The 114,665-nt window shown below is 60.7% G+C and carries 107 protein-coding genes and 1 other RNA gene (2 of these 108 cut by a window edge); 58 read left to right on the top strand and 50 right to left on the bottom strand.

Annotated features, from left to right (window positions below; translation table 11 throughout):
- Positions 1-294 carry the start of a sulfate adenylyltransferase subunit CysN gene (cysN, locus tag BR71_RS01290; RefSeq protein WP_043631495.1) on the bottom strand. Its footprint begins 1,143 nt before the window's first position, so only the first 294 of its 1,437 coding nucleotides appear in the window; it begins with the start codon at positions 292-294; the stop codon falls past the left edge of the window.
- On the bottom strand, positions 294-1,220 hold the full coding sequence (cysD, locus tag BR71_RS01285) for a sulfate adenylyltransferase subunit CysD (RefSeq protein WP_019102169.1): 927 nt from the start codon (positions 1,218-1,220) through the stop codon (positions 294-296). Before cysD ends, cysN begins: the two co-directional genes overlap by 1 nt.
- A gap of 208 nt (positions 1,221-1,428) precedes the next feature.
- On the opposite strand from cysD, the gene BR71_RS01280 reads away from it, so the two are divergent.
- Positions 1,429-3,585, top strand: a complete 2,157-nt coding sequence (locus BR71_RS01280) for an HDOD domain-containing protein (protein ID WP_052370240.1) — start codon at positions 1,429-1,431, stop codon at positions 3,583-3,585.
- A 98-nt stretch (positions 3,586-3,683) separates the two neighbouring features.
- Here the strand turns inward: BR71_RS01280 and BR71_RS01275 are convergent, their stop codons facing one another.
- From BR71_RS01275 to BR71_RS01265, 3 genes are all read right to left on the bottom strand, one after another.
- Complete coding sequence (locus BR71_RS01275) at positions 3,684-5,042, bottom strand: aspartate aminotransferase family protein (RefSeq protein ID WP_043631492.1); 1,359 nt, start codon at positions 5,040-5,042, stop codon at positions 3,684-3,686.
- Between the two features lie 152 nt (positions 5,043-5,194).
- Positions 5,195-5,407: a sigma factor-like helix-turn-helix DNA-binding protein gene (locus BR71_RS01270; protein WP_019100111.1), complete on the bottom strand. Its 213-nt coding sequence runs from the start codon at positions 5,405-5,407 to the stop codon at positions 5,195-5,197.
- Between the two features lie 189 nt (positions 5,408-5,596).
- The gene (locus tag BR71_RS01265) at positions 5,597-6,835 is read right to left on the bottom strand and encodes a TIGR03862 family flavoprotein (protein WP_043631489.1); all 1,239 of its coding nucleotides are present in this window, start codon (positions 6,833-6,835) and stop codon (positions 5,597-5,599) included.
- 240 nt (positions 6,836-7,075) lie between these two features.
- Here BR71_RS01265 and BR71_RS01260 point away from each other — a divergent pair, with 240 nt between their 5' ends.
- The 5 genes from BR71_RS01260 (at position 7,076) to rnk (ending at position 12,794) form a co-directional block, all read left to right on the top strand.
- Positions 7,076-8,704, top strand: coding sequence for a methyl-accepting chemotaxis protein (locus tag BR71_RS01260; RefSeq protein WP_043631486.1), 1,629 nt, complete (start codon positions 7,076-7,078; stop codon positions 8,702-8,704).
- A gap of 86 nt (positions 8,705-8,790) precedes the next feature.
- Positions 8,791-10,170 (top strand): ATP-dependent RNA helicase DbpA, encoded by a 1,380-nt coding sequence (gene dbpA / locus BR71_RS01255; protein WP_043631945.1) that lies wholly within the window; start codon positions 8,791-8,793, stop codon positions 10,168-10,170.
- 66 nt (positions 10,171-10,236) lie between these two features.
- The gene (gene map, locus BR71_RS01250; protein WP_254894682.1) at positions 10,237-11,064 is read left to right on the top strand and encodes a type I methionyl aminopeptidase; all 828 of its coding nucleotides are present in this window, start codon (positions 10,237-10,239) and stop codon (positions 11,062-11,064) included.
- Positions 11,065-11,220: 156 nt separating this feature from the next.
- Positions 11,221-12,078 (top strand): flagellin N-terminal helical domain-containing protein, encoded by an 858-nt coding sequence (locus BR71_RS01245; RefSeq protein WP_043590542.1) that lies wholly within the window; start codon positions 11,221-11,223, stop codon positions 12,076-12,078.
- A gap of 311 nt (positions 12,079-12,389) precedes the next feature.
- Entirely contained in the window at positions 12,390-12,794 is a 405-nt protein-coding gene (gene rnk, locus BR71_RS01240; protein ID WP_043590541.1) for a nucleoside diphosphate kinase regulator, read from the top strand.
- A 60-nt stretch (positions 12,795-12,854) separates the two neighbouring features.
- Here the strand turns inward: rnk and BR71_RS01235 are convergent, their stop codons facing one another.
- The 3 genes from BR71_RS01235 to dnaB form a co-directional block, all read right to left on the bottom strand.
- On the bottom strand, positions 12,855-13,463 hold the full coding sequence (locus tag BR71_RS01235; protein WP_043631482.1) for an alpha/beta hydrolase: 609 nt from the start codon (positions 13,461-13,463) through the stop codon (positions 12,855-12,857).
- On the bottom strand, positions 13,463-13,771 hold the full coding sequence (locus BR71_RS01230) for a (2Fe-2S) ferredoxin domain-containing protein (protein WP_043590538.1): 309 nt from the start codon (positions 13,769-13,771) through the stop codon (positions 13,463-13,465). Before BR71_RS01230 ends, BR71_RS01235 begins: the two co-directional genes overlap by 1 nt.
- A gap of 164 nt (positions 13,772-13,935) precedes the next feature.
- Positions 13,936-15,345 (bottom strand): replicative DNA helicase, encoded by a 1,410-nt coding sequence (dnaB, locus tag BR71_RS01225; protein ID WP_043590536.1) that lies wholly within the window; start codon positions 15,343-15,345, stop codon positions 13,936-13,938.
- A 157-nt stretch (positions 15,346-15,502) separates the two neighbouring features.
- Between dnaB and BR71_RS01220 the strand changes: the two genes are divergently transcribed.
- A complete protein-coding gene (locus BR71_RS01220; protein ID WP_043590535.1) occupies positions 15,503-15,841 on the top strand; it encodes a nuclear transport factor 2 family protein in 339 nt (112 codons plus the stop codon).
- A 120-nt stretch (positions 15,842-15,961) separates the two neighbouring features.
- Here BR71_RS01220 and BR71_RS01215 read toward each other — a convergent pair whose 3' ends face one another.
- A complete protein-coding gene (locus BR71_RS01215) occupies positions 15,962-17,134 on the bottom strand; it encodes a BaiN/RdsA family NAD(P)/FAD-dependent oxidoreductase (protein WP_043590534.1) in 1,173 nt (390 codons plus the stop codon).
- A gap of 118 nt (positions 17,135-17,252) precedes the next feature.
- On the opposite strand from BR71_RS01215, the gene BR71_RS01210 reads away from it, so the two are divergent.
- Entirely contained in the window at positions 17,253-17,837 is a 585-nt protein-coding gene (locus BR71_RS01210; RefSeq protein WP_019100123.1) for a superoxide dismutase, read from the top strand.
- A gap of 59 nt (positions 17,838-17,896) precedes the next feature.
- Here the strand turns inward: BR71_RS01210 and BR71_RS01205 are convergent, their stop codons facing one another.
- The 3 genes from BR71_RS01205 to BR71_RS01195 are packed head-to-tail and all read right to left on the bottom strand — an operon-like array spanning position 17,897 to position 21,460.
- Complete coding sequence (locus BR71_RS01205) at positions 17,897-19,510, bottom strand: GMC family oxidoreductase (protein ID WP_043631479.1); 1,614 nt, start codon at positions 19,508-19,510, stop codon at positions 17,897-17,899.
- Positions 19,507-20,031 carry a hypothetical protein gene (locus tag BR71_RS01200; protein ID WP_052370239.1) on the bottom strand — a complete coding sequence of 175 codons (525 nt, stop codon included), beginning with the start codon at positions 20,029-20,031 and terminating at the stop codon, positions 19,507-19,509. Before BR71_RS01200 ends, BR71_RS01205 begins: the two co-directional genes overlap by 4 nt.
- A gap of 1 nt (position 20,032) precedes the next feature.
- Positions 20,033-21,460, bottom strand: coding sequence for a coniferyl aldehyde dehydrogenase (locus BR71_RS01195; RefSeq protein WP_043631476.1), 1,428 nt, complete (start codon positions 21,458-21,460; stop codon positions 20,033-20,035).
- 102 nt (positions 21,461-21,562) lie between these two features.
- Here BR71_RS01195 and BR71_RS01190 point away from each other — a divergent pair, with 102 nt between their 5' ends.
- Together BR71_RS01190 and BR71_RS24920 are read left to right on the top strand one after the other, a co-directional pair.
- Positions 21,563-22,747 (top strand): vWA domain-containing protein, encoded by a 1,185-nt coding sequence (locus BR71_RS01190; RefSeq protein ID WP_043631473.1) that lies wholly within the window; start codon positions 21,563-21,565, stop codon positions 22,745-22,747.
- A 158-nt stretch (positions 22,748-22,905) separates the two neighbouring features.
- On the top strand, positions 22,906-23,040 hold the full coding sequence (locus tag BR71_RS24920) for a hypothetical protein (protein ID WP_279625721.1): 135 nt from the start codon (positions 22,906-22,908) through the stop codon (positions 23,038-23,040).
- A gap of 76 nt (positions 23,041-23,116) precedes the next feature.
- On the opposite strand, the gene BR71_RS01185 is transcribed toward BR71_RS24920, so the two are convergent.
- The 4 genes from BR71_RS01185 to BR71_RS01170 all read right to left on the bottom strand — a co-directional run bounded on the left by BR71_RS01185 (position 23,117) and on the right by BR71_RS01170 (position 28,707).
- Positions 23,117-26,023: a DNA translocase FtsK gene (locus BR71_RS01185; RefSeq protein WP_244269576.1), complete on the bottom strand. Its 2,907-nt coding sequence runs from the start codon at positions 26,021-26,023 to the stop codon at positions 23,117-23,119.
- A gap of 190 nt (positions 26,024-26,213) precedes the next feature.
- Positions 26,214-26,561 (bottom strand): hypothetical protein, encoded by a 348-nt coding sequence (locus BR71_RS01180; RefSeq protein WP_043631470.1) that lies wholly within the window; start codon positions 26,559-26,561, stop codon positions 26,214-26,216.
- A 223-nt stretch (positions 26,562-26,784) separates the two neighbouring features.
- Positions 26,785-27,411: a YbhB/YbcL family Raf kinase inhibitor-like protein gene (locus BR71_RS01175; RefSeq protein ID WP_043631467.1), complete on the bottom strand. Its 627-nt coding sequence runs from the start codon at positions 27,409-27,411 to the stop codon at positions 26,785-26,787.
- Positions 27,412-27,507: 96 nt separating this feature from the next.
- Entirely contained in the window at positions 27,508-28,707 is a 1,200-nt protein-coding gene (locus tag BR71_RS01170) for an amino acid aminotransferase (protein ID WP_275888035.1), read from the bottom strand.
- Between the two features lie 222 nt (positions 28,708-28,929).
- On the opposite strand from BR71_RS01170, the gene BR71_RS01165 reads away from it, so the two are divergent.
- A complete protein-coding gene (locus tag BR71_RS01165; protein ID WP_043631460.1) occupies positions 28,930-29,208 on the top strand; it encodes a hypothetical protein in 279 nt (92 codons plus the stop codon).
- A 203-nt stretch (positions 29,209-29,411) separates the two neighbouring features.
- Here the strand turns inward: BR71_RS01165 and BR71_RS01160 are convergent, their stop codons facing one another.
- Positions 29,412-30,800 (bottom strand): sodium-dependent transporter, encoded by a 1,389-nt coding sequence (locus BR71_RS01160; RefSeq protein WP_052051967.1) that lies wholly within the window; start codon positions 30,798-30,800, stop codon positions 29,412-29,414.
- A 185-nt stretch (positions 30,801-30,985) separates the two neighbouring features.
- Positions 30,986-32,158 carry an acetylornithine deacetylase gene (gene argE, locus BR71_RS01155; RefSeq protein ID WP_043631457.1) on the bottom strand — a complete coding sequence of 391 codons (1,173 nt, stop codon included), beginning with the start codon at positions 32,156-32,158 and terminating at the stop codon, positions 30,986-30,988.
- Positions 32,159-32,317: 159 nt separating this feature from the next.
- Between argE and ffs the strand changes: the two genes are divergently transcribed.
- Positions 32,318-32,416, top strand: an RNA gene (gene ffs, locus BR71_RS23245) — signal recognition particle sRNA small type.
- A 271-nt stretch (positions 32,417-32,687) separates the two neighbouring features.
- Positions 32,688-33,011, top strand: a complete 324-nt coding sequence (locus BR71_RS01150; protein ID WP_019100137.1) for a helix-turn-helix domain-containing protein — start codon at positions 32,688-32,690, stop codon at positions 33,009-33,011.
- Positions 33,012-33,136: 125 nt separating this feature from the next.
- Here BR71_RS01150 and BR71_RS01145 read toward each other — a convergent pair whose 3' ends face one another.
- On the bottom strand, positions 33,137-33,586 hold the full coding sequence (locus tag BR71_RS01145) for a universal stress protein (RefSeq protein WP_043631452.1): 450 nt from the start codon (positions 33,584-33,586) through the stop codon (positions 33,137-33,139).
- A gap of 117 nt (positions 33,587-33,703) precedes the next feature.
- Here BR71_RS01145 and BR71_RS01140 point away from each other — a divergent pair, with 117 nt between their 5' ends.
- From BR71_RS01140 to xerC, 4 genes are all read left to right on the top strand, one after another.
- A complete protein-coding gene (locus BR71_RS01140; RefSeq protein ID WP_043631448.1) occupies positions 33,704-34,141 on the top strand; it encodes an acyl-CoA thioesterase in 438 nt (145 codons plus the stop codon).
- Between the two features lie 12 nt (positions 34,142-34,153).
- The gene (locus BR71_RS01135) at positions 34,154-34,567 is read left to right on the top strand and encodes a tellurite resistance TerB family protein (protein WP_039753403.1); all 414 of its coding nucleotides are present in this window, start codon (positions 34,154-34,156) and stop codon (positions 34,565-34,567) included.
- A 65-nt stretch (positions 34,568-34,632) separates the two neighbouring features.
- Positions 34,633-35,487, top strand: a complete 855-nt coding sequence (locus BR71_RS01130; RefSeq protein ID WP_043631445.1) for an AAA family ATPase — start codon at positions 34,633-34,635, stop codon at positions 35,485-35,487.
- 1 nt (position 35,488) lies between these two features.
- On the top strand, positions 35,489-36,373 hold the full coding sequence (gene xerC, locus BR71_RS01125) for a tyrosine recombinase XerC (RefSeq protein ID WP_043631442.1): 885 nt from the start codon (positions 35,489-35,491) through the stop codon (positions 36,371-36,373).
- 263 nt (positions 36,374-36,636) lie between these two features.
- On the opposite strand, the gene BR71_RS01120 is transcribed toward xerC, so the two are convergent.
- The 3 genes from BR71_RS01120 to orn all read right to left on the bottom strand — a co-directional run bounded on the left by BR71_RS01120 (position 36,637) and on the right by orn (position 39,588).
- Positions 36,637-37,137, bottom strand: coding sequence for a CinA family protein (locus BR71_RS01120; RefSeq protein ID WP_043631438.1), 501 nt, complete (start codon positions 37,135-37,137; stop codon positions 36,637-36,639).
- Positions 37,138-37,148: 11 nt separating this feature from the next.
- On the bottom strand, positions 37,149-38,798 hold the full coding sequence (pgi, locus tag BR71_RS01115; protein ID WP_043631436.1) for a glucose-6-phosphate isomerase: 1,650 nt from the start codon (positions 38,796-38,798) through the stop codon (positions 37,149-37,151).
- A 244-nt stretch (positions 38,799-39,042) separates the two neighbouring features.
- Positions 39,043-39,588, bottom strand: a complete 546-nt coding sequence (gene orn, locus BR71_RS01110; protein ID WP_043631433.1) for an oligoribonuclease — start codon at positions 39,586-39,588, stop codon at positions 39,043-39,045.
- An 81-nt stretch (positions 39,589-39,669) separates the two neighbouring features.
- Between orn and BR71_RS01105 the strand changes: the two genes are divergently transcribed.
- The 5 genes from BR71_RS01105 (at position 39,670) to BR71_RS01085 (ending at position 43,558) form a co-directional block, all read left to right on the top strand.
- Positions 39,670-40,914, top strand: coding sequence for a M48 family metallopeptidase (locus tag BR71_RS01105; protein ID WP_043631428.1), 1,245 nt, complete (start codon positions 39,670-39,672; stop codon positions 40,912-40,914).
- A 1-nt stretch (position 40,915) separates the two neighbouring features.
- On the top strand, positions 40,916-41,242 hold the full coding sequence (locus tag BR71_RS01100; RefSeq protein ID WP_019100147.1) for a 4a-hydroxytetrahydrobiopterin dehydratase: 327 nt from the start codon (positions 40,916-40,918) through the stop codon (positions 41,240-41,242).
- Complete coding sequence (rsgA, locus tag BR71_RS01095) at positions 41,239-42,114, top strand: ribosome small subunit-dependent GTPase A (protein WP_043631425.1); 876 nt, start codon at positions 41,239-41,241, stop codon at positions 42,112-42,114. Before BR71_RS01100 ends, rsgA begins: the two co-directional genes overlap by 4 nt.
- 114 nt (positions 42,115-42,228) lie before the next feature.
- Entirely contained in the window at positions 42,229-42,969 is a 741-nt protein-coding gene (phbB, locus tag BR71_RS01090) for an acetoacetyl-CoA reductase (protein WP_039753408.1), read from the top strand.
- 106 nt (positions 42,970-43,075) lie between these two features.
- The gene (locus tag BR71_RS01085) at positions 43,076-43,558 is read left to right on the top strand and encodes a GAF domain-containing protein (RefSeq protein ID WP_043631421.1); all 483 of its coding nucleotides are present in this window, start codon (positions 43,076-43,078) and stop codon (positions 43,556-43,558) included.
- A 359-nt stretch (positions 43,559-43,917) separates the two neighbouring features.
- Here BR71_RS01085 and BR71_RS01080 read toward each other — a convergent pair whose 3' ends face one another.
- The 3 genes from BR71_RS01080 to BR71_RS01070 all read right to left on the bottom strand — a co-directional run bounded on the left by BR71_RS01080 (position 43,918) and on the right by BR71_RS01070 (position 46,312).
- Positions 43,918-44,154 (bottom strand): hypothetical protein, encoded by a 237-nt coding sequence (locus BR71_RS01080; protein ID WP_043631418.1) that lies wholly within the window; start codon positions 44,152-44,154, stop codon positions 43,918-43,920.
- A 101-nt stretch (positions 44,155-44,255) separates the two neighbouring features.
- Positions 44,256-45,323 carry a DNA-binding protein gene (locus BR71_RS01075; protein ID WP_043631415.1) on the bottom strand — a complete coding sequence of 356 codons (1,068 nt, stop codon included), beginning with the start codon at positions 45,321-45,323 and terminating at the stop codon, positions 44,256-44,258.
- Positions 45,324-45,643: 320 nt separating this feature from the next.
- Positions 45,644-46,312 carry a YiaD family glycine zipper/OmpA-like lipoprotein gene (locus BR71_RS01070; RefSeq protein WP_043631411.1) on the bottom strand — a complete coding sequence of 223 codons (669 nt, stop codon included), beginning with the start codon at positions 46,310-46,312 and terminating at the stop codon, positions 45,644-45,646.
- 214 nt (positions 46,313-46,526) lie between these two features.
- On the opposite strand from BR71_RS01070, the gene BR71_RS01065 reads away from it, so the two are divergent.
- Positions 46,527-47,792: an Hsp70 family protein gene (locus tag BR71_RS01065; RefSeq protein ID WP_043631407.1), complete on the top strand. Its 1,266-nt coding sequence runs from the start codon at positions 46,527-46,529 to the stop codon at positions 47,790-47,792.
- Positions 47,793-47,905: 113 nt separating this feature from the next.
- Here BR71_RS01065 and BR71_RS01060 read toward each other — a convergent pair whose 3' ends face one another.
- The 5 genes from BR71_RS01060 to BR71_RS22650 all read right to left on the bottom strand — a co-directional run bounded on the left by BR71_RS01060 (position 47,906) and on the right by BR71_RS22650 (position 51,773).
- On the bottom strand, positions 47,906-48,268 hold the full coding sequence (locus tag BR71_RS01060) for a hypothetical protein (RefSeq protein ID WP_043631404.1): 363 nt from the start codon (positions 48,266-48,268) through the stop codon (positions 47,906-47,908).
- A 252-nt stretch (positions 48,269-48,520) separates the two neighbouring features.
- Complete coding sequence (locus tag BR71_RS01055; protein WP_043631401.1) at positions 48,521-49,522, bottom strand: hypothetical protein; 1,002 nt, start codon at positions 49,520-49,522, stop codon at positions 48,521-48,523.
- A gap of 124 nt (positions 49,523-49,646) precedes the next feature.
- Positions 49,647-50,375: a pseudouridine synthase gene (locus tag BR71_RS01050; protein WP_043631936.1), complete on the bottom strand. Its 729-nt coding sequence runs from the start codon at positions 50,373-50,375 to the stop codon at positions 49,647-49,649.
- Between the two features lie 172 nt (positions 50,376-50,547).
- A complete protein-coding gene (locus tag BR71_RS01045) occupies positions 50,548-50,949 on the bottom strand; it encodes a hypothetical protein (RefSeq protein ID WP_156038763.1) in 402 nt (133 codons plus the stop codon).
- A complete protein-coding gene (locus BR71_RS22650) occupies positions 50,946-51,773 on the bottom strand; it encodes a hypothetical protein (RefSeq protein WP_052370238.1) in 828 nt (275 codons plus the stop codon). Before BR71_RS22650 ends, BR71_RS01045 begins: the two co-directional genes overlap by 4 nt.
- Positions 51,774-51,966: 193 nt before the next feature.
- Here BR71_RS22650 and BR71_RS01035 point away from each other — a divergent pair, with 193 nt between their 5' ends.
- Complete coding sequence (locus BR71_RS01035; RefSeq protein ID WP_052370237.1) at positions 51,967-53,478, top strand: amidase; 1,512 nt, start codon at positions 51,967-51,969, stop codon at positions 53,476-53,478.
- Here the strand turns inward: BR71_RS01035 and BR71_RS22645 are convergent.
- The 6 genes from BR71_RS22645 to BR71_RS01005 form a co-directional block, all read right to left on the bottom strand.
- Positions 53,468-54,058 carry a PqiC family protein gene (locus tag BR71_RS22645; RefSeq protein ID WP_052370236.1) on the bottom strand — a complete coding sequence of 197 codons (591 nt, stop codon included), beginning with the start codon at positions 54,056-54,058 and terminating at the stop codon, positions 53,468-53,470. The two genes, BR71_RS01035 and BR71_RS22645, sit on opposite strands and share 11 nt — an antisense overlap.
- Positions 54,055-55,683 (bottom strand): PqiB family protein, encoded by a 1,629-nt coding sequence (locus BR71_RS01025; protein WP_043631397.1) that lies wholly within the window; start codon positions 55,681-55,683, stop codon positions 54,055-54,057. Before BR71_RS01025 ends, BR71_RS22645 begins: the two co-directional genes overlap by 4 nt.
- Positions 55,673-56,290, bottom strand: coding sequence for a paraquat-inducible protein A (locus BR71_RS01020; RefSeq protein WP_043631927.1), 618 nt, complete (start codon positions 56,288-56,290; stop codon positions 55,673-55,675). The genes BR71_RS01025 and BR71_RS01020 overlap by 11 nt, the downstream gene beginning before the upstream one ends.
- A complete protein-coding gene (locus BR71_RS01015) occupies positions 56,287-56,913 on the bottom strand; it encodes a paraquat-inducible protein A (RefSeq protein ID WP_043631395.1) in 627 nt (208 codons plus the stop codon). Before BR71_RS01015 ends, BR71_RS01020 begins: the two co-directional genes overlap by 4 nt.
- Positions 56,913-57,203 (bottom strand): helix-hairpin-helix domain-containing protein, encoded by a 291-nt coding sequence (locus tag BR71_RS01010; protein ID WP_043631390.1) that lies wholly within the window; start codon positions 57,201-57,203, stop codon positions 56,913-56,915. The genes BR71_RS01015 and BR71_RS01010 overlap by 1 nt, the downstream gene beginning before the upstream one ends.
- Before the next feature lie 182 nt (positions 57,204-57,385).
- Positions 57,386-58,150 (bottom strand): sulfite exporter TauE/SafE family protein, encoded by a 765-nt coding sequence (locus BR71_RS01005; RefSeq protein WP_196783762.1) that lies wholly within the window; start codon positions 58,148-58,150, stop codon positions 57,386-57,388.
- Positions 58,151-58,265: 115 nt separating this feature from the next.
- Between BR71_RS01005 and BR71_RS01000 the strand changes: the two genes are divergently transcribed.
- Positions 58,266-59,186 carry a LysR family transcriptional regulator gene (locus BR71_RS01000; protein ID WP_081862515.1) on the top strand — a complete coding sequence of 307 codons (921 nt, stop codon included), beginning with the start codon at positions 58,266-58,268 and terminating at the stop codon, positions 59,184-59,186.
- Between the two features lie 84 nt (positions 59,187-59,270).
- Here the strand turns inward: BR71_RS01000 and purL are convergent, their stop codons facing one another.
- Positions 59,271-63,230, bottom strand: a complete 3,960-nt coding sequence (gene purL, locus BR71_RS00995; RefSeq protein ID WP_043631384.1) for a phosphoribosylformylglycinamidine synthase — start codon at positions 63,228-63,230, stop codon at positions 59,271-59,273.
- A gap of 148 nt (positions 63,231-63,378) precedes the next feature.
- On the opposite strand from purL, the gene BR71_RS00990 reads away from it, so the two are divergent.
- On the top strand, positions 63,379-63,717 hold the full coding sequence (locus tag BR71_RS00990; protein ID WP_019100167.1) for a P-II family nitrogen regulator: 339 nt from the start codon (positions 63,379-63,381) through the stop codon (positions 63,715-63,717).
- Between the two features lie 224 nt (positions 63,718-63,941).
- Here BR71_RS00990 and BR71_RS00985 read toward each other — a convergent pair whose 3' ends face one another.
- From BR71_RS00985 to BR71_RS00970, 4 genes are all read right to left on the bottom strand, one after another.
- Complete coding sequence (locus tag BR71_RS00985) at positions 63,942-64,739, bottom strand: hypothetical protein (protein ID WP_043631381.1); 798 nt, start codon at positions 64,737-64,739, stop codon at positions 63,942-63,944.
- Positions 64,740-64,949: 210 nt separating this feature from the next.
- A complete protein-coding gene (locus BR71_RS00980; RefSeq protein WP_043631372.1) occupies positions 64,950-65,171 on the bottom strand; it encodes a hypothetical protein in 222 nt (73 codons plus the stop codon).
- A 583-nt stretch (positions 65,172-65,754) separates the two neighbouring features.
- Complete coding sequence (locus BR71_RS00975) at positions 65,755-67,269, bottom strand: hypothetical protein (protein ID WP_043631369.1); 1,515 nt, start codon at positions 67,267-67,269, stop codon at positions 65,755-65,757.
- Between the two features lie 142 nt (positions 67,270-67,411).
- Positions 67,412-68,203 carry an outer membrane protein assembly factor BamD gene (locus tag BR71_RS00970; RefSeq protein ID WP_043631366.1) on the bottom strand — a complete coding sequence of 264 codons (792 nt, stop codon included), beginning with the start codon at positions 68,201-68,203 and terminating at the stop codon, positions 67,412-67,414.
- On the opposite strand from BR71_RS00970, the gene rluD reads away from it, so the two are divergent.
- The 7 genes from rluD (at position 68,202) to BR71_RS00930 (ending at position 76,078) form a co-directional block, all read left to right on the top strand.
- Positions 68,202-69,305: a 23S rRNA pseudouridine(1911/1915/1917) synthase RluD gene (rluD, locus tag BR71_RS00965; protein ID WP_043631363.1), complete on the top strand. Its 1,104-nt coding sequence runs from the start codon at positions 68,202-68,204 to the stop codon at positions 69,303-69,305. The two genes, BR71_RS00970 and rluD, sit on opposite strands and share 2 nt — an antisense overlap.
- Complete coding sequence (gene pgeF / locus BR71_RS00960) at positions 69,295-70,050, top strand: peptidoglycan editing factor PgeF (RefSeq protein WP_043631360.1); 756 nt, start codon at positions 69,295-69,297, stop codon at positions 70,048-70,050. Before rluD ends, pgeF begins: the two co-directional genes overlap by 11 nt.
- Positions 70,051-70,681: 631 nt before the next feature.
- A complete protein-coding gene (locus BR71_RS00950) occupies positions 70,682-73,537 on the top strand; it encodes a ribonucleoside-diphosphate reductase subunit alpha (protein ID WP_043631354.1) in 2,856 nt (951 codons plus the stop codon).
- A gap of 248 nt (positions 73,538-73,785) precedes the next feature.
- Positions 73,786-74,166, top strand: a complete 381-nt coding sequence (locus BR71_RS00945; RefSeq protein WP_043631352.1) for a hypothetical protein — start codon at positions 73,786-73,788, stop codon at positions 74,164-74,166.
- A gap of 188 nt (positions 74,167-74,354) precedes the next feature.
- A complete protein-coding gene (locus BR71_RS00940) occupies positions 74,355-74,741 on the top strand; it encodes a hypothetical protein (RefSeq protein WP_043631350.1) in 387 nt (128 codons plus the stop codon).
- A 13-nt stretch (positions 74,742-74,754) separates the two neighbouring features.
- Positions 74,755-74,979, top strand: coding sequence for a hypothetical protein (locus BR71_RS00935; protein ID WP_043590482.1), 225 nt, complete (start codon positions 74,755-74,757; stop codon positions 74,977-74,979).
- A 19-nt stretch (positions 74,980-74,998) separates the two neighbouring features.
- Positions 74,999-76,078 (top strand): ribonucleotide-diphosphate reductase subunit beta, encoded by a 1,080-nt coding sequence (locus tag BR71_RS00930; RefSeq protein ID WP_043631347.1) that lies wholly within the window; start codon positions 74,999-75,001, stop codon positions 76,076-76,078.
- Positions 76,079-76,519: 441 nt separating this feature from the next.
- On the opposite strand, the gene BR71_RS00925 is transcribed toward BR71_RS00930, so the two are convergent.
- Both BR71_RS00925 and BR71_RS22640 read right to left on the bottom strand, forming a co-directional pair.
- Positions 76,520-77,515, bottom strand: a complete 996-nt coding sequence (locus tag BR71_RS00925) for a methyl-accepting chemotaxis protein (RefSeq protein WP_052370234.1) — start codon at positions 77,513-77,515, stop codon at positions 76,520-76,522.
- 36 nt (positions 77,516-77,551) lie between these two features.
- Positions 77,552-77,881, bottom strand: a complete 330-nt coding sequence (locus BR71_RS22640; protein ID WP_052370233.1) for a helix-turn-helix domain-containing protein — start codon at positions 77,879-77,881, stop codon at positions 77,552-77,554.
- Between the two features lie 115 nt (positions 77,882-77,996).
- Here BR71_RS22640 and BR71_RS23970 point away from each other — a divergent pair, with 115 nt between their 5' ends.
- The 6 genes from BR71_RS23970 (at position 77,997) to BR71_RS00895 (ending at position 84,584) form a co-directional block, all read left to right on the top strand.
- Complete coding sequence (locus BR71_RS23970; RefSeq protein WP_156038759.1) at positions 77,997-78,272, top strand: hypothetical protein; 276 nt, start codon at positions 77,997-77,999, stop codon at positions 78,270-78,272.
- A 187-nt stretch (positions 78,273-78,459) separates the two neighbouring features.
- Positions 78,460-79,278: a BglG family transcription antiterminator LicT gene (licT, locus tag BR71_RS00915; protein ID WP_043631344.1), complete on the top strand. Its 819-nt coding sequence runs from the start codon at positions 78,460-78,462 to the stop codon at positions 79,276-79,278.
- Positions 79,279-79,432: 154 nt separating this feature from the next.
- Positions 79,433-81,301, top strand: coding sequence for a PTS beta-glucoside transporter subunit IIABC (gene bglF / locus BR71_RS00910; RefSeq protein WP_043631340.1), 1,869 nt, complete (start codon positions 79,433-79,435; stop codon positions 81,299-81,301).
- 23 nt (positions 81,302-81,324) lie between these two features.
- The gene (locus BR71_RS00905; RefSeq protein ID WP_043631338.1) at positions 81,325-82,722 is read left to right on the top strand and encodes a glycoside hydrolase family 1 protein; all 1,398 of its coding nucleotides are present in this window, start codon (positions 81,325-81,327) and stop codon (positions 82,720-82,722) included.
- Positions 82,723-82,843: 121 nt separating this feature from the next.
- Entirely contained in the window at positions 82,844-84,244 is a 1,401-nt protein-coding gene (locus tag BR71_RS00900; protein WP_081555160.1) for a carbohydrate porin, read from the top strand.
- Between the two features lie 31 nt (positions 84,245-84,275).
- Positions 84,276-84,584 carry a DUF1484 family protein gene (locus BR71_RS00895; protein ID WP_043631335.1) on the top strand — a complete coding sequence of 103 codons (309 nt, stop codon included), beginning with the start codon at positions 84,276-84,278 and terminating at the stop codon, positions 84,582-84,584.
- A 76-nt stretch (positions 84,585-84,660) separates the two neighbouring features.
- On the opposite strand, the gene BR71_RS23965 is transcribed toward BR71_RS00895, so the two are convergent.
- Positions 84,661-84,804 carry a hypothetical protein gene (locus BR71_RS23965; protein ID WP_208854823.1) on the bottom strand — a complete coding sequence of 48 codons (144 nt, stop codon included), beginning with the start codon at positions 84,802-84,804 and terminating at the stop codon, positions 84,661-84,663.
- Positions 84,805-84,881: 77 nt separating this feature from the next.
- On the bottom strand, positions 84,882-85,505 hold the full coding sequence (locus tag BR71_RS00890; RefSeq protein WP_043631332.1) for a TetR/AcrR family transcriptional regulator: 624 nt from the start codon (positions 85,503-85,505) through the stop codon (positions 84,882-84,884).
- Between the two features lie 120 nt (positions 85,506-85,625).
- Here BR71_RS00890 and BR71_RS00885 point away from each other — a divergent pair, with 120 nt between their 5' ends.
- From BR71_RS00885 to BR71_RS00815, 16 genes are all read left to right on the top strand, one after another.
- Entirely contained in the window at positions 85,626-86,903 is a 1,278-nt protein-coding gene (locus BR71_RS00885; RefSeq protein ID WP_043631329.1) for an NAD(P)/FAD-dependent oxidoreductase, read from the top strand.
- Positions 86,904-86,905: 2 nt separating this feature from the next.
- Positions 86,906-87,682: a DUF1365 domain-containing protein gene (locus tag BR71_RS00880; RefSeq protein WP_043631326.1), complete on the top strand. Its 777-nt coding sequence runs from the start codon at positions 86,906-86,908 to the stop codon at positions 87,680-87,682.
- Positions 87,679-88,881, top strand: coding sequence for an SAM-dependent methyltransferase (locus tag BR71_RS00875; RefSeq protein ID WP_043631323.1), 1,203 nt, complete (start codon positions 87,679-87,681; stop codon positions 88,879-88,881). The genes BR71_RS00880 and BR71_RS00875 overlap by 4 nt, the downstream gene beginning before the upstream one ends.
- 2 nt (positions 88,882-88,883) lie before the next feature.
- The gene (locus BR71_RS00870) at positions 88,884-89,417 is read left to right on the top strand and encodes a DUF3833 domain-containing protein (protein WP_043631320.1); all 534 of its coding nucleotides are present in this window, start codon (positions 88,884-88,886) and stop codon (positions 89,415-89,417) included.
- Complete coding sequence (locus BR71_RS00865; protein ID WP_043631318.1) at positions 89,414-90,193, top strand: SDR family NAD(P)-dependent oxidoreductase; 780 nt, start codon at positions 89,414-89,416, stop codon at positions 90,191-90,193. The genes BR71_RS00870 and BR71_RS00865 overlap by 4 nt, the downstream gene beginning before the upstream one ends.
- Complete coding sequence (locus BR71_RS00860; protein WP_052370232.1) at positions 90,190-90,624, top strand: nuclear transport factor 2 family protein; 435 nt, start codon at positions 90,190-90,192, stop codon at positions 90,622-90,624. The genes BR71_RS00865 and BR71_RS00860 overlap by 4 nt, the downstream gene beginning before the upstream one ends.
- Positions 90,624-90,782, top strand: coding sequence for a DUF2256 domain-containing protein (locus BR71_RS25055; protein WP_081548337.1), 159 nt, complete (start codon positions 90,624-90,626; stop codon positions 90,780-90,782). The genes BR71_RS00860 and BR71_RS25055 overlap by 1 nt, the downstream gene beginning before the upstream one ends.
- Entirely contained in the window at positions 90,779-92,308 is a 1,530-nt protein-coding gene (locus BR71_RS00855) for a cryptochrome/photolyase family protein (RefSeq protein WP_043631315.1), read from the top strand. The genes BR71_RS25055 and BR71_RS00855 overlap by 4 nt, the downstream gene beginning before the upstream one ends.
- A gap of 7 nt (positions 92,309-92,315) precedes the next feature.
- Complete coding sequence (locus BR71_RS00850; RefSeq protein WP_043631312.1) at positions 92,316-92,852, top strand: lipocalin family protein; 537 nt, start codon at positions 92,316-92,318, stop codon at positions 92,850-92,852.
- Positions 92,839-93,066, top strand: coding sequence for a TIGR02450 family Trp-rich protein (locus BR71_RS00845; protein WP_043631305.1), 228 nt, complete (start codon positions 92,839-92,841; stop codon positions 93,064-93,066). The genes BR71_RS00850 and BR71_RS00845 overlap by 14 nt, the downstream gene beginning before the upstream one ends.
- 294 nt (positions 93,067-93,360) lie before the next feature.
- The gene (locus BR71_RS00840; protein ID WP_019104383.1) at positions 93,361-93,987 is read left to right on the top strand and encodes a hypothetical protein; all 627 of its coding nucleotides are present in this window, start codon (positions 93,361-93,363) and stop codon (positions 93,985-93,987) included.
- A 166-nt stretch (positions 93,988-94,153) separates the two neighbouring features.
- Positions 94,154-94,471 (top strand): co-chaperone GroES, encoded by a 318-nt coding sequence (locus BR71_RS00835; protein WP_019104382.1) that lies wholly within the window; start codon positions 94,154-94,156, stop codon positions 94,469-94,471.
- A 29-nt stretch (positions 94,472-94,500) separates the two neighbouring features.
- Positions 94,501-96,117, top strand: coding sequence for a chaperonin GroEL (gene groL / locus BR71_RS00830; RefSeq protein ID WP_043631301.1), 1,617 nt, complete (start codon positions 94,501-94,503; stop codon positions 96,115-96,117).
- Between the two features lie 1,130 nt (positions 96,118-97,247).
- Positions 97,248-98,528 (top strand): EAL domain-containing response regulator, encoded by a 1,281-nt coding sequence (locus BR71_RS00825; protein WP_208854822.1) that lies wholly within the window; start codon positions 97,248-97,250, stop codon positions 98,526-98,528.
- A gap of 92 nt (positions 98,529-98,620) precedes the next feature.
- Positions 98,621-99,301, top strand: coding sequence for a response regulator transcription factor (locus BR71_RS00820; RefSeq protein WP_196783778.1), 681 nt, complete (start codon positions 98,621-98,623; stop codon positions 99,299-99,301).
- A complete protein-coding gene (locus BR71_RS00815) occupies positions 99,301-101,685 on the top strand; it encodes an ATP-binding protein (protein ID WP_043631295.1) in 2,385 nt (794 codons plus the stop codon). The genes BR71_RS00820 and BR71_RS00815 overlap by 1 nt, the downstream gene beginning before the upstream one ends.
- Before the next feature lie 48 nt (positions 101,686-101,733).
- On the opposite strand, the gene BR71_RS00810 is transcribed toward BR71_RS00815, so the two are convergent.
- The 4 genes from BR71_RS00810 to BR71_RS00795 form a co-directional block, all read right to left on the bottom strand.
- A complete protein-coding gene (locus BR71_RS00810; protein WP_081862499.1) occupies positions 101,734-102,900 on the bottom strand; it encodes a fimbrial protein in 1,167 nt (388 codons plus the stop codon).
- Positions 102,900-105,440 (bottom strand): fimbria/pilus outer membrane usher protein, encoded by a 2,541-nt coding sequence (locus BR71_RS00805; RefSeq protein ID WP_043631290.1) that lies wholly within the window; start codon positions 105,438-105,440, stop codon positions 102,900-102,902. The genes BR71_RS00810 and BR71_RS00805 overlap by 1 nt, the downstream gene beginning before the upstream one ends.
- Positions 105,437-106,177, bottom strand: coding sequence for a fimbrial biogenesis chaperone (locus BR71_RS00800; RefSeq protein WP_052370230.1), 741 nt, complete (start codon positions 106,175-106,177; stop codon positions 105,437-105,439). Before BR71_RS00800 ends, BR71_RS00805 begins: the two co-directional genes overlap by 4 nt.
- Positions 106,178-106,346: 169 nt before the next feature.
- Positions 106,347-106,862: a fimbrial protein gene (locus tag BR71_RS00795; RefSeq protein ID WP_081556749.1), complete on the bottom strand. Its 516-nt coding sequence runs from the start codon at positions 106,860-106,862 to the stop codon at positions 106,347-106,349.
- Positions 106,863-107,910: 1,048 nt separating this feature from the next.
- On the opposite strand from BR71_RS00795, the gene BR71_RS00790 reads away from it, so the two are divergent.
- Complete coding sequence (locus BR71_RS00790; protein WP_043631287.1) at positions 107,911-108,834, top strand: LysR family transcriptional regulator; 924 nt, start codon at positions 107,911-107,913, stop codon at positions 108,832-108,834.
- A gap of 227 nt (positions 108,835-109,061) precedes the next feature.
- Positions 109,062-109,697, top strand: coding sequence for an alpha/beta fold hydrolase (locus tag BR71_RS00785; protein ID WP_208854821.1), 636 nt, complete (start codon positions 109,062-109,064; stop codon positions 109,695-109,697).
- A 90-nt stretch (positions 109,698-109,787) separates the two neighbouring features.
- On the opposite strand, the gene BR71_RS00780 is transcribed toward BR71_RS00785, so the two are convergent.
- On the bottom strand, positions 109,788-113,141 hold the full coding sequence (locus tag BR71_RS00780; protein ID WP_425265906.1) for an EAL domain-containing protein: 3,354 nt from the start codon (positions 113,139-113,141) through the stop codon (positions 109,788-109,790).
- A gap of 322 nt (positions 113,142-113,463) precedes the next feature.
- Here BR71_RS00780 and BR71_RS00775 point away from each other — a divergent pair, with 322 nt between their 5' ends.
- Positions 113,464-114,665, top strand: the start of a protein-coding gene (locus tag BR71_RS00775; protein WP_052370228.1) for an MHYT domain-containing protein. It continues 1,519 nt past the right edge of the window; only the first 1,202 of its 2,721 coding nucleotides appear in the window; the start codon lies at positions 113,464-113,466; the stop codon falls past the right edge of the window.

Genomic DNA, 114,665 nt, shown 5'->3' with positions numbered 1-114,665 from the left:
ATAGCGATAAGCCACGTCGATGGTAATGCCCTGCTCCCGCTCCGCTTGCAAGCCATCCACCAGCAAGGCCAGGTCTATCTCCTGGTCGGTGGTGTTGTACTTCTTGGAGTCTCGCTCTATCGCCGCCAGTTGATCCTCGAAAATCAGTTTGGAATCATGCAGCAGCCGGCCGATCAGGGTCGATTTGCCGTCGTCGACATTACCGCAGGTGATGAAGCGCAGCAGGTCCTTGTTTTCGTGCTGGCGCAGGTATTCCAGAATATCGCCGGCGATCAGATCGGATTGGTGGGTCATCAGAAATATCCTTCCATCTTTTTCTTTTCCATCGAGCCGGCGCTGTCGTGGTCTATCACCCGGCCCTGGCGTTCGGAGGTGCGGGTCAGCAGCATCTCCTGGATGATGTCGGGCAACGTGGCCGCCTGGGACTCCACCGCGCCGGTCAGCGGATAACAGCCCAGGGTGCGGAAGCGAACCTGTCTGGTTTCGATGCCGGCCTTCTCTTCCGGGCTCAGATATTCCAGTATCCGCTCATCGTCTATCATGATCAGCGTGCCGTCGCGCTCGATCACCGGCCGTTCGGCGGCGAAGTACAGCGGCACGATCTCGATATTTTCCAGGAAGATGTATTGCCAGATGTCCAGCTCGGTCCAGTTGGACAGCGGAAACACCCGTATGCTCTCGCCCTTGTCTATCTTGCTGTTGTAGATGTTCCAAAGCTCCGGACGCTGGTTCTTCGGGTCCCAGCGGTGATTGCGGTCGCGGAAGGAGTAGACCCGCTCTTTAGCGCGGCTCTTTTCCTCGTCGCGGCGCGCGCCGCCGAAAGCCGCGTCGAAGCCGTATTTGTTCAAGGCCTGCTTCAGGCCCTCGGTCTTCATCACGTCGGTGTGCTTGGCGCTGCCCGCGGTGAACGGGTTGATGCCGGCGTCCACGCCATCCTGGTTGACGTGGACGATCAAGTCCCAGCCGTACTCGCGCGCCTGCTTGTCGCGCAGCGCGATCATTTCCTTGAACTTCCAGGTGGTGTCCACGTGCATCAAGGGGAACGGCGGCTTGCCCGGCGCAAAAGCCTTCTTCGCCAGATGCAGCATCACCGCCGAATCCTTGCCTATCGAATACAGCATCACCGGGTTTTCGAATTCCGCGGCCACTTCGCGAATGATGTGAATCGACTCCGCTTCCAACTGCTTGAGGTGAGTCAGCCTCTGATGACCGATGTCCATGCTTCCTGCCCATCCTGTAGATGCGTTCAAATCTACCGAAAGCCCATCGGCGCATCAAAACCGATTGGATATATCAATATGCTCTTAGCAAATCAACAATTAGTCCAAAGGGCAATAAGAATGCCCAAGCAAACGCAGTGGAATCTTCGGCTCGCGCCCCAATAACTGTCTACATTAGTACAAACACGCAAGCCGCATGGAGACAGCGATGAGCGCCGCCGCAGAGCCGGAATACCAAATCGTCGCCACGCTGAACTGCCCGGATGGCTTGTCGGTGCTACTGGCCAACCACGACGGCGAGGCGCTGGCGTTGATGGAGTCCAAGTCGGAGTTGCCCGACACGCCGCCGCGCCCGGCCTTCCGCCACCCCTTGCTGCAAGCCTGGCAGGGACAAGTCCGCCTCGACGGCAAACACTACGCCGTCTACCGACAGGACACGCTACAGCCCTTGCGCCTGAAAACGCTGCAGGCGCTGCCGCTGGCCGAACGCATCGGCCTGGCGTGCGACATCCTGGAACCGCTGATCCACCTGCACGCCAGCGGGAAATGCCTGGGGCGGCTCTACCCCGAAACGGTGTTGGCCGACATCCATCAACGCGTCGCGCTGCTAGGCGAGCACGCTTGCCAGACGTTGAGCCCGGAACGCTTGCGTCAGGAACTGCTGCAGGCCGAGCAATTACTGCGCTGGCTAATCAGCGCCGGCGCGCCGGAACGAGAGTGCGACCCGGAATTGGAGCAATGGCTGGCCGCGCTGCGCGACCCGGCGGCCGACGCCGGCGCCTGCCGCCGCGCGCTGGCCGGCCTGCAAGACTGGCTGGCCCGCCATCAGCGCTTTAATCGCCAGGAAGGCGGCCGCGCCGCGCTGGACCACCTGCTGCAACGCATGCGCCACTCGCCGGACTTCCCGGCGCTGTCGCAGGCGATCGCCGCCATCAACAAGAGCAACAACGCCGACAGCGAGCGGCTGCAAGCGCTGTCCAGTGCCATCCTCAAGGATGTATCGCTGACCAATAAACTGCTGAAGGTGGTGAATTCCGCCAATTTCAGCCAGTACGGCGGCGCGGTCAGCACCATTTCCCGCGCCATCGTGATCCTCGGCTTCGACACCATACGCAATCTGGCGCTCAGCCTGCTGCTGTTCGAACACCTGCACAACCGCGCCCATGCCGACGAGATCCGCGACGTGGCGATCAAAACCCTGTTCACCGGCCTGCTGGCGCGCTCGCTGGCGTCGGCCTGCGGCGTGCGCGAGGCGGAAGAGGCCTTGATTTGCGGCATGCTGCAAAACTTGGGCGAACTGCTGTGCGTCAATTATTTCCGTGACGAATACCGGCAAATCCAAATGCTGATCGACGCCGGCGCCGGCGTCGACCAAGCCGCGCACCAGACGCTGGGCGCCCATTACGCCGACCTGGGCGCCGCCACCGCCGCGCTGTGGCGCTTCCCGGAACGGATTCTGACCGGCATGGAGCCGATGCCGGCCGGCGCGGTGCGTCAGCCGCAAACCAGCGAGATGCGGATGAAGGCCTTAAGTTCGCTGTGCCGCGAACTGGTTTGCCAGCTGACTCAGAGCGGCATTGATCAAGCCGAGGCCAGCCGCAAGCTGCTGCAACGCTACAGCCGGGCGCTGGCGCTGGAGTGGGCGCCCCTGGAGCAGCAGCTGGCGCAGGCGCAGACCCTGCTATCCGCCTATCTGGTGGAGCTGGGGCCGGAGGCCGGCCAAGGGCCGCGTTCACAGGCCTTGCGCCAGGCCAGACTCAACAAGAGCGCGCCGCCGCCCGCCGCCAGCGCGCCTCCGCCAACGGCGCCGGACCCCACCCGGCTGCAAGCCACCGCCGGCTCCGCCGGCCGGATCGCCGTGCTGTCCGCTGGCGTTCAGGACATCACCAACACCCTGCTGGGCGATTACAAACTCAATGACCTGCTGCGCATCATTCTGGAAACCATGTACCGCGGCCTGGGCTTCGACCACGCGCTGATCTGCGCGCGCAGCGGGACCGACCTGCCGCTGCAAGCCCGCTTCGGTTTCGGCGAAAAGGTGGAATTGCTGCTGCCGGCGCTACGGGCCGACATCGATAGCGGCGACAGCCTGTTCCGCAAGGCGCTGGAGCGCAACGCCGACATGCTGATAGACGACATCGACGCGCCGGCCATCGCCCAGCACATCCCGGCCTGGTATCGCCAAATGAGCGTGGCCCACACCTTCGTCTTGCTGCCGCTGTCCTTGGACAAACGCAAGCTGGGCATACTCTACGGCGACCGCCGCCAAGCGGGATCGTTGGCCATCGCGCCGGAGCAACTCAGCCTGCTGAAAACCTTGCGCAATCAGGCCTTGCTGGCTATTCGCCAGCAAGCCGCGCGCTAAGAACCTGTTTACGATCTCCTTCGCGTCAGCGGGATTTTAGACAGGCGCGCTCAAAAGCGCGCCTTGCCGCTGCGTCTCCGCGAGGTGTTCCAGCGACTCTAAACCACCTCGCCGGCAAAACCGTCCAAGGCCTCCAGCAGGCGATCAACGTCGGCAAATTCGGTGTCCGGACATAGCAACAACATATTGTGGAAAGGGGTGATCAGGAAACCGCGGTTGAGCAGGTAAAGATGAATCACCCGCTCCAGCGCCTCATCCTGCATCGCGCCCGCCTCGCCGCCGTTGCGCGGCGGGCGCGGGGAAAACTGGAACTCGCAGCGCGCGCCGACGCGGCTCACACACCACGGCAGCCGCCAGCGCTCTATCCAGTCCTGCAAACCGTCCGCCAGATGCTGCGCCAACGCGAACATCCGCTGGTAGGCGGCATCGCTCATCACCTCGGCCAAATTGGCGCGCATCGCCGCCGCGGCCAGCATATTGCCGCTCAGCGTGGTGCCGATGCCGGAATGACCGGGCGCGGCGGAGCGCTTTGCGCGCTGCGCCCGCTCCGCCAGTTCCTCGCTGAACCCATAGACCGCGCACGGCAGCCCGCCCCCCAGCGGCTTGCCCAGCACCAGCGCGTCCGGCTTCAAGCCGTAAGCCGCGCCGTAACCGCCCGGCCCGCTGCTGATGGTATGGGTTTCATCCAGTAGCAGATAACTGCCGTAGCGGCGGATCAAATCCTGCGCCGCGCTCCAGAAGCCAGGCTCCGGCAACACCATGCCGATATTGGTCATCACCGGCTCGGCCAGCACGCAGGCCACCCGCTCATCGCTCAGAGCCCGATCCAACGCCTCCAGGTCGTTGAACTCCACTACTCGGGTATACGCGGCCGGATCATGCGTCTGCCCCAGCAAACTGGCTCGCCGCCTTGGCCGGCCATCGATCAGATCGACGAAGGCGTCGTCCACCGTGCCGTGGTAACAGCCGTTGAACACGATGATCCGGTCCCGGCCGCTGGCGGCGCGCAGCCAGCGCAGCGCGAAGCGATTGGCATCACTGGCGCTGAGGGCGAATTGCCAGTGCGACAGACCGAAGCGTCGCGCCAGTTCCTCCGCCACCCACACCGCATCCGGCGACGGCAGCATCGCGGTCAAACCGCGCGCGGCCTGATCGGCGATGGCGCGCGCCACCGGCTCCGGCGAATGGCCGAACATCGCGCCGGTGTCGCCCAGACAAAAATCCAGATATTCATGGCCGTCCACGTCGCGCAGCCGCGCGCCCCGAGCCTCTTCCACATAGAGATTGAACGGGGTGGACCAATCCGCCATCCAATGCAATGGCGCGCCGAACAGCAAATGCTCGCCGCCGGCGGCGGACAGCTGCCGCGAGCGCGGACGCCGCTCGGAAAACATCGCCAGCTCCTGCCGGTGCAGGGCCTGAGCCTTGTCGAAATCGACGCCGTGACGCAAAGCCATGAAGCTCTCCTTAGGAGGGGAAGACTGCGCGTCAGTATATCCAGATGTGGTGAACGGAGGCAGCGTCGCCAACGCCTCCCGGCACAAGGAACAGCCCGAACGCAACGAAGCCCGGCCAAGACCGGGCTTCGTTGCCGCCGTGACGGCGAGCTTTACAAGGGCAGATGGCCCGCCAGCGAGTTGATTTTTTGCAGCGCGCGGCGGAATCGGCTGTGCGCGCGGGACACGGTGGATTCGCTGATGTCCATTTGCTGGGCCGCGAAGTAACCGGTCATGCCCTCCACCTCCATCAGCCACACCGCTTCGCGTGAGCGTTTTTTCAGGCCGATCAGATCGGCCACCTGGTTGAAATCGTCAAGCTTCATCGCGCTGTTCTCCTCAGGCGTTCGCCTTCGCATCATGACAATCCATGCAGTGGGCGGCTTTCTCGACAACGACGTGGCCGCGCGTTCCGCGCGACACTACCAGTATAGAGGCTTGCAAAAAAAATGCAGGCAACGCTCCGTAGAAACACGCAGTCGCCGCCTATTGCGCTGGCGTGGACGCAACAGGCCTCAGCCCTGCCTCATCCAGCGCAGCACGCCGCCCGCGGCGGCGCGTCCGGTGGAAAAGCAGGCGGTCAGCAAATAACCGCCGGTGGGTGCTTCCCAGTCCAGCATCTCGCCGGCGCAGAACACGCCCGGCATCGCCTGCAACATCAGGTTCTCGTCCAACGCGCCGAAAGTCACGCCGCCCGCGGTGCTGATCGCCTCATCCAGCGGCCTCGGCGCCAACAGGCGCAGCGGCAGCGCCTTGATGCCCTCGGCCAGCTTGGCCGGGTCGTTGAAAACCTCCTTGTCCAGGCATTCGCGCAACAAGCCCATGCGCACGCCCTTCAGGCCCAGCCGGCTTTGCAAATGGCTGGACATCGAGCGCGAGCCGCGCGGCCGCGCCACTTCGCCCAGGATGCGCTGCAAGCTCCAATCCGGCATCAGGTCCAGATAGCACAAGGCCGCGCCGCTGCGCGCGATTTCATCGCGGATGGCGCCGGAGCAAGCGTAGATCAGATTGCCTTCCACGCCGCCGGCGGTGACGACGAATTCGCCGCGGCGGCTGAACGGGTGGCCAACGGCCGGATGGAACTGCAAGGTCACCGACTTCAACGGCGCGCCGGCGAATTTGTCGGCGAAATACTCGCTCCAGCCGGCGTCGAAACCGCAATTGGACGGCTGTAGCTTGGACACCTCCACGCCACGCTCGCGCAGCATCGCCGCCCAGCTTCCGTCCGACCCCAGCTTACGCCAGCTTCCGCCGCCCATGGCCAACACCACGGCGTCGGCTTCGGCCAAGCACTCGCCATCCGGCGCCGACAGCCGCAGGCGGCCGCGCTCGTCCCAGCCCAGAAAACGGTGACGCACATGGAAACTCACCCCCGCCTCGCGCAAACGCGTCAGCCAGGAACGCAGCAGCGGCGCCGCCTTCATCTCCTTAGGAAACACCTTTCCGGAACTGCCGATGAAGGTTTCTATCCCCAAGCCGTGCACCCAGGCCCGCACATGTTCGCCGTTGAATACGTCCAGCATCGGCCGCAACTCGGCGCTGCGCGCGCCGTAGCGCTGCACAAAGCTGGCGTGGGGTTCGGAATGGGTGATGTTCATGCCGCCCACGCCAGCCAGCAGGAATTTGCGGCCGACCGACGGCATCGCGTCGTAGACATCGACCCGCACGCCCGCCGCCGCCAGTTGCTCGGCGGCGGCCAGGCCGGCCGGTCCGCCGCCGATGATGGCTACGCGGCGTCCGCTTGTGTCACCCATATACTGCGCTCCTTGAAATCCATGGTGATGAAGATGCCCAACTGCGGCGAGGGCGGGATTTTCACAGAAAACCGCCTCAAACCCAAGCCTAATCGTTTTAACTATAAGTTTGATTTAAACCAACATTCCTACGTCATCAAATCACTACCATCGCGCTGCGACCCATTTCAATAAACCTATAGCGGCAATCGCGCGATTCTACAAACACACCAGGAGAACGGACCCGCCGTCCGCACACGCATGCGCAAATTTTCCGATTGGCCGATCTGGCTGAAACTGACCATGGCGGTATGGTGCTGCCTGGTCCTGGCCTGGAGCGGGCTGATTGCCTGGGAAACCAGCGTCAGCCGCGACATCGCGGTGGAGCAGGCGCAGGACCTGGCCCACAGCATGAACGAAATGACCATGGCCGGACTCACCGGCATGATGATTACCGGCACCGTGGGCCAGCGCGACGTTTTTCTGGACCAAATCAAGGAACTCTCCGCGGTGCGCGACCTGCGCGTGATACGCGGCCCGGCCGTCAGCAAGCAGTTCGGCCCCGGCAACGCCGGCGACAAGAGCCTGAGCGGCGACACGGTGGAACAACAGGCCTTGCGCGACGGCAAGCCCCATATCCAGATCGAATCCACCCCGGCGCTGGGCGAGCACCTGCGCGTGGTTTACCCTGCGTTGGCGTCGCGCAACTACTTGGGCAAGAACTGCATGATGTGCCATCAGGTGGCGGACAAGACGCCGCTGGGCGTGGTCAGCATGCGCATCTCACTGGAAAAACCCTACGCCTCCGTCAGCCGTTTTCGCGATCAAAGCATTCTGTTCGCCATCCTGGCCTCGCTCCCCCTGATGGCGGTGGTGTTCCTGCTGGCTCGCCGCCTCGTCACCCGGCCCCTGCAGGCGATGTCGACCGGCCTCGCGGAGCTGGCTCAGGGCGAAGGCGATCTCACGCGGCGGCTGCCGGTGCGCAGCCGCGACGAAATCGGCGATACCGCGCAACGCTTCAACCAGATGCTGGCCGCCATCGCGGAGCTGGTGCGCCATGTAGGCGCTTCCGCCGGCGCGGTGTCGCAGTCCTCGCGCCAGTTGGCCGACGGCGCCGCCCACCTGGCGGAAAGTTCTCACAGGCAAAACCGTCAATCCCAATCCGCGGCCGACGCGGTGGAGCAACTGGCCAGCCATATCGGTGAAATCGCCGGCAAGGCGGAGGATGTCAGCGCCGAGGCCGACCAGAGCCTGCAACGCTCCGAGGACGGCCGCTCCAGCCTCAGCCAGCTTCAACGCGAAATCAGCCAGGTGGAGCAAGCGGTGCGGTTGATGGCTCAGGCGGAAACCGAACTGGCCAGCTCCACCTCCAGCATCACCAATATGACCAAGGAAGTGCGTGAAATCGCCGAACAGACCAATCTGCTGGCGCTGAACGCGGCGATTGAGGCCGCGCGCGCTGGCGAGCAAGGCCGCGGTTTCGCGGTGGTCGCCGACGAGGTGCGCAAGCTGGCGGAGAAATCGGCCCGTTCCGCCAGCGAGATCGACGCAGTGACCGGCGCGCTGAACCAGAAAACCGACGCGGTGCGCGCCGCGGTCAACGCCGGCCTGTCCTCGCTGACCGCCAGCCGCCAGTCCGCCGACAGCGTGTCCAGCGTGCTGGACGCGGCCAACCAGTCCGTAGCCGAGGTGCGCCAGGGCCTGCGCCAGATCGTCGCCGTCACCGAACAACAGCGAGCCGCCAGCCAATCCGTGACCGGCAGCATCGACGCCATCGCGGAGATGGCTCAAACCAACGACCAAGAAATCGGGCAAACCGTGAACGCCGCCGAGCAACTGGAGCAATTGGCGCAGCGGCTGACGGAATCGGTATCGCGCTTCACAGTCTGAACGGCGCCGGCGGCGGACATCCGATTTGGCCGTTGGCCGCCGGCCTGTTACACTCGCAGCCCGATACCGTAATACGCCAAGTCATTGTGAAAAAAGCCGCTTTCTCTATCCTGCCCCTGCCCGCCGCCCTATTGTCCAATCTGGACAGCCTGGGCTACCACAGCATGACCGCCATCCAGGCCGCCAGCCTGCCGGCGATCCTGGACGGCCAAGACCTGATCGCGCAGGCCAAGACCGGCAGCGGCAAAACAGCGGCTTTTGGGCTGGGCATCCTCGCGCGACTGAATCCGCGCTGGTTTGGCGTGCAGGCACTAGTGCTCTGCCCTACCCGCGAACTGGCCGACCAAGTGGCGCAGGAAATCCGTCGGCTGGCGCGCAGCATAGACAATGTAAAAGTAGTGACCCTGACCGGCGGCAGCCCGATGGGACCGCAGATTGGCTCGCTGGAGCATGGCGCCCACATCGTGGTGGGCACCCCTGGCCGGCTGCAGGACCACCTCTTCCGCGGCTCGCTGAATCTGTCCGGCGTCGGCACCCTGGTGCTGGACGAGGCCGACCGCATGGTGGACATGGGCTTTATCGAGGAAATCGTCGGCATCGTCCGCGCCTGCCCGCGCCAGCGCCAAACCTTGATGTTCTCCGCCACCTACCCGGAAGACATCCGCAAGATCAGCGCGCAATTCATGCGCCGCCCGCAGGAAATCCAGGTGGAGTCGCTGCACGGCGGCGAACGCATCGAACAATGGTTCTACAAGATCAAGCCGGAACAGCGGCTGGAAACCGTCACCACTATTCTGCAACACCTGCGTCCGACTTCCGCGTTGGCCTTCTGCAACACCAAGGAACGCTGCAAGGAGCTGGTTCGCGACCTGCAGGCCCGCGGCTTCAGCGCGCTGGCGCTGTACGGCGACCTGGAGCAGCGCGAACGCGACCAGATCCTGCTGCGCTTCGCCAACAAGAGCGCCACCGTGCTGGTGGCCACCGACGTGGCCGCGCGCGGCCTGGACATCAAGGAACTGGACCTGGTAATCAACGTCGACGTCACCCACGACCCGGAAATCCACATCCATCGCATCGGCCGCACCGGCCGCGGCGAGTCGATGGGCCTGGCGCTGACCTTGGCCGCCGACAACGACGACAAGCGGCTGGCGCTGATTGAAAGCTATCAGCAGGCGCCGCTGACCTGGGCCAAGCTGGACCAGCTGACCCCGGCCCCTGGCGGTCCACTCCTGCCGCCCATGGTCACGCTGGAGATCGCCGGCGGCAAGCGTGAAAAGCTGCGCCCCGGCGACATCCTCGGCGCGCTGACCGGCGATGCCGGCTTTGCCGGCGCCCAGATAGGCAAGATCAATATCTTTGAATTCGCCAGCTTCGTGGCGCTGGACCGCTCCATCGCCGAGCAAGCGCTGGAGCGCTTGTCCGCCTGCAAGATCAAGGGCAAGCAGTTCAAGATGCGCCTGATTTGAACGCCAACGCGCCCCCGGCCCGACAAGCACTGCCGGGCCGGGGGCGTTTTTGCTAGAATACGTCTCATTAGCCGCAGACACGCACATCACCAGAATCCCATGAGCATCCAACTAAAAACCGCCCAAGACATCGAAAAGATGCGGATTGCCGGCCGCCTGGCGTCGGAAGTCCTCGACTACATCACCCCCTTCATCAAGCCCGGCGTCACCACCGAAGCCATCGACAAGCTCTGCCACGACTACATCGTCAATGTGCAGGGCGCGATCCCGGCGCCGCTGAACTACGCGCCGGACGGCCACAATCCGTATCCCAAATCGGTATGCACCTCGGTCAACCACGTGATTTGCCATGGCATCCCGAACGACAAGCCCCTGAAAAGCGGCGACATCATGAATCTGGACGTCACCGTGATCAAGGACGGCTACCACGGCGACACCAGCCGCATGTACCACGTGGGCAACGTCAGCGAACATGCCCGCCGCCTGTCCCGCGTCACCTATGAATGCATGTGGCGCGGCATCGACAAGGTCAAGCCGGGCGCCACGCTGGGCGACATCGGCTACGCCATCCAGCAGCACGCGGAAAACTCCGGTTACAGCGTGGTGCAGGAATTCTGCGGCCACGGCATCGGCACAAAATTCCACGAAGAACCGCAAGTACTGCACTACGGCCGCCCCGGCACCGGGCTGGAATTGCAGGCCGGCATGATCTTCACCATCGAGCCGATGATCAACCAGGGCAAACGCCATCTGCGCATGCTGGGCGACGGCTGGACCGTGGTCACCAAGGATCGCAGCCTGTCGGCGCAGTGGGAACATACCGTGCTGGTCACCGACAGCGGCTACGAAATCCTGACTCAGTCCGCCGGCACGCCGCCCAAGCCCGGCAAATAAAAGAAATGCTCAATCATCAGCCCGGCGCCGCCGGGCTTTTTCACGCCCATGCCCGCGCCATCGGACGCGAAGCGAATTTACCCGCAACCCGGCTTGCCCTGCCCCGCGCGGTTTCTTACACTGAAGAAGTGAAACCACATCCAGCGGGAGCCGGCCATGGCACTGACCATCAATAGCAATCTGAGCGCGCTGCAGGGGCAGAACCAGCTGAACCAGACCCAGAAAGCCAAAGACAAGCTGCTGGCCCAACTCTCGGCCGGTAAAACCACCGACAACGCCGCCAACAACCCGGCCAACGCCGCCATCTCGGAAGCGCTGCTAGCCCAGATCAACGGCAACAATCAAGCGATCAACAACGCCAACGACGGCATCTCGCTGGCTCAGACCGCCGACGGCGCTCTCAACCAGCTACAAAGCAATACCCAGCAGATCCAAGAGCTGGCGATTCAGGCCGGCAACGGCGCGCTCAGCGCCAGCAATCGCCAGGCGTTGCAGCAGCAAGTCGACCAACTGACCCAGGCCAATTCCGCCATTGTGCAAAGCACCGAATTCAACGGCACCCCTTTGCTGAACAGCAACGCCACCACCACCTTTCAGGTGGGCCCCAACGGCAGCGCGGACAACCAAGTGAACATATCCGGCGTCAATCTGGCCGCCGCGCCGGCCAGCGGCGGCTTGAACAGCTACAACGCCAATCTGAACGCCACCGGCACCATAGACATCAGCACCCAGGCCGGCGCGCTGGCCGCGCAGCAAAGCACCAACACCGATCTGAACACCTTGGCCAATACCCGCAGCACCCTGGGCTCGATCAGCAACCGTTTCGAGGCCAGCATCAACAACCTGCAAACCGCCTCGGTCAACACCGCCGCCGCCAATAGCCGTATCAGCGACACCGACTTCGCCGCCGCCACGGCGCAACTGGCCGCCAAGCAGATACTGGGCCAGACCGGCCTCGCCGCCCAGGCACAGGCCAATATCGGTCCCCGCGCGGCGCTATCGCTGCTGGGCTGAACGCTTAGAGCCTGTTTACGATCTCGCGAGCAAGGGCGAGGCAAGGCGGAAATGGCTGAGAAAGCGGAATGTACACACGGCACATGAGCATTTTGAAGACGGTTTCAACGCCCTATCGCCGAGATGCAGCAGGTTGCAAACAGGTTCTTACGCCGCATTACAAGCCCGGCCCAAAGCCCAGTATTCCTGGCGATTGAGCCGCCAAGCCTTGTTACACGCGGTTACAAGCGATATCATTGGCACACACGCTTTTCGCGCACTAAATCATCGGGCACCCTGCGGTGCCCTTTGTCTATCTGAAGGAGTTGCATATGTCGACAAGCCCGGCCATCACGGTGTCCTCTTTGGACTATGAGCGCCTCGCCGCGCTGCTGGAGGATTGCGAGAGCGGCCACCCCACCGCGGCCGCGCTGGAAGCCGAGCTGGAGCGCGCCGATGTGGTGGAGCCCTCCGCCATGCCCGCCGGCATCATCACCATGAACAGCTGCGCGCGGGTCAAGCTGGACGACGCCCAGGAAAAAACCCTGACCCTGGTCTACCCCCGCGAAGCGGACAGCGAACAGGGCAAGATCTCGGTGCTGGCGCCCATTGGCGCCGCCTTGCTGGGTCTGTCCGTTGGCCAAAGCATCGACTGGCCAACGCCGGCCGGCAGCATCCGCCTGAAGGTGCTGGAAGTCACCTACCAGCCAGAAGCCGCGGGCGAACTGCACCGCTGATAAAAAAAACCGGCCATCGCATGGATGACCGGTTTTTTTGCGCCGGAGCCTGGCGACGCCTTACCAGCAGCGTTGAATCGTTTGCGCCAACTGCACCAGCCGGCCATGGAAGAAATGGCCCGCACCGGGAAACACCACGACCGGCAAGCCTTGCGGCCGGGCCCAATCCATCACCGCAGCCAGCGGAATCACCTCATCCTCCTCACCGTGAATCACCAGCGTGTCGGCCGGCACCTCCGGCGTAGGCGTCTCGTACTTACCCACCGCCACGCCCATCAGCAGTAATTTATCCGCCTCAATGCGCGCGCGGGTGCGCGCGGCGACAAAGCCGCCAAAGGAAAAACCCGCCAAGGCCAAGGGAAGGTCGCCTTGCTCGCGGCGAGCATGATCCACCACCGCAATGACATCCTCCACTTCGCCGATACCGTAATCGTGCTGCCCTTCGCTATCGCCCACGCCGCGCAGATTCGGGCAATAGCAGACATAGCCCAGCTGCGACAAGGCCTTGGCCGCGGTCTGCACCACCTTGTTGGTGTTGGTGCCGCCCTGCAGCGGGTTAGGATGACAGATGACCGCGACACCGCGCGTCTCACCCTGTGCAGCCACCACGATGGTTTCCATGCCCCCGGCCGGACCGGCCACCACTTGCTTGTTCATTGCCTTCAACATCAGATCTTCAACCTTTCCACCACGCGCCCGCCCACCATATGCTCGGCGACAATTTCGTCGATGTCTTCCTTATCGACGAAGGTGTACCAAGTTTCTTCCGGGTACACCACCATCACCGGGCCGTCGTCGCAACGCCCAAGACAGCCGGCCTTGTTGACGCGGATCTTGCCCTCGCCGGCCAGGCCCAGCGCCTTGACCTTGTCCTTCATGTAGCCCAGCAGTTCGCTGGAACCATGATTGTTGCAGCAATCCTCGCAGCCGGCGCGCTGATTGCAGCAAATGAATACATGCTTGTCGAAAAAGCTCATCAGTATCTCTCGTGAACAGATTCTTAGAGCCTGTTTACGATCTCGCGGGCAAGGGCGAGACAAGGCGAAAACGGCTGAGAAAGCGGAGTGTACACGCGGTACATGAGCAATTCGAAGCGGTTTTCAACGCTGTATCGCCGACGCGCGGCAGATCGTACAGGTTCTTAGGAGTCGCTATCGGCCCAGCCGCTAACCCCCAAGGTAGCGGCATTGTCAAACTTGGCGTACTTGCCGACAAAGGCCAGCCGCACCGCGCCGGTAGGGCCGTTACGGTGCTTGCCGATGATGGCCTCCGCCAAGCCCTTCACTTCCTGATTCTCAGGGTTGTAATACTCTTCCCGGTACATGAAGACGATCAAGTCGGCATCCTGCTCGATGGCGCCGGATTCCCGCAAGTCCGACATCATTGGCCGCTTATTGGGGCGCTGCTCCACCGCACGAGACAGCTGGGACAACGCGATCACCGGCACCTGCAGCTCCTTGGCCAGGCCTTTCAGGCCACGCGAAATCTCGCCCAGCTCGGCGGTACGGTTGTCGCCGCGGCCCGAGCCCGACATCAGCTGCAAGTAGTCGATCACGATCAAGCCCAGTTTGCCGCCGTGCTGGCGCGCCAGACGGCGCGCGCGGGCACGCACTTCCAGCGCGGTCAGCGCCGCGGTTTCGTCGATGTACATCGGCGCCTCGGACAGCTTGCCTATCGCGTAAGTCAGCTTCTGCCAGTCGTCGTCGCCCAGTTTGCCGGTGCGCAGCGTATGCTGATCCAGCCGCCCCACCGAACCCAGCATACGCATCACCAGCTGCGCGCCGCCCATCTCCATCGAGAACACCGCCACCGGCAGATGCTGCTCCACCGCCACGTGCTCGGCGATATTCATCGAGAACGCGGTCTTGCCCATGGACGGACGACCGGCGACGATGATCAGATCACCCGCTTGCAGGCCCGAGGTCTTGGCATCCAAATCGATGAAGCCGGTGGGCACGCCGGTGACCTCGTCCGGGTTCTCTCGGCTATAGAGCATGTCGATACGCTCCACCACCTCTTTCAACAGGCCAGGCATCTCCAGGAAGCCCTGCTTGGCCTTGGCGGTGGATTCGGCAATCTGAAACACCTTGCCCTCGGCTTCGTCCAGCAGCTGGGAGGCGTCGCGCCCCATCGGCGCGTAGGCGGCCTCTGCGATCTCAGTGCCCACCTGCGCCAGCTGGCGCATGATGGAGCGTTCGCGCACGATCTCGGCGTAGCGGCGGATATTGGCGGCGGACGGCGTGTTTTGCGCCAGCGTGGCCAGATAGGACAGGCCGCCGATATTGCCCAGCTCGCCGTTCTTGTCCAGGCTTTCGGAAACGGTGACCACGTCGGCCGGACGCGCCAGTTCCACCAGCTTGGCCACATGTTTGTAGATCAACCGGTGGTCATGGCGATAAAAGTCCGCCTCGGACACTACGTCGGCGATCTTGTCCCAGGCGCTGTTGTCCAGCAACAAGCCGCCCAGCACCGATTGCTCGGCTTCAATCGAATGAGGCGGCGTGCGAATCGCCGCCATCTCGCTGTCAAAATTCTCGTACGATTCAGTCATGTAGACTCGGAGTGATGGTGCGGACTAGCCGCGCGAATAAAGCAAGCCTGGATCAGGCAAAAACCGGATTTTAACCCGAAACCGTCGCTGGCTGAGCATGCGTTGACAAGCCCCCCGCGCGGCCCCAGCATCGAAAGCTCATTCCACAGGAGCAATCATGACGCCCGCCACCCTCGTCCAACAGCAACTCGACGCCTACAACCAACGCCAGCTGGAAGGCTTTCTCGCCGTGTACGCCGACGACGTGACGGTGTACCGGCTGCCCGGCGCGGAGCCCAGCCTGCGCGGCAAAGCCGCTCTGGGCGACTTCTACGCCACCCAACGCTTCACCCTGCCCGGCTTGCACGCGGAGCTGGTCAAACGCATCGAGTTCGGCAACAAGGTGATCGACCACGAACGCGTCAGCGGCGTTGCCGAGCAGCCCTTCGAGGTGGCTGCCGTTTATGAAATCATTGACGGCAAGATCCAGAACGTGTGGTTTCTGGCGGCGGACTAAGAACCTGTTTGCGATCCGCTGCGCGTCGGCGATACGGCGTTGAAAACTGCTTCGAAATGCTCATGTACCGTACGGCAAGTCGGCGCAGCGCAGCATCAGGGGTTTATCAGCCACTCTAAGTCAGCAATGCATCCCGGCCACATAGCCCGACGACCAGGCCCACTGGAAATTGTAGCCGCCCAGCCAGCCGGTGACATCGACGACTTCGCCAATGAAGAACAGGCCGGGCACCGCGTTGGCCATCATGGTCTTGGACGACAAGGCTTTGGTAGACACCCCGCCCAGCGTTACCTCGGCCTTTTTGTAGCCCTGAGTGCCGTTAGGCTTGACGCGCCAGCCGTGCAACCGCTCCGCCAACTGCAGGCGCTGCTTGGGCGATAAATCCTTCAGCCGCTTATTGCATCCTTCGCGCTCCAGCCAGGCCTCAGCGAAGCGCTTGGGCCAGCCGAACTCGGCCAGCGCGTTGGAAATCAATTGCTCGCTGCCGGCCTTTTGTTCCAGCCAAGAGGCCGCGTCCGCATCCGGCAGCAAATCCAGCTCAAGGGTCATGCCAGGCTGCCAATAAGACGACACTTGCAGGATGGCCGGCCCGGACACGCCTTTGTGAGTGAACAACACGTTCTCGCGGAAACGACCCTTGCCGGCCCGCGCCTCCACCTCCAGCGACACGCCGGCCAGCGGCGCGAACGCTTCCGCGTCCTCCACGTGGAAGGTCAGCGGCACCAGGGCCGGCGTCAGAGGCGTCAGTTCCAGGCCGAACTGCTCGGCCAGCTGGTAGCCGAACGGCGTCGCGCCGATCTGCGGAATCGACAAACCGCCGGTGGCCACCACCAGCGAGGCCGCTCGGAAACAGCCGGCGCCGGTGTCCAAGACGAAGCCGTCCGCTTCTCGACTCACTTTCAGAATCTGCGTTTCCATGCGCCTATCCACCCCGCCCAGCCGGCACTCTTCGTCCAGCATCGCGATGATGCGCTCACTGCCGTCGTCACAGAACAGCTGCCCCAGCTTCTTCTCGTGATAGCCGATACCGTGGCGCTCCACCATGGCGATGAAATCCTGAGGCGTGTACTGCGCCAGCGCCGAGCGACAGAAATGGGGATTGGCGGACAGATAACAGTCGAAACGGGCGTGGAGATTAGTGAAATTGCAGCGGCCGCCGCCGGAAATGCGAATCTTCTCCGCCAGCTTGCGCGCGTGGTCCAGCAACAATACGCGCCGGCCGCGCTGGCCGGCCGTGGCCGCGCACATCAGGCCGGCGGCGCCGGCCCCGATGACAATAACATCATACTGCAATGGCGTTCATCCTTACTTTACTTTTTTAGTCAACTATTGGCGACCAACGGCTTAATCCAGTAAACTTGCGGCTAAAGCATCCGCTTATGCGGCTTACTTTCTCAACAAGGAGAGCATAATGGAACACAAACTGCCGGAACTGCCGTACGCGCTGGACGCGCTTGCCCCGCACATTTCCAAGGAAACCCTGGAATTCCACTACGGCAAGCATCATCAGACCTACATCACCAACCTGAACAACCTGATCAAGGGCACCGAGTTCGAAAACGCCTCCCTGGAAGAGATCGTGAAGAAATCCTCCGGCGGCATCTTCAACAACGCGGCCCAGGTATGGAACCACACCTTTTACTGGCTGGGCTTCGCCCCCAACGCCGGCGAAGAGCGCAAGCCCACCGGCGCGCTGGCCGACGCCATCAACGCCAAATGGGGTTCCTACGACGAATTCAAGAAGGCCTTCACCCAAACCGCCATTGGCACCTTCGGCTCCGGCTGGGCCTGGCTGGTGAAGAACACCGACGGCTCGCTGGACCTGGTATCCACCAGCAACGCCGCCACCCCGCTGACCACCGACAAGAAGCCGCTGCTGACCTGTGATGTGTGGGAGCACGCGTATTATATCGATTACCGCAACAGCCGCCCGAACTATATGGACAGCTTCTGGAAGCTGGTGAACTGGGACTTCGTCGCCAAAAACTTCGCCTGATTCGTCGCTGCCTGGCAGCGACCTGCAAAAAGGGACCTCGCGGTCCCTTTTTTCTTGCCTCAGCCCCCCGCACCCCGCATGCGTTGCAGTAGCGCCGCCACTGAACGCAGCGCGAAAGCGTAAACGGACAACTGCGGATTGGCGCCGACGCTGCTGGGAAACACGGAGCCGTCCACCACGGTCAGATTGCCCAGCTGCCAATGCCGTCCCCACTCGTCCACCACCCCGGAATCCGCGTCGCCCGACATCGCCAGCCCACCCATCACATGAGCGCTGACCACCTTGGCCAGCAAGGGCTTGAGCTCCAGCCCCGCTATCGTTGTCCTAGCCTCACTCCAGCTACGGGCCAGGCCGGCCTGCTCGTGCACCGTCAGCACCTGCCGCGCGCCGGCCGCGAACTGAATCTCGGCCATGCTCAACCAGGCACGGCGCGCGCCCTCCCACACCACCTCGTTCAAGGGGTAGTCCAGCTCCGGCGAACCGTCGCCGCGCAAACGCACCTGGCCACCGCGGCTTTCCGAGTGGAAACCATCCCGCAACAAGGCCAGGGTCGCGTGCAGATGCGGCAAGCGACGCAGCAAAGCCGACTGCGCCGCGCCGAAACCCGGGAAAGTGATGCTGGCCAGCAAGGGATGGATGGGCGGCACTTCCAGCTTGTATCCCAAAGGGCCGTCCAAAGCATGCTCATGCATGAAGTGGTCGCTGTACACCGTCTGCGGCGCGCCGTTGAACGGCTCTACCGGCTCAGGCATCAGCGCCGCGGACAGCAGCACGGGGTGTAGAAAGGTCCGTGTCCCGGTATGACCTCCGGGATCGATCAGGCCGCTGCGCAGCAGGATGGCCGGCGAACCGATGGCGCCGGCGGCCAGCACCACCTGAGCCGCCGTCACCTTGAAACGACGTCCGGTTTCGCTCACCCCGTCCGCCGCCAGAAAGCGTCCTTCCAGCCCCTCCAGCCGAGTCCTGCCGGCATTGGCGCGCAAGCGGTCAACCCGCGCGCGGCTGATCAGCCTGGCGCCGTGTTCCAGCGCGGCGGGTATCGCCGTCACCAGCATCGACTGTTTGGCGTTGGTGGGACAGCCCATGCCGCAATAGCCCAGATTCCAGCAACCGCGCACATTGCGGCGGATACGCTTGTAGGCAATGCCCAAAGCCTCGCAACCGCGGGCCAGCACCGCGTTATTGGGATTCGGATCCGGCAGCCAGTCGGCGATGCCCAGCCTCGCCTCGGCCTGCTCGAACCACGGCCGCATCGTCTCCTCGCTGACGCCGCCCAGCCGGTGCCGCTCCCGCCACCAGCTCAAGGTGTCCGGCGGCGTGCGGAAGGAGCTGGTCCAGTTCACCACAGTACTCCCCCCAACAGCTTTTCCCTGCAAGATGGAAATCCCCTTGTCCGCTGTTTTACGACAGGCGGACTCCTGATACAGCTCAGGATAGGCCTTGGCTTCCAGCAGGCGGAAGTCTCGCGAGCTGTACAAACCACCTTCTTCCAGTAGCAATACATCCAGCCCGGCCGCGGCCAATTGCTCGGCCGCCATACCCCCGCCGGCCCCGCTGCCGACAATCACGACATCCGCCCGCAGTTCCAGATCAGGCAAGGTCGCGCCGTCCTGCGCCTTCCAGCCCGCGGCGACGCCGGCCGCCACCGGGTCGGGTATCGTCGCGCGGCTCACGGCAGCATCTCCATCACCGCCGCCGGCTGCCGATAGCCCAGTGCCGGCCAGCTAGCCGGATTGCCGTACCAGGCCGCGTTCAGCAATTGGTGCAAGGCCTGGTAACCACTACGCAACAAGGGAAACGCGCTGCCTCGCCAGCGCTGCAGAAAGGCGGCGACGTCCTCCGCCGACGCTTGCCTCCACGGCGTGGCCACGCCGGCGATCCAGCGCCGTCCCCAAGGGTTGCCAAGCAGGTCCAGCAACTGACGCAGCTCAGCCCGCATGGCGGGCGGCAAGCCGGCCACCGCGCGATCCACCCCGCGCACCACGTCCTCTGGCGGTGCGACGCCCGGGCCCAAGACGGCCGGGGCGATCGCCGCCAACAACTGCGCGTCCAGCAGCGTCAGGGCGCGTAATTTCAAGGACGCGACCCAGTCCTCCGCCGGGCCTTCCGGCTGCGGCGAGGCCAGCAAGGTGGCCAGCGCCAAAGCCACGGCGCCGCCCAGACCGGTTTTGAGCAACTCACGACGGCTCGGCATCTCAGCGCAACATCCATTTCAACAACCTCTCCACGCCGGCCCCGTAAGGCGCGCGCGTCAAGGCGGTGCCGGCCCAGCGGCTTTGCCGGAACACCGGCTTGAGCTTGGAAAACGCCATGAAGCCCTCCTTGGCGTGGCAATGCCCCATGCCGGACGGACCGACCCCACCGAAAGGCAGGTCCTCCTGCACCACCTGCAGGGCGATATCGTTGATCGCCACCCCGCCCGATACGGTTTCGCGCAAGGTCTTCTCGATGCGCAGCGCATCGTTGTCGAATAAATACAAGGCCAACGGCCGCGGCCGCGCGTTGACGTAGGCCAACGCCTCGTCGAACTTGTCGTAACTCAGCACCGGCAGAATCGGCCCGAAAATCTCCTCCCGCAGCAGGGTCGCGTCCTCCGGGCAGCCCAGCACCAGAGTGAGCGGGAATTTGCGGCTGGGCCGCCAGTCTTCCGCCGCCGGGTTAATCTGCTCCACCTCTGCGCCGGCCGCGCTCGCCTCTTCCAGCCATTGCAGCAGACGCTGGCAATGGCGCTCGTTGATGATGGCGCTGTAATCGGGATTGTCCGCCAAACTTGGGTACGCCCGGCGCGCCGCGCGGCGCAACTCTTCCAGCAAGGCCTCTCGGTCCTTATCGTTGACCAGCACATAATCCGGCGCCACGCAGGTCTGGCCGGCGTTCAACATCTTTCCGGCGACGATGGCCTCCGCCGCGTGGCGTAAATCGGCGCCCCTGGCGACGATCACCGGCGATTTTCCGCCCAGCTCCAGCGTCACCGGCGTCAGGTTCTCCGCCGCCGCGCGCATCACGTGACGACCCACCGAAGTCGAGCCGGTAAAGAACAAATGGTCGAATGGCAGCCGGGTGAAATCCTGCGCCAGTTGGGCGTCTCCATTGACCACAGCGATTACATCAGGCCCCAGATAGCGCTCGGTCAGGCGCTGCAGCAGCGCGCCGGTGGCCGGCGTGTATTCCGACATCTTCACCATGACCCGGTTGCCCGCCGCCAACGCTGACACCACCGGCCCTAGCGCCAAGAACAAGGGATAGTTCCATGGCACCACCACGCCGATGACGCCCAAGGGCTGCGGCATCACGCTATTGCCGGCCGGCTGGAACCACAGCGACACTCCGCGTCGCTCCGGCCGCATCCAGCGGCGCAGCCGTCGGCGCGCGTAACGTATGGCCTCCAGCGAGGGGAACAACTCAGCCAGCCTGGTTTCCACCGCGCTGCGATGACCAAAGTCTTGACTGATCGCGTCGACGAAAGCCTGGCGGTTCTCCTGCAACATGCTCTCCAGGCATTTGAGCCAATCCTGGCGAAGCTCCAGCGGCGGAAACGCGGAGGTCCGGCTGAGGCGATGCAGGCGGGAAAACTCCGCTTGCAGAAGATCATCCCGGCAAATGGGCATGGCGGCGGCATTCATTGTATTATCCCTAGGATAGCAGTATCCGAACGATTGTTTAGAGCCGTAGCTCTAAAACAAGAATATCATCGCCCACCCACGCTGTCACCCTCTTGCCGCGCCATGTTGATTGATTTTTTTTACGCCCTGCGCGACGCCGGCCTGCCGGTCACGCTGAAAGAATTCCTCACCTTGCTGGAAGCGTTGCAAAAGCGCGTCGCCTTTGGCGACGTGGACGCGTTCTACTATCTGGCGCGCACCACGCTCATCAAGGATGAAAAACACTTCGACCGCTTCGACCAGGTGTTCGGCAAGCATTTCAAAGGCCTGTCGCAGACACTGGACGAGCTGAAAACAGGCATTCCGGAGGACTGGCTGCGCAAACAGGTGGAAAAGCACTTGTCAGAAGAAGACAAGCGCCGGCTGGAAGCGCTGGGCTGGGAGCAATTGATGGACACCCTGCGCCAGCGGCTGCAAGAACAGCAGGAGCGACACCAGGGCGGCAATAAATGGATAGGCACCGGCGGCACCAGCCCCTTCGGCGCCTTCGGCTACAATCCAGCCGGCATTCGCATCGGTCAGCACGAATCGCGCCACCGTCGCGCGGTGAAGGTATGGGATCAACGCGAATTCCGCAATTTCGACGACTCGGTCGAACTGGGCACCCGTAATCTCAAGATCGCGCTGCGCCGGCTGCGCGAATTCGCCCGCGACGGCGCAGAGGAAGTACTGGACCTGGACGCCACCATCGCCGCCACCGCCGGCAAGGCCGGCATGTTGGACCTGCGCATGCAGCGCGAGCTGCGCAACGCGGTCAAAGTGCTGGTGCTGTTCGACATCGGCGGCTCGATGGACGATCACGTCAAGGCCTGCGAGGAGCTCTTCTCGGCGGTAAAGTCCGAGTTCAAGCATCTGGAGTATTTCTATTTCCACAACTGCGTCTACGAAGCCGTGTGGAAGGACAACGCCCGCCGCCACACCCAGACCTTCCCCACTTGGGACTTGATCCACACTTTCGGCTCCGATTACAAGCTGATCATCGTCGGCGACGCCACCATGAGCCCTTATGAAATCAGCTACCCCGGCGGCAGCGTCGAACACATGAACCAGGAAGCCGGCGAAATCTGGCTGCGCCGCCTGCTCGGCCACTTCAAACACGCCGCCTGGCTCAACCCGGTGCCGGAGGCGCACTGGGAGTACACCCAGTCGCTGCACATGCTGCGTCAGCTGATGTCCGGGCGCATGTACGGGCTGACACTGCAGGGCATCGATCAGGCCATGCGCGCGCTAAAGCGCAGCGCGCCTTGAATTTTAACTTTCCGACACAAATTATTACTTGAGCTTGCGGCGGCTTGTGTTCCAGAATGAAATCACAGGGGGCCGCCATAGACGAGTTTGCTTCCAGGCTTGTTCGCCGGCAATCGTCATCATCAATACTTCGTACTCAAGCCTCGGGGAGCCATGCCATGGAAATTTTGCTTTTATTCGCCCTCATCGCCGCTGTGGTCGTCGTCGCCAAGATGTTGAGCGGCCCGGTGGAAGACCAGGACCAACTGACTCCGATCCGCATCCGCAACGATCAGGACCAGCGCCGTCGCTGACCCCCGCCCAAAGCAGAAGAAAGGAAAAAGCGCGCCGCAACCGGCGCGCTTTTTCATTATGATCACACAGAGATTTTCACAGCTCGCGCTGCGGCACCAGCACCGTCCGGTTGCCATTGCTTTCCATCGGGCTGACGATGCCCGCGGCCTCCATTTCCTCAATCAGGCGCGCTGCGCGGTTATAGCCTATGCGCAGGTGGCGCTGCACAGAGGAAATCGACGGCTTGCGAGTGCGCATCACGATTTCAACCGCCTCGTCGTACAACGGATCACTCTCGCTGGCCGCCTGCGCCTTCGCCGTGGCGGCGGCTGACTCCTCCTCCGCCTCGCTCTCGCCGGTCAGCAACCCTTCCACATAATCCGGCTCGCCAAACTGCTTCAGATGCTCGACGACGGCATGCACTTCGTCGTCGGTGACGAAGGCGCCGTGCACGCGCTGCGGGTAGCCGGTGCCCGGCGGCAGGAACAGCATATCGCCCTGACCCAGCAAGCTTTCCGCCCCCATCTGATCCAGAATGGTGCGGCTGTCCACCTTGCTGGACACTTGGAAGGCGATCCGCGTCGGGATATTGGCCTTGATCAGGCCGGTGATCACATCCACCGACGGCCGCTGAGTCGCCAGGATCAAGTGGATGCCGGCCGCGCGCGCCTTCTGCGCCAAACGCGCGATCAACTCCTCGATCTTCTTGCCGGCCACCATCATCAAGTCGGCGAACTCGTCCACCACCACCACGATGAAGGGCAGCGCCTCCAAGGGCTCCGGCGTTTCCGGCGTCAGGCTGAACGGATTGCTGATGCGCTGACCCACGGCCTCGGCCTCGCGCACCTTGTCGTTGTAGCCGGCCAGATTACGCACACCCAGCGCGCTCATCAGCCGGTAACGGCGCTCCATCTCGCCCACGCACCAATTCAGCGCGTTGGCGGCCAGTTTCATATCAGTCACCACGGGCGCCAGCAAGTGAGGGATGTCGTTGTACACCGACAGCTCCAGCATTTTGGGATCTATCATGATGAAACGCACTTCGTCCGGCCGCGCCTTGTAAAGCATGGACAGAATCATGGCGTTGACGCCCACCGATTTGCCCGAGCCGGTGGTGCCGGCCACCAGTAGATGCGGCGCCTTGGCTAAGTCCATCGCCACCGGTTGGCCGGTAATGTCCTTTCCCAGCGCCAGAGTCAGACGCGATCGCGGTTGCTGGAATACCTCGGAGGAGAATATCTCGGACAAGCGGATCATCTGACGCTTGGGATTGGGCAGCTCCAAACCCATGCAAGTCTTGCCGGGTATGGTTTCCACTACCCGGATCGCCGCCAGGCCCAGCGCGCGCGACAAATCTTTCATTAGATTGACCACTTGGTTGCCGCGCACGCCTACCGCCGGCTCCACTTCGTAGCGGGTGATCACTGGGCCGGCGTAGGCGTCCACCACGCTGACCTTGACCTTGAACTCGGCCAGTTTCTCCTCGATGACGATGCCGCGTTCCAGCAGTTCCTCTTCCGAGCAAGTCACCGTCGCCTCGTCCGCAGGGCGCAACAAATCCAGCCCCGGCAAGCCGTAATCATCGTATACCGGCCGCGGCTTGGGCGGAGCCGGCTCGGCCGCCAGCTCCACATGCTGCTGCGCCTGTTGCGCCCAACTGCCGGACTCAGGCGCTGCGTCCCAAGGCAGCGCCTTCTCCGCCGGCACCTCATCCGGCGCCGCGGCGACGGGGGGCTCGATCAAAACCCAAGGCAGTGGCTTGGCGGCCAGTTGCTGCGCCGCGGCAGCCACCGACGGCGGCTCCGCCGGCACGCTCTCGCGCTGCACCACGGCCGGCTTTTCTTCGTCCTGCACCAGTACCGAACGGGTCTGCGGCCAGCGCCACGGCGCCGGCTCGGCAGCACGCGGCGCATCCGCCTCGGCAAAAACCGGGTCTGGCGTCCTTGCAGCCATGACAGCGGGCGGCGGCTCGGACGGGGGCGTCTGCGCCTCGGCCAAAACAGCGGTGTCGCGCGTCGTAGGCCTTGGCGCGGGCAAATCGACCGCAGCGGCGACTTCAGGCCCCGGCGACGCGTCGAACACGGGGTCGACAAACGCCTCTGGCTCCGGGCGCGTCGCATCCGGCGCGCTAGCAGCCGCCTCAAGTTCCACGGGCATCTCTGCAAGCATGTCGGGCATCTCGACAGCGGCGACAATTTCCGGCTCGGCCGGCGGCGCTGACGGCCTCGCTGGCGCCAACCAGCCGTGTTGAGCCGGCCGCGCGCTGGCTGGCAACTCATGCCGCACCACCGGGGGCGGCACGATTTGCGGCTCCGCCTCTTCCTGCGGCTTGACGGTCAGCGGACGCATGGCTGCCGGAAGGGGCGCGGCCATGCTTTTGCCGCGCTTGGAATGAATATGGCGCAACTGCTCTCGCACCTCGCTGGGCTCAATCATCGGCAAGGCGGACGCGCCCTGCTCCTTGATGCTCTGCGTCAGCACCCGGGAGGCCTGACGGCGGCGATAGTCCGACTGCAAATTATGTTGCAGCTCATGCAAGCCAATCACTGGCAGTTCCTTGGCCTGCGACTGATCCACCGACGGCTGCCGCACGCGCTTGCGATATTCTCGAGACAGTTCCAGCGTAGGCAACTCAGGCTTGGCTTGAGGCGGCGCAGTCTGTCGTTTCGGCAACACGATGGTTTCACGCTCGGGCATGGCCAAAGGCGCTTCACGCTCCGGGGAAGGCTGCGGCGCGGCGGGTCTTGCCGGCTCCGGCTCGGCGGCGGGAGCCGCTTCGCGGGACGCCGCCGGTTCGGTTCGCTGCCCGGTTCGGGACTCCGCTGCGCTCAATCCGGCGTCGGCCTCTTCAGCGAAGTAGTCCGGCTCATGACGCTCCGACGGCGACATGCCCAACAAGCGATCCAGCTTTTGGGTCCATTCGGACAAGACGACACGGCCGGTATACACCAGCCAAGCCAGCGCACCTAGCATCAACAGCAGCACACACAGCACAAACCACACAGTTCACAACCTCTGACGATGTCGAAAATTAACGGCCGAGCCCAAATCCAATGTCGGCCCGACTGCGGCGATTGTACCGTTTTTTATAGTGTTCGCGGCAGGCGCTCGTAGACGATGAATGCCCGTAAGTGAAAAAAATTAAGCCGCAGCGTGACGCGGCGGCTTAATTCCTGCTGACGGCGAAATCGGGCTAGGCGGCCAGTTGCAAGTACCCCTGCAGTTGGCCGTTGGCCAATAGGCGGCGCAGATGGCTGCCCGGCGTCGGTCCGGCGTAGGCGACGCCGGCCTGTTTGCAACGCAAAACCTGCCCAGTGGCCAAAGTCACAAGCTCCATTTCCAAGACCCAGGCTTGAACATCGTCCACGCCTTCAACCTCCGGCTCCAGCGTTGCGGTCAGGCGATAACGGCCATCGCCCGAATTCACATCCAACAAACCCATCAGCCCCAGATTGTTGCGCACATCGGCATCGTCCGCGTCAAAAGCCCCCGTCGCCAACACGGCGGCCGGCAGCTTGTCTTTAACAGTGTTTGCAACCATGACAGTTAATCCCCTTTGATGTTGTTATCGTTTGCCGCTTTTGGCCGGCCGCGGTTCAAAGCGCCGCATGGACGCGGCCGCCTAAGCAAATCAGCCGCGGAGACGGTAAACGCCGCAACATCATGCTGCATTTCATTGGCTCACTGCAATCCCTTGCCAGAAGCCTCTGCGTTGGGAGAGAGACAAACTGTCCTTTTTGCCACTTACTTACATTGCGGAACGGTTACAGCAAACGCGGATTCAGCGTATAGCGCCCGGTCAGGCTTGCAGATGCGAGCACATGGCCGTCGATGGCCGCCATGATGTTGGCCGGCGTCAGCGCCCCGGCCACCGGCAGGCTGGCCACGTCCAAAGCGTATACGGTGAAGACGTAGCGATGCTCCAGGCTGTCGTTCCACGGCGGGCAGGGACCATCGTAACCGTAATAGTCCCCCGCCATCGCCGCATCCCCGGCGAACCAACCGGTGTAGTCATTGACGCCGTGACGCAAACCGCCCGGGGCTCCCGGGCCGCTCTTGCCGCGCGCGACCACACCCGCGCTGTGGCCGCCCTCGGCGATCTCGTTCTGTCCTGCGGGGATATCCAATAGCAGCCAGTGGTAGAAGTCCACTCGCGGCAGATCCGCCGGCACTTCCCTCCCCTCCTGATTGACGTCGTCTCCGCATGACGGCACGTCCGGATCATGGCAGACCAACGCATACGAGCGCGTCCCCGCCGGCGCCCCGCTCCAGGTCAGATGCGGGTTGAGGTTGTCGGACAGCGCCACATGGCTGCCCGCGTCCGGCACGCAGAAGGCCAGGCGGCCCGGAATGCGTTCCCCGTCTTGAAAGCTGCGGCTGTGCAATTGCATGAATCTGCTCCTTGACTACGGCCGGCGATCGGCCGATTGAAAAAAAGCCCCGACAGGCGGGGCTTTGGCGATGCTTGATAACAAAACCGGCCAGGCTTAGCCCGCTTTCACCACCTGAGCGATGGCGGAAGCCACATAGGCCAGGTTCTTGCTGTTCAACGCCGCCAGGCAGATGCGGCCGGTGGATACGGCGTAGATGCCGAAGTCGGCGCGCAGGCGCTCCACCTGGGCCGCGCTCAGGCCGGTATAAGAGAACATGCCGCGCTGCTGGGCGACAAAGGAGAAGTCCTGAGCCACGCCTTCGGCCTTGATCGCCTCGACCAAGCCGACGCGCATCGCGCGAATGCGATCGCGCATGCCGGCCAGCTCGTCTTCCCACAGCTGGCGCAGTTCCGGATTGGACAGCACCGCGGCCACCACCGCGCCGCCGTGAATCGGCGGGTTGGAATAGTTGGTGCGGATCACACGCTTCAGTTGGGACAGCACGCGCGCGGACTCTTCCTTGCCGGCGGTGACGATGGACAAAGCGCCCACGCGCTCGCCGTACAACGAGAAGCTCTTGGAGAAGGAGCTGGATACGAAGAACTGCAGGCCGGAGGCCGAGAACAGGCGCACGGCCACGGCGTCGGCGTCGATGCCGTCGGCAAAGCCCTGGTAGGCCATATCCAGGAAGGGAACCAGGCCGCGTTCGCGGCAAACTTGCACCACCTCGGCCCATTGCGCGTCAGACAGGTCGGCGCCGGTGGGGTTGTGGCAGCAGGCATGCAGCACAATCACGGAACCGGCCGGCAGCTGCGCCAGGAAGGCGCGCATGCCGTCGAAATCGACGCCGCGGGTGGCCGCGTCGTAATACGGGTAGTTTTCCACTTCGAAGCCAGCGGACTCAAACAGCGCGCGGTGGTTTTCCCAGCTCGGGTTGCTGATGTAGACCTTGGCCGCCGGATTCAGGCGCTTCAGAAAGTCCGCGCCGATTTTCAAGGCGCCTGTGCCGCCCAAGGCCTGAGCGGTCACCACCTGCCCTGCCTTGATCAATTCGCTGTCCGCGCCGAACAACAGGTTCTGCACCGCGCTGTCGTAAGCCTGAGCGCCTTCGATCGGCTGGTAGCCGCGCGGCGGCATGGTTTCAAGACGAGCCTTCTCCGCGGCCTTCACCGCCGCCAGCAGCGGGATCTTGCCGTTGTCGTCGGAATACACGCCGACGCCCAGATTCACCTTAGTGGTGCGGGTATCGGCGTTGAATGCTTCGTTCAGGCCCAGGATAGGGTCGCGCGGCGCCAGTTCTACGGCGGAGAAGATCGAAGAGGTCATGCAAGGCTCCATTACTTTACGCAACAACCGGCCAAAAGCGCGCGCCCTGGCCGGCTGGACAAGAAAAACCGGATGGCCACAGTCTAACATGGAGAGCCGTTCTCCGGGCCGCCATCCGTCGCCGCAGCGTTTTGACAGCGCGACGCCCGGCCATTACCCTGACATTAGCCACCCAAGCATTCCGTTGCGGCAGCCACAGGAGCATGACTCATGAAAAAAGGCATCTTGCTGTTCTGGCCCTCCTTCATCATCGCCATCTTGGCGACTGGGGTATTCTTTTCCATTTTCGACCCTGCCGAGCTCAGTCTGCACGGCAAAATCCTCTTCAACGACAAACTCTCGGCCTACTCGGTATTTTTCCTGATTAGCTGGGCCTTCGGCGCGCTCAACACCAGCATTGTGCTGCTACTGGAAAAAAACGCCAGAGAAATAAATGGCTTCACGCCTCCGCCAGTGGTGATACCGGAAGACGACGTCGCCCAGCCCTGACCGTTTGCGCAAAAATGAAAAAGGAGCCTATTGGCTCCTTTTCTATTTGCGTTCCGCTCAGCATCCGAGGCGCGCCTGAGCCGCGGCTCAGAACGAGCCTGCGATCTCGCGAGCTAAGGCGAAAAAGACCGAGAAAGCGAATGCACGCGTGGAGCCGGTTTCAACGCCGTATCGTTGACACGCAGCAGATCGCAAACAGGTTCTCAGATCACGCCCAGGCCCTTGAGCATCACCACCAGAATCAACAGCGGCGACACATAGCGCAACACGAAGAACAGCGCCTTCAACAAGCCCTCGTTCTTCAGCTCGCCCTCATTGCTCAACGCCTGCTTCAACCGTTCGAAACCCCATACCCAGCCAACGAACAGGCAAAGGAAGATGCCGCCCAAAGGCATCAGCAGGTTAGAAGTCACAAAGTCGAACAGATCAAACAAGGTCATGCCGAAAGGCTTGAAGCCGGACAGCGTGCTGTTGGACAAGGCGCAGCCCGCCCCCACCAAGGCCAACAGCAGCAAATTGATCACCGTGGCCTTGACTCGGCTGATGCCGAAGCGTTCGCTGAAAACCGATACCGGCACCTCCAGGATGGACAGCATCGCGCCGGTGGCCGCGATCGCGGCCAGCACGAAGAAGGCCACCATGAACACATTGCCCAGCGGCATGCTGGCGAACACCGCCGGAATTGTGATGAACAACAGCGACGGCCCGGCCGCCGGCTCGAAGCCGAAAGCGAACACGGCGGGGAAAATGGCGATGCCGGCCAGAATGGAAACAAACAAATCCGCGCACATCACCCTGAATGTGGTGACGGGGATATTTTGATCATCGCGAAAATAACTGCCATAGGTGATCATGGTGCCCATGCCAATGGACAGCTTGAAGAAGGCCAAGCCCACGGCGGTCAGCACCACCGCGCCGCTGATCTTGGAAAAATCGGGGGTAAACAGGAAGTCCAACCCTTTGGCCGCGCCGGGCAGCATCAGGCTGCGCGCGCCGATCACCAACAACAGCAGGAACAACAAGGGCATCAGCTTCTTGGTCACCGCCTCAATGCCTTTGGACACACCCATCAGCAGAATGCCGCCGATCAACAGCAAAACCAGCCATTGCCACAGCAAGGACTGCAACGGATCGGAAATCAGCGCGCTGAACGCCTGCGAAGTGGCCTTGGGGTCGCTGGACAACAAGCCTCCGCCCAAGGATTTGAACACGTAGGCGAACACCCAGGCCGCCACTTCCGAATAGAAAGCCATAATCAGGAAGGCGGCCAGCACGCCGAAGGCGCTGATCAGCCACCACGGCTGGCCGGCGGGCGCCAGCGTCTTCATCGCCGTCACCGCATCGGTCTTGGCTTTGCGACCCAGCATGATCTCGGCGATCATCACCGGCAGGCCCACCAGCAATGTGGCCAGCACGTACACCACCAAAAAACCGGCGCCGCCATTGGTGCCGGTCAGATAAGGAAACTTCCAGATATTGCCGAGACCCACGGCGGAACCGAGAGTCGCAGCCAATACGCCAAAGCTGGAGGTGAAGCCGTCTCGCGACTTGGCCGCGCCTCCCTGCCGCACAGATCCCACGTTCTGACTCATTTATTTTTTCTTTCTGACAACCGCCGCGCCAACGCCCACAGCCCCTTTGGACCGGACGTTGAGCGACTTCTAACGCCACCATAAAACAAGCCCGCCTAAGGGATCCCCCTGGCGGGCAACTTGAGTGTTCGGCTTGTCGCCGGCAGCGATTTTGCTGCTATTCGGCCATCAGCGCAAAAAAATCTTCATGGTTTTTGCGCCAGCTCATCCCCTAAACGCCGCAACCAGGCCACGCACCGCTCCAGTTGTTCAATCTCGATGTATTCATCGGGCCGGTGAGCCTGTTCGATGTTGCCAGGCCCCAGCACCACGCAGGCGATGCCGGCCTCGCTGAACAGGCCCGCCTCGGTGGTGTAGGCAACGCCCTTGCCGCCGTCGCAGCCGCACAAGCGCGCCACGGTGCGGCGCACCTCGCTGTTTTCCGACGACTCGAAGGCCGGGCTGTACACCACCTGCTCAATCTCTATCTCCGCCTCCGGCGCCACCTCCCTCATCTCCAACAGCAAGGTGGCCGCGTAGTCCCTGACAGAGCTGACAAAACGCTCAGGTCCGTCGCCCGGCAGCCAACGGCACTCGAACATGAACTCGCAATCCTTGGGCACGATATTGCAAGCGGTGCCGCCATGGATGGTGCCAGTCTGCAAGGTGGTGAACGGCACATCATATAAGGCCTGGCGATGACCAAACGAAGCCTCCGCGTCGGCCAGCTTGCGAATATGGGTAATCAGTCGCGCCGCGAACTCGATAGCGTTGACGCCTTGCGGCGTTAGGGAGGAATGCGCCGCGCGGCCTTGGACCTTGCACAGAAAATGGGCGATGCCTTTGTGCGCGATCACCGGCTGCATGCTGGTGGGCTCGCCGACGATGCAGCCGGACACCTTCACTCCGTCCGCCGCTAATCGGTCTATCAGACGCCCCACGCCCAGGCAGCCGACTTCCTCGTCGTACGACAGCGCGATGCCTATGCCCTGCCTTAAACTTCCGCGCTGGGCCAGCTCGACAAACCAGGGCGCCAGCGACAGCACGCAGGCGATGAAGCCCTTCATGTCGGCTGATCCGCGGCCATACAGCCGCCCTTCTCCTTTGTCAGTCAAAACGAAGGGATCGCTGCTCCAGACCTGGCCATCCACCGGCACCACGTCGCTATGGCCGGACAAGACCACCAACGGCGTTTCGGGCGCGCCGATGCGGGCAAACAGATTGGCCTTGCCGCCATCGTCGTTAAAGGTCAACGTCGACTCCACGCCCAGTTTCAGCAGATAAGCGCGCACCCATTCGATCAGCTGCAAATTGGAATGCCGGCTGGTAGTGTCGAAGCGGACCAGTTCCGCCAACAGTTCTTGCGCTGATTGAGTCATTACACACTCCCACGCTTGCCGCGGTATTTGAGATAGATGCCGCCCAGTCTGCCTGTGCGGCCAAGCTTCGGCAACCAACGCCGCCCCAGCCCCAGCGACAAAAACGCACGTCGCGCTTGGCAAAACGACTGCTTATCGTTAGAATGCGTCTTCTCTTGAGGCGGGTCTCCCCGCATTGCGCGATAGCGAACCTGGTCAGGTCCGGAAGGAAGCAGCCACAGTTATTTAGCGCAAGTGCCGGGGGTCAGGCTCGCCGCCCCTCCCCTTTTTTTCAGTCTCAAACGCCAAAACGCTTTACAAAAAAGCGACCACACAGTATCTTTTCGCGTCTCGCCCTTCAAATCCCATTGTCCTTGACAATAAGAATCCACTAACATTGCAAAAAACGAAGTTGGCACTTAACGGAACTTCATGAACTTTTTTGCATCAGAATTATTCCTGATGGATTTTTTTTGCTATTTTTAGGGTGCAGGGCACGAAACCTAAAAAATATTAGAACCAATATTCTTTGATACTGAGAGGAACACTCATGAAACTGTTTGAAAAGATCCCCAACCCGCGTGAAATCCGCCGCAAGCTCGGCCTGAACCAGCAAGAGTTCTGGAGCCGCATCGGCGTGACCCAGTCCGGCGGTTCCCGTTACGAGAGCGGCCGCAACATGCCCAAGCCGGTGCGCGAACTGTTGCGCCTGGTTCACGTTGAGCAGATCGACTTGTCCAAGGTTCGTCGCGAAGACTTCGAAATCGTCGAGTACCTGAAGGAAACCCACCCGGACCTGTACAAGAGCCTGCGCAAAGCGGTTCGCACCAAGCTGGAAGCTCAGGACGGCAGCGTGGAAGCCACCGCTGCTTGATCCTCTTCCGCGAGGAAAGCCAGCCCGCAGCAATGCCGGCTGGCTTTATTTTTACCCTAAGGATTGTCCGACAAGCAACGGCGCGCCACATCCCGTGCTAGCCGCGCGCCCGTCATGCCATCAGCCTAGTCCCCGGGGTTGCGCACCAGCAACACCGGCACGTCCGCCAGTTTAAGCACGCCTTCCGCCACGCTCCCCATCAGCAGATGCATCAAACCGCTCCAACCATGGGTACCCATCACTATCAAATCCGCCCCCCAAGCGCCGGCGTCGTCCACCAGCACCGCGGCGATTTTATCCCCCCAGCTTTCCAGGATTTTGCAATCCGCCGTCACGCCCAACTCCTTGGCCTTGGCCCCGGCCTGCCCCAGCACCTGCTCTCCCGCCTGCTTGATCGACTTTTGCAGTTCGGTCGCGTCCAGAAACTCGGTCCCGCCCCAGCCGAACTGGGCCAAGTCCACCACATGCACCAACTTCAGACTGGCGCCCACTTCCTTGGCCAGGTGGCAAGCTTCGTGCAACGCCAGATTGGAGGTCTCGCTATCATCCACCGGTACGAATATGCACTGATACATGACTCTGCTCCTTGTTGTATTTGCCTTACACTTGCAGTCTATCAAACCAAGACACTGTCCTGTTGACTCAGGTTAAGACAAACAACTCAGCCAAACCACTCGCCCAAAGCCCACATCATGCCCAGAATCCAGCTTGCCATGCCTGAGCGCTTCGCCTTCGAAACCCGCATCGACATCCGAATCGGCGACGTCAACTACGCCGGCCATCTAGGCAACGACGCCGTGTTGAGACTGGCCCACGAGGCGCGTCTGCGCTTTTTACAAAGTCTAGGCTATCCGCACGAACTCAGCATCGAGGGCCTGGGCATTGTGGTGGCGGACACCGCAATCTGCTACCGCGCGGAAGCCTTCCACGGCGAGATGCTGCGCTTTGATTTGGCGGTGGACGACATTGGTCCGCGCGGTTTCGATTTGCTCTATCAGGCAAGCAATGACAAAACCGGGAAAGAAGTGGCAAGATTGAAGACAGGCCTAATCTTCTTCGATTACGAAAGCCGCAAGCTTGCCGCCATGCCCCCAGCGTTTCTGGAGCGGCTGAGCGTCACATCAGAATAAAGGAAAGGCGTCATGAGAAAATACGCACTCAATAGCCCGGAAGCAATGGCGCGCCTGCTGGCTATGTTTATGATCACGGATGGCAATATGGACCCGCGTGAGCTGGAGCTGCTGGAAAAACTCCACGTCTACGACCTGATCGGCCTGCCGCGCAAGCAGTTCACCAAGGTGCTGGTGGATTACTGCGACGACGTCTCCGACGAAGCCAACGACGACGGCACCATCCACTTACTGGACGCGGAGCGCATCAACGGTTTGCTGGCCGAGGTGAGCGACCACCGAAAACGCATTTTGGCCTGCGTGCTGGCCATGGACATCAGCAAGTCCGACGGCACCATCAGCGAGCCGGAAATGGCGCTGCTGAGCCACATGATGAAAAGCTGGGGCATTTCGCTGGACGACCTGGAACGCGAATTCGCCCGTTGACCTCTTTCCCCGCCAAAGCAGCCGTTTGCGCGGCTGCTTTGGCCATTTCGAAGCCTTCCCCACCCATGACGAGCAATACCCGATTTTCCGGAACAGACAACTATATCGCCACTGAAGATCTGATGATGGCGGTGAACGCCGCCATTACTCTGGAGCACCCGCTCCTGATCAAGGGCGAGCCCGGCACCGGCAAAACCATGCTGGCCGAGGAAGTGGCCCGCAGCCTGGGCCGAGAACTGATTGTCTGGCCGATCAAATCCACCACCAAGGCCCAGCACGGCCTGTACGAATACGACGCGGTGTCGCGGCTGCGCGATTCGCAACTGGGCGACGCCCGCGTGCACGATATCCGCAACTACATCGTCAAAGGCAAGCTGTGGCAGGCTTTCGACGCCGCCTCCGCGCCGGTGCTGCTGATTGACGAGATCGACAAGGCCGACATCGAATTCCCCAACGATCTGCTGCGGGAACTGGACCAGATGGAGTTTTTCGTGCACGAAACCCAGGAATTCGTGCGCGCGCGCCAGCGCCCCATCATCATCATTACCTCCAATAATGAAAAAGAACTGCCGGACGCCTTCCTGCGCCGCTGCTTCTTCCATTACATCCGCTTCCCGGACCGGGACACCATGCAGGCCATCATCGACGCTCACTTCCCGGCGCTGCGCCAACAGCTGGTCAGCGAGGCGCTGGAAGTGTTCTTTTCCATCCGCGAGTTGCCGGGCCTGAAGAAAAAACCCAGCACCTCGGAACTGCTGGACTGGCTGAAATTATTGTCGGCGGAAGGCATGGACGCCTCGGCGCTGAAGCAGCGCCATCAGGACAACGCCCCGCCGCCGCTGGCCGGCGCGCTGTTGAAAAGCGAGCAGGATCTGCAATTATTCGAGCGCCTGATGCAGATGGCCAAACTGCGCCGCTAAGATGGAAACCCTGGAGCGCTTTGCCGCCTCGCTGGCGTTGGCCGGCCGCAGCAACCACACTTCCGCCGCCTACTTGCGCGACCTGGAACAGCTGGCGGCCCTGCTTCAGCCCACCCCTCTGGAACGTGCCGAGCACGCACAGCTGCGCAAAACCCTAGCCAAACTACACGCTCAGGGCCTGCATAGCCGCAGCCTGGCGCGCAAGCTCTCCGCCTGGCGCCGTTTCTACCAATGGCTGCTGGACAGCGGACAGCGCGCGGACGACCCCAGCCAAGGCCTGCGCGCGCCCAAACAGGACAAACCGCTGCCCAAGGCTTTGCCGGTGGACAGCACCGCGGCCCTGCTGGACCGCATCGACGACCCCGACGCGCTCTCCATACGCGACCGCGCGCTGTTCGAGCTGATTTACTCCTGCGGACTGCGACTATCCGAAGCGGTGGGGTTGAACCTGGAGGACCTGGACTTTTCAGACGACCTGCTGCGCATCCGCGGCAAAGGCGGCAAGGAGCGCATCGCGCCGCTGGGCGCCGAGGCGCGCGTCTGCCTGCAGCGCTGGCTGGCGCAGCGCCAGGCCGCGCCGGACGAGCGCGCGGTGTTCATCGCCCGTCACGGCAGGCGACTGGGCGGCCGCCAGGTGGAGAAACGCTTGCGCGACTGGGCGATCAAGACCGGCGCGCAGCAACACGTGCATCCGCACATGCTCCGCCATTCCTTCGCCTCCCACCTGCTGCAGTCATCCGGCGACTTGCGCGCAGTGCAAGAACTCTTGGGACACGCCAATCTGTCCAGCACTCAGATCTATACCGCGCTGGATTTCCAGCACCTGGCAAAGGTCTACGACGGCGCACATCCGCGTGCGCGCAAGAAGCCGGAAAAAAAGGATTAAACGCCCTGCGAGCCAAGGGCGTGTTCACGATCTAGCGAACCAAGGCGAAAATGGCTGAGAAAGCGGAATGTACGCGTGGTACATGAGCATTTCGAAGCCGCACTCACCGCGAGGCGCCTCACGACGCGCAGCGGATCTTGAACAGGCTCTAAGAGCCGCTAACAAAACCTCGCAGAGAACCTGAGCCAAGGCGCGCCGACGCAGGCAGTACAAGTGGTACGACAAGGAGGCGCAACGCAGGATCAGGGGTTTTGTTAGCGGGTCTAAGCCAAGCGGCTACGCTCGGCCACCAACTCATCCAAGCGCTGCAAGGCGCGCATCACCGTTTGCGTGCGCACCTGGCCTCGATCACCGTCAAAGCGACAGCTGAACGCCTCATTCCAGCCATCTGGACCGGCAATGCCGAACCAAACCAGCCCCACCGGCTTGGCTGCCGTGCCTCCGCCGGGGCCGGCCACGCCGGACACCGCCACGCTCCAATCCGCGCCGGACAGGCTTTGCACCCCGGCAGCCATCTGCCGCACCACCGCCTCGCTGACAGCGCCGTGCTCCCGCAAGGCGCTGTCTTCCACCTTCAGCAGACCTTGCTTGGCCTCATTGCTGTAAGTGACCACGCCGTAGCCAAACCAAGCCGAGCTACCGGCAATGTCGGTCAGCGCCGCGGCGATCATGCCGCCGGTGCAGGACTCGGCGGCGGCGACACTCTCGCCCGCCGCCAGCAAACGCTCGCCTAAACGGCGGGCCAACTCCAGGCTTTCTTGCATGGCGCTTTCTCTTAAGATTGTCGCGATTTGAAATGGCGAATCAAGCCGTTGGTGGAGCTATCGTGCGCCAGCGCGTCGTCATCGGCCATCAGCTCGGGCAAAATCCGGCGCGCCAGCTGCTTACCATACTCCACCCCCCATTGATCGAAGGAGTTGATCCCCCAGATCACTCCCTGCACAAACACCTTGTGCTCATACAGGGCCAGCAACATGCCCACGCTGTACGGACTTACTTCATCCAGCGCCAGGGTGTTAGACGGTTGGTTGCCCGGGAACAGCTTCTGCGGCAGCAACATGTCCAATTGTTCGCCCGGCAGATGCGCCAGCTCACGCATCGCCTCGGCCTCGCCCTTGCCGCGCATCAGCGCCTCGGTCTGAGCCAGGCAGTTGGCCACCAGAACCTGGTGCTGATCCGCCACCGGGTAATGGCTGCGCATCGGAATGATGAAGTCGCAAGGCACCAGCCGCGTCCCTTGATGCAGCAACTGGAAAAAAGCGTGCTGGCTGTTGGCGCCCTCCTCGCCCCAGATCACCGGGCCGGTGTCGAAATCCAGCGCCTCGCCGTAACGTCCGACGCGCTTGCCGTTGGACTCCATGTCCAATTGCTGCACATGAGCCGGCAAGCGTCGCAAGCCGTGGTCGTAAGGCATGATGGCATGGGTGTGGGCACGGTAGAAGGTGTTATACCAAACCCCTATCAAGGCGAGCAGCACCGGCATATTGGCGGCGAACGGCGCGGAAAAGAAATGCCGGTCCATCGCGTGGCCGCCGGCCAGGAAGTCCTGAAAATGATCGAAACCTATCGCCAACATCACCGGCAAGCCGATCGCGGACCAGGTGGAATAGCGGCCGCCCACCCAATCCCAAAAGCCGAACATGTGAGCGGGATCGATGCCGAAAGCCTCCACCGCCGCTTGATTGGTGGACACCGCGACGAAATGGCGCGCGATGTCGGCCTCGCTTCCAGCTTGCAAAAACCATTGCCGCGCAGCCTGCGCGTTCAGCAAGGTCTCCGGCGTGGTGAAGGATTTGGAGGCGATGATGAACAAGGTTTCGGCGGGATCCAGCCGTTCCAGCGTGCGCGCCACGTGCGCGCCGTCCACATTGGAGACGAAATGCACGTCCAGCTCCGGCGTCGCATACGCGGCCAGCGCTTCCTTCACCATCAGCGGCCCCAGGTCGGACCCGCCTATGCCCAGGTTGACCACGTGGCGGATGCGCCGGCCGCTGAAGCCTTTCCACTCGCCGCCGCGAACCTGCTCGCTGAACGCGCGCATCCGCGCGAGCACCGCTTGCACCTCGGCCACTAGCTCGCAACCGTCCAGCACCAGTGTCGCCCCAGCCGGCAAACGCAACGCGGTGTGCAACACCGCGCGGTCTTCACTGACATTGATGCGCTCGCCGCTCCGCATTTTCTCCATCCAGCCGGCCAAATCGGCCTCCCGCGCCAGCTCGAACAACAGCTCAAGCGTGCGTTCGGTGATGCGGTTCTTGGAGTAATCCAGCAACAGGCCGTCCAATTCCAGCGAAAAACGCTGAAAGCGCTGCGGATCGGCATCGAACAGCTCACGCATATGCATGTGCCGGGTAGCGCGCTGATGTTGATGCAAACGGGCCCAGACCCGGGTTGAGTTAATGTCGGACGTGCGATGCGAAGCCATATAGATTGCCGATGGAATAAATTTCGCCAAAAGTAAAGGAGCAAGCCCCATCATGGAGCCGCCCCCCGATTACCGCTTGAGCCGCTTGGCACTGACTCTTAAAACCCGTTTACGATCTCGCGAGCCAGGGCGAGACAAGGCGAAAACCGCTGAGAAAGCGGAGTGTACACACGGTACATGAGCATTTCGAAGCGGCACTCACCATGGGCCGTCCCACGACGCACAGCAGATCGTAAACAGGTTCTTAGAGCTTGAGGAAATGCTCGCGGTAGTAACGCAACTCCTCAATGGATTCCAGAATATCCGCCAGCGCCTCGTGTTTGCCGCGTTTGACCACGCCACGCGCCACTTCCGGCTTCCAGCGCTTGCACAGCTCTTTCAAGGTAGACACATCCAGGTTGCGATAGTGGAAATACTCCTCCAGCTTGGGCATCCAGCGCACCATGAATCGGCGGTCCTGATGAATGGTGTTGCCGCACATGGGCGTGATCCGCGGCGGCACGTACCGAGCCATGAAGTCCAGCAGTATCTGCTCGGCCTCGGCTTCGCCCAAGGTGGAGGCCTTGACCTTCTCGATCAGGCCGCTTTTACCATGGGTATTCTTGTTCCAGTCGTCCATGCCGTCCAACACCTCGTCCGGCTGGTGGATCACCAGCACCGGCGATTCCGCCACCACGTTCAGTTGGCTGTCGGTAACGATCATCGCGACTTCGATGATGCGGTCGGTCTCAGGATTCAGGCCCGTCATTTCCATGTCGAGCCAGATGAGGTTCATTTGATCTTGTGTCATACTTGCCAATCTTTGCAAAACCCTGCCATTTTCCTTCATTGCCGCGCTGGCGGCAAACCTGACAGCAGATAACGGACTCCGATGACCGAGGCATTCAGCTCTCTCTTCCTGGCCGCGCTGGCGGCCACCCTCGCGCTAAAACTCTGGCTAGGCTGGCGTCATGCCCGCCACATTGCCCGCCACCGCGCGGAAGTGCCCGCGGCCTTCCGCGACGCCATCACCTTGCAACAACATCAGTTGGCCGCCGATTATTGCATCGCCAAAACTCGCTTCAGCCTGTTTTCCGCCTTGCTGGACAGTCTAGTGATCCTGGTGCTGACCTTTGGCGGCGTGCTGCAGTACTTGGCCGGCATCGCCGCCAACGCCAGCGCCTCGCCGCTTCTGTCCGGCCTGCTACTGATCGTGGGCGTATCGGTGCTGACCGGCTGCATCAGCTTTCCGCTCAGCCTATACTCCACCTTCGGCATCGAGGCCCGCTTCGGCTTCAACAAAACCACGCCCAGGTTGTTCATCATCGACCAGATCAAGGGCCTGCTGCTAGGCGCCGCCATCGGCTTGCCTCTGGTGACGCTGATTCTGTGGCTGATGGACATCTCCGGTCCGCTGTGGTGGCTGTGGGTGTGGCTGGTCTGGACCGGCTTCCAGCTACTGATGGTGGCGCTCTACCCCACGCTGATCGCCCCGCTGTTCAATAAGTTCTCACCGCTGCAAGACCTGGAACTCAAGGCTCGCATCGAAGCGCTGCTGCAACGCGCCGGCTTCAAAAGCCAGGGCGTGTTCGTAATGGACGGCTCGCGCCGCTCCAGCCACGGCAACGCCTACTTTACCGGCTTCGGCGCCGGCAAGCGCATTGTGTTTTTCGATACCCTGCTGGGGCAACTGGACCACGCAGAGATCGAGGCGGTGCTGGCGCATGAGCTGGGCCACTTCAAGCGCCGCCACATCGCCAAGCGCATCGCGCTGGCCTTTGCGCTGTCCCTGGGCTTCCTGTTCCTGCTAGGCCAGTTGCTGGATGCGCCGTGGTTCTACGCCGGCCTGGGCGTTTCCACGCCCAGCACCGCAATGGCGCTCATCCTGTTCTTCACCGCGGTACCGGCCTTCACCTTTCCGTTCACGCCGCTGTCCAGCAGCCTGTCGCGCCGCCACGAATACGAGGCCGACGAATTTGCCGCCAACGAAACCGACGCCGGCAAACTGGTGTCGGCCCTGGTCAAACTCTATCGCGACAACGCGTCCACGCTGACGCCGGATCCGCTGCACTCCGCCTTTTACGACTCGCACCCGCCCGCCGCGCTGCGCATCAACCATCTACAAGGAAACCGCTGACATGAACCTGCTTGAACTGTCCTGCGAAGCCCAACACGGCGCCAACCCGCTGGCCGCCAGCACCGTCAATCAATTGATGGGCTCGCTGCCCGGCTGGAACATCCGCGGCATCGAACTGACCAAAACCTTCCCCTTCGCCGACTTCCACGACACCATGGCTTTCGTCAACGCACTGGCCTGGATCGCCCATCGCGAAGACCACCACCCGGACATGTCCGTGCATTACAACCGCGTCGTCGTCAACTTCAGCACCCACGACGCCGGCGGCCTGACACTGAACGACTTCATCTGCGCGGCCAAGACCGAAGCGCTGCTGGCTCGCCCATGACAGGTCAGACTGGACAAATCATCCGCAGCCACGGCCGCCGTTTCATCGTCGAATCCGAGGGCCAAGTTTACGATTGCACCACCCGCGGCAAGCGCGTCGACTTCGCCTGCGGCGACTGGGTGGACATTCTGGTGCAAAACAAGGAACAGGCGGTCATCGAGCGCTCGCAGGAGCGCCGCAGCCTGCTCTATCGCCAGGACGACTGGAAAACCAAGGTCATCGCCGCCAATGTAAGCCGCATCCTGTTCGTGATCGCCGCGGTGCCCAGCCCCAACGAGGAGTTGCTGGGCCGCTGCCTGATCGCGGCGGAAGCCGGCGACATCGACCCCGTCATCGTGGTCAACAAGGCGGACTTGCCGGAAACCGCGAGCTTGCTGCTCAAACTGGACCTGTACCGGCGCCTGGGCTACAAGGTGGTCACCCTGTCCGCCAAGCAGGATGTCGCGCCGTTGCTGCCGCTGCTGCAAGGCCAGACCAGCGTTTTCGTCGGCCAGTCCGGCATGGGCAAATCCACGCTGACCAATGCGCTGCTGCCGGACGCCAATGCCCGCATCGGCGACATCTCCACCGCCTTGGACTCCGGCCGCCACACCACCACCCACGCCACGCTCTACCATCTGAACGCGGACAGCCACCTGATTGATTCCCCCGGCTTGCAAGAGTTTGGCCTCAAGCATTTGAAAGCCGCGGAACTGACCCGTTACTTCCCGGAAATGCGCCCGCTGATAGGTCAATGCCGCTTTCACAATTGTTCGCACCGCGTGGAACCGAACTGTGCCATCATGACCGCATGTGAATCCGGCGCCATCGTCAAGTCCCGGCTGTCTTTGCTGCAGCGTCTAACGGATGAACTTTCACCATCCAAGCCGTGACGAAAGGTATGCGTACTTTCCATTCACATACACGGGTAATTCATTTATCCTAAAAAACTGAAAGTCGTATCGCATAAGCATATCCAGACAGACAGCTAATAAGGAGCCAGCACCATGACTAAGCGAATCGCACTCGTAACCGGCGGCATGGGCGGTATTGGCACCGCCATCTGCAAAGCCCTCGCTGAAAGCGGTCACATCGTAGTCACCACCTACAGTAAGCCCGGCCGCGAGCAAGCCTGGCTCGCCGACATGAAGGGGCTGGGACTGAAGGATATCCACGCCTATCAATGCGATGTCACCGACACCGCAGCCTGCAAGGGACTGGCCGAAAAGGTGGCCAAAGACCTGGGGCCGATCGACGTGCTGGTCAATAACGCCGGCATTACCCGCGACTGCAGCTTCAAGAAGCAGACCAAGGAAGACTGGGACGCGGTGCTGCGCACCAATCTGGATTCGCTTTTCAATATGACCAAGCCGGTGGTGGACGGGATGAGCGACCGGGGCTTCGGCCGCATCATCAACATTTCGTCGATCAACGGCCAGAAGGGCCAGTTCGGCCAGACCAACTACTCCGCGGCCAAGGCCGGCATGCACGGTTTCACCATGGCCTTGGCGCAGGAAGTGGCGCGCAAGGGCGTGACCGTCAACACCATTTCGCCCGGCTACATCGCCACTGATATGGTGATGGCGGTGGCGGAAGACGTTCGCAACAAGATCATCGCCCAGATTCCGGTGGGCCGCTTGGGCAAGCCCGAGGAAATCGCCGCCTTGGTGACCTTCCTCGCCTCCGAACAGGCGGGCTTCATCACCGGCGCCAACGTGGCGATGAACGGCGGCCAGCACATGATGTAAACCGGGCCGCTGCCCGCCATGCGACGCCGCCCCGCCGGGCGGCGTTTTCTTTTTGTCCGTCCGCTGTGTATGCTATCGCCTTCCCAAGCCACACCCCGACATACCCATGGCAGAACACCTGATCGTCCACGGCGCAGACAAACAAGAGCGCTACCAAACCCTATTGCCGCAGGCGCTGGCGCTGATTGAATCCGAGACGGACCAAATCGCCGCGCTGGCCAATCTCTGCGCCGCCTTGCACAGCAGCTTCGATTGGCTGTGGACCGGCTTTTATCTGGTCAAGGACAAACAATTGGTGCTAGGTCCCTTCCAGGGCCCAATCGCCTGCACCCGCATCCCCTTCGGCAAAGGCGTGTGCGGCAGCGCCTGGCAGGCCGGCGCCACCCTGGTGGTGGAAGATGTCGACGCCTTTCCCGGTCATATCGCCTGCTCATCCAGCGCGCGCTCGGAAATCGTGGTGCCGGTCCGCAACGCCGACGGCGAAGTGGTCGCGGTGCTGGACGTGGACTCCAGCGAACTAGCCAGCTTCGACGCGGTGGACGCCGAATACCTGGAACGCATCGCGGCGGGTCTTACCCGCCTGTTTTAAGACCCGCTAACAAAACCCCTGATCCTGCGTTGCGCCTCCTTGTCGTACCACTTGTACTGCCAGCGTCGGCGCGCCTTGGCTCAGGTTCTCTGCGAGGTTTTGTTAGCGGCTCTAAGAACCTGTTTACGATCTCGCGAGCTAAGACGAGACAAGGCGGAAACGAGCGAAAAAGCGGAATGTACAGGTGGCGTATGAACATTTCGAAGCGGTTTTCAACGCCGTATCGCCGACGCGCGGCAGATCGCAAATAGGCTCCAAGCGCTTGCCGCGCTTCAGTGATACGGCGCTGGAAATACCTTCCGACCATGAAAAAGCGCGCCAACAGGCGCGCTTTTTCATTATCAGGCCGGCTTCACCGGCTAGAGCTGCAAACGCATTGAATCGCGCCCCTCTCGAGGCCGCAACCACACTCGCCCCGCCAGCTCCAAAATCCAAAACACGACCAGACCGGACAGAATGGACAGATTTTTGCCCGTAACCATAGCCAGCAAGCCCTGCCAGAAAGATCCAGCGTCCGCCCAGCACAATCCACACCACACGAACAAGGCCAGCAAGGAGATCAGCGCCGGGGCGCGGTAGTATTCGCCGAAAGTCATATTGCCTCCAATAAAGACAATCCTATCTCGACAAACTAACAAAGCCCGCTACAAGCGACATCGTGGCAAGCACTTAGTAGAAACACGCGTCCGGAGCGCAGTTAGCCTAATAGGGGCAATTGCAGCTGCCGGCCCAACCACTCGCGCAAGCCGGCCTCGTCCAACGTCAACAGCTCCTGACGCGAGACGGCCAGCAACTCCACCAGACGCGCCAGTTGCCGCTCGGCGCCCAGATTCATCTCTCCGGCCAGCCGGCTGTTCTCGCTGGCCATGTCCAGCAAGCGTGCCGAGGTCTGTTCCAATTGCACAGCCTGCCTCAGCGCGTCCTGCTCCAAAGCCGCGTTGCGCCCTTCCAGCCACTCCAGCCTCGCCTCCAGCCTGCCGTTGTCTCGCTCGCGCTCTGCGAGGCGGTCGCGCCACTCCCCCTCCAGTCGAGTCCGCTCGCGCCGGCTTTGTTGCAAAGCCTCTTCCTGGCGGGCCTGCGCCTGTTGCATGGCCCGGCGCTCCTCTTCCATTTGCTCGTAAAGCCTCAGCCGCAAACCTTCCAGACGCTCATAAGCCAGGGACTCGCGTCTGGCGGCTTCTTCGCGCGCCTCCTGCACCTTCTGCTCCGCGCGCTCCTCAAGCTCCTGCTGACGCTGCTCAGCCTGACGCCGGACCTCGGCCATTTCCTTCCGGGCCTGCTCCAGCCTCGCCTCCTGCTCCCGCCCCGCCCGCTCCAACATCTGACGCCGGGTTTCCTCTCCCTGCAAGCGTCCTTCCAGGTCCGCCAACCGCGCGGCCCGCAACTCTAGCTCACGCAAGGCGGATTGCAGCTCGGCCTGGCGCGCAGCCAAGCTGTCCTTTAGCTCTCGAGTCTCCGCCGCGGCCTGCGCCACTGCGGTTTCCGCGTCCTGACGCAAAGACTCCAGCCGCCCATCCGCTTCGTCGCAGGCCCGCTGCCATACCTGTTCGAAAGCTTCGGCCAGGCCGGCCGGCCAATCCGGCCGCCGTGACGAGATCGCCACCCGCGACAAAAACTCCTGTCGCCATTCTTTCAAGGTGTTGTTGATCGTCGTGTTGGAGCCCGCGCCGATTCTGGCCCGAACCTCCAGCACCGTCGGCCATACGCCCTCGCCCACCAGCTCGAACGCCGCCTGCCGGATACGCGAATAAATGTCTGTCGCCATGCCTGAAAATGCTCGTTTATCGTGGCCGACATTCTAGCAAAGCGGCACTTTAAAATATATTACGTATTACATTTGAAATTTAACAATTGGCGCTCACATGCACGGCAAGAGTCGGCAAAAGAAAAAGGGCGGCGCGTCGCCTGCGACGCCCGCCCCTCCCGCCAACCCCTCGCCTTAGAACCTGTTCACAATCTCGCGAGCAAGAGCGAGACAAGGCGAAAACGAGCGAAAAAGCGGAATGTAGGAGTGGTGCATGAGCATTTCGAAACGGCACTCACCATACGACGTCTCACGACGCGCAGCAGATCGTAAACAGGTTCTTAGCCGCGCGCGGCCTCGCCCACGAAGATTTCCACTCGCCTGTTCTTCGCCCGCCCCGCCGCGCTGGCGTTGCTAGCCACCGGCTCATGCGATCCGCGGCCAGTAATGCTGATCCGCCCCTCGGCCACGCCACGCGCGGTCAGATAGTCGCGCGTAGCACGAGCACGATTTAGCGATAGCGGGTCGTTGACCGCATTGGTACCGGTATTATCGGCATGGCCAACGATGCTCACCGTGGTCACCGGATTCTGATTCAAGGTGGCGGCGAAACGATCGAGAATCGGCCGCAGATTGGGCTTGATATCGTAACGCCCCACGTCGAAAGACACATCGCTGGGAATATCCAGCTTCAGTTGATTGTCGGCGGTCTGGCTGACGCTAACGCCGGAACCCTTGGTCGCTTGTTCCATCGCGGCCTTCTGCTCCTGCATGTGCTTGGACCACAAATAACCGCCGCCAGCGCCCAGCGCCGCGCCCAAGGCCGCCCCGGTGGCCGCGCTACGGCCCGGATTGCCTCCCGCGGTCAGGCCACCCAGCACCGCGCCGGCCACGGCCCCAATTGCCGCGCCGGTACCGGTGTCCTTCTGTGTTTCGGACATATTCGCGCAGCCGGACAGGCTGCCGCTGCCCAGCGCCAATGCAACAAACATCACGATCAGTTTATTCATGCCCGGATCCTTTCCATTCAGTCCATTATCCGCGCCAGCTCATGCGGAACGCGCTTTCAGCATATACCCATTACACCGCGGCCACCGCGCGCCCCGGCCAAAAGGCAGGCGCAATCGACGACGCCTGCGCGACAAAACGCTTGATTCGGCAGCTAAAGCCTTCCCTTGCCGCGTCAATCCGCGTACCATCGCGCCTCGCTTTACGGGAGGGAATATGAACACGCAGACTACGGCCCGCGCCTGCGGCATTGACTTTGGCACATCCAACTCCACCGTGGGATGGCTGCGCCCGAACCAAGCCACTCTACTGACGCTGGAGGACGGCAAGATCACCTTGCCCTCGGTGGTTTTCTTCAACTACGAGGAGGATCATTCCGTGTTCGGCCGGCTGGCGCTGCAGGAATACATGGAAGGCTACGAAGGCCGGCTGATGCGTTCGCTGAAAAGCCTGCTGGGCTCCAACCTGATCGACAGCCAGACCGAAGTGCAAGGCAAGGCGCTTCCCTTCCGCCACCTGCTCAGCCTGTTCATCCAGGAGCTGAAATTGCGCGCCGACCGCGCCGCCGACCGCCCATTCGAACAAGTGGTGCTGGGCCGACCCGTCCACTTTGTCGACGACAACCCCAAGGCCGACGCCGAAGCGGAGTCGACGCTGGGCGAGATTGCGCGCCAGGTCGGTTTCAAAGAAGTGTCCTTCCAGTTCGAACCCATCGCAGCCGCCTTCGACTACGAAGCCCGGCTGGACCGCGAAGAGCTGGTGCTGATCGTCGACATCGGCGGCGGCACCTCGGACTTCACCCTGATCCGGCTGGCGCCCGAGCGCCATCGCCTGGACGAGCGCCGCGACGACATCCTCGCCACCGGCGGCGTGCATATCGGCGGCACGGACTTCGACAAGCAATTGAGCCTGCACGGCGTAATGCCTCTGTTCGGCTTCAAAAGCCGCTTGCGCAATAACGCGGAGATGCCGTCCAGCCAATATTTCAACCTGGCCACCTGGCACACCATCAACTTCGCATACACCCGCAAAGCCTGGATGGACCTGCAAGACGTGCATCGCGATGCCGCGCAACCCCAGGTTCTGGATCGACTGTTCCGCCTGATCCAAGACCGCGCCGGCCACCGGCTGGCAATGCAGGTGGAAACCGCCAAGATCGCGCTGTCGGACGAAGCCTTCCATCAGTTGGACCTCGGCCACATAGAGTCGGGCTTGCGCTGCGAGTTGAGCCGCGATCAGTTCAACCAGAGCATCGACGCGATGCTGACCCAGATTGGCGCCACCGTGCGGCAATTGCTAACGGACGCCTGCACCCAGGCCGGCGACATCGACACTGTCTTCTTCACCGGCGGCTCCAGCGGCGTGCCGGCGCTGCGCGACAGCATCAAGCGCCTGCTGCCCCAAGCCCGTCACGTAGAGGGCGACCTGTTCGGCAGCATCGGCAGCGGCCTGGCGATCGAGGCGGCTAAACGCTACGGCTAAGAACCTGTTTACGCTCTCGGGAGCGAGGACAAAATCTCAAACAGACGCCAAACCCATGCTTCAATAGAAAAAGGCCGGGCAATTTGCCCGGCCTTTTGCATGTCCGTTCCGCTTCAAGCATCGGGCTTGCCGCCCGCCGCCTTCTTACCCTTGCGCCGCGCCTCCGGCGGCGGCTCGAATTCAAACAGCTGAGCGGTGCGCCCGGTTTGCGATTGACAGGCTATCATCAGCGCGCGATTGATCGCCTCCTTCTTGCTGACACCCCACCACTCTATCATCTTGTCCAGGGACTTCTGCGCGTCGCGGCTCAGCTCCACCGTCACCGACAGCTCCTGCAGACGACTGCGACGCAGTTCGCGGCTGCGGCGCTTGCGCTCGGCCACGGTCATCGCGCGCTCGCCCAAGGGCTTACGCCCCGGCTTTTTGCGGACGCCGCCAATCAGATCGAAGGTGTAGTGATCGCAAGGATCTTTCATGGCTTGAGTGACGGGTCACAGTCGTTGCTGAAGAGGGGCGCAAGGATAGCACAAAGCAAGCCCTGACGGGCATATCGCGCGTTCCGGCCGCAAAATATCCCATCGCGATGCGGCCGGCACAAAAAAACCCCGGCCTGGTGCCGGGGCAGACTCAATCAGCCGCCCTGAAGGCTGATCGAAAGCGACTCTACAGTTCCAGCATAGCCCTTGTTTCGGCTTTGCACAGCCCGCTTTGACGAAGCAGGATCTGTTTCAGTCGCTGCCGAACTCCCGTTCCAGTTCCGCCAAGGCCTGACGCGTCACCCGCACCGGCATCAAGGCCCGACGCAAAGGCTGAGCCTGCCCCAGCACTAGTTCCTCGAACTCCAGCTCGGTGGCGTCCTCGCCGGGCGCATCCTGCTTCACCCCCATGCGGTTCAAGTACAAGGTCCGCCATTCCAAGCGGAAATAATCCGCAGGATGCTCCAACACATGGCGCACGGTTTCCAACAGGCCCTCAAGACTCAGCGCGCCGCGCGCCTCGCGCAACTGCGGCTCGATCTCTTCCATGCGTCGCTGCACCCCTTCGCAGGTGTCAGGCAGAGGAGATCCGTCCGAGGCTCCATCCACCACGGTGCCGGCCTCGCAACGCAGCACGCTCAAACGCAACTGTAGCCGCGACATCTCGTTGTCCAGCGTCTGACGCAGCTGCTCCAGCAAGCTCAAGCGCCGCGCAATCACCGTGGTCAGCATCTCCTCGCTGCGCCGCGCACTGCTCTCGCGCAGCAGCTCGCGCGACGCGCAGGGCATCGCCAAGCGATGGCCGTCAAAGCTCACCACTTGCTGCGGCACCTCGCGCCGCAACTCTCCCCCCTCCATCGCCACGCCCAGGCGGCCGGTTTCGCTGCGCACCATCGACAGTAAAGCCCAGGCCTCGTCGCCCTGGCTGGCGGACAAGAAAAAGTTGCGCAGGGGCTCGCTCTGCCGCAGGCAGGACAGCAGGCTGGCCGGTCCGGAAAACAACAAACCCAACCTCGGGTCCTGCGCAAAGCCGCGCAAGGATAACTCCAGCGGCTCCGGCATTCGGTTCGGCAACTCGGACAGATAAGCCTGGGTAACGCGCATGCCCGGCGCCAGCGCCTCCAGATAGCCGGGAGTCAGGCGCAAGCGCTTGTCCGTGCCGTCGATCAGGCACTCTATCGCCTGCGTCAACTCCCGCTGCTGCTGCCGGCTTTCGGCATCCAGCCCCCATCTTTGCAACAAGCGCCCTAACATGCATCCCCCTCTAGAAACCTGTTCACTCCCCACTGCTCGTCACAAGCCACAGCGGGCGAGCACGCCGTCTCGCCCTTGCTCGCAAGATCGTCAACACGTTCTAACAGCCGGTCGCCCAGCCGGATTAAAATGATTCGTCGTCGCGCAGATAGCGCCATTGGCCGGTGGGCAGATTGCCCAGCTTGACCTTGCCGATGCGAATCCGCTTCAGACCCACCACGCGCAGCCCCACCAGCTCGCACATGCGGCGAATCTGGCGTTTCTTGCCTTCGCGCAGCACAAAGCGCAACTGGTCCTCGTTCTGCCATGCCACCGTGGCAGGCAGCAATTTTTTACCATCCAGCTCCAGACCATGATTGAGCAGACGCAAACCTTCGTCGGAAAGTTCGCCTTCCACGCGCACCAGGTACTCCTTGTCCACGCTGGAGTTCTCGCCGATAAGCTGCTTGGCCACTCGGCCGTCCTGGGTCAGGATCAGCAGGCCCACCGAGTCGATATCCAGACGGCCGGCCGGCGCCAGCCCTTTCAAATGCTGCGGGGAAAACCGGCGACGGCTCTTGTCCTCCGCCCACTGGTTCTCCGGCTTGACCAGCACCACCGCCGGCTCGTAGCCATCCTCGGCTTGTCCGGACACATAGCCCATGGGTTTGTTCAATAGGATGGTGACGCGCGAGGCCTGCGCGTCCTGGGCCTTCTTATCCACCTCGATCAGATTGTGCGGCAGCACTTTCTGTCCGAGAACGGCCACCTCGCCGTCCACTTTCACCCACCCTTGTTCGATATAGCTATCGGCCTCGCGGCGCGAGCACAGCCCCAACTCGGCCATGCGTTTCGACAGGCGCACTGGTTCCATCATTTCGTTCCGTAATAAAAAAGCGGCTTGCGACCGCTGCGGCGCCCGCCCCGTCTCTTCAACCCAAGACAGGCGACCGGGCAACCCGCAACCACCGGCAAGTCCGCTGTTGCATTTGGCCGTATTGTAGGGGATGCCGCCGCAACTGGCTACGCGGCATCCGCGCCGCCCTTCAGCGCTCGTCCGGCAGCGGCTGGTTCAGCAAGCCGGTGCCCCGCACTTCCTCGCGGGTGGACAGCCGCCATTGCAGCACCTTGCCGCCGGGGTCGAACAGTAGCACCAGCTCTTTGTCGAAGCGATTCTGCGCGCCGATCAAGGGCGCCAGATCAGTGAAGTTCTGCAATTGCGCCCGGTACTGGATGTAGCTGTAGACCCACAGTTCGCGCTCATTGGCGAACTTGATCTTGTCCTGCGGCTCGCCAAAAGCCGCCAGCACTTCGTGCCGCCCGCCGCCGCGCTGAAGCACGCGCTTCACCGCCGGCTCATCCACGCCCTCCAAATGCTGGCTGCCGCTGCTGACGCACGCGCTCAGCCAGCAAGCGCAACCCAAGGCCAATATCCATCCCAACCTCATTTGCCGCCCTCCGCCACCATGGGTTCCAGCTCCACCAGGGCGTCATCGGACCACTCGCCCACCTCCAGCGGCACCGAGTACAAATATTCGCGCGGATACGGCCACTGGAAAAACGGCGTAAACGGTTCGGCGCGGCCATACAGCCAGATCGCCGGCAGGGTGAACTGCCGGCCGCCCTCCTGCAGCGTGACGCTGAACACCGGCTTGTCCGCGATGAATAGATACTGGGCGCGCCCTTGCTCATAGGGATTCTTCTCCCCCTGCAAGCGCGTTAGCCCTTTGAGCATGGCCTCGCCCAAGACCACCGAGGCGCGCCGCGCGCACGCCACCACATCATCCTGACACGTGGCATTGGGCGGCGGCAGGCAGGCTATTTTGCGCTCATCGCGCAGACTGACCCGACCCTGCGCGCCCACCAGGCACTCCAACCGCAAATCGCCCAGTCGCCGGACGTTGGCCGGCAGGCCGCTGCTGCGCACCACCGGCCGCCAGCTCAGCTCCGCCGGCGACAAGCTGGCCACCAGCCAGGCGTTGCGCCGTTCCAGCCCCGACAGTTGCGCCATGGTGAAGCTGTTGTCGCCGGCCAGGCGCACCAGCCCCCTGATGTTGCCGCCATCGCGCCAAGACAGGCTCACGCCCTGCCGCGGCGGATGCGGATAAAGGCGGTAGCGCAGCTCGGCGCCCGGAGCCAGCGCGCGGAAGGCGTCAAACACCTCCCTGCCCTTGGCCAACTCGGCATACGCATACACAGACTCCTTGCCTTGGGCGCGCAAACGCCCGGGCGTCTCGGCAGCCAGCGCGCCGGTCGCCAGCATGGCCAGCATAAGAGCAATGCAAGAGCGCCTTTTTCCATTCGGCATTGCCACCCCCTTCTAATTTAAAAAGCATTAAAGCAACCAAACAATATGCGTATTCGATTTTATTTTGTTGCGGCCTGAACAACAATGCACAACATTTCATTACAATGGCAAACAGCGAAAAGGCCCCACCATTCCATGCAAATTTCAGGAGGCAGACATGATCTGTTTCAAAGAATATGAAGACTACGATGGCATCGGCCTGGCCCAGCTGATCGCCCGCGGCGAGATTGCCGCCAGCGAGGCGACGGCGGCCGCCCAAGCCAGGCTGGAACGGTGGAATCCGGCGCTGAACGCGGTGTGCCTGCCGCTGCCGGAACTGGCCCAAACGCAATTGGCGCAGCCGCAGGGCGGCGGCCCGCTCGCTGGCAGCCCAGTCTTGATCAAGGACTTGCTGGCCGATATCGCCGGCGTCCCCACCCGCAACGGCAGCCGCCTGTTTGACGGCTACACCGCGCCGCGCGACGCAGACATTATCCAGCGCTACCGCCAGGGCGGCCTGATCTTCATCGGCAAAACCGCCACCCCGGAACTGGGCCTCAGCCCCTACACCGAATCCGAAGTCTACGGCCTCAGCCGCAACCCCTGGGATCTGAGCCGGACGCCTGGCGGCTCCAGCGGCGGCTCGGCGGCCGCGGTGGCCGCCGGCATCGTGCCCATCGCCCACGGCGGCGACGGCGGCGGCTCCATCCGCATCCCCGCCTCCAACTGCGGCGTGTTCGGCCTCAAGCCCACCCGGGGCCGCGGCCCGGCCGGACCGGACTACAGCGAGGGCTGGCAAGGCCTGGTCTGCCAACACGCGTTGACGCGCAGCGTGCGCGACAGCGCGGCGATGCTGGATTTGCTGGCTGGCGGTCCGCGCGGCGGCGAGGCTTATTACTGGCCTGCGCCGGAGCAAAGCTTCTTCGCCGCGCACCAACGCGAGCCCGGTAAGCTGCGCATCGCCTGGAGCAAGCGCCCCATTCTGGGCGGCGCGCTGCACCCGGATTGCGCTGCCGCGCTGGACGGCGCATTGGCCTTGCTGGCCGATCTGGGGCATGAGGTGGAAGAAGCGGCCCCGCCGTTGGCGTCTCCGGAGGAGTACAACCGCGCCATGCTGACGATCATCTGCGGGGAAATGGCGGGACTGCTGCGCGACATCGAGCGCCGCACCGGCAAGCCGGCGCGTCACGAGCAACTGGAGGCGGCCAGCTGGGCGCTGGCGCGCTACGGCGAGCGCCTCAGCGCCGGTGAGCTGGCCTGGGCGCGCGGTTTCGCCTGGGAGCAGGCCAGGATCATGGAGACCTTTCATCAGCGCTACGACGTGCTGGCGACCCCTACGCTGAATCAGCCGCCCGCCCTGGTCGGCGGCCTGGGGCCCAGCGCGGCCGAGGCCACGATCTCGCGCTGGATGCTGGGCAAGCTGGGCTGGGACTGGACCTTGCGCTTCGGCCAGTTGATCCCGGCCACCTCGCGCCGCCTGATGGAATACCTGGGCTGGACCATTCCCTTCAATATGAGCGGACAACCCGCGATGAGCGTGCCGCTGCACTGGAATCAGGCGGGGCTGCCCATAGGCGTGCAATTCGTCGCGCGCTGCGGCGACGATCTCACGCTGCTTCAGCTCGCGCGCCAGCTGGAACAGGCGCGTCCATGGGCGCACCGGCGTCCGCCGGCGCCGCCTAGCCCTTGAATCCCGCCAGGGCGGGCCCCAGCTCGTCGGCCACGCGGCGGCTCAGCTCGGTCACCAGCGCCTGCAGGCCGGCCACGGCCGCTGCCGCGTCATTCGTCGCCAAGGGCCGGCTCTGCTGGAAATAGCCGCTGGCCAGCGGTTTCTTGTCGCCCTGTGCCGACAGCGCCTGCCACGCCACTTCCAGCGAGGCGTCGCGCCCCGGCCTCAGCCGCAGTTGGCGCACATCCAGCAATAAGCGGACATCCCCTCCGCCCATGCCCGGCTGCGGATAAGCGTACACGCTGGCCAAGCCCAGAGCGCGGGACACATCCGCCGCCACGGCTTGCGTCAGCATGCGGTCCAACGGCCCGGCCCAACGCTGCAGATCCAGCAACTCGACATTGCCGACCGCATCCTCCACCACTAGTTGCGGCCGCTCCAGCCCAGCCGGCAGCGAGGCTGGACCCACCATGACGCTGACGCCTTGCGCGGGATTGGCCGCCGCCGGCAGCGCCGGACGCAGCTGGTGAAAGGTGGTGGGCGGCGAGGCGCAGGCGCTCAGCAGCGCCAGCATGATCAGACTCAACGCGATGGACTTCATTTTTTCTCTCCCTTGCCGCGTATCAACGCCTCCGGATGGCGGTCCAGGTAATCGGCCAGCGCGCGGAAGCTGCGCGCGGTTTCCGACACCTCTTGCGCGGCGGCGCGCACGTCCTGCTGCAGCGGCGAATCCGCCTGCATCGCCTGACGCGTGCTTTCCAACGTCTTTTGCAGGTCCTCCAGCGTTTTCACCGCCTGCGGCAGCACCTTGCCGTCCATGTTCTCGGACAGTTTGCGCATGCCGTCCAGCGTCTGGTGCAGCGATTTCAACGATTGATTCAATTCCGCGCCTATGCTGTCGAACGGCACCTTGTCCAGGCGGCGCGCAATGCGCTGCAACACCCGCTGCAGCTCTTCCAGGTCGCCCGGCAGCGTCGGCAGCTCGGTCATGCCGTTGCGCACCGACACCTTGGCCGGCTTGGCCTCGGGGAAGAAGTCCAGCGCCACGTAAAGCTGACCGGTGATCAGGCTGCCGGAGCGCAGTTGAGCGCGCAGGCCGTTGCGCACCAGCGACTCCACGGAAATCTTGGCCGACAGGCTGTGGTCGCCGGACAGGGTGTTGAGCCGGCTGGGATAGGTGCGGATATCCACCGTCATGTCGAAGTCCTTGCGCGCCGGCGCGTATTCGATGCCGATGGCGGTGACCTCGCCAAATGTAATCCCGCGGAAATCCACCGGCGCGCCCACGGTCAAGCCCCGCACCGACTGACGGAACTTCAGCCGGAAGGATTGGGTTTCGCGGTCGCGATTCTGCAGCGCCTTCTCTCGGGTTTCGTTGAGCAAGAATAAGTATTTGGCGTCAGGCGCCTTGTCCGGCCCATCGCTAAGCGGAGTTTCGAAGGCGATGCCGCCCAAGGCGATCGCCGCCAATGACTGGGTATTGACGCTCAAACCGTTGGCGCCGATGGCCACGTCGATGCCGCTGGCGTGCCAAAAGCGGCTGTTGACGGTAACGAAGTGATCGTAAGGCGCGTTAATGAAAACCGACAGCTTCACCGCGCTGCCCGCCGGGTCCAGTTCATAGCCCACCACCTGCCCCACCGGCACGCGTCGGAAATAGACCGGCGAGCCGGCGTTGAGCGAGCCCAGGTTGTCGGAACGCAACACGAACATCTTGCCCGGCAAGTCCGCGTTGATGATGGGTGGCACTTCCAGGCCCTTGAACTCGGTGCGGCGCTCCTTGCTCTTGCCCACGTCCATGCCGATGTAGGAGCCGCCCAGCACCGTGCCCAGACCAGACACGCTGCCGCCGGAAATACGGGGCCGAACCACCCAAAAGCGGCTGTCCGCCACCAGGTAATCGTCCACCTTCTTGCTCAGCTCCGCGGTCACCAGAATGGATTGACGATCCGGGCTCACCGACACCGCCTTTACCTCGCCGATCTCCACGTCCTTGTACTTGATCCGGGTCTTGCCGGCTTCCAGCCCTTCCGCGTTCTGAAAGGCGATGGTGATGGTGGGCCCGCGCGACAACACCGCGTTCACCGCCAGCCAGCCGCCAATCACCGCCGCCACCACCGGAATCAGCCACACCAGCGACGGCGACCAGCGCCGCCGCTTCACCGGCACCGCGGCCGGCAAATCCTCGCCGGCTGCGGCCGGGTTTTCGGGTTGATCACTGCTCATCGTCTTCCTTTACCTGATCCCAGATCAGCCTGGGATCGAAACTCATCGCCGCCACCATGGTCAGCACCACCACCGCGCCAAAAGCTATGGCCCCCGGCCCGGCCTTGATCGACGCCAGCGACTGCCATTGCACCAATGCCACCATCAGGGCCACCACGTAAATATCCAACATCGACCACGGGCCTATCACCTCCACCACCCGATACAACCGCGTCCGCTGCCGCGGCGCCCAGCCGGAACCCAACTGTACCGTCGCCAGCAATAACAACAAGGCCAGAATTTTCAACAGCGGCACCAGCACGCTGGCGGTGAATACCACCAGCGCCAGCGGCCAGGAGCCGGACTTCCACAAATACACTACCCCACTCATGATGGTGTCGTTCTGCATGCCCATGATGGTGGAGGTTTCCATGATAGGCAGCAGGTTGGCGGGCAGATAGGCCACCATCGCCGCCAGCAGCAGAGCCCAGCTGCGCTGCAGGCTGTGCGGCTTGCGCGAGTGCAAAGCGGCATGGCAGCGCGGGCAGGATTGAGCGCCTTCGCCGGCGCGGCATAACAAGCCGCATCCGTGACACAGCCACAGGCCGGACTGGACGGCGGTTTTCACGCGGTAGCCCGACATTGCTGATAACGCTCCCACAAATCTTCCGGATTGAAACGGCTGGCGGTGGCCGCCATCAGCATGATCAAGGCGAACAAGGCCATCAGGCCCACGCCCACGTGCACGGTGGCCAGGCTGACCAGCTTCACCAAAGACACCAGGATGCCCAACAGAAACACCTCCACCATGCACCACGGACGGGTCAATATCTTCAGCCGCATCAGCCAGGGAAAGCCGCGCGGCACATGGCCGAAGGCCAGCGGCAGCCGCACGTAAAGCATGCTGCCCAGCTCCAGCGACGGCATCACAATGCCGGTGAACATCACCAGCATGGCCACCGACAGCATGCCCTGGCGCTCCAGCGCCACCACCGTCTGCCACAAGGTGGCCGCGCTGCGGGCCCCGGCGGCCTCCAGCGTCACCACCGGATAGACGTTGGCCAACAGAAAGGCGATCACCCCGGTCAACAGCAAGGCCAGTTCGGCATCCTGTCGCTGCGCGCCGTAATGGCGCACCAGCGCGCCGCAGCGCGGGCAGCAGGCCCGCCCCTCGCCCCTCAACGGCACCCGCATCAGCAAGTCGCAATCATGGCAGGCCGTCAGTTTGGAATCCGCATCCGGCCGCGACATCAGTAACCGCCCTTCGCCTTGCGTTCCGCGGTAAAGCTCCACCACAGCCGCGCCTCGCCGGTGTCCATGTAGTGCACCACCGACATCAGCGTATCCAGCACGCACGGGTCCTGCCGGGTTCCGGTCAATTCGCACAAACGATGGTAAAGTCGCAAAGGCTCGGCGCCGCGCAACTGCGACGGCTGCTCAATGCCGAGCAGGCGCAGGTCGTCGGCCAGGCTGGGGCCGATATTGGGCAGCTCGCGCAAATGCCGCGCCCGCGCGGGGGGCGGACAACGTGATGGGTGCATAAACTCTCGGCGAGGGTCAGGACATCCCGCATGATAAAGGACGCCGCGCCAGAGTTCAAAAGCAGGCTTGGCCTCGATGCCTGCTCAAGGTCGCGAGGACAAAAACAAGGCGGCCGGGAAAGCGGCGTTTAACGCCCTTCCCAAGCCGTACCGCCAAAGCGCGGCCAGCCTTGCACAGCGGATCAACCGTGGAAGATGTCCCAGCCCAGCTTGAGGATGAGCGTACTGGTCAGCAACAGGAACAACACCCGCACAAAGCCCGTGCCTTTCTTCATCGCCACCCAGCTTCCCACCATCGCCCCGGCCATATTGCAGGCCGCCATCGGCAGCGCGTACTGGAACAGCACGTGGCCGGCGGGAATGAAGAAGAGCAAGGCGGCGCAGTTGGTGGTCAGGTTCACCACCTTGGCCGATGCCGAAGCGTGCAGAAAGTCGAAGGCGAAAAAGCGGATAAACAAAAACATCAGGAAGCTGCCGGTGCCGGGGCCGAACAGGCCATCGTAAAAACCGATCGCGCCGCCGATGGCCATGCCTATCGCCATCTCGCGCCGCCCTATCGCCACCGGCTTGTGCAGGGAACCGAAATCCTTCTTCCACAAGGTGTACACCGCCATCACCACCAGCAGCGCCAGCACCATGGGCCGCAACACCGCTTTGTCGATCAAGCTGACTGTGGCCGCGCCCGCGATGGACATGAAGAAGGCCGCCGCCGCCGCCGGCAACACCAAGCGCCACGGCACCCGGACCCGCTTCAGATAAGAACGCGCGGCGGACAGCGTGCCCATCGCCGCGGCCAGCTTATTGGTGCCGAACACCGTGGCCGGCGCCAGATTGGGCAAGGCGCTGAACAAGGCCGGAATCTGGATCAGCCCGCCGCCGCCCACCGCCGCGTCCACCAGGCCGGCGGCAAAGGAAATCACACACAGAAAACTCAAGGTCAACAGCATTCACTTCTCCCGGCTCCGTGCCGCTTACAGTTAGGACAAGATTCTATGCCTTGCCAGCGGCCCGTGCTTGCAATACCGTATTGCGAAAATCGCAATCAAGATGACCGAGGTCGGGATGAAATCGCTGTGGGAATTGCGCGTATTCTGCGCGGTGGTGGAAAGAAAAAGCTTTGTCGCCGCCGCGCGCCAGCTGGGCACCTCGCCCAGCAGCGTCACCCGCGCGGTGCAGGCGCTGGAAGAAGCGCTGGGCGGCAGCTTGCTGGCTCGCTCGCAAAAACAGGTCAACCTGACCTTGGCCGGCGAAAGCTATTACGTCTCCGCGCGCAAGATGCTGGACCTGCAGGAAGAAGCCGAAGACGAGCTGGCCGCCTTGAGCGAGGCCCCGCGCGGCCTGCTGCGTTTTTCCGCGCCGGAGGCGATGAGCCACGCGCTGCTGCCGCCGGTGCTGGCGCGCATGGCCGACGCCAACCCGGAACTGCGCTTCGACGTGCTGTACAGCGACACCATCTTGGACCCGATCCGCGAAAAGCTGGACTTCAGCATCCGCGGCGCCTTCCCCGCCTCCAGCGAGCTGATCGGCTACCCGCTGTGGGATTATCAGCGCCACCTCTACGCCAGCCCGGACTATGTCGCCCGCCATGGCGCTCCGCAAACGCCGGAACAATTGCCGGAACACCGGGTAGTGATCCACTCCGCGCCGCGCGTGCTGAAAGCCTGGAACTTTATCTCCGCCGGCCATCAGCTCAGCCTCAATCTCACGCCCTGGCACCGCGTCAGCTCCGGCAGCGCCGTGCTCAACGCCGTGCTGGCCGGCCTGGGCGTCGCCCGCCTGGGAGACTGGCTGGCCGAGCCGCTGGTCCGCTCCGGCCAACTACTGCGGCTGTGCCCGGACTACCGCATCGTCTCCAGCCACGGCGACAACCCGCAAATGCACGCCGTCTTCGCCAACCGCCGCATCCCGCGCAAAGCCCGGCTGCTGCTGGAAGCCGTGCGCGCGGCCGCCCGCAACGCCGGCCACGGGCTTAAGGCGCGCTGAAACCAAAAAAAACGGAAGCCAAAGCTTCCGTTCGCATATAACGCCAGGCGGGGCCGGACAAACGGCCCGCCGTGAGCTTGCCGCTCAGCCCACCCAGCGGCGAGCGGTGGCGAACATCCGATACCAGCCGCCGTTCTCGCCCCAGTCTGCCGGATGCCAGCTGTTCTGCACCGTGCGGAACACCCGCTCCGGATGCGGCATCATGATGGTGAAGCGGCCATCGGCCGTGGTCACCCCGGTAATGCCGGCCGGCGAACCGTTGGGGTTCAGCGGATAGGTTTGAGTGGCGCGGCCGTCAAAATCGACGTAGCGCAACGCCGTCAGCGCCTGCTCCTGCGCGCCAGGCGCGAATACCGCGCGGCCTTCGCCGTGGCTGACCACCACCGGCAGCTGGCTGCCCGCCATGTCGGACAAGAAGATGGACGGCGAGGCCGTCACTTCCACCATGGCGAAGCGCGCCTCGAACTGCTCGGAAGCGTTGCGATGGAACTTCGGCCAGTGCTCCGCGCCCGGAATGATGGACGACAGATTGGACATCATCTGGCAGCCGTTGCACACGCCCAGCGCGAACGTGTCGGCGCGACCGAAGAAGGCCTCGAACTGCTCGCGGGCGCGCGGATTGAACAGAATGCTCTTGGCCCAACCCTCGCCGGCGCCCAGCACGTCGCCGTAGCTGAAGCCGCCGCAGGCGGCCAAGCCCTTGAAGTCCGCCAGCGACACGCGACCGCTGATGATGTCGCTCATGTGCACGTCCACGGTGTCGAAACCGGCTCGGTCGAAAGCCGCCGCCATCTCCAACTGACCGTTGACGCCCTGCTCGCGCAGCACCGCCAGGCGCGGACGCGCGCCGCTGGCGATGAAAGGCGCCGCCGGATCGGCGTGCACGTCAAAGCTCAGCTTGGCGCTCAGGCCCGGCGCTTTCGGGCTGGAGCGCAGCAGATGCTCGCTGTCTGCGCACGCCGGATTGTCGCGCAGGCGCTGCATGCGGGCGCTGGTCTCGGACCACTCGCGATGCAGATCGGAACGGCTCTCGTTGAACAGCTCCACGCCGCGGTGCTTGATGACCAGGCGATCCTTGTTGTTGACGCGGCCGATCACAAACAGCTCGCGGCCGATGCCGGCCTTCATGAAGCGCGAGATCACCTCCGGCGTGTCGGATTTCTTCACCTGCAACACCGCGCCCAGCTCTTCATTGAACAGCACCCGCATCAGGCGGCCATGGGTGGCGGCTTCCTGAGTGGGCTGAACGAAGTCGTCGATAATGCGCTGGGTGTTCTTGCGCTCGATCACCAGTTCCTGCAGATCGATGGTGACGCCGATATGGCCGGCGAACATCATTTCCGACAAGGTCACGAACAGGCCGCCGTCGGAACGGTCGTGGTAGGCCAGCAACATATCGTCGCGCAACAGCGTCTGCACGGTGTTGAAGAAGGCCGCCAACTGGTGCGGGCTCTCCACATCCGGCGCCTTGCCCTCCATCGCTTTCCACACCTGGCCGTAAATGGAGCCGCCCAAACGGCAACGGCCGTAGCCCAGATCGATCAGGATCAGGTCGGTGTCCTTGTCCTCTTTCAGCTCCGGCGTGGCGGTTTTGCGCACGTCTTCCACCGGGGAAAAAGCGGAAATGATCAGCGACAGCGGCGCGGTCACGGCTTTCTTCTCGCCGGCCTCTTCCCACACCGTCTTCATCGACAAGGAATCCTTGCCCACAGGGATGCTGATGCCCAGGTCCTGGCTCAGCTTGGACACCGCTTCCACCGTGCGGTACAGACGCGCTTCCTCGCCCGGGTGGCCCGCGGCGGCCATCCAGTTGGCGGACAGTTTGACGTTGCCCAGGTGGCCGACGAAGGACGCGGCGATATTGGTCAACGCCTCGCCTATCGCCATGCGGCCGGAGGCCGGCGCGTCGAACAAGGCGGTGGGCGTGCGTTCGCCCATTGCCATCGCTTCGCCGCGATAGGTGTTGAAACCCATGGTGGTGACGGCGACGTCCGCCACCGGCACCTGCCAGCGACCCACCATTTGATCCCGCGCGGTCATGCCGCCCACGGTGCGGTCTCCGATGGTGATCAGGAAGGACTTGTCCGCCACCGTCGGGTTGCGCAGCACGCGCAACGCGGTTTCCTTCAGTTCAAAGCGCGAAGCATCGAAGATGCTCAAATCGCGCTCGCGGGTGGTCACGTCGCGGGTCATGCGCGGCGGCTTGCCCAACAGCACCTCCAGCGGCATGTCCACCGGATTGTTGTCGAAGTGATCGTCGCGCACTTGCAGATGGCCGTCGTCGGTGGCCACGCCCAGCACCGCGAACGGGCAACGCTCGCGTTCGCACAGCGCGCTGAAGCGCTCCAGGTCCTGCGGCAGCACCGCCATCACATAGCGCTCCTGCGACTCGTTGGACCAGATCTGCATCGGCGTCATGCCCTTTTCTTCCAGATGCACTTTGCGCAAATGGAAGACGGCGCCGCGGCCGGCGTCGTTCACCAGTTCCGGAAAGGCGTTGGACAGGCCGCCGGCGCCCACGTCGTGAATGGACACGATGGGGTTGGCGTCGCCCATCTGCCAGCAGCGGTCGATCACTTCCTGACAGCGACGTTCGATTTCCGGGTTGCCGCGCTGCACGGAGTCAAAGTCCAAGTCCGCGCTGTTGGCGCCGGTGTCCATCGACGAAGCCGCGCCGCCGCCCAGGCCGATCAGCAAGCTGGGGCCGCCCAGTTGAATCAGCAGCGCGCCTTCCGGAATCTCGTTCTTGTGAATTTGCTGCTGCTGGATGTTGCCCAGGCCGCCGGCGATCATGATCGGCTTGTGATAGCCGCGCATCTCGCCTTCTACCTCTTCTTCGAAGGTGCGGAAATAGCCGGTCAGATTGGGGCGGCCGAATTCATTGTTAAACGCCGCGCCGCCGATCGGGCCTTCCAGCATGATCTGCAAGGCGGAGGCGATGCGCTCCGGCTTGCCGTACTGCGCCGCCGTGTCGCTGTAACGCTCCCACGGCTGCACAAAGCCCGGAATGTTCAGGTTGGACACGGTGAAGCCGGTCATGCCGGCCTTGGGGCGCGAGCCGCGGCCGGTGGCGCCCTCGTCGCGGATCTCGCCGCCGTTGCCGGTGGATGCGCCGGCGAACGGTGAAATCGCCGTCGGGTGGTTGTGCGTCTCCACCTTCATCAGGATATCGGTGGGTTCGCTGTGGTAAGCGTAAGCGTGGCCTTCCGGCTGCGGGTAGAAGCGCTCGATGAAAGCGCCTTCGATCACCGAGGCGTTGTCCTTGTACGCCACCAGCGTGCCTTGCGGATTGGCGTCGTGGGTGTCCCGGATCATGCGGAACAGCGACTTTTCCTGCTCTTCGCCGTCGATGATGAATTTGGCGTTGAAGATCTTGTGGCGGCAGTGCTCGGAGTTGGCCTGCGCAAACATCATCAATTCCACATCGGTGGGGTTGCGCCGCATCTTGGTGAAGTTTTCCACCAGGTAATCCACTTCGTCCTCGGACAAGGCCAGGCCCAGATCGGCGTTGGCAGCCTCCAGCGCCGCGCGGCCGCCGGCGAGGATGTCCACCGACGTCATCGGCTGCGGATCTTGATGGACAAACAGGCGTGCGGCGTCGTCCAGCGACGGCAGCACCGTTTCCGTCATCCTATCGTGCAAGAGGCCCGTCAAAATATGACGAGCCTCTTCATTTAAAGATGATTGTGCGGACTTAACCCAGAAGGCGGTGCCGCGTTCGATGCGGAGAATCCCTCCCAGCCCGCAGTGCTGGGCGATATCGGTGGCCTTGGAGGCCCAGGGCGACAAAGTGCCCAATCGCGGCGTCACCAGAAACAGTTCGCCATCCGGCTGGCCGGCCAACGGCGCTTCGCCGTAGCTCAGCAACTTGCCCAAGGTGGCCTGCTCTTCCAACGTCAGTTCGGTTTCGCTTTCGGCGAAATGCCAGAATTCGGCACTGATGCTGAGATCCGGCAGCCCGGCTTCGGCGGCTGCGGCAAGCAGTTTTTCAAGACGGAACGGCGACAGCGCAACGCCGCCACGGAGCTTGGTAAGGTAAGACATTAGACACCCGCGACAAGTATCAGGAAAGCGCGTCATAATACAGCAATTCACTGTTTGTTTTAAGCGGCTAATTGCCCGGATGCCCGCCGCTTAATAAAATAATCCTCATCCGTATAGCATTTCATCTCATCAGCAAGGAGCTTCCAGCATGAAAAAGGTTGAAGCCGTGATCAAGCCGTTCAAACTGGACGAGGTGCGCGAAGCCTTGTCCGAACTGGGCATCAACGGCCTGACCGTTACCGAGGTCAAGGGCTTTGGCCGCCAAAAGGGCCATACCGAGCTCTACCGCGGCGCCGAATACGTGGTGGACTTTTTACCCAAAGTGAAAGTGGAAGTGATTCTGCCAGACGACCTGGTGGAACGCGCCATCGAAACCATCGTCGCCACCGCCCGCACCGGCAAGATAGGCGACGGCAAGATCTTCGTCACCCCGGTGGAGCAAGTGGTGCGCATCCGCACCGGCGAAACCAACGAGCAGGCGATCTAAGTTTACCTCTTCAATGCCCCGCTTCCGCGGGGCATTGTCCATCCGCATCAGAATCCTTGAAAAGCCTCTTTCTGCACGTGTTCACAATCTCGCGGGCTAAGGCGTGACAGGGCGAAAACGAGCGAAAAAGCGGAATGTACACGTGGTACATAAGCATTTTGAGCTTGTTTTTAACGCCGTATGCCGCAGCGCAGCAGATCGTGAACAGGTTCTCAACACCTCTTTCAATTGACGCCCCGAGCTGGCGAGTACATCCAGCCTGGATTTCGCCCCCCAGTACATTGCCCCGACTTCACTGTTTTATAGGTGCAAAACGCTTTCCCCGGCGCATTGCTGTTCGAATGCTCAGCCCCGTCCCAGCACACGGCCGTTGTGCCTTCAATCAGATAATTGGGGTGCGGCGTCTTCCCGTCCGTTTGCGCATAGTCCTGCCCCGTGCAGTCGCCAATACCCCCAGCCTGCCATTTCATTACGGCAACCTTGGCCGGCGCGTACACCCAGCCGGGGTTGCGTCCGCCCGTACAGCTTTCCACCGTTACCGATTTGTAAGTGCAGAACGCCTGCCCCGGACTATTGACGTTATTGTAAGTCTTGCCATCCCAGCACACTGCTATCGTCCCTACCGTAGCCAGCTCCTTAGAGGGCAGGCTGGAGCCATAACTCGCGTTCACGTCTCGACCAGCACAATCTCCAACCCCCTTCTCCTCCCAGGCGAACTCCTTGACCGGCGCCGCGGCATACGCCTTCCCGGTATTGATGCCACCGACGCATGCAGCGCGGCTGATGTTCTTGTAGGTGCAAAATGCTACGCCGGGGCTATTGCGGTTCGAATATGCCTTTCCGTCCCAACACACGGCGGTCAGTCCGCTTGCCGCATAATGATTATCGGGAACACTGCCGCTGGTACTGCCCACATCCCGCCCCGCGCAATCCGTCAACCCCGTATCCAGCCATTCAAAATCCGCCGCGCTTGCTCCGACGGTAAACAATACCAGGCTAACCGCCAACACTCTTTGTTTCATGTTTCATCCATCCTGGTAGTAGGTTAAAAATGCGTGCCACTCCCTGGTCCGAGGCGCGCAAACCAGAATCATAGCCACGGCAAGAAACATTCAAAAACCAGAATATTCACAAAACATAATCAATTAACCCAGTGCATACCAGAGAACTGGGCTTATCAACCCTCCCAAGACTCCGCTCCCGCGAGGCCTTGTCATTCACCCCAGCCGCGATCAGCATTTGTGCTTGCGTTCCAACCACACCAACACGCCCAGGCTACGGTGCAACTCATGCACCGCCCCCACGTGGTGGTACAGATTCAACCGCGGCCCGGCCAGGCCCAGCAGTACTTCCAGATAATTGAGAAAGCCCAGTTGCAAGCCGTGGCGATGGCTGCGGTCGCTGCAATCGATGTCGCGCGCAATGTGGTGCAATAAACCGTGCCCGATGTACAACTGGTGTTTTTCAGCAGTTGAGCCAGATGGGCGGCGTACTAGCGACCCAGGAAGCAAGCTCTCTCGTAATCCTGAGTTGCCTCCGGCTGCCAGTAATGCGGATGATTGCACCCCGGAATATAGCGGACAAAAGGCAGGCGGATTTCTTTGGTTTCCAGCGAGACGAAGCGATAACGCGAGCACGACAAAGCCTGCTGTTGCGGAGAATCGATGGTCTAGCGCACGCCGGATGCCTTGGGTGCGAGGGGTTTGGATTTATTGCGAGCAGACTGCGTCATTGCAGCCTCCTGAGCAAGTGGCGCCAAACCACGAAAACGGCAAGGCGGGGACATGACAAGGTTGGCCTACGGGGGAAGAATCCAAACACCGGCGGACCAATGAAGGCGCCCTTGCCATGACCCGCCCAGATCAGGCATAACAATCACAAGCGGACATGCTGCGAAGCACGTCCACCAGATCCTTCACTTCTAGAGGCCAATCCCGAGCGCCGCGATTGCTGAGGCGCGGGGCTGTTGTGACATGACGTGTCTGGGAGTCAAGGCGGCGCGGATCGCCGAAGCGTAGCAGTCCTTTGAACAGGCTCTTAATCCAAAGGCCCGAACAGGCAAGTATGCACCTTGCCGTGCTTCTCCTGACCCGCTGCCACCACCTTGCCGTCACCGGACATGACGATATGGCTGCTGCTCCGCTCCTCGCCCGGGCAGAACAGGCGCTGTGTCTTCGGCGCGCCAAAACGCCAGCGTAAAGTGGCGTATCCGCCCTGCTCCGGCTGGGTGGAGGTACCCGCCACCACGCGACCGTCCTGACTAAAAGCGGTCAACGTCAGATCATCGATCACCGGCGAGAACGGCGCCAGCTTGCCGTTTTCCAAGCGCAGCGGGAACGTCCCGTCTGCCGTGAACGAGTTCAGCCATAAGTAGCGGCCATCCTCGGAGACCGAGCGCAAGAACATCCCCAGGCTCTCCTTGCGAGTTTCCGCGCGCACCGCCGCCTCCAGATCCACCTCGCCCTCCGGCGAGACTTGCACGAAGGCGCGGCTATGGTCGCTTTCCCGGTTAAAGGACACAAAAACCGTGCGCCCATCCGCGGACAAACTCTCCAGCACGGACTTGGCGCGGATCACGCTGACGCCCTCGCCCGCACGCCAACGCACGGCGTCGCTCTCCATGAAGATATTGCCATCCTCGCCGCCCATGCCGGCCAAGGCCAGCACTTGCGCGTCAGCCGTCTTGCCTTCCGCCTCGGCCTGCCACGGCAAGGGCTCGCGCCGGCTTGGCTTGCCCTCGTCCGGATTCCAGACAAAGCCGTGCCAAACGCCGGTGTCGGCATGCTTGAAGTAGCCGGCCACATCCCCGCGCCCCGGATGGACGCCGGAAACTTGCAGCTTAGTCACCTCGCCATCACTCATCAGCGGGCTTTCGTTCATGAAATCTTGCATGCGCCGCATCCGCCGCAGCATGTCCAGATTGCCGCGCAAGGCAAGACCGGCCGTTACCGCCCCATCCGCGCTCAGCGCCAGCGGCAGGCTCATGGGTTCCGGCAACAAGCTGAACCCCTTGCCCTCCACCCATTGGAAGCCGCGCAGCATCGCTTTTTCGTCGCTCAGCAGCCAGCCAATCACCGTGCGGCCGTCGGCGCTGATATCTGTGACGCCGGACAGCCAGGCTTGGCCCGCAGGCACCAGCGTCTCCAGCGCGCCGCCGCGCCGCCAGCGCACAGCCTCCAGTTTGCCGTCCCGGCCAGTGCCAAAAGCCAAGGTCAGGCCGTCTCGCGACATCGCCATATAGCTGGTGGTGAAATAACTGCCCTTGGGCAAAGGCAAGGCCGCCTCCGTTCGCCCCTGACGCAAGGTCAAGCCGTTGGCCGAACGCAACGCCCACAGCTCATGCCAAGGGAAACGCAGCTTGAGCGCATCAATCAAGCCCATGACGGAATCGTTCAGTTCGCCGTCGCCGGCGCTCAGCAGTTGCGCCGAGCCGTCGTAGGACAGCTTTTCCGGGTAACGCTCTTTCAGTAGGACGACGTCTGGCTTTGTGGCGGCGGCAACCGGCGCGCACAAGGCGGCCAGCACCAACAGGGAAGCGAAGGTTTTGGACATGACTAATTATGATTATCGGCTTAAAGCTTGAGATCCTATCATCCCAAAAGCATTACCCTCAAACCATGGCCCCACGCAACTTGCCCGGCATCAAACAAAAAGCCCCCGGAATCCGGGGGCTTTCAAACCATTCAAGGCCAGCTTACTTCCACAGTTTCCACCACGGCATGTCCTCAATGGACCAGCCCTCTTTCAGGTATTCGCTGTTGGGGTAGTTCAGCGCCAGCACGCGCTTGGCGTCGTCGCGCAGTTGCGGCATGGACAGCTTGTCGTAAGCCGCCACCATGATGCCCAGCGCCTCTTCCGGGTACTTGGTGTTGGCGTAGTTCTTCACCACGCCCTGGGCGCGGTTGGCGGCGGCTAGGTAAGCGCCGCGCTTCATGTAATAGCGGGCTACGTGCATCTCGTTGCCGCCCAGCGCGTCCAGCAGCCGCTCCATCTTCTTGGAGGCGTCTTCCTTGTAAATGCTGTTGGGGAAGCGCGTCACCAGTTCGCGGAAGGCGGTGAAGGCCTCGCGCGCGGCGCGCGGATCGCGCTCGCTCATGTCCTGGCCGGCCCATTTGGCCAGCAAGCCGGAATCATCGTTGTAAAACACCAAGCCTTTCAGATAATAGAGGTAGTCCAGGTTTGGATGGGTGGGATGAAGCTTGATGAAACGGTCGGCGGAGGCGATGGCCTGCTCCGGCTCGTTATCCTTGTAATGGGTATAAGCCAGGTCCATCTGCGCCTGCTGAGCGTAACGCCCGTAAGGGAAACGCGCTTCCAGCGTTTCGTAGAGCTTGACAGCGCGGGTATAATTGCCGCTGTTCAACTCATCATGCGCTTCCGAATACAGCTTTTCCACGGTCCAGCCGCGAGTCTCATCGTAGGTTTCCGTGGTTGCACAACCGGCAAGCCCCATCACCAACATTGCAGCGACAACGTATCTTTTCATGACTGATCCTTACTTTGACCCGGACGATTATAGCGACATCTCGGAAAACGAGATATCCGCTACACAACAACTTGATGTTCCGCTGTCGCTGGGCGGCGAACGGCTGGATGCCGCGCTGGCGAAATTGATGCCGGAATACTCGCGCAGCCGCCTTACGCAATGGATCAAAGATGGCCACGTGCTGCTGGACGGCAAAACCGCCGCGCCCAAGACCAAGGTGCTGGGGGGCGAGAAGCTGGATGTCACTCTGATGCGCAGCAACGAAGAGATGGCCTTCCAGCCGGAAGCCATGGACTTGCCCATCATTTTTGAAGACGACCACATCCTGGTGATCAACAAGCCGGCCGGCCTGGTGGTGCACCCTGCCTCCGGCAACTGGAGCGGCACCCTGCTCAACGGCCTGCTGCACCACTGCCCGGCGCTGGCCCAAGTGCCGCGCGCCGGCATTGTGCACCGGCTGGACAAGGACACGAGCGGCTTGATGGTGGTGGCCAAGACGCTGCCGGCCCAGACCGAACTGGTCCGCCAATTGCAGGCGCGCACCGTCAAGCGCATCTATCGCGCCATCGCCGACGGCAACGTGCCGTTTGACGGCACCATCGAAACCCAGATGGGCCGCGACCCGCACAACCGCCTGAAAATGGCGGTGCTGAAGTTTGGCGGCAAACAGGCCATCACCCATGTGCGGGTGCTGGAGCGCTTCGCCAGCCACTCCTATATCGAGTGCAAGCTGGAAACCGGCCGCACCCACCAGATCCGCGTGCACATGCGCGAAGCCAACCACCCGCTGGCCGGCGACCCGATCTACGGCAACCTGCGGCACAAGATGGACGAAGACATCGCCGCAGCGGTCAAGGCGCTGGGCCGCCAAGCGCTGCACGCTTACTCGCTGACCCTGGTGCACCCGGCCAGCGGCGAGGAGCGCAACTGGAAAGCGCCGCTGCCGGACGACCTGCGCCACCTGCTGGACGTGCTGCGCGGAGACGGCGACACCGCCGACGCCGCGCCGATGCCGCAGTTGCTGGACGATACGGAAGACGAAGAATGGGACGATGAGGACGAAGAAGACGACGGCGACGTGGAGGTAATCTATGTCCGCTGAGCTGTCCGCCAAGCAAGCGCCGGACTGGCTGGAAGCCGACTGGCCGGCGCCGCCGAATGTGCGCACCCTGATCACCACCCGCAACGGCGGCGTCAGCGCCGCGCCCTTTCACAGCTTGAACCTGGGCCTGCACGTGGGCGACGATCCGGCCGCCGTGGCCACCAACCGCGCGCTGCTGCGCCAACAACTGCCGGCGGAGCCGGCCTGGCTGAATCAGGTGCACGGCGTGACGGTGCTGAACGCGGCCGAGGTGGGCGCCCAGCCCCCGGACGCCGACGCCAGCTTCAGCCGCCAGCCCGGCACGGTGTGCGCGGTGATGACCGCGGACTGCCTGCCGCTCTTGCTGTGCAATAGCGAAGGCACCGTAGTGGCCGCCGCCCACGCCGGCTGGCGCGGGTTGTGCGACGGCGTGATAGAAGCCGCCGTGGCCGCCTGCAACGAGCGCCCGGCGCGGCTGATGGCCTGGCTGGGCCCCGCCATCGGCCCGGATGCCTTTGAAGTGGGCGCGGAAGTGCGCGCCGCCTTCATGGAACGCAACCCGGCCGCCGCGGCCGCCTTCAGCGACATTGGCGACGGCAAATACCTGGCCGACATCTACGCGCTGGCGCGCCAGCGCCTGAACGCCGCCGGCGTGGAGCAAATCTACGGCGGCGAGGAATGCACGGTGATAGACCGCGCGCGCTTCTTCTCCTACCGCCGCGACGGCCAGACCGGCCGCATGGCCAGCCTGATCTGGCTGGAGTAAGAATCTGTTTACGATCCGCTGCGCGTCGGCGATACAGCGTTGAAACCGGCTTCGAAATGCTCACGTACCACACGTACATTCCGCTTTTTCAGCCGTTTTCGCCTTGTCTTACCTTAGCTCGCGAGATCGTGAACAGGTCCCAAGACATCCGCCCCAGAGCCCCGCTGCGCGCGGGGCTTTTCATTGATTGCGCGATCAGACAGGCCAAAAACCCAACACACCAATTACGCACCACTTTCCTCCAACTCAGCACTGCCCGCGCCATGATGCAAATCCACAACATCTAGTGGCCCGCGCCGCTCACTGCGCTGCGGCTTGTTTCAACAAGGTTTCTTGGCTACAGAATGAAATGTGTCGGCCGGCCAAAAAAAATCTCACGCCCCGCAAAGCCAGCAACCACGGGCTTTCGCCCCCCATCCTCTCCAAAACAGCCATTAAATCTTCCGCTGTCAAGACTTGTACTGCCCCATACTCAACACTAGAATTTGGGTGTTCCGCGAGCTACAAACAATACATATTGTGTTTACCCACAGCTCGCGCACAGCTTTTCAACAGATTTGTCCACAGCCGGCCTGCCCCATGGGAAACGCAGTAACGGAAGGACGCAACCACCCACCTTATCGAGGGCTACATGCAATTGACCACCTTTGAAGGGCAGACCGCCGCAGAACTCGGCCGCGCAGCCGCGCCCAAAGCCGATTTCAGCCAGTACAAAACCATCCGTCGCAACGGTGCGGTGGTGCCGTTCGAACCCGTCAAGATCTCCATCGCCATGACCAAAGCCTTCCTGGCGGTCATGGGCCACCAGGGCGCCACCTCCGCCAGCCTGCGCGAAAAAGTCGCCCAGCTGAGCGAACAAGTGGCCAGCGCCCTGATGCGCCGCAAGCCGGAAGGCGGAGCCATCCACATTGAAGACATCCAGGACCAGGTGGAACTGTCTCTGATGCGCTTTGGCGAGCATGATGTAGCCCGCGCCTACGTGCTGTACCGCGAACAGCGCTCCCAAGAGCGCGCCGCCCGCGGCGAAGCCCTGACCCAGGTGCAGATCAACGTGGTGCGCAAAGACGGCCGCAAGCTGCCGCTGGACGTGGCCCGCCTGCGCGCCACCATCGAATCCGCCAGCCAAAACCTGGCAGGCATCGATATCGACGCCATCCTCAGCGAAACCCTGAAGAACATTTACGACGGCGTCAGCGAAGACGAAGTCAACAAATCCGCCATCCTGGCCGCCCGTTCCATGATTGAGCAGGACCCGGCTTACGATTACGTGACCGCCCGCCTGCTGCTGAACAACATCCGCCTGGAAATCCTGGGCGAAGCCGTCAGCCAGGAAGAAATGGCCAAGCAGTACGCGCTGTACTTCCCCACTTTCATCAAGAAAGGCATCGACGCCGAACTGCTGGATGAAAGACTGGGCGAATACGACCTGAAAAAAATGGGCGCCGCGCTGGACGCCAACCGCGACCTGAAGTTTGGCTACCTGGGCCTGCAAACCCTGTTCGACCGCTACTTCCTGCACGTGGACGGCGCCCGCATCGAAATGCCGCAGGCCTTCTACATGCGCGTGGCCATGGGCCTGGCGTTGAACGAAGTGAACCGCGAAGAGCGCGCCATCGAGTTCTACAACGTGCTCTCCAGCTTCGACTTCATGTCGTCCACCCCCACCCTGTTCAACTCCGGCACCCGTCGCAGCCAACTGTCCAGCTGCTACCTCACCACCATTGCCGACGACCTGGACGGCATCTACGAAGGCATCAAGGAAAACGCCCTGCTGTCCAAGTTTGCCGGCGGCCTGGGCAATGACTGGACCTCCGTGCGCGCCATGGGCTCCCACATCAAGGGCACCAACGGCAAATCCCAGGGCGTGGTGCCGTTCCTGAAAGTGGTCAACGACACCGCCGTGGCGGTGAACCAGGGCGGCAAGCGCAAAGGCGCCGTCTGCGCCTATCTGGAAACCTGGCACGCGGACATCGAAGAATTCCTGGAGCTGCGCAAGAACACCGGCGACGACCGCCGCCGCACCCACGACATGAACACCGCCAACTGGATTCCGGACCTGTTCATGAAGCGGGTGATGGAAGGCGCGGACTGGGCCCTGCTGTCCCCGTCCGAAGCCCCGGACCTGCACGACCTGTACGGCGCGGCCTTCGAGAAGCGCTACAAGGAATACGAAGCCATGGGCGAGCGCGGCGAGCTCAAGGTGTACAAGCGCATCCCGGCGCTGTCCCTGTGGCGCAAAATGCTGACCATGCTGTTTGAAACCGGCCACCCGTGGATGACCTTCAAGGACCCGTGCAACATCCGCAGCCCGCAGCAGCACATGGGCGTGGTGCACAGCTCCAACCTTTGCACCGAGATCACCCTCAACACCAATGAGGACGAAATCGCGGTCTGCAACCTGGGTTCCGTCAACCTGTCCGCCCACCTGAAGGCAGACGGCAGCCTGGACTCCGAAAAACTGCAGCGCACCATCCGCATCGCCCTGCGCATGCTGGACAACGTGATCGACATCAACTTCTACCCGGTGAAGAAGGCGCGCAACTCCAACCTGAAACACCGTCCGGTGGGCATGGGCATCATGGGCTTCCAGGACTGCCTGCACCAGAAGCGCGTGCCCTACGGCTCCGACGCCGCGGTGGAGTTTGCCGACGAATCCATGGAAATGGTGGCCTACTACGCTTACTGGGCTTCCACCGAACTGGCGGAAGAACGCGGCCGCTACCCGTCCTACAAGGGCAGCCTGTGGGACCGCGGCATCCTGCCGCACGACAGCATCAACCTGCTGGCGGCCGAACGCGGCGGCTTCCTGGAAGTAGACCGCAGCGAACGCATGGACTGGAACGCGCTGCGTGAACGCGTGAAAACCCACGGCATGCGCAACAGCAACTGCCTGGCCATCGCACCCACCGCCACCATCGCCAACATCATCGGCGTGTCGGCAAGCATCGAACCGACCTACCAGAACCTGTTCGTCAAATCCAACCTGTCCGGCGAATTCACCGTCACCAACGAATACCTGGTGCGCGACCTGAAAGCCGCCGGCCTGTGGGACGAAGTGATGGTGGCCGACCTCAAATACTTTGACGGCAGCCTGGGCCAGATCGACCGCGTGCCGGCCGAACTGAAAGCCATCTACGCCACCGCATTCGAGCTGGACCCGCGCTGGCTGGTGGAAGCGGCCTCCCGCCGTCAAAAGTGGATCGACCAGGCTCAGTCCCTGAACCTGTACATGGCGGGCGCTTCCGGCAAGAAACTGGACGAGCTGTACAAGCACGCCTGGTTGCGCGGCCTGAAAACCACCTACTACCTGCGCACCCTGGCCGCCACCAGCGCCGAGAAATCCACCGGGCGCGGCGGCGAACTGAACGCGGTGTCCAACAGCCACAGCCAACCGGCCGCGGCTCCGGAAGCCGTGGTGGACAACACCCCGGCCACCGACGCCAAGTTCTGCAGCATCGACAACCCGGATTGCGAGAGCTGCCAGTAAGGCGGAAGCAGCCATCCTGGCTTGAACGGCCGGCCCCTCGGGGCTGGTCTAGCCTGGCCCCGGCCAGGCTCCATCTCACAGCCCTCTGCCCGCAGCAGGCTGTGAAATGGCCCCACAATCCGGCCGCCCCACCCATTGGCCAGCCGCCTGCCCGTCCAGACGGCTGGCCAATGGGGAACGCAGCAACAAACCGCGCCAGACCGTAACGGCAGCGGACGCAGCACACATGCAAAACCAGGGGAAACCGGATGAATATAGAAGAATTTTTCAACAGCTACGCAGTGGGCTACAGCCAGCTGGACGTGCCCCAAGTGACCGCGCACTTCACCGTGCCCTTCACCGCCATCCATCAGGGAGACCTGAGCAGCTGGGACAACATGACATCGCTGCGCGACACCACCACCGCCTTGCTGGAGTGGTACCGCAGCCAGGGCTTCATCAGCGCCAGTCACCAACTGGACAGCGTGCTGAATTTTGGCGAAGACGCCGCCAGCGCCCGCGTGCGCTGGACCGTACAGCGCCAGGACCAGCCGGCCTGGGAATACTGCACCGGCTACCACCTGAAACGGGTGGACGGCCAGTGGAAGATTTACGGCCTGGTGCAGTACCAGGACGCGCCGCAGCAGTAAACGGCAACCCCAGCCTCAAGCCGCTTGCCCTCAGGCGGCTTCGGGATGGAAACGCCGGCCAGCCCGCGATGCGGACGGACGGAAACAGCTCAAGACCAAGCAAGCGAGCGCGGCGGGTGTTGAGCGGGTTCCAGGAAGACGAGGCCCACGGCCCCGCCGCCACCAGCAAGGCTTCAGCAGGAGGTCAGATGCAAGCGTTTGAAAATATCCGGATCAACGGGTTTTGCGAACAAAGAACCCACAACCCCGACAAGCAGTTTGTGCTGTTCAATATGTACCTGACGCTGAACCAGGCCCCGCCCTGCGAATGGAAGGACCTGTTCAACGAAGCCCGCCGCCTGCCGCGCCAGAAAGTGTGGCGCAAAGCCTGGGTGGAAGCGGACGCGCTGGTGGTGTACTGCCAGCCGGAAGAACTGCAGCAGCAAATAGAGCTGCTCAAGCAAGACATAGAACAAGCCAACCGGCAATACCGCCAGCTGCTGAAGCTGCGGCAGCCGCGCGGCAGCCAGGTGGAGCAGGAGGAAAGCAGCGAACGCCAGCTAATCCACCGCCTCAGCCAACAGCTGCGCTTCTGAAAGGACGCTGCTCATGAGCGCCACCGCATTCTGTATCGCCCGCCATGGCGAACATGGCAAAGACGCAGGCTACCGAAAACTGGGCAGCCTGCACGTGGACCTGGACCCGGTGCCGGCACTTGCCGCCGCGCCGCGCCAGATACAAATACTGCGCAAAAGCAGCCTGCCGCTCAGCCCCAGCCTGGCTGGCGACAAGCAGCCGCTGCCGCCCCAAATCACCGCGCCGGACGCGGAATAAATCCAAACAGGAGCCCTTAATGCTGAACTTTGACGACACCATCGAAACCAAACCGGCCGCCCCCTCCGCGGGCGCCATCGCCGCCGGCCGCGTCAACGTGGTGGACAAAAAAGTGATCAACGGCACCACCGACGTCAACCAGCTCGTGCCTTTCAAACACAAATGGGCATGGGAAAAATACCTGGCCCAATGCGCCAACCACTGGATGCCGCAAGAAGTGAACATGCAGCGCGACATCGAACAGTGGAAAACCGGCCAGCTGACCGAAGACGAAATGCGCATCGTCAAGCGCAACCTCGGCTTCTTCGTCACCGCGGACTCCCTGGCCGCCAACAACATCGTGCTGGGCACCTACCGCCAGATCACCAGCCCGGAATGCCGCCAGTTCCTGCTGCGTCAGGCCTTTGACGAAGCCATCCACACCCACGCCTACCAATACATCGTGGAAAGCCTGGGCCTGGACGAAGGCGAAGTCTTCAACGCCTACAACGAAATCAAATCCATCCGCGACAAAGATGAATTCCTGATCCCCTTCATCGACGTACTGTGCGACCCGGCCTTCAAGACCGGCACGCTGGAAAACGACCAGAAGCTGCTCAAATCCCTGATCGTGTTTGCCTGCATCATGGAAGGCCTGTTCTTCTACGTGGGCTTTGTGCAAATCCTGGCGCTGGGCCGCCAGAACAAAATGACCGGCGCCGCGGAACAGTACCAGTACATCCTGCGCGACGAGTCCATGCACTGCAACTTTGGCATCGACCTGATCAACACCATCAAGCTGGAGCAACCGGAAATCTGGACCGAAAGCTTCAAGGCCGAGATCACCGAACTGTTCAAGCACGCGGTGGAACTGGAATACGCTTACGCCGAAGACACCATGCCGCGCGGCGTGCTGGGCCTGAACGCCAGCATGTTCAAGGAATACCTGCGCTTCATCGCCAACCGCCGCATGCAGCAGATTGGCCTGGACCAGCTCTACCCCGGCGTGAACAACCCCTTCCCGTGGATGAGCGAAATGATCGACTTGAAGAAAGAGAAGAACTTCTTTGAGACGCGGGTTACGGAATATCAGACGGGTGGGGCGTTGAGCTGGGATTGATAGCTGTCGTCGGGCGACAGATAATTTTTCATTTTCGACGTATAATTTTTCATTTCGTGGCCAATACTGTCGGAAATCCGAAAGCTTGAAATCTTGCTTTACGAGAAACAAAGGCCCTGCAATTGTAGGGCCTTTGTCTTACCCCGATAAGGTAGCCGTTCATAAGGTTGCGTGCGGAGAAGAACCCTAGTGTCGGTTTGTCGGCCGAAACGGCCACTAGTGTGACCAACTCAGGGAGTTCGCTCGGAAGCAAAACCGGATATTCAATCTTTGCATTGGGTAAACATCCGGTTCTATCTTTCAGTAAAAGTCAGAATCGACCCTGAACGAAAATTGACCGCTTAGGCAGACGTATTTTTAACGCATGAAATCACCAACCCGTGCAACCATTAGCGCAGGTTCGACTTAACTTTAATTTGCACCTCAATTTTCAAAATAGCCTTAAGAGAAGGTCGAACTTTGATTGTAAAAATCAAAGCAGTATTTTATTTTTGTTTGCTGATTTGGCTGAATATTTTTAAATTCCAACCCATAAATTTCACCATCGCTCTCTTTTTTTATCCACTTTACACATGCCGACAGTAGCAATGGTTCTTGTTTTCGATAGTCTTCGATACTGTCTTGAGGAAGTGCAACCTGCAACTCTATTAATTCGCCCTTTGCGAAATGTAACGCTAAAGGTAGGCGCAACTTAACCCCTGACAAACTAAAGTCATCCGTTATAGCATCACGAAAATTATCGCCATCCTTTACCTGCACCAAAATATGTTGACGCATACGTGGCAGTTTCCTACTTTCATTTTCTGCAGGTAACGCGGGAAAGTTTTCATCAAATTGAAAATGACTCATAATGCTGCGCAAATCCGAAGAAGCCTTGTATAACACTTGGCTAATTATCCCTGTTGTGTGAACCTTGTGGGCATTATCACTCAAAGTAGTTAACAAGGCCTCTAACTGATTTCGCATAATTTCTAGGCGTGACATTTGTTCGTGACTAGCTTGGCTTATTTTTTGAGCTGCAATAACATTGGTCTCGATATCCTGCACTAACTCGCCGATAGCTTTATTTGCATGCTCCGCTTTTTCCATGCCAAGCCGAGTACTAATAATAATACCCTGTACCGACTCTGTATTCTCCTGAATTAGAACCCCTAAGCTATTGATAATCCCGGTAATTTCATCGGTCGCATTCGACGCGTTCTGAGCTAACTTACGTACTTCATCAGCCACCACAGCAAAACCCCGCCCATGCTCACCCGCACGCGCAGCTTCAATCGCTGCATTCAGCGCCAACAGATTAGTTTGGTCTGTAATAGTGGCTATAGATTGTGTAATTATTTGAATTTTTTGATTGGCCTCGCTAAGTGCAGTTATTCTCGTTTCGGCATGGCGGGCTTCTGAAACTGCCGCCCCCATTTCCTTGATATTATCTCGCATGGTGTGGCTCAAGGACCAAGCCTCTAGTGTGAATGATTACTTTTCACCTGATGAAAAAATGGAATGCAACGCAGCAACCATGCGTTCCACCTCGTCAGCGCCAGCAGCTTGCGCGCTACGCATAATCTGACTTCGCATCTCCTCCACGGAGGGGCGGCCGTCGAAATCGAAGAAATCCTTCAGTTCCAGCTTCATAGCGTTGGCCAACCGCTCTAGCGTCTCAATGGCGGGGTAATGCGCGCCGCGCTCTATGCGGCTCAGCGATTTAGCGTCAATGCCCACCATCTCTGCCAAAGCATCTTGGGACAGACCTTTGCGCTTGCGCAAAATCTGAACTTGCCTGCCAATCTTGATTTTTGTGTCCACTTTTCTACTCTACGTGTACTTTCTCCTTATTTAATCAACGCACACTGTTTACAATAACCACGTACAGGGTAGAATTAATAAAAAAGTAAACCGAAAAATCACAAAGAGGCATACAATGACTCACTTCCGCAGTCCTGCCCCCCACCCCCCGCCATCCCAAACCCTGGCCGCCTGCGCTCTGGCCTTGAACTGCCTTGCCACCCTGCGTCACGCGCTTGACGCCTTCCAGTTCCACGCCACACAAACACTGCAGCCCCGTTTGGGGCATCTGGCCTGTGCCACCACCACGGTGCTGGACGACTTCGCCAGTCAGTTGCACAGCCTTTGCCCCGACGCCGCTCCATGCCCCCCGACCGATAGGTGTCCAACGCTGACTTGGGGACCGAAATGACGCCTTCCCTCTTTTTCTCCACTGCGACAAAACCGCCTCCAGCAGCCCCTCCTGCCGGGCGTCTGCCCCTGGCTGTTTCGAAACGATATATTTTTAACAAATTAAGTTGTATTTTTTGCCACCCAATGGTTCCATCCGCTGACGACAGGCCAAGCCGTCAGGTTTTTTTGTTTTCAGGATGCGCGCTATGAAAATCAGCAAAGTCTTGAACAACAATGCCGCCCTCGTGTTGGATGAACACCAGCATGAGCTGGTGGCCATGGGCTGCGGCCTGGGGTTTCAAAAGCGGCCGGGCGACGCGCTGGACCCTGCGCTGGTAGAAAAACTCTTCGCCTTGCAAAACCATGAGCTGATGTCCCGCTTGAGCGAAGTCTTGAGCGCCATCCCCACCGAGGTGATGGCGGTCTGCACCGACATCCTCAACCTGGCGAAAAATCAATTGGGCAGGCTGCCCGAGGAGGTTTACCTGGCTTTGCTGGATCACTGCCATTTCGCGCTTGAACGCCATCGTCAGGGCATTGCCCTCCACAACGCGCTGCAATGGGAAATGCGCAGGTTCTACCCGAAAGAATTCGCCATTGGCCTGCAAGCGCTGGCGCTGATAGAGCAGCGATTGGGACTGACCCTGCCGGAGGATGAGGCCGGTTTCATCGCCTGGCATTTGGCCAACGCCCAAATGAATAGCGAGGCTCCGGAGATGCAAGCCATTACCCAGCTGATGCAGCAGGTGCTGCGGATCGTCACCTATCAGCAAGGGCATGAGCTTGACCAGCAAGCGCTGAGCTACCACCGCTTCATTGCCCACCTGAAGTTTTTTGCGCAACGCGTGTTGTCCCAGCAGTCATTGCCTGCTGGAGACACCTGTTTGCATGCGGCGGTGAAGGCAAGCTACCCGCAAGCATGGCGCAGCGCGGAGAGCGTTGGTGCTTATGTTTGGGAGCAGCACCGGAAGGAGCTTGAGTTGGACGAGATGATGTTCCTCGCCATTCATATTAGCCGTCTATAAGCCTGATCTTTACTCACCGGCTGGTTTGACCAGTCGAGACATCAACAGGGTTGTTACTGTCTAGAACAGGCAAAACCTGGCCATGCCTCCCCCGTTTCGGGTAGGCGCGGTCAGGTTTTTTTTTGAGCGTTTGCTAGCCATAGGGAGGAGAACCATGGACACACTTGCCAAACAAATCGTCGCGGGAGTGGGTGGCAAGGACAATATTCTGAGCCTGGTGCATTGCGCTACCCGGCTGCGCTTCAAGTTGCGCGATTCCGGGCGGGCCCAGGCGGAAACCTTGAACCGTCTGCCCGATATTCTGATGGTGCTGGAGAGCGGCGGGCAATTTCAGGTGGTGATCGGGAACCTGGTGGCTGAAGTCTACCAAGCCATTTGCCGGATCCTTGAACAGGACGACGAGGCTCCGCCAGCGGGCGAGACCAAGAAAGAGGGGCTGCTGAGCCGTTTCATTGACGTGGTCTCCGCTATTTTCACGCCCACCCTCGGCATCCTGGCCGCCTCCGGCATCCTGAAAGGCTTGTTATCGCTGGCGCTGGTGAATGAATGGTTGAGCGAGACCGGCGGCACCTATTTACTGTTGTTTGTGGCCAGCGATGCCCTGTTTTATTTCTTCCCCTTGGCCTTGGGGTATACCGCCGGCAAAAAGTTTGGCGGCAACCCTTTCACGGCAATGGCCCTGGGCGGCGCGCTCACTCACCCGCTCTCCATCGCGGCGTTTAATGCCGCTCAGCAGACTGGCGCGGCGTCCTTGGACTTTGTCGGCATTCCCATCGTTTTCATCAATTACAGTTCTTCGGTGATCCCCATCATTCTTGCCGCTTGGGCCAGCAGCCATCTTGAAGCCCGCTGCAAGCGGATCCTGCCCGCCGCCATCAAGAACTTCCTGGCCCCGCTGCTGTGCTTGAGTCTGATCGTGCCCATGACTTTCCTGCTGATCGGACCAGCCGCCACCGGGCTAGGCCGCTTGCTGGCCAATGGTTTTCAAATCCTCTATGACTTGGCTCCGATGTTGGCCGGCGCGGCGCTGGGCGGCTTGTGGCAGGTGTTGGTGATCTTTGGCCTGCATTGGGGCCTGGTGCCGCTGATGTACAACAATTTGAGCCTGCTGGGCTATGACACCATGGGCGCGCTGTTGCTGCCGGCGGTAATGGGGCAAGTGGGCGCTACGCTGGGGGTTTTCTTGCGCACCCGCGATGCGCGCCTGAAATCATTGGCAGGCTCCGCGGTGAGCTCTGGGCTATTCGGCATTACCGAACCCGCCATCTACGGGGTGACGCTGCCGGCAAAACGTCCCTTCCTCTTTGGCTGCATCAGCGGCGCCTTGGGCGGCTTGATCCTGGGTTACGCGCGCAGCAGCGTCTACTCGCCAAACCTGCCCAGCATTTTTACCTTCCCCCAAATCATCCCTCCCAGTGGCGTCGATTTCTCCGTCTGGGGCGCGATTGCCGGCAGCCTGCTGGCAGCCGGCCTCGCCGCCCTGCTCACCTTCTTTTTTGGCCTGCCCAAAGCCGAACCAGCCACAGCCGCCACGGCGGCGGATGAAGCGCCGGCCGCAGCTGAGGACCCCTCGTCTTATCAAATCCCTTCACCTATCCACGGTCAGGTTCAGCCGCTCAGCACGGTGTCGGACCCCGCTTTTGCCAGCGGCGTGCTGGGCAATGGCGTGGCCATCCTGCCGCACAGCGGCCGGGTGGTGGCGCCGTTTAGTGGTCAGGTCAAATCCCTGTTCCACGCTTGCCACGCCCTGGCGCTCGTCGCCGACGACGGAACCGAAATGCTGATCCATGTCGGCATCAATACCGTCAAGCTCGATGGCCGCCACTTCCGCGCCCATGTGCGGACAGGCGACTCAATCGCGGCCGGCGATCTGCTGTTGGAGTTTGACCGCGCCGCGATTACCGAGGCCGGCTTCGATATGACCAGCCTGGTGCTGATCTGCAACCCCGGCTGCACGCAAGTGCGGCCCATTCCCACGGCCGAGGTGGAGGAGTTGGCTCCCCTGCTGGCCGTCAGCCGTTAACCACCGCAATCAGGAGATGAGAGATGACATTATTTCCCGCTGATTTTCTATGGGGCGGCGCCTTGGCCGCCAATCAGGCGGAAGGCGCTTACCTGGCCGATGGCAAAGGACTGTCCACCTCGGATGTGCTGCCGCAAGGCGTTTTTGGCCCCATCGTCGAGCGCGTGGCCGGCGACAACGGCCTCAAGGACCAGGCCATCGATTTTTACCACCGCTATCCGGAGGACATCGCCCTGTTCGCTGAGATGGGTTTTAGCTGCCTGCGCGTGTCCATCGCCTGGAGCCGCATCTTCCCGCAAGGCGACGAGGACGAGCCCAACGAGGCCGGGCTGGCGTTTTATGATCGCCTGTTCGACGAGATGACCAAGCACGGCATTCAGCCGCTGGTCACGCTGTCGCACTTCGAAATGCCTTACGCGCTGACTCAGCGTTACGGCGGCTGGGCCAGCCGCCAGACCATCGCCTTTTTCGAGCATTACGCCCGCACGGTGTTCACCCGCTATCGCGACAAGGTCAAATACTGGCTGACCTTCAATGAAATCAATATGGCGCTGCACGCGCCGTTTACCGGGGTCGGCCTGCCGCCGGACAGCGACAAGCAAGCGGTTTACCAAGCCCTTCACCACCAGCTGGTGGCCAGCGCGCGCTCCGTTACAGCCTGCCATGAGCTGATCCCGGACGCCCGGATCGGCAATATGTTGTTGGGGGGCGTTCGTTACCCGCTAACGTGCCGGCCGGAAGACGTTCAGGAGGCCCTGCGGCAAAACCGAACATGGCAATTTTTTGGCGATGTGCAGGCAAGGGGCGCTTACCCAGCCTATATGCGGCGTTTCTTTCGCGAGGCCGGCATTGAGTTGGACATCCGCGCGTCCGACCGAAAAGACCTGCGCGCCACCGTGGATTTCATCTCCTTCAGCTACTACATGTCCGGCTGCGCCAGCGCCGACCCAAGCTTGGCGGAACAAGCCGGCGGCACGCTGGGCATGGTGCCCAACCCTCACTTGCCCAGTTCGGAATGGGGCTGGCAGATCGACCCGCAAGGCCTGCGTTATCTGCTCAACCTGCTCTACGACCGCTACCAGAAACCGCTGTTCATCGTGGAGAACGGTCTTGGCGCGCGCGACGAGGTGACGCCGGACGGCCGCATCCACGACCCCTACCGCATCCAGTACTTTAACGATCATCTGATCCAAGTGGCCGAGGCCCTGGACGACGGCGTCGAAATCCTCGGCTACACCAGCTGGGGGCCGATTGATCTGGTCAGCGCGTCCAAGGCGGAAATGTCCAAACGTTACGGCTTCATCCACGTCGATCTGGACGACCAGGGCCATGGCAGCCTGAAACGACGGCGCAAGGATAGCTTTTACTGGTATCGCGACGTGATCCGCAGCCGGGGGCAGACGCTGAAGCCGGCCGGCTAAGCCCAACTGCAAAAACCCCTAGGCCTGCCAGCGGCAGGCCACACCCACAACAGGCGCTGTCATAGGCCAGGGGCTAGTTTTGCCTGCGCCTATGCCGCCGCCTGAGTATCAGGAGACCAACATGCCTATCCTGTTCTCTACTACCGACCCGCGTTCCCTCCCGCTGGCCTTGGGCCTGACCGTGGGCATTCTGCTGAGTCCGGCCATCACGCAAGCCGATAGCGGCCGCGATGACATCCCCGCATGGGATGGCACGGTGCTTGGCTTCGAACCACAGGCCGGCGATTTGCTCAGTACCGATACCGGCATTCGCAACTGGCTGGAACGATATGGTTTTCGCTATCGCCTGGCCCACGTCAGCCAAACCGCCTACAACGCCAAAGGCGGTTACAACACGGACAAGAAAGCCGAGTACATCGATCAGCTTTCGCTGACCTTCACCCAAAGCCTGGAAGCGCTGACCGGCATTCCCGATGCCGCGATCGAGGGCAATATCGTCAACCGCAACCATGACAACAACCTGACTAGCACGCGGCTGCAAGATCCCCGTATAGGTTTTAACGATCTGACGCAGGAAAGCTGGGGCGGCCAATCCATTACCCGGCTGGGCTGGCTGAATTTCAGGAGAAGCTTTCTTGACGGCAAGTTGCAGTGGCGGATAGGACTGATGAACAAGGTGCAGGACTTCGACCAGATCATTCCCTGCGACTTCCAGATGCTCAGCCTGTGCGGCGGCAAATCGGCGGACTCCGGCACCTGGTACAACTGGAACGTGCATTACTGGGGCAGCACCTTGCAGTACCGACTCACCCCGGAACTGACCCTCTTGACCGGCTTGCTGGAGCAAAACCCGCAAGCGCCGTCGCGCAGCCACGCCTGGAGCGTGTCCACCGACGGCAGCCGGGGCATTCTGCTGCCGCTGGAAGCCGAGTGGCGCACCCGGCGCTTCGGACTGCCGGGCATTTACAGCCTGGGTCTGCTGTACACCAATGCCAAGCAAACCGACCTCTACCTTGGCCAGTCCGGCGGCCCCGGCACCGTTGATCCAGCGGGCTATCGCCAGTACCGCAACACTTGGTTCCTGTATACCGGCTTCAACCAGCAACTGACTCGCCACGCCGATAGCGCCAACCGGGGCTTGAGCCTGGCCTGGAGCCTGGGTTTAGCGGAGCAGCGCAGCAATAAGTCCCGTTATTCCACTGCTCTGGCCCTGCGTTATCGTGGCCCTTTCGACGCTCGGCCAAACGACTGGCTGGCGCTAGGCGTAGCCAAAATGCAAGGCAGCTCCAATTTTCGCCGTAGCCAGAACTTCCTGAACCAGCAAAGCGGAGTCGAAGACTATAGCGATCCGCGTTATGCACCGTTGCCGGAGTCTTCCGTGAATGCCGAGCTGTACTACCGTTTCAAGGTGACCCCATGGCTGGAGTTACAACCCTTGATCCAGTATTGGGGACGCCCTGGCGGCATTGCCCAAACTTCCGACGCCTGGGTAGTGGGCCTAAAAACCGCTATCAACTTCTAATTCAAGTTGGTCAAGCCAAGGGAATACCGCGATGAATACTGCCTTGCCCGCCATGGAGCAATTAAAGCTGTTGAACCAGAAGCTGTTCGACGCCCAGGATCAGACCACATTGCCACACTTGGGCCAGCAATTGGCCCAACAATGCGAAGAGATGGACGCCAGCCTGATGCAAGGCTTGATCGACATCCGCGCAGCCCATATCAGTCTGCAAGCCATCCTGACTCTGCTGCAACGCCGAGACGAACCCTTGCTGTTGAGCAGCGAGGACGCCGCGGCACTGTTGGAGCCGGTGCTGCAACGCCTGTGTCAGGGCTTAAGTTGCATTAACCACTTGGTGTAGGCTGAGGCCCCAAGAAGCGCCCGCGCTCCTTGGGGCGCTGTACGTCAAGAACCGGCGCTGCGCAAACGCGGCCGCCTTAACGACTGCCGGCTTTTTTAAGCCCTTCGGCAATCATTCCCAGTTCATAAATGGACTTCACCGCTTTCATGAAGGGCATGCCCCACACATTGGCATGCGCGGCGCCATTGAATGGCTGCGCAAACACATACTCCTCTTGCATCATCACATTCCACACAATCCCGCCAAACCATGCTCAGTTATGAATCGGCGTATAGACACCATGCTTCAAGAGTTCGATTACGCCGCCCCGGCGCCAGCGGACATCCCTTCAAAACAAAGCTGCAGCATGTGCTTGATGATGTCTTCATCCTGGTATTTCCCGTACACGCGCAGGTACTCCACCGCTGGGTCACAGGTTCGAGAGTAGTAGCTGAAAAGGATGACATCCGTTGGCATCTCCGCCTTCAATTCACCTTGTTTCTTGGCCTGCTCAACGATGCCTTGCAAGGTCTTGTGCAATTTAATGACCCGGCCAACGTAAGTCATGCTGCGCGTCAACATGCTGCGCACTTGCGGGCTGGCTGACGGCAAGAAGGGCAATCCGCCAGCCAGCCGCACCCTTAGCGCCCAGTCCAAGAGGTCTCGCAGGCGGGCCAGTGGGCTCAACCTTGAGTCTTGTCGCGCCAAATAGCGCAGGGCATCGTCCAGCAAACGGATCATCACCTCGGTGGCCAGCTCATCTTTGGATTTGAAATGCTTGTACAGGCTGGGTTTGGAAATACCCGCTTCGTTCGCCACATCGTCCATGGTCATGAGATCGAAGCCCTTGCTCGCCAGCATGCGCGTCGTCGCGTCCAACACCGCCTGTTCACGCAGCTTGAAAGCCTGATCTTTAAAGCTGAGCCTGCCCAAAATACCCATTGGTAACACCTTTTACTGATTGGTAGCATTTTTTCCAAACCGGTTATATCCTGAATATAAAGCACCGCCCAGCGGCTGCCAAGTTATCCCGCTCAACCCATACGCCCACAGGACGCATCGGTGAATACTCAGCAGCGACAACACATCGCCGTCATTGGCGCCGGCATCTCCGGTTTGGCCTGCGCGCACTTTTTGGCCCGCGGTCACAACATTACCCTATTCGAAGACGCCGATTACCTGGGCGGCCACGCCCATACCGTCGACATCACGATTGACGGCGTCCGCTTTGCCGTGGACACGGGCTTTCTGGTGTACAACGATCGCACCTACCCTAACCTGATCGCGCTATTTGCCGAGCTGGGCATCGTCAGCCACCCCAGCGACATGTCATTCAGCGTTTCACTGGACCAGGGCCAGCTGGAATGGGCGGGCAGTAATCTGGACACCGTGTTCGCCCAACGCCGCAATCTGTTGTCGCCCGGATTTTGGGGCATGCTGACCGACATTATCCGTTTCAACCGCGCGGCGCCCCGCAACCTGAAACGGGCCGTCGAATCACCGCTCACGCTGGGCCTGTTGCTTGAAGCGGACCGCTATGGCGCACGCTTCCGCGATCACTATCTGCTGCCGATGGCCGCGGCCATCTGGTCCAGCCCCTGCCGCGATATCCTGTCCTTCCCCGCGGAAACCTTTCTGCGTTTCAGCCTCAACCACGGCCTCTTGCAGTTGAGCAACCGGCCGCAGTGGCGGACGGTGCGGGATGGCGCGCGCCAGTATGTGGAAAAAATAGCGGACGGGCTGGATGATATAAGGCTGTCCACCCCGGTACTGCGCGTCTGTCGTGAGGATGGCCAAGTGCGCGTGCAGACCGCGCATGGCGAGGAATGCTTCGACAGCGTGGTATTCGCCACCCACGCCCCTCAAACGCTGGCGCTGCTGGCCGATGCCGACGAGCGCGAACGGTCGCTGCTATCCGCGGTGCGCTACCAAGCCAATGAGGCCGTGCTGCACTCCGATGTCTCCTTGCTGCCGCGCAGCCCTCGCGCCTGGGCGGCCTGGAACTTCTTGGCCGAAGGAAAAGACGATGGACGCGCCGTGGGCGTGAGCTATCTGTTGAACCGATTACAGCCGCTGCCGGTGGAAACCCCGGTGATGGTCACGCTTAATCCAACACAAGAGCCGGATCCGACCAAAGTGCTGGGCCGCTACCATTACGAACACCCGCTGTTGGACAACGCCGCCATCGCCGCGCAAAAAGCGCTATCCAAAATCCAGGGGCGACGCGGCTGCTGGTTCACCGGCGCCTGGACGGGCTACGGCTTCCATGAGGATGGCCTGAAATCGGCTTTGCGCGTGGCACAGGATTTTGGCCTGGCACCCGCCTGGGCGAGGCTGTAAACATGAGCACAGCCTATCTGTTGACCGGACACGTGATGCACCATCGCCTACGCCCGGCCGCCAATCGCTTCGTCTACCCTGTGTTTTGCTTGCGGCTCAAGCTATCCTCGCTGGAAAACATGCGCGGGCCATGGTTTGGCGTGGACTGCCGCCGGCCGCTGTCGCTGCGCACGCGCGACTACGGCCCGCGCGACGGCTCGCCGCTATTGCCCTGGATACGCGCGCGCCTGGACGAAGCCGGCCTTCCCTGCGACGGCGAGGTCTGGCTGCAAACCTTCCCGCGCGTGTTCGGTTACGTTTTCAATCCGGTTAATTTCTGGCACTGCCACAACGCCTCTGGCCAGTTGATCGCCGTGCTGGCCGAGGTGAACAACACCTTTGGCGAAAGACATAGCTACCTGCTCAGCCAAACCGACGGGGAGCCAATTAGCGCCTCCAGCCAGTTGGTCTGCCGCAAACTGCTGCATGTCTCCCCGTTTTGCCAAGTGGAAGGCCATTATCAATTCCGCTTCGTGGAACAAGCGGGCCGCGCGCTGACACGGATCGATTATCACGATGCCAACGGCGCTCTGCTTCACACCTCGATATCCGGCCGCTTGCGCGCCTTAAGCTCGGCCACAGCGGCGGCCGCCTTGCTGCGCCAGCCTCTGCTCACCCTGGGCGTCATCGCCCGCATTCACTGGCAGGCGCTGAAGCTTTGGCTAAAACGCGTACCCTTTTCCCGCAAACCCCATCCCCCCGCCACCGCCCTCAGCCGTGGCCAGGAGCTGAAACCATGAGCGCGAGCCAACCCCTCTCCTTGTCCCACCCCAAGTTTCCGGCGGCGGGGCGCGCGCTGCTCGCCATACTGGCTCAATTGCGCCACGGCAGCCTTAAAGTGGTCACGCCAGATGGCGAGACCTTATGGTTTGGCGCGGCCCAAACGCACGTCAGCGCGGAGTTGACGCTGCGGGACTGGCGCGCCTGCGCCCGCATCCTGTCCGGCGGCGACATCGGCTTTGCCGAGGCCTACCGCGACGGCTGGTTGGACTGCCCGGACCTGACAGGGCTGCTGCAACTGATGCTGCGCAATGAAGACGCCTTGCAATTGGGGGCGCTGGGCCGTTGGGCCGCGCGTTTGTGGCACCGGCTGCGCCATCTCCTGCGCGTCAACAGCCGCCGCGGCAGCCGCCGCAACATCCATGCCCATTACGATATCGGCAACGATTTTTACAAACTGTGGCTGGACCCCAGCTGGACTTACTCCAGCGCATGGTTCGACGGCGACTACAGCCAGCCCTTGGCCCAAGCGCAGGCGCGCAAGTACCAACGCATCTGCGAGCAGTTGCAGCTACGCCCCGGCATGCGGGTGCTGGAAATCGGCTGCGGCTGGGGAGGGTTCGCCGAACACGCCGCCGGTCTCGGCGTCTCCGTGCACGGCATCACCATTTCGGATGCGCAACTGAGCTTCGCCCGCCGCCGCCTGGCCAAGGAGCCGCTGGTCACACTGGAACACCGCGACTACCGCGACCTGAGCGGCCAATACGACGCCATCGTGTCGATCGAAATGTTCGAGGCGGTGGGCGAGCGCTACTGGCGCGGCTATTTCGACACACTGCGCCGCTGCCTCAAGCCGGGCGGCCAAGCGCTAGCGCAAAGCATCACCATTGATGAATCCCGTTTCGAGGCCTACCGCGCCAGCACCGATTTCATCCAGGCCTTTATCTTCCCCGGCGGCATGCTTCCCAGCCGCGAGCGTTTTGAACGCGCGGCGCATCAAAGCGGGCTGACCTGCCGCAAGCGCCTGGATTTCGGCGCGGACTACGCGGAAACGCTGCGCCGCTGGCGCGAGGCTTTCGAGACCCAACTGGACGCCGTTCGCGGCCAAGGTTTCGACGAGGCCTTCATTCGGCTGTGGCGGCTTTACCTGTGCTACTGCGAATCGGGTTTCGATGCGGGACGCATCGGCGTGTCGCAGTTTCTGCTGCAAAGGGCGTAACCATGCGCGCCCCCCTCTGGCTCGCCGCCATGCTCCTGCTGGCTGGCTGCGCCGCTCCAACGGTTGGAGATTACGCCGCCAACCGCCCGCCGCTGGACCCCGGCCGGTTTTTCCTTGGCCAAACCAAGGCCTGGGGCATATACCAGGACCGGCAAGGCCGCCTGCTCAAGCGCTTCACCGTCGACATGGACGGCGAACGCCACGGCGACGAGTTGGTGTTGACCGAGCGCTTTCTTTACAGCGACGGCAGCCGACAACAACGCGTCTGGCTGCTCAAGCCCCTCGGCCAGGGCCGCTGGCGCGGCCTGGCCGACGACGTGGAGGGAGAAGCCATTGGCGAGACGGCCGGCAACGCGCTGCGCTGGCGCTACACGCTGAAGTTGCCGGTGGAGGGCGAGGAATACCTGGTCCAGTTCGATGACTGGATGTTCCTGCAAGACGAGCGCAGCCTGCTCAACCGCGCGGTCATGAGCAAGTTTGGCTTCCGCTTGGGCGAGGTCACGCTGTTTTTCCACAAACCGGAGTCAGGATCATGACACTCCGCCTTAACCCTCGCATCGCCGATTGGCGCGCGCGCCGGGTATGGGTGATAGGCGCGTCCAGCGGCATCGGCGCGGCATTGGCCGACGAGCTGCTATCGGCCGGCGCCCAAGTCATCCTCTCCGCCCGACGCGCCGAGCCGATGCGCATGCTGGCGGCAGAGCGCCCGGGCGCGCAAGTGGAAACGCTGGACGTGACCGATCCGGCCGCCTGGCGGGCCGCTTGGTCGCGCCTGGAAGCCGCCGGCGCGCTGCCCGACCTCGTGGTGTTCTGCGCGGCGGACTACCGTCCGCAAACCTGCCTGGATCTGCACGCCGATGAAACCCGCGGCCTGCTCGACACCAACCTGCTGGGCGTCTACCACGGCCTGGAAGTGGTGTTGCCGGCGCTGGCGGAGCAAGGCCGCGGCGGCGTGGCGCTGATCGCCAGTGTGGCGGGTTATGTCGGCCTGCCGGGCGCCGCGGTGTACGGCCCCGGCAAGGCGGCGCTGATCAATCTGGCGGAAATCCTCTACGCGGAACTCAAGCCGCATGGCGTGGCGGTTTATCTGATCAATCCCGGCTTCGTGGCCACACCGCTCACCGCCAAAAACGATTTTTCCATGCCGGCCCTGCTCACGCCGCGTCAGGCGGCTCGCGACATCATGCGCGGGCTGGCCCGCGGCGCGTTTGAAATTCACTTTCCGTGGCGCTTCACCTTATGGCTCAAACTACTGCGGCTGCTGCCTTACCGGCTGCGGCTGCCTTTGCTCGCGAGGTTGGCTCGACCATGAAACGCATCCCCACTCAAGCCGATTGGCAAGCTTTGCTCGACTGGTATCAAACGCTGACACCGCAAACCTTGCCGGACATCGCTCGCTTTTACACTGAAAACGCGCGCTTCAAGGACCCCTTCAACGACGTGCGCGGCGTGGCCAAAATCCAGGCGGTGTTTCACCACATGTTCAAGACGCTGGAACAACCCCGCTTCACTGTCATCCACGCGCTACGGGATGGCGACCAGGCATTCATCACCTGGGATTTCGATTTTGCCTATGCCGGACGCAAGGTCAACATTCACGGCGGCAGCCATTTCCAGTTCGATGCCGACGGCAAAATCACGCTGCACCGCGATTACTGGGACGCCGCCGAAGAATTGTTCGAGAAAATCCCCCTGCTTGGACTGCCGGTGGCCTGGCTGCGCAAAAAACTGAAGGTAGCGTGATGGCGCGGATATTCAAGGGCAATAAGGCGGCACTACCATCCAAGCGCTGCGCCGCCTGCGGCCACCCCATGAGCTGGCGCAAAAAATGGCGCAATAATTGGGATGCCGTCCAATACTGCTCAGAACGCTGCCGCCGTCAGAAGGACATGGCCCAATGACCCTCTTGCGGCTGATTCTGGGCGACCAGCTCAACCCCAACCATAGTTGGTTCACCGCCCCCGACCCCGAGGTGGTGCATGTGATGATGGAAATCCGCCAGGAGACGGATTACGTACGCCACCACGCGCAGAAAATCCTGGCCATCTTCGCCGCGATGCGTGATTTTGCAAGCCAACTGAAGGCCTTGGGGCATCGAGTGCGCTACATCGCCATCGACGACGGAAGCAATCGCCAATCGTTAATCGGCAATTTGGATGCGCTGATCCGCCACTACGGCGCGACGAGGGTGGAATACCAGGCTCCGGACGAATGGCGGCTGGACCATCAACTCGCCCGCTGGGGCGCGGATTTATCCATTCCATGCCACATGGCGGACAGCGAGCACTTCTACACCGCTCGCGGCGATGCCGCCGCGTTCTTCGGAGCGCGGCGGCAATGGAGGCAGGAGACCCTATATCGTCACCTGCGGCGCAAGCACGGCATTTTGGTGGACGAGAACGGCGAACCCGCCGACGGGCGCTGGAATTTCGATGCCGAGAACCGTCAGCGCTGGTCCGGCAGCCCGCCGGAACCCAATGACCCTCGCCCTGAGCATGACCACCGCGGGCTGTGGCAAACCATAAACGACGCCGGCGTGAACAGTTTCGGTCAGCCTCAGGCCGAAGCGCTGCGCTGGCCGCTCAAACGCGCCGAGGCGCAGGCCCTGCTGTGCGACTTCATCGAGCGGACGCTGCCGCACTTTGGCGCTTATCAGGACGCAATGAGCCGGCATGCGCGGCGCTTGTTTCACTCCCAGCTTTCCTTCGCCCTCAATGTAAAAATGCTCAATCCGCGCGAGGTGGTGGACGCCGCCATCGCCGCCTGGCGCGCAGGCCGCGCGCCACTGGCCGCGGTAGAGGGCTTTGTGCGGCAGATACTGGGCTGGCGCGAATACGTGCGAGGCGTCTATTGGGCCAAGATGCCCGGCTACCGCGACAATAACGCTCTGTCGCACAATCTGCCGCTGCCGCGCTGGTTTTGGGACGGCGAAACGGGCATGCGGTGTCTTGCTCACGCCATCGGCCAATCGCTGGAAGACGCCTACGCCCACCACATCCAGCGGCTGATGGTGATCGGTAATTTCGGACTGATAGCCGGACTGTCGCCGCAGGCGCTGCATGAATGGTATTTGGGCGTCTACATCGACGCCTTCGAATGGGTGGAGTTGCCCAACACTCTGGGCATGAGCCAGTTCGCCGACGGCGGGCTGCTCGGCAGCAAGCCCTACGCCGGCAGCGCCGCTTATATAGGCCGCATGAGCGATTACTGCGCCGGCTGCCGCTACCAGCCCAAACTGCGCATTGGCCGGGACGCCTGTCCCTTCAATGCCCTGTACTGGAATTTTTTCCAGCGCCACCGCGCGCGGCTGGCGGCCAATCGGCGACTCAGCCTGGTCTATCGCCAGCTGGACAAGCTGCCGGATGCCGAACAAGCCGCTATCGCCGCTCACGCGGCGACGCTGCAAACCAATCTCGACACACTGTGAGCCTGATATGTTGAAAAAACCTTTGGTCCTGTTGGCTATTACCCTATTGCCGCTCACCGGCTGCAACACTCTGCCGCCGCCGGACGTCACCCCAGTGCAAGGCTTCCAACTGGAACGCTATCAGGGGCGATGGTATGAAATCGCCCGCCTGGACCACCGTTTCGAACGGGGCCTGCAAGCGGTGAGCGCCGACTATAGCCGCAATACCGACGGCAGCATCCGCGTGGTCAACCGCGGCTTTGACACCGCCGCCGCCAGCTGGCGCGAAGCCGTGGGCAAGGCCTGGTTCAACGGCCCCGCCGACGTCGCCTCGCTGAAAGTGTCCTTCTTTGGCCCGTTCTACGGCGGCTACCACGTGGCGGAGCTGGACCCCGACTATCGCTGGGCGGTGGTGGTGGGACCCGACAAGAACTACTTGTGGCTGCTGTCGCGCGACAAGCAGCCCGCCCCCGAGGCCAAGACCGCTCTGCTGGCGGTGGCGGCCAAGTTGGGCATACCCGCGGAGAAGTTGATTTGGGTGAGTCAGAATCGTGGCGACAACTAGGCGGCTCAACCCGGAAAAATTGCTGCTGAGCAAGTGGACCGCCGCCGTGCCGCGCGACAAGGAAAAACACTTCCTGGTGGTGGCGCTGGGACGGCCCGCGCCCGACAGCCCGGTAGACACGGTGACGCTGGAGGCGGTGTACACCCGCCGCCAGCAAACCGTGCCGTGGCAGGTTCTGCGCGACGACAAGCAATGGCGGCAAGGATGGAAATAAACGCCTAGCCGTAATCACCAGGTTGACGCTTGCCTCATGCCGGCAATCTTTTTATCTTTAGAGTGGCTAACAAAACGCAGTTTCACGCGTGAGCACCTGTTTACGATCTCGCGAGGCAAGGCGAAAACCGCTGCGAGCTTGTTCAAGGTCTGCTACGCTTTGGCGATACGGCGTTGAAAACGAGCTCAAAATGCTCATGCACCGTGTCACGTCTCACAACGCCCAGCAGATCGTAAACAGGTCCTCCGCCGCTCTTGATGTCTATCTTCGCGTCCATTGTCATGGAGTGTTGCCGTGGAGTTATTCGATACCTTGTCCGCTCAAATCCGCCATATGCGCCTGCCGCTATTCGCGGTCAGTCTCAGCGCGGTGCCCTTTCCCGATACCCCCTTGCTGTTGATGCTGCACTGGCATGGTTTCCGCCGCCCTGAGCCCGACCGCGGCCAAAATGGCGAGCCCTTGCTTCGGCAAGTGCCGGCATCGGCCTTGCAACTGACGCGCAGATGGGACGCCCTCTCCCTGATAGAAGAAGACATTCTGGACGCGGCCTGGCAGCTGGGCGCCTGGAACCTGCTGCGCGACGAGCGGCGCGGCTGCAACACCATAGGCGCGGCCGCGGGGGAAGAGCTGGCCTGCCGCCAGGCTTTCGGCGATCTGCCACCTATCGCTGGAGAGGAAAGTGTCTTGATGGAAGCGCCCGACGGCCCGGACCTGATGCGGTTGGCCTCCCGCCGAGGCTATGTTTCCTGGCAGTTCCGCCCTGTACACGGCGGGCTATGGCGCGACCTGGCCGAAGACGACACCCTGGGCGAGGAAGGCCTGCGCAAACCACCCTGCCCCCTAAGGCCGCGCGTCTGCCATGGAGGCAAGGCAAGCAGAACGGAGTACCGTTTTGGCCGTGTCGAGCGCATCATTTTGTAGTCTCGTTTTTTCTGCAAAAAACCTCTTGAAAAGTTTTTGGCCCGCCCTTACTTCGTCTTTGGTCAGCCGTACCGGCTGACTTTGACCGGTAAGCGTGGGCCATTTCGCGCCTGCCGCTCGGTCTTACCAACCGTTTCCAATGATCTGAATCGCACAGGAGATTGATATGCAAATCCGTCCTCTGCACGACCGGATTATCGTCAAGCGGATCGAGAAAGTCCGCCAGACTGCTTCCGGCATCGTCATTCCCGATAGCGCCGCTGAAAAACCGGAACAAGGCGAAGTTCTCGCCGTGGGCCCTGGCAAGCGTCTGCAAGACGGCACATTGTTGCCGATGCAGGTGCAAGTGGGCGACCTGGTTCTGTTCGGCAAGTACGGCGGCCAGACCGTCAAGCTAAACGACCAGGAATACTTGGTGCTTCGCGAAGAAGATGTCTTCGGGGTCGTTGAAGACGCCCCTCAATCCGGCCGCAAGGCTGCCTGATTTCCTACAATCATCACAGGAGTTAAACCATGGCTGCGAAAGAAGTCCGCTTCCACGACAACGCCCGTGAGCGCATCGTCAACGGCGTCAATGTGCTGGCTAATGCCGTCAAAGTCACCCTGGGCCCGAAAGGCCGCAACGTACTGTTGGCGCGCAGTTTCGGCGCGCCGCACATCACCAAGGATGGCGTGTCGGTTGCCAAGGAAATCGAACTGAAGGACCCATTCGAGAACATGGGCGCCCAGATGGTAAAAGAAGTGGCGTCCAAGACCGCCGACGTGGCGGGCGACGGCACCACCACCGCCACTGTGCTGGCCCAAGCCATCGTGCAGGAAGGCATGAAGTATGTCGCTTCCGGCATGAATCCGATGGACCTGAAGCGCGGCATTGATAAAGCCGTCCAGGCCGTAGTGAAAGAGCTGCAAACCCTGTCCAAGCCGGTGACCAACAGCAAGGAAACCGCCCAAGTCGCCGCGCTGTCCGCCAACTCCGACGAGTCCATCGGCAAGATCATCGCGGATGCCATGGAGAAAGTGGGCAAGGAGGGCGTGATCACTGTGGAGGACGGCAAATCCTTGGACAACGAGTTGGCCGTCGTCGAGGGCATGCAGTTCGACCGCGGCTATCTGTCGCCCTACTTCATCACCAACCCGGAAAAACAGACCGCCGTTCTGGAAGACCCGCTGGTGCTGCTCTACGACAAGAAGATCAGCAATATCCGCGATTTGCTGCCGGTGCTGGAGCAAGTGGCCAAGGCCGGCAAGCCGCTGCTGATTGTGGCCGAAGACGTGGAAGGCGAAGCGCTGGCCACCCTGGTGGTGAACAGCATGCGCGGCATCCTGAAGGTGGCCGCCGTGAAGGCGCCTGGCTTTGGCGATCGCCGCAAGGCCATGCTGGAAGACATCGCCATCCTCACCGGCGGCACTGTCATTTCCGAGGAAACCGGGCTCACGCTGGAAAAAGCCGGCCTGCCGGAGTTGGGCAGCGCCAAACGCGTGGAAATCGGCAAGGAGAACACCACCATCATCGACGGCGCGGGAGACAAGGCCAAGATCGATGCTCGTATTCAGACCATACGCACCCAGATCGATGCGGCCACTAGCGACTATGACCGCGAGAAACTGCAGGAGCGCGTGGCCAAGCTATCTGGCGGCGTGGCGGTCATCCGCATTGGCGCGGCCACCGAAGTGGAAATGAAAGAGAAGAAAGACCGCGTGGACGACGCACTGCACGCCACCCGCGCCGCAGTGGAAGAAGGCATCGTTGCCGGCGGCGGCGTCTCCCTGCTGCGCGCTCGAGCCCACATCAGCGGCCTGAAGGGCGACAACGCCGACCAGGATGCAGGCATCCAGATCGTGCTGCGCGCGCTGGAAGCGCCTCTGCGCGCTATCGCCGCCAATGCCGGCGACGAGCCCTCGGTGATCGTCAACAAAGTTCTGGAGGGCAAGGGCAGCCATGGCTACAACGCTGCCAGCGGCCAGTTTGGCGACTTGGTGGAAATGGGCGTGATCGACCCCACCAAGGTGACTCGCACCGCGTTACAAAACGCCGCTTCCATCGCCAGCCTGATCCTGACCACTGACGCCACCGTGGCCGAAGCGCCGAAGGACAGCAAGGAGAAAGTGCCGACCGAGTTGGATTATTGATCCGCTGACCTGGTCCTCTTCCATCATTTGCCCGCGCTCACGCGCGGGCTTTTTTATGCCCAAAATCTCAGTGCTATCGTGGGGTCTGATCGATATCTGCGCAGCTCGTATCGGCCAGCATGCCATCCCGCCCCTGCTGCCGCGCCTGTGTCAGGACTTAAGCCACATCAACAGTCTGCTTTAGAGCTGTATAACCATGCAGGGCATTGGTGCTATGTTGCCGCATGATCCTGGCCGCGCGGTATTTACCCCACTTCTCACCACTCCCACGCAAACCACCCAACTCCCGGCAAAAGCCAGACACCTCGCCACTGGCCCGCCATGAGTCGCGAATGAATACCAACAACCCGACATCATCTGCAGTGCTTCACTCGGCCCCCTGGCAAAGTCGCGTCCGAGTTAAGCCAAACCCTGCCCCACTGGTACGGCTGTAGCCGCCCCCCTCATCGCGCGGAAACCTCCGCTACAGAGTCCGGGCTCTCGATGATCTGTTTGACGGCTGCTTCTTTGAATTCAGAGAGGAACGCCGTGTGCTCCTGAACCTCCACTCATGCCCATAGAGCAGGAATGCCTACGGAATCGGAAGAATCCACCTATGTTCACAAGCAGCGCAGAACACGGCGAGGCGCATCTTTTTAGGATAATTCCTATGTAGAAGCAAACAGCCCATTTCTACCATAGGGACTTTTATCGACGAGTCCCCCAATGAAAATTCCTTCATCATTTATGGGCATATTTGCTGTAGACAAATCAATACAGGATCGGCCCAGCCACGCAGTCTCATTCATCAGTGGACATTCTGTAGTCAACGATATCATGCCCCCCGAGAAACTTATCGCTCCCTCTGTTCTTCATCCTGTATTTCACGATGAATGCCATATGAGATTTTGGATAAACACACCAGGCATACCTGCCGCATCACAATAATCGCCCACCTCAAAAATGACAATGCAGTGCCAAATAATGGCATGAAAAACCATAGTCATTATCATTCACCGTTCGCAAACAAGGATTGGCAGATTGTGAGATGGGGTGACTTTTTTACATTACGGTCTACCCACGCCACAAACCCAATAAAAACGTGCGAAAACCACCAACCCAATAACTCCAGCAACCAAAAAGAAAACGATATGAATAATATAAATGTAATGATAGTAGATGATCACCCATTGGAAAGCGCGCATGTTTGCCGCATTTTTCAGGACTGCGGCATTAACCAGACATTCAACGTCAACCACATATCAGATGCAATTAATATTATTAAGCGAGAGAATGTAGATTTATTGATATGCGATATTCTGATGCCCAATGGCGGCGGCGCAAAATTAATCTCACAGCTGCACAACCTATTGAAGCAACAAACAATATCTTCATTACCCATTCTTGTTTGGCTGAGTTCAATGAATAAAGTGCTACTGCACTCGCACACCCAATTGGCGTATGAGGCCAATTTTCGACACGTCAATTCAATAAGCAAGCCATTCAATAAGCAAAATTGCATGCACATTCTCTCGCATGTCAAAAATGTATTCAGCCTATCGTCCCGCTCTCCATCTGCACCAACAGCCTATGGCTTTAAGGAGCAGGAAATCATAGAGGCCCTATTTTCTAAAAACAGCATTTCAATTGCCCTACAGCCTCAGGTTCGCCTCGCCGATCGAAAGATCGTTGGAGCGGAAGCTTTAGCACGCTGCCGGCATCCTATACTGGGCAATATCGCACCGGATGTATTTTTGCCCATCATTAACAAACTGGGGCTAGATCTACTTCTATTTTTCCACGTACTTAGTCGCATCATCGCCACTCAACAGGTGCTGGCGCGAAACGGAGTTTTTCTACCTATCGCAATCAACGCCTCCGCCAGCACCCTAATTTCTCCCAGCTTGACGGAAGAAATCATTAAACGCTGGGATCTGACAAGACTACCCAGATCACTGCTGGTAATTGAGTTGACCGAGAATGTTGAACTTGAACACGGTTTGGACCTGATGGTGGCTCTTAATCAGCTGCGCGCCAATGGCTTCGCCATTGCCTGTGATGACTACGGAATTGGCATATCAACCCTAAAGATTGTTTCCCGTATGCCATTCACCGAATTGAAACTTGACCGGGAACTTGTCGCAGCCATGCCACGCAGTGCCAAACACCGGGAAATAGTGCGCTCATCGATTTTATTGGGAAAAAAATTAAAACTAAAAATCATCGCGGAAGGCATTGAAGACGAGGCCTGCGCCGACTCTCTACTGAAAATGGGCTGTGAAATCGGCCAGGGCTTTGGCTTGCACTTTCCAATGCCACCAGAGAAATATTTAGAACACATCCTACATCAGCACGAGAAGCTAGAGGAAGTGGCAGAAGAATGTACAGAACTGGTGCATATCATGCACAGAATCGAATTTAAGAGCACCTGATTCAGATTTGTACCATATTGAAAGCACGAGGCGCAGCGAAACGCTTCTCGAGTCAGTCACTTTATGGCAATGTAATTTAAATTGACAAAAGCATGCGGAAAAAAATAAGTATAATCATACTAGATGATCATGATTTGATCCGGATTGGGTTAGAAGTAAAGTTAATGGCATACCCAGATCTGAAAATTACGGGAAGCTATGCGAGCAGCCAACAGCTACTGGCCGCATTGCGGGAATCTATACCAGATGTATTGTTGATGGATTTTACGCTGAGCGACAACGAGATAGATGGCTTGAATCTAATTCAATCCATCAGAGTGCGCTATCCCAGTTGCAAAATCCTCGTCCTCTCCGCCAGTGATCTACCCGGCACCATCAACATTATGCTAAAGGCTGGCGCACGAGGTTTTTTCAGCAAATCCCAACCCGTGGAAGCTTTGGCTGCCGCCATTCGCACCGTCAATGCCGGTCGCATCTATCTAACTCCACAGGTCATGAGCGAACTCAACATTCTGCTCTCCGACACCATCTTTAAAAAAGATGTTTCCACGCTAGTTAAAAAAGATGTTTCCGCTCTAGACCCTTTTGCCAAACTATCACCTCGCGAACGTGAGGTAGTAAGGTGCTGTCTGGACGGAATGGGCACTAAACAGATTGCGGAGAAGTTTTCACGCAGCATTAAAACCATCAGCACGCAAAAGCATGCTGCATTTCAAAAGCTGGGAATCCAAACTGATCAGGAGTTGTTTGTCCTGAATGCGAAGCTGAGGTGATGGTGCAAAAATACTACCGGGGTCTGTGCTTTATTCTACTGACTCAATTACAAGCCTGCGGAATAGATGGACTGCATACCAACCTCAATCAAGAAGAAAAAGACTGGATAGCCCAGCACAGGGAGGTCGAGGTTTACCTGCTCCGCACCACTCCGGTTCTCCGCAACAAAAGCGGAGAAGTACGTTTCCGCGGCATTGAATACTATTACCTGAAACACATCGAGCGTCAAACTGGGCTACGTTTCAAATTCACCCTCCAACCTTCAGCCAAGGAGTGGGTAACGACGCTTGCCAGCAGCAAGCCCCCCATGCTTGCCAGTGTCAATCAAGACACAATAAGCCAGCTTAGCCTGAATAAGAACTACTATTTCACTCAACCCTACTCCACGCAGTCATTGATGGTGATAAGCCGACGCAATCAAAAGCCCATCTATAATGCCAACGATCTACAAGGTCTGACTCTGGCTTTTATCTTCAACGACAACTCGCGCTCATGGATGGCTCGCGATGGCCTAAATGTGAGTTTCTATCCCGTTGATACTTCGACCATGGCTCTTCGCTCATTGGTTGACATGAAAGCAGATATTGCCCTAGTTCCAGAAACCTATGCACGCTTCATGCTCAATCACCGTTTCCCCGAACTCAAAAGCTCGGGGTCAATGCCTGGCTATTATGCAATCTATAGCTTTGGCATCAGTAAAAGTCAGCCGCTGCTGTACCGTATCATCCAGAAAACCATGGATAACATGACCGCGGATGACGTGGATGATGTTCGCACCGACTGGGAAAACGAAATTGCGACAAGACCTACCGCTTACACAGTGATGCGTACTTACGCTGGAGAGGGCGCCATACTATTACTCGCCTTTTTCTTGCTATTGTGGACCGTGCGTCGCGCCAATATTTTGATGCGCAAAGCACAAATGGGCGAGGAGGCAAAAAGCGAATTTCTTGCCGTGATTAGCCACGAAATCCGCACGCCAATGAATGCCATCATCGCTGCGGGTGAATTGCTGCATGCCATGCCAATGAGCGAGAAACAGCACCAGCTGGTTGTACAATCCAACTTGGCCGCAAATAGTCTACTGCAACTATTGAATAATATTTTGAGCACCTCACGGCTAGACGCCGGACAGGAAACGCTGGAACTGTCCTTTGTGGATGCTGGCAATATCCTAAATGGTCTCTCAACCTTGTATCGTCTGGCAGCCGAGACCAAGGGGCTGCAGATGCACTACGCAACCGAGCTACCCTCCTGTACGCTGCTACTGGATCCTTCTCATCTTCAGCGTGTGCTGCACAACCTTCTGTCCAACGCGATCAAATTCACAAAGCAAGGCAGCATTACTTTGCAAGCGTGTTTCCGCATGGATAGCGCGAAGCCAACGCACGGAATGCTCATCTGCCGGGTTAGCGACACCGGTATTGGCATTAAGGAGGAGGCTCAAAAAGCGGTATTTTCCCCATTTGTACAGGCGGACCCCAGCATCAATCGCCAGTTTGGCGGAAGCGGTTTGGGGCTGGCCATCAGCAAGCGCCTAGTCGAACTGATGAAGGGGCGGATTAGTCTATACAGCGACGGGCACTCCCGCACGACGTTCACCATTGAAATTCCAACGGAAATCGGTGGGCCTTTGAACAAGGAGCCTATCGTTCCCCTTGGTGAATTAAGTGGATCAGAGATCGGCTACAACCAACGAGTGTTGGTAATAGAGGACCATCCCGCCAATCAGCAGCTGATACGTGATCAACTGTTAGAGCTAGGCTGCGAGGTCTCCATTGCCAGCAACGGCATGAGCGGATTGTCAATCCTGCGTGAGCTATCGGACGTCAAGCTGATCCTGCTGGACTGCCACCTACCTGATGTGAATGGTTACGAGGTAGCGCAACGGATTCGAGCAGAAGAAAAAGCGGAGAACTTACCGTTGACTCCCATCATTGCCATTTCCGCCACCAATGATTATCAGCATCAGGAAAAATGCATGTCCAGCGGTATGAATGGCCTGCTGGTGAAACCGCTAAGGCTGGCTGATCTGCAAAAAATTCTTTCCATGTGGTTAACGGATGTTTCGGTAGAAAAAATAGCCAAACCGCCCTCCTCTTATGATGCCAACCTGTGGGATCTGTTCATCGAGTACAACGAGGCAGACTTTGCAGGTGTGGACTCCGCCATCAAACAACAGCAATGGGACGTTGCCCGCCAACACGCTCATCGAATTTACGGCTTGGCACTCAGCATGGACGTTCCTGAATTAGTCACTGTCGCCGGCAAGCTGGAACAGCTCCTAGTGGAACACCAAGTGGATGCCTTGGCTCCCGCCTTAGCTCAACTACGCGCCGCACTGGATGCCACTGCCAAGAACATCTCGGAGGGTGAAAGCTAGCCTTTCATTTCCTTGCCGGTGAAAGGCCTGCCAAATCATCGCTCACGCCTACCGATAGTTAATCAGAAAAGTTGCCGTAGCATTGATCTGCCCCGGCGTCACCACCGGTTTGGTCTGACGCATGCGCGCATGAAAAGACAGCACGGTCTGCTTGGCATTCGACCTGATACCGGTATCCAGCCAGTTCGTGGTCAAATCATTAGCACGCAACAGCGTCTGTCTAGTATTGGCATTACTTTGCAACAGCTCCACAGCCACGCCGCTGGCGTTCCCTGCACCCGCTAAATTACCGATCAGATCTAGACTGGAGGAGTCGGCATAGTCGGTTGAGAAACCATAGTACACCCGGCCCGTGGTTGGCATTGACGGGCAATTGATGCTCACCGTAAACGGCACGCTGGGCATGACCGTATTCACCCCAGTGAAACGCTTCAGCGGGTATGACCCCAGATCCAGAACAGGTCGAGAAATGGAGACAGGATCGCATGGCGCGATCACTGAGCGTGTCGCGGACAAACGAAACAGCCCCAACAGCTGGCTGCCAGTAGAAGTGGCCCCCCAATTGGTATGCTGCATTCGCATGCTGACTCGATCGTAACCACCAAAATTGGCGGCGCTACCTGTATTCGCGTTCTTTTCCAGTTCCACCGTCACCACCATCGGCGTCAACGCTTTCAGCTTGTTGATGGTGACACTGTAAGTTCCTGGCGCCCCCACCGTGTTAGGGGCGCTGGGATTCAACGCCTCTCCCTGATCCCCCACAGTCACCGCATTGGGAATCAGGATCGTATTGCCGGGACTTTTCACCGACATCCACATTGAGCTATTACTGGTGTCATACCCGTAAACAAAGCGGACATTAACCGCATTGGATAGCGTTTCTATGAATCCCGACGAACCGCGTGGGTTCGGAGCTGTCCGATCCGCCATTACCAGCAACTGCAGGTCCCCCGGTTTTCGGCATAGCAAGATCACTTTGTCGCCATCAGTCATGCCGGTGGGAGCGGGCGCCGACCACTGCGCGGTTTGGAAGATACTGAGCAGCGGCAAGCTATAAGGGATAGACACCGTGGATGGCATCTGCACCACATTGGTGGTATTGGAACCCTTCCAGGAACACTCCGCTAGGGCCGCGTGACAGCTACTTGAAACCAGCAGCAATAGTGCGCCGGCAAGTTGATATCGGCCTATGCCTTTGTTTTGCGAACTATTCATCAATTCACCTTCTCTGGGGCGCAAATCGCTGAGGCAAGTGCTAATGCCCCACGGTTTTCGGCATGCGCCAAGTCATAATCAAGTACACAGCGCTGAGCGAGTTGCTCACCCCATTTGATCGTCAGCCGGCCATGGTCTGCGCTCGCCCGGAAATACGCGCGACTACCCTGCCCCACCACACCGATAATCGCACCACCCTCATCTAAAACATCTGAGCCGATGGGCAGCGGGTTGCCCGAGGCCTGTTGAAGTTCCAGCAATACACTGCGACCACTCTGGGTTTCAAACTTAACGTGGACCACCGCGCCTCCCAAGGGGACCGCCATTTTGCTGGTCTGTTTCAGTTCAATCTCACTGCCCATGCCTTCCGGCGACAAGGCAACCTCATTCATCCGAAATGGAGTCAAGTACGGCACGATAGCGAATCCCCTGCTATCCACCTGCACATTGCGCGTATTCAGCACGCCGGCACCCGCGGCACCCGGCGCCTCGACAATGGCGAATGATTCACCCAGTGATTGCCCGAAAGAGAGCCCGCCGCGATGCGCCACCACGCTGCCAGCCGCACCTGCCGAGTACTGCTTATAGCTACCGGACTGAGAGAGTGAGCCCTGTAAATTGACGCTACTGAACTGCTTCTGCGCATTCGCTCCCCAGTTGGACTGTCGACCTTGGCTGTCGTAGCCGGCGTAAGCCCCGAGCGTCACGCTATCGTCTTGCGGCAGGCTGCCATTCAAAGCGGTCTGTAGCGTAAAGTCCCCCCCATTGCTGCTTACGCTGCTGACACTGTTCAGCTTGGAGCCGGACGAATGGTCGAATGGAATCGTCACCCCAACGAATAATTGATTAGCCGCTTGATTGGCATCATTTAATGTTCGCCCAATACTGGCTGTAAAATTGTAGTGTTTATACGAACCCGAGTAGCCAAGCTGGTACTGTGTGCTCCTTCCAGAACCCGCCCACTGGGTTTGCGTGCTGCCTGAAAGGTAAAGCTGTCCGTTGCTACCCAAGGCCTGACTCATAGTGATATCAAAACGATTTTTCTGGCGGGGAAATTGCAAAGCCATATCTCTATTGGCGATAGAATCGTTGGCGTAAGCGAAGTCGCGCAAGGACAAATACCGTTCAGTGGAGTAACGGTATGCCGCCAGGGAAAAACTGGTGTCCGTCGCCGTGAGACGATAGCTGTGACTCAATTTAAAACTCATGCCACTGTAGGCTTCGCCATTCCATAACCGCGCTTGTGAACTAGTCACATCAGCCGAAATCGCCCCCAGAAAGGTATTCCAGCCCACCCCAAGCAAACCGGAGGCATAATTTTGGGCTAGTTGACCTGCCCCATAAGCGGTGACAAAGCTGTTCACTCCAACGCTATATGACAACTGAGCGAAATAGGGTTGGCTCCGTATGGAAGGGTCGCGCAACTGGCCTGCTGTCAGGCTGTAGCGATTCACCCCCTCACGCAACATATCTGGAACCGCTGAATATGGAATGGAGTAGACGCGCATCTTGCCGTCCGCCTCAGTAATTTCCACTTGCAAATCCCCGCCGTAACCAGTCGGGTACAAATCGTCAAACTCAAACGGCCCAGGCGGCACCGAGGTCTCGAAGAGAAGGTAACTGCCCTGGCGAACAGCCACTTTCGCCTGGGTCATCGCAACTCCTCTCACCACCGGCGCGTAGCCCCGCTCCGAATCCGGCACCATGCGCTCGTCTCGGCTCAATTCCACGCCAGTGAACCCCACAGCATCAAAATATCGGCCGCTGGTGAAGGCTTGTCCAACAACATAGCGGCTCTGCCAATTTGGCAAACTACCTTGCAGATACGAGCGCACACTCTGCCAACGATGATCGCCGTTCGAACGTCCCGTATAGCTCGCCTCAGAACGAAACTGCACTCCCGCCAGATTGATGCCACCGGTCAGATTAAGATAATCACTGCGTGAGCTGCCGCCACCTTGCAGTTCGGAATAGTAGGTATTCGCGCGGTAGTTGGCGAAGGCGACATTCAGACCAGTATCCCATTGCGACGGGTCCACATAGCCACGGCTCCGCCTGGACAGCGCCATCTGTGGCAAGCTAAGGTTAAGCCTTTGCTGCGCGCTGTCATATTCGCTGCTAGCGTCAGGCCACAGCGAATTAATGGCTACACAGTCATCGGCTTTGCTGAACAGAGCTTTTTGATCCGCGTTGAATTTTTCTACCGCCACACCCAATGCCTGCAAAGTGCTTTGCGAAAAACAGGGATAGGCATTGCTCTGTCCGGGCTGCTTGACGAAAAGAATATCTCGAGTCTGCATGCCGACGTTGTTTACATAGAGTTCAACACGATGCAGGCCCGGTTCAATCGGGGTTTCCGTAGCGAACCGGCTGACGTCCACTTTATCGCTGCCAAACAGGAAAACATCATTAAATATGACGGCCTCTTGTTTATTTTCAGCCTGAGGCGGGGAATTCCGCGCGGAGGCATCACCACAAGCGAACACAATAAGACAGGCGGATATTTTACGGTGAGCAGGCTTCATCTTCCGGTCTTTCAATTCTTATTTTTATCCTGCAGCGTAAATATACTGAAAGCGTTCGCCCCAATATCGTTTATCAGGTTAAATTCCACTTTCTCCATATCCACGTTTCCAGGCACCTGCGAGGTGAAACGAAAGATACGCGTTTCTCCTGGACCCAACATATTGGTTTCCAAGCTGTGCCGCTTGCCCTTTGCCTGAACACTCGCATTCGCAAAAGACGCATAAAAGCCAGTAGGGTTAAGCACCTCCAAGGCGGTAGCCCCATTTTCTTTGACCAGCCGCCACTTTAGCTTGCCGCCCAAATCTTTAGGCCCTTCGGCCAAGGCTATTGGACGAAAGAATACTTTCACGCGACTGCGCAATGCCAGTTGCAAGGTATTCTGTCCATTATCAATTTTTGGCTTGGGAGGTATTTCCAAAACATTCAAATAGAAAACCGATTCACGATCTTCCGGCAAGGCCTCTCCCGTATATTGCATACGTAAAACTTGCCCCTGCCGTGCAGACATGCGAAATACCGGCGGCGTAAGAATGAATGGCACCTTCTGCTCCGCAACTGCCTTTTCCACCCCATCATCCAGCCAAGCCTGAATCAATAAAGGGCTGTCGCTTTCATTGCTCAAGCGGACTAGTTGCTCCCGCTTTCCCGCATCATAAATGACACGGGTGCCATACAGCATGACGGCTGCCGTGACAGTATTTGCGTGCAGAAAAAACAGAATCAACCAGACGGCACCACTAAGAACTTTCATTTTCAAACCTCTCCGGACCTCACAAGCGCATTCCGCGCATACCTATTCCTTCCAACACAGATGTGTGGCGATCAATACCAATGTCAGCGAAAAGGCTGCCCAGCCTAATAGCGCGTGATGGCAGCCTCGGCTTGCGCTGTGAAGCATCCGTTTAGATCATGGAAGTGCCTTATTCATACGCCAAGGTATAAGTCGCCGCAGCATTGGCGGTACCCACCGTGGCCACTCCGGTGGCAACGTACCATGCGCTATAGCGCAGGGTGGCGCTGCCGCTGATGATGTCCTGATAAGAAGAGGTTGGCGGCGCTTGGCCAAACTTGTTCTCCGCGTCAGCCATATCGTAGATGGCGATCTGTACGTTCTTCGCCTGATTAACATCAGCGGTTAGCCCTAGTCTGCCCGTGCTCAAATCCGCGGTTCCTGATTCAAACTTGGCGGCAACCTTAGCCACGCCTTCCGTACACCCCGTCAGCGCAATCTCAAACCGTGTCTGGCCTGCACGCGCGCCCGGAGTTGCCAGCGCACTGGCAGGTACGTCGCCCATGTCGATAGTCAGATCAGGAGAGTTAATCACGCAGGTATTGGCTGTCACATTGCCGGTAAAGCTCATGTTCCCATCCGCGGCCAAGGCCAGACCGGGAACCATTGCGCCAGAAATCAATGCGAGAGCTACTGCCTTTTTCATATCGTTACCTTAAAAGTGTTGAACTCAATGCCAACCTGAACTCAGGAGGCAACAGACCAGACGCAATCGCTACCGGTTCTGCATAGGCGGATACTATCCAGACCCTTACTTTGGCCACATAGGATTAATCCTAAAAACAGCCCATGCCGCAGAGCCCGTTTGGGGCTGTCTTCGCCCCGGATATTCGCTCTGCGCTTGGTTTTCATAGGGTTTTTCCCATCAATTCCAATGGTATATACGGAGACTGCTTCTCTACACGAAAGGTGCACGGACCACTGAAAGTCGCTGGCTGTTGGCGCCACTTGGCCGTGGCGCTGGATTTGTTCGCTCGTCGGGTGACGAGCAGGGAGAGGGGTGGTCGGATACAGACTTCATCCACGCGCTTGAGCATGCGCATAGATAGCTTGGCGGTCCCAAGCCCGTGTTGCTTCATTTCGACCAAGGCGGCCAATACAGCAGCAAGAAACTCGACCAGCTATTTTGGCGTTATCAGATGAACCAGAGACCACCCCGCGATGGGATAACGGCGACTATTTGATGAGCGGATACAACTAACGACGGCCCCTCCGTCGCAATGCCGGTTTGCCGCCGGCAGTCTAATCACCACCGGGATCTCGCTACAGCTCTTTTGCACCTAGATAACCGCCGCGCCTAACTTATAAGCCACAGAACCGACTTCTTCAGTAAATTGGCTATTGCGAGGAGAACGACTGATATGGTCCGATAGCATTCCACCATACCGCCATGTCATGACCTTCTTCCTTGACCGATTTGCACGCCTAGACTGCTCCGTTGATAACGGATGAAGCGACCACTCAAATAGCTAGCCTGCGGAGGGCTTGATCGGCCGCGTGGAAGCACCGAAGAGAAAGAGCACGACCTAGAACTGGTGTCGGGCGCGCGCGGGACGCTGCGGGCGGCTCTCCTGCCTGCGCCCGATAAGCATTGCCCCCAGATACCACGCTGTCTTTATTGCGTACGGTGACCGTCCCGAAAGGGCGGTACGAAAGCTCCGTACATCGAATTATGAACAAAGGGTCCAAACAGCATGAAGCTCCTCGATCTGACGCGTTTCGATCTCAACCTTCTGGTTGTCCTTGAGGCGCTTTGGGCCGAAAGGCACGTCGGCCGTGCTGCCGCAAGGTTGCATTTGTCTCAATCTGCAACCAGTCACGCCTTATCGAGGTTGCGTACTGCCTTTGATGATCCGCTTTTCACTCGTAACCCACGTGGGATCGTGCCGACGCCTCTGACTATAGAGCTAATGCCAAGAGTGGCGGCGGCACTCGAGTCGGTCAGGCTCGTTGCCAGCCCACGCGGCCCGTTCGACCCAGGCCGTTTGCAAGCGACGCTCTCCGTAGCGGCTACCGATCATGCCATATTGACCGTCATCGCCCCTGTTCTGGCCATGATCCAGGCCGCGGCGCCGGACGTCGTACTGAAGCTCAGGCCGGCCAATCGCGAATCTGCCTTGCGCATGTTGGACGCCGGTGAACTCGATATCGTACTGGGGTCGGGCTCTTTTGCTCAGATCCCGCAGCGCTTTGATTGCCAGCTTGTTCATAAGGAGCGTTTTATCGGCATCGCACGCAAGGGTCATCCAGCTCTGATCAAGCGAGGCAAGACGCTGCACATGGATCTGGATGACTTCGCTCGCCTGCCTCACCTTCTGGTCTCGCCGCGCGGTGATACACGGGGCGCTGTCGACGATGCTTTGGAGCGTCTCGGTCGTACCCGCAAGGTGAGCGCCGTCTGCACGAGCTTTCTGGCTGTTCCGTTCATGGTAGGCGCTTCGGAATCGATTGCCGTTGTTGCCGAGCGGGTCGCAATACGGATGCAGGAGACCGCCCAGCTTAGCCTTTTTGAGCTGCCCTTGGCGCTACCAACTTGGGAGGTGCTCGTTATTCGAGCCCGCGGGCGAGCCAACGAGCCCTCCATTGAGTGGATTACAAACATGATGATCGCCGGCTAAGCATCGGCGGGGGCTTGCTGCGGCCGGTGCCGCGCCATGAATCTCGTGCATCGACATGATGCGTAGATGCCATTGGATCGAATGCCGTAGTCCTCCTAGAGTTGGGTCGTCGTTTATTCAACTCGCCAGAACACCCCATGAAAACTGAGCCCACCTTGGTCATGATCCCTTGCTTCGCAGGGGCCCCGTGGCAGCTTAACCAACTGACCTGCTTGCGGGGTCGCGCCATGCGCACCCTGCGCTTGCCGGACGATGTCTACGAACTGGAAACATTGGCCGATTTCATTATTGACCAGGTGAAGGACTTGGAGAGCTATGTCTTAGTTGGCGACTCCTACGGCGCAGTCTCCTCAATCGCGGTGGCGACGCAACAGCCGAAGGGCCTTAAGGGTCTGGTGATCTCTGGCGGTTTTGCCAAGAGTCCGATCACGTCGCCCTTGCTCAAGACGCTGGCAGCGCTTGCTCCATTCTTCCCCGGACCGTTTTACCGACTGATAACCCTTCGGGTTCACGCAGCGCAGCTGGCTTCATCATTTGACAAGGAGGGGGAGATTCCCTGGTCTACCGGGAAGACTCGCGCCTTCTTTGCCAAGGAAACGCCCCATAAAGCCTACGTCAATCGCATACGCTCAATCGAAAAGGCGGACTATACGGCACGGCTGAAGAAGATCAAGGTCCCCACGCTGATCCTGACGCCCGGGGAAGACAAGCTGATCGGCGAAGAGGCCGCGAAGATCCTCCTCAACGGCATAAAGGGCTCGCAGGAAGTCATCATGCCGCACACCGGCCACATGTTCAGGTTCTCGCATCCTGGCGCCTACTCTCTCGAGATCAGGAAATTTCTGGAACGGGCTTCGCTTTAAAGCGTATGTGCATCCCGCGTTCCTAGGACTCAGTTCTGGTATGGATGATGGACTCGAAGCGCCGGGCTCCAAACGGGAAGCCTTCCAACACTATGGCGCCTGGAAAGAGCGTATCCAGGCGGCAAACGCCTCCGCCGGCATTGGCGGGGCGATGAAGAACCCCTGCGCATAATCACAGCCCATTTCGCGCAGGCTCTGCCAATCCGCAGCGGATTCCACGCCCTCCGCTACCACCAGCCGCCCCAGATCGTGCACAAGTTCGATGGTGGATTTCACGATCATGGCTGAGTCTTTGTCCTGGGACATGTTCATCACAAAGGACTGATCAATCTTGATGTAGTCCACCGGCAATTTTTGTAAATAGCTTAACGACGAGTAACCTGTGCCAAAATCGTCCACATACAGTGCGGCGCCGGCGCATCGCAGCTCTTGCAGCAAGGCCAGCGCCAACTCCGGATCCAGCATCATGGAGCTTTCCGTGATTTCCAGCTCCAACAAACCGGTGCGAATCGAACGCTGCTCCTGCCAAAGTCGCAGCTTGTCCGGCAAGGTGTCATCCTGCAGATTGCGCACCGATAGGTTCACCGCGATGGGCAGCATTAGCTGCTGCCGCTGCCAAACTTGGAGCAAATCCAGCGCCGCGGTCACAACCCACTCGGTCAACGGGTGGATTAAGCCGGATCGTTCGGCGATATCGATGAAGGCGCTGGGCGCCAACAAGCCGTGCCGCGGATGCTGCCAGCGCACCAGCGCCTCGGCGCCACAGACCTGGCCGTCGGCCAGGCTGACCTTGGGCTGCAGATAGAGTCGCAGTTCGCCCTGCGCTATGGCGTGGCGTAGCTCTCTGGCCAACACCAGCCGCTCGGCTTGCGTCTCGGCCTTGCCCGGTTCGTACAAGTAATAAGCCACGCCTCGCTGCTTGGCCTGCTGTGTCGCCTTATCCAGGTGGCGCAGCAAATCGTGTACATTCCTCCCATGTTGAGGGAACAGCACCATTCCCACTCTTACGGCAACATCCAGCGTCAGCCCCGCCACTTCAAAAGCGGTAGTCATCGCCCAGTTGACCGCAGTGACCAGCACCAGTGCCTCCTGTCCATCCGCGCCGGGAAGCAATACCGCAAATTCGTCGCCTCGCACGCGCGCGGCCAACGCGGCGGCCGGCAGGCAGGCCGTCAGGCGCGCGCCGAACTCACGCAAGATTTGATCTCCCTGAGCAAAACCAAGCACCTCATTGATTTCTCCCAGACGTTCGATATTGAATTGCAGCACGGCCAGCGTGCGGTCCTCCTGGCTTGCGTGCACAAGCTCCAACGTCAGCGCCTCTTCAAACTGCAGCATATTGGGCAAGCCCGTCAGTTGATCATGGCGCAGCATTTGCTGCATGGCGATGCGGGCCTGCTCTCGTTCCCTCTGCGCCCGCAAGGAGCCGATGCCGAATGCCAGGTCGGCACTGGCTTCGATCAGCAAGTCGATCTCGTCGTCGTCAAAGGTATCCGCCTGCCTGTCGTAAATGGTCAATGCGCCGATAACGCGGCCATCCACCTGCAACGGGCAAGCCAAGCCGGATGCCGCCCCATGCAGCAAGGCCCGCAGCGCCTCATACCGGATATCGCTTTGCATGTCGCGCGCCAGCTGAACCTTACCGGTGCGCACCGCAGTGGGCGTGATGCTGATGCCGCCTACGGCGTCCGCCCTGCCCAGAACGATGCCTGCCAGCTCAGTCAGCTCGCCGGCAAAACCGCATTGAGCCATCGGCTGTATGCCTTGCGCATCCGCGTCGCCATACCAGATCACCGCCGTGCTATAACCGCCGGCCTCAACGATGGCCCTGCAACTGCTATCCAGCAATTGCTGCTCATCCTTGGCCCTCAGCATGGCGCGATTCCCCGCGCTCAGGGTGCGCAGGGCGCGGGAGACATGCTCTAGCTCATGCACTTGCCGCGATAGCTCGCTGTTCAGCTGCTGGATATGTTCCTCTGCCACCTTGCGCTCGGTCACATCGATACCCAGCACATAATAACCAACGACCTCCTCCCGCTCGTTGCGCTTGGGCACATAGCGGATGTTCTGCCAAATCCCTGGAAAAGGCTGCCAATCATAGTTAAGCGGCTCACCGGCCAGCACTTTGTCAATGCATGGACAGGCTATGGCATAACGTTCCGCCCCTAGAATCTCGCTTACTGCGTAGCCGGTGATGTCCGCAAGCTGGGGGGCAAAGCGCAGCCGATACTGCTCATTGACATACACATAAAGGCGATCGGCGTTGACATAGGCGATCAGCACCGGCACGGCGCTGAGGATGGCGTCCAAATGCGCTTCGCTTTCGCGCAAGCGCAAGGATCGGTCCTGGACCCGCTCGGCAAGCAAGGCATTATGCGCAAGGATGGTCCGCCGGACATCCCGCTCCGCAGTGCAGTCGCGGAACACAACCACCACGCCGTTCACCAGGCCGCTGCTGGCCATAATCGGCGCTACGGTGTAGCTGATCGGACGCTGCTGGCCATCGCGCGCCACCAGTTCCCCATTCCAGGACTCCGGTATGTGCTGGGCCTGCGTCACCATTCTTGTCCCGCATGCGAACAAGTCGATAGACCGTTCGTCTTTATCCCGGCATACGGTTAATACGTGCGACAGCGGCAAGCCGGCAGCCTCGGCGGCAGGCCAACCCGTGAGGAATTCGGCTACCCGGTTGCAATGGGTCACCAAGCCACTGGCATTAACGGAGATTACCGCATCTCCAATCGAATGCAGCGTGGCGGCCAGGTTTTCCTCGCTGGAGGCAAGCGCTCTTCGGCTGATGCTGAGGGCCCGCCATTGCCGCCGCACCATGAAATAAGTCCCGCCCAACAGCAAGAAAAGCGTGATGCCGCTCAGGCTGTTCCACCATATTTGCCACTGCTGTGAATGCTCGTAATCAACCAGCCGCCCCTCTAGCACGCGGTGCTCTTCATTGTCCATTTCGTCCAGTAAGCTATATACCTGCATGCGAGTGGAGCGTAGCGGCGCGCTCGTAGCGTAGGCGTTGGCCGCGGTTCCACCGTACTGACGGTACAAACGCTCCACCTCACGAGAGATCGCCACCCGCTGAGTGACAACCCTGCGCAGCGCCATCCACCGATCAAGCTGCCTGGGGTTGTCGCCGATTAGGGTGCGAATCTGCGTCAGCAACCGTTCGCGCGCCTCAATTGCCCTATCGCGCTCTTTTAGATTGGACTCATCACCTGTCAGGCGAAAATTCTGGGTGCTGATTTCCGCATGCACGGTAAAGCCGCGGATGTGCGCCAGCTTGTCCGCAACCATCACGCTGTTCGTCAGCCAGTGCGCTGCTTGCTTAGCGCCATCCACAACCTTCCAGATAGAAAACGACAACGCGGCTACAAACAACATGGAGACGGTAATGGCTACCCGCAGCTTGGCTTCAAATCGGTCTGGCAAGATATCCACTCCGGCATGCATACACCTATCGATATCTTCTATAGATAGTAAAGTTCACCCCGCTAAAACAAGACTCCGGGTAGAGGTTTTGAACGGCTCAGGCTCCCGTGGGCACCCCGGATATCAGCCTTGGAAGTATTCACTCTCCGCGGGCAAAATCTAGTCGCTGTAGTTGGCAAAGCAGCGCTAGATTCCCGCATTGCGCGGGGCGGCGGATGGAATAACCTTCCTGCACAACGCTGGTGCGACAATACCTGCATTGTCTATACCGGAGGAAAGCCCCTGCGGCTCATTGGCACAGCGTGAAGAAGCTATTGAAAATGGGGAGGTCATGCTCAGCTCGTTTTTCATTGACGCTTACCAGTCCTATTTGTTTTTGCCAACCAGATACAACTTGTGGCTGGTGGCGCTCTCCTTACTGGTGGCCATATTTACCTCCTGCTTGGCGCTGCAGATAGCCGGCCTGGCTCGCGAAGCCAGCGAGCGCTGGCTGCGCTGGGTCGCTCTGGCCACCGGCTCTTGCGCGATGGGCGGCGGCATATGGGCCATGCATTTTGTCGGCATGCTGGCCTTCAGCGTTTGCAGCACAATCCAGTACGCGCTGCTTCCCACTCTCTTGTCCATGCTGCCCGCCGTCGCCGCCTCGCTCATTGCCCTGCACTTGCTGTCTCAGCCCAAAATCAACGGAAAACAGCTGTTGATCAGCGGAGTTCTGGTGGGAAGCGGCATCGGCACCATGCACTACTCCGGCATGGCGGCCATACGCATGACGCCGCTGCTGCGTTACGATCCCTTCTGGTTCGCCGTTTCCATCTTGCTCGCCGTGCTGCTAAGCACCTTGTCGCTGTGGATACGTTTTGGCCTGGACAATAAGAAAATCGGCAAGGGAGGGATGACGCTGCTCAGCGGCGGGGTCATGGGGGTCGCCATTGCGGGCATGCATTATTTCGGCATGGAGGCGGCCCGCTTCATCGGCACGCGGGACCCGGCTTTCCGCAGCCCCTTTGAAGACAATGCGGGCTTGGCGGTCGCCATCGCCATCACCGTGCTCATGCTTGGCAATATCGTCTTCGTGTGCAATGTGTTGTTGCGGTACCGCCCCTTGTATCAAAGAACACTGAGCAACGAACTGAAGCTGCAAGCCACGTTCAACACCTCGCTGGACGGCATCATCACCTTCGACGAGAAAGGCGGCATCTTGAGCGCCAACCCCGCGGTGGAGCGGCTATTTGGCTGGAAGGTGGAAGAGTTGCTAGGCAAGAACATCAATTTGTTGATGCCGGAGCCGTACCACTCCAAACATGATCGCTTTCTTGCCGATTACATGGAAACCCAAATCGCGAAATTGATTGGCCAGGAACGCGAGGAGATGGCGCTCAAAAAGGACGGCAGCCAGTTCCCCATCCGCTTATCGATAGGCAAGGTATTGCTGCCCGAGCAGGTGATTTACGTCGGCTTCATCAGCGACATCAGCGCGCGTCACCGCATCCAGCAGGAGCTGGAAGAACGTGAAAGTCAGTTTCGCACCTTGAT

It is taken from the genome of Chromobacterium haemolyticum DSM 19808 (assembly GCF_000711885.1).
Lineage (GTDB): Bacteria > Pseudomonadota > Gammaproteobacteria > Burkholderiales > Chromobacteriaceae > Chromobacterium > Chromobacterium haemolyticum.
This window is presented reverse-complemented; position numbering and strand designations above follow the sequence as displayed.

Excerpts from the sequence above, each read along its gene's own strand:
- cysD (WP_019102169.1), bottom strand. The coding sequence starts at position 1,220 with ATGGACATCGGTCATCAGAGGCTGACTCACCTCAAGCAGTTGGAAGCG.
- BR71_RS01280 (WP_052370240.1), top strand. The coding sequence starts at position 1,429 with ATGAGCGCCGCCGCAGAGCCGGAATACCAAATCGTCGCCACGCTGAAC.
- BR71_RS01275 (WP_043631492.1), bottom strand. The coding sequence starts at position 5,042 with ATGGCTTTGCGTCACGGCGTCGATTTCGACAAGGCTCAGGCCCTGCAC.
- BR71_RS01270 (WP_019100111.1), bottom strand. The coding sequence starts at position 5,407 with ATGAAGCTTGACGATTTCAACCAGGTGGCCGATCTGATCGGCCTGAAA.
- BR71_RS01265 (WP_043631489.1), bottom strand. The coding sequence starts at position 6,835 with ATGGGTGACACAAGCGGACGCCGCGTAGCCATCATCGGCGGCGGACCG.
- BR71_RS01260 (WP_043631486.1), top strand. The coding sequence starts at position 7,076 with ATGCGCAAATTTTCCGATTGGCCGATCTGGCTGAAACTGACCATGGCG.
- BR71_RS01245 (WP_043590542.1), top strand. The coding sequence starts at position 11,221 with ATGGCACTGACCATCAATAGCAATCTGAGCGCGCTGCAGGGGCAGAAC.
- rnk (WP_043590541.1), top strand. The coding sequence starts at position 12,390 with ATGTCGACAAGCCCGGCCATCACGGTGTCCTCTTTGGACTATGAGCGC.
- BR71_RS01235 (WP_043631482.1), bottom strand. The coding sequence starts at position 13,463 with ATGTTGAAGGCAATGAACAAGCAAGTGGTGGCCGGTCCGGCCGGGGGC.
- BR71_RS01230 (WP_043590538.1), bottom strand. The coding sequence starts at position 13,771 with ATGAGCTTTTTCGACAAGCATGTATTCATTTGCTGCAATCAGCGCGCC.
- dnaB (WP_043590536.1), bottom strand. The coding sequence starts at position 15,345 with ATGACTGAATCGTACGAGAATTTTGACAGCGAGATGGCGGCGATTCGC.
- BR71_RS01220 (WP_043590535.1), top strand. The coding sequence starts at position 15,503 with ATGACGCCCGCCACCCTCGTCCAACAGCAACTCGACGCCTACAACCAA.
- BR71_RS01210 (WP_019100123.1), top strand. The coding sequence starts at position 17,253 with ATGGAACACAAACTGCCGGAACTGCCGTACGCGCTGGACGCGCTTGCC.
- BR71_RS01200 (WP_052370239.1), bottom strand. The coding sequence starts at position 20,031 with ATGCCGAGCCGTCGTGAGTTGCTCAAAACCGGTCTGGGCGGCGCCGTG.
- BR71_RS01195 (WP_043631476.1), bottom strand. The coding sequence starts at position 21,460 with ATGAATGCCGCCGCCATGCCCATTTGCCGGGATGATCTTCTGCAAGCG.
- BR71_RS01190 (WP_043631473.1), top strand. The coding sequence starts at position 21,563 with ATGTTGATTGATTTTTTTTACGCCCTGCGCGACGCCGGCCTGCCGGTC.
- BR71_RS24920 (WP_279625721.1), top strand. The coding sequence starts at position 22,906 with ATGGAAATTTTGCTTTTATTCGCCCTCATCGCCGCTGTGGTCGTCGTC.
- BR71_RS01180 (WP_043631470.1), bottom strand. The coding sequence starts at position 26,561 with ATGGTTGCAAACACTGTTAAAGACAAGCTGCCGGCCGCCGTGTTGGCG.
- BR71_RS01175 (WP_043631467.1), bottom strand. The coding sequence starts at position 27,411 with ATGCAATTGCACAGCCGCAGCTTTCAAGACGGGGAACGCATTCCGGGC.
- BR71_RS01165 (WP_043631460.1), top strand. The coding sequence starts at position 28,930 with ATGAAAAAAGGCATCTTGCTGTTCTGGCCCTCCTTCATCATCGCCATC.
- BR71_RS01160 (WP_052051967.1), bottom strand. The coding sequence starts at position 30,800 with ATGAGTCAGAACGTGGGATCTGTGCGGCAGGGAGGCGCGGCCAAGTCG.
- argE (WP_043631457.1), bottom strand. The coding sequence starts at position 32,158 with ATGACTCAATCAGCGCAAGAACTGTTGGCGGAACTGGTCCGCTTCGAC.
- BR71_RS01150 (WP_019100137.1), top strand. The coding sequence starts at position 32,688 with ATGAAACTGTTTGAAAAGATCCCCAACCCGCGTGAAATCCGCCGCAAG.
- BR71_RS01145 (WP_043631452.1), bottom strand. The coding sequence starts at position 33,586 with ATGTATCAGTGCATATTCGTACCGGTGGATGATAGCGAGACCTCCAAT.
- BR71_RS01140 (WP_043631448.1), top strand. The coding sequence starts at position 33,704 with ATGCCCAGAATCCAGCTTGCCATGCCTGAGCGCTTCGCCTTCGAAACC.
- BR71_RS01135 (WP_039753403.1), top strand. The coding sequence starts at position 34,154 with ATGAGAAAATACGCACTCAATAGCCCGGAAGCAATGGCGCGCCTGCTG.
- BR71_RS01130 (WP_043631445.1), top strand. The coding sequence starts at position 34,633 with ATGACGAGCAATACCCGATTTTCCGGAACAGACAACTATATCGCCACT.
- xerC (WP_043631442.1), top strand. The coding sequence starts at position 35,489 with ATGGAAACCCTGGAGCGCTTTGCCGCCTCGCTGGCGTTGGCCGGCCGC.
- BR71_RS01120 (WP_043631438.1), bottom strand. The coding sequence starts at position 37,137 with ATGCAAGAAAGCCTGGAGTTGGCCCGCCGTTTAGGCGAGCGTTTGCTG.
- pgi (WP_043631436.1), bottom strand. The coding sequence starts at position 38,798 with ATGGCTTCGCATCGCACGTCCGACATTAACTCAACCCGGGTCTGGGCC.
- orn (WP_043631433.1), bottom strand. The coding sequence starts at position 39,588 with ATGACACAAGATCAAATGAACCTCATCTGGCTCGACATGGAAATGACG.
- BR71_RS01105 (WP_043631428.1), top strand. The coding sequence starts at position 39,670 with ATGACCGAGGCATTCAGCTCTCTCTTCCTGGCCGCGCTGGCGGCCACC.
- BR71_RS01100 (WP_019100147.1), top strand. The coding sequence starts at position 40,916 with ATGAACCTGCTTGAACTGTCCTGCGAAGCCCAACACGGCGCCAACCCG.
- rsgA (WP_043631425.1), top strand. The coding sequence starts at position 41,239 with ATGACAGGTCAGACTGGACAAATCATCCGCAGCCACGGCCGCCGTTTC.
- phbB (WP_039753408.1), top strand. The coding sequence starts at position 42,229 with ATGACTAAGCGAATCGCACTCGTAACCGGCGGCATGGGCGGTATTGGC.
- BR71_RS01085 (WP_043631421.1), top strand. The coding sequence starts at position 43,076 with ATGGCAGAACACCTGATCGTCCACGGCGCAGACAAACAAGAGCGCTAC.
- BR71_RS01080 (WP_043631418.1), bottom strand. The coding sequence starts at position 44,154 with ATGACTTTCGGCGAATACTACCGCGCCCCGGCGCTGATCTCCTTGCTG.
- BR71_RS01075 (WP_043631415.1), bottom strand. The coding sequence starts at position 45,323 with ATGGCGACAGACATTTATTCGCGTATCCGGCAGGCGGCGTTCGAGCTG.
- BR71_RS01070 (WP_043631411.1), bottom strand. The coding sequence starts at position 46,312 with ATGAATAAACTGATCGTGATGTTTGTTGCATTGGCGCTGGGCAGCGGC.
- BR71_RS01065 (WP_043631407.1), top strand. The coding sequence starts at position 46,527 with ATGAACACGCAGACTACGGCCCGCGCCTGCGGCATTGACTTTGGCACA.
- BR71_RS01060 (WP_043631404.1), bottom strand. The coding sequence starts at position 48,268 with ATGAAAGATCCTTGCGATCACTACACCTTCGATCTGATTGGCGGCGTC.
- BR71_RS01055 (WP_043631401.1), bottom strand. The coding sequence starts at position 49,522 with ATGTTAGGGCGCTTGTTGCAAAGATGGGGGCTGGATGCCGAAAGCCGG.
- BR71_RS01050 (WP_043631936.1), bottom strand. The coding sequence starts at position 50,375 with ATGGAACCAGTGCGCCTGTCGAAACGCATGGCCGAGTTGGGGCTGTGC.
- BR71_RS01045 (WP_156038763.1), bottom strand. The coding sequence starts at position 50,949 with ATGAGGTTGGGATGGATATTGGCCTTGGGTTGCGCTTGCTGGCTGAGC.
- BR71_RS22650 (WP_052370238.1), bottom strand. The coding sequence starts at position 51,773 with ATGCTGGCCATGCTGGCGACCGGCGCGCTGGCTGCCGAGACGCCCGGG.
- BR71_RS01035 (WP_052370237.1), top strand. The coding sequence starts at position 51,967 with ATGATCTGTTTCAAAGAATATGAAGACTACGATGGCATCGGCCTGGCC.
- BR71_RS22645 (WP_052370236.1), bottom strand. The coding sequence starts at position 54,058 with ATGAAGTCCATCGCGTTGAGTCTGATCATGCTGGCGCTGCTGAGCGCC.
- BR71_RS01025 (WP_043631397.1), bottom strand. The coding sequence starts at position 55,683 with ATGAGCAGTGATCAACCCGAAAACCCGGCCGCAGCCGGCGAGGATTTG.
- BR71_RS01015 (WP_043631395.1), bottom strand. The coding sequence starts at position 56,913 with ATGTCGCGGCCGGATGCGGATTCCAAACTGACGGCCTGCCATGATTGC.
- BR71_RS01010 (WP_043631390.1), bottom strand. The coding sequence starts at position 57,203 with ATGCACCCATCACGTTGTCCGCCCCCCGCGCGGGCGCGGCATTTGCGC.
- BR71_RS01005 (WP_196783762.1), bottom strand. The coding sequence starts at position 58,150 with ATGCTGTTGACCTTGAGTTTTCTGTGTGTGATTTCCTTTGCCGCCGGC.
- BR71_RS01000 (WP_081862515.1), top strand. The coding sequence starts at position 58,266 with ATGAAATCGCTGTGGGAATTGCGCGTATTCTGCGCGGTGGTGGAAAGA.
- purL (WP_043631384.1), bottom strand. The coding sequence starts at position 63,230 with ATGTCTTACCTTACCAAGCTCCGTGGCGGCGTTGCGCTGTCGCCGTTC.
- BR71_RS00990 (WP_019100167.1), top strand. The coding sequence starts at position 63,379 with ATGAAAAAGGTTGAAGCCGTGATCAAGCCGTTCAAACTGGACGAGGTG.
- BR71_RS00985 (WP_043631381.1), bottom strand. The coding sequence starts at position 64,739 with ATGAAACAAAGAGTGTTGGCGGTTAGCCTGGTATTGTTTACCGTCGGA.
- BR71_RS00975 (WP_043631369.1), bottom strand. The coding sequence starts at position 67,269 with ATGTCCAAAACCTTCGCTTCCCTGTTGGTGCTGGCCGCCTTGTGCGCG.
- rluD (WP_043631363.1), top strand. The coding sequence starts at position 68,202 with ATGACTGATCCTTACTTTGACCCGGACGATTATAGCGACATCTCGGAA.
- BR71_RS00970 (WP_043631366.1), bottom strand. The coding sequence starts at position 68,203 with ATGAAAAGATACGTTGTCGCTGCAATGTTGGTGATGGGGCTTGCCGGT.
- pgeF (WP_043631360.1), top strand. The coding sequence starts at position 69,295 with ATGTCCGCTGAGCTGTCCGCCAAGCAAGCGCCGGACTGGCTGGAAGCC.
- BR71_RS00950 (WP_043631354.1), top strand. The coding sequence starts at position 70,682 with ATGCAATTGACCACCTTTGAAGGGCAGACCGCCGCAGAACTCGGCCGC.
- BR71_RS00945 (WP_043631352.1), top strand. The coding sequence starts at position 73,786 with ATGAATATAGAAGAATTTTTCAACAGCTACGCAGTGGGCTACAGCCAG.
- BR71_RS00940 (WP_043631350.1), top strand. The coding sequence starts at position 74,355 with ATGCAAGCGTTTGAAAATATCCGGATCAACGGGTTTTGCGAACAAAGA.
- BR71_RS00935 (WP_043590482.1), top strand. The coding sequence starts at position 74,755 with ATGAGCGCCACCGCATTCTGTATCGCCCGCCATGGCGAACATGGCAAA.
- BR71_RS00930 (WP_043631347.1), top strand. The coding sequence starts at position 74,999 with ATGCTGAACTTTGACGACACCATCGAAACCAAACCGGCCGCCCCCTCC.
- BR71_RS00925 (WP_052370234.1), bottom strand. The coding sequence starts at position 77,515 with ATGCGAGATAATATCAAGGAAATGGGGGCGGCAGTTTCAGAAGCCCGC.
- BR71_RS23970 (WP_156038759.1), top strand. The coding sequence starts at position 77,997 with ATGACTCACTTCCGCAGTCCTGCCCCCCACCCCCCGCCATCCCAAACC.
- licT (WP_043631344.1), top strand. The coding sequence starts at position 78,460 with ATGAAAATCAGCAAAGTCTTGAACAACAATGCCGCCCTCGTGTTGGAT.
- bglF (WP_043631340.1), top strand. The coding sequence starts at position 79,433 with ATGGACACACTTGCCAAACAAATCGTCGCGGGAGTGGGTGGCAAGGAC.
- BR71_RS00905 (WP_043631338.1), top strand. The coding sequence starts at position 81,325 with ATGACATTATTTCCCGCTGATTTTCTATGGGGCGGCGCCTTGGCCGCC.
- BR71_RS00900 (WP_081555160.1), top strand. The coding sequence starts at position 82,844 with ATGCCTATCCTGTTCTCTACTACCGACCCGCGTTCCCTCCCGCTGGCC.
- BR71_RS00895 (WP_043631335.1), top strand. The coding sequence starts at position 84,276 with ATGAATACTGCCTTGCCCGCCATGGAGCAATTAAAGCTGTTGAACCAG.
- BR71_RS23965 (WP_208854823.1), bottom strand. The coding sequence starts at position 84,804 with ATGCAAGAGGAGTATGTGTTTGCGCAGCCATTCAATGGCGCCGCGCAT.
- BR71_RS00890 (WP_043631332.1), bottom strand. The coding sequence starts at position 85,505 with ATGGGTATTTTGGGCAGGCTCAGCTTTAAAGATCAGGCTTTCAAGCTG.
- BR71_RS00880 (WP_043631326.1), top strand. The coding sequence starts at position 86,906 with ATGAGCACAGCCTATCTGTTGACCGGACACGTGATGCACCATCGCCTA.
- BR71_RS00875 (WP_043631323.1), top strand. The coding sequence starts at position 87,679 with ATGAGCGCGAGCCAACCCCTCTCCTTGTCCCACCCCAAGTTTCCGGCG.
- BR71_RS00870 (WP_043631320.1), top strand. The coding sequence starts at position 88,884 with ATGCGCGCCCCCCTCTGGCTCGCCGCCATGCTCCTGCTGGCTGGCTGC.
- BR71_RS00865 (WP_043631318.1), top strand. The coding sequence starts at position 89,414 with ATGACACTCCGCCTTAACCCTCGCATCGCCGATTGGCGCGCGCGCCGG.
- BR71_RS00860 (WP_052370232.1), top strand. The coding sequence starts at position 90,190 with ATGAAACGCATCCCCACTCAAGCCGATTGGCAAGCTTTGCTCGACTGG.
- BR71_RS25055 (WP_081548337.1), top strand. The coding sequence starts at position 90,624 with ATGGCGCGGATATTCAAGGGCAATAAGGCGGCACTACCATCCAAGCGC.
- BR71_RS00855 (WP_043631315.1), top strand. The coding sequence starts at position 90,779 with ATGACCCTCTTGCGGCTGATTCTGGGCGACCAGCTCAACCCCAACCAT.
- BR71_RS00850 (WP_043631312.1), top strand. The coding sequence starts at position 92,316 with ATGTTGAAAAAACCTTTGGTCCTGTTGGCTATTACCCTATTGCCGCTC.
- BR71_RS00835 (WP_019104382.1), top strand. The coding sequence starts at position 94,154 with ATGCAAATCCGTCCTCTGCACGACCGGATTATCGTCAAGCGGATCGAG.
- groL (WP_043631301.1), top strand. The coding sequence starts at position 94,501 with ATGGCTGCGAAAGAAGTCCGCTTCCACGACAACGCCCGTGAGCGCATC.
- BR71_RS00825 (WP_208854822.1), top strand. The coding sequence starts at position 97,248 with ATGAATAATATAAATGTAATGATAGTAGATGATCACCCATTGGAAAGC.
- BR71_RS00820 (WP_196783778.1), top strand. The coding sequence starts at position 98,621 with ATGCGGAAAAAAATAAGTATAATCATACTAGATGATCATGATTTGATC.
- BR71_RS00815 (WP_043631295.1), top strand. The coding sequence starts at position 99,301 with ATGGTGCAAAAATACTACCGGGGTCTGTGCTTTATTCTACTGACTCAA.
- BR71_RS00810 (WP_081862499.1), bottom strand. The coding sequence starts at position 102,900 with ATGAATAGTTCGCAAAACAAAGGCATAGGCCGATATCAACTTGCCGGC.
- BR71_RS00800 (WP_052370230.1), bottom strand. The coding sequence starts at position 106,177 with ATGAAAGTTCTTAGTGGTGCCGTCTGGTTGATTCTGTTTTTTCTGCAC.
- BR71_RS00795 (WP_081556749.1), bottom strand. The coding sequence starts at position 106,862 with ATGAAAAAGGCAGTAGCTCTCGCATTGATTTCTGGCGCAATGGTTCCC.
- BR71_RS00790 (WP_043631287.1), top strand. The coding sequence starts at position 107,911 with ATGAAGCTCCTCGATCTGACGCGTTTCGATCTCAACCTTCTGGTTGTC.
- BR71_RS00785 (WP_208854821.1), top strand. The coding sequence starts at position 109,062 with ATGCGCACCCTGCGCTTGCCGGACGATGTCTACGAACTGGAAACATTG.